Source organism: Porphyrobacter sp. MBR-155, assembly GCF_040547625.1.
In the GTDB taxonomy this organism is placed as follows: domain Bacteria; phylum Pseudomonadota; class Alphaproteobacteria; order Sphingomonadales; family Sphingomonadaceae; genus Erythrobacter.
The window spans coordinates 1-113921 of sequence record NZ_JBEPQB010000008.1 but is presented as its reverse complement, the minus strand read 5'-3'; the positions used below and the strand labels follow the sequence as shown (position 1 = coordinate 113921).

Annotated in this window: 105 protein-coding genes, 1 tRNA gene, 3 pseudogenes and 2 riboswitches (1 of these 111 running past the window's edge); of the genes and pseudogenes, 74 read left to right on the top strand and 35 right to left on the bottom strand. The window is 61.6% G+C overall.

Annotated elements, in window-relative coordinates:
• The 12 genes from ABIE62_RS10480 to metH all read left to right on the top strand — a co-directional run.
• Window positions 1-1891: the 3' portion of a TonB-dependent receptor gene (locus ABIE62_RS10480; RefSeq protein ID WP_354325831.1), read on the top strand. Its footprint begins 443 nt before the window's first position; 1891 of the gene's 2334 nt are visible here — the last part of the coding sequence; its start codon lies beyond the left edge, outside the window; its stop codon occupies window positions 1889-1891.
• 112 nt (window positions 1892-2003) lie between these two features.
• Window positions 2004-3269 (top strand): MFS transporter, encoded by a 1266-nt coding sequence (locus tag ABIE62_RS10475; RefSeq protein WP_354325829.1) that lies wholly within the window; start codon window positions 2004-2006, stop codon window positions 3267-3269.
• A gap of 105 nt (window positions 3270-3374) precedes the next feature.
• Window positions 3375-4466 (top strand): YeiH family protein, encoded by a 1092-nt coding sequence (locus ABIE62_RS10470; RefSeq protein WP_354325827.1) that lies wholly within the window; start codon window positions 3375-3377, stop codon window positions 4464-4466.
• A complete protein-coding gene (locus ABIE62_RS10465; protein ID WP_354325825.1) occupies window positions 4466-5953 on the top strand; it encodes a glycerol-3-phosphate dehydrogenase in 1488 nt (495 codons plus the stop codon). The genes ABIE62_RS10470 and ABIE62_RS10465 overlap by 1 nt, the downstream gene beginning before the upstream one ends.
• Window positions 5950-6522 (top strand): NADPH-dependent FMN reductase, encoded by a 573-nt coding sequence (locus ABIE62_RS10460; RefSeq protein ID WP_354325823.1) that lies wholly within the window; start codon window positions 5950-5952, stop codon window positions 6520-6522. Before ABIE62_RS10465 ends, ABIE62_RS10460 begins: the two co-directional genes overlap by 4 nt.
• Window positions 6519-7145, top strand: a complete 627-nt coding sequence (locus tag ABIE62_RS10455; protein WP_354325821.1) for a 3,4-dihydroxy-2-butanone-4-phosphate synthase — start codon at window positions 6519-6521, stop codon at window positions 7143-7145. Before ABIE62_RS10460 ends, ABIE62_RS10455 begins: the two co-directional genes overlap by 4 nt.
• A 2-nt stretch (window positions 7146-7147) precedes the next feature.
• Window positions 7148-8386 (top strand): molybdopterin-dependent oxidoreductase, encoded by a 1239-nt coding sequence (locus tag ABIE62_RS10450; RefSeq protein WP_354325819.1) that lies wholly within the window; start codon window positions 7148-7150, stop codon window positions 8384-8386.
• Entirely contained in the window at window positions 8383-8730 is a 348-nt protein-coding gene (locus ABIE62_RS10445; protein WP_354325817.1) for a hypothetical protein, read from the top strand. Before ABIE62_RS10450 ends, ABIE62_RS10445 begins: the two co-directional genes overlap by 4 nt.
• 84 nt (window positions 8731-8814) lie before the next feature.
• Window positions 8815-9804 carry an ArsR/SmtB family transcription factor gene (locus ABIE62_RS10440; RefSeq protein ID WP_454184751.1) on the top strand — a complete coding sequence of 330 codons (990 nt, stop codon included), beginning with the start codon at window positions 8815-8817 and terminating at the stop codon, window positions 9802-9804.
• Complete coding sequence (metF, locus tag ABIE62_RS10435; RefSeq protein ID WP_354325813.1) at window positions 9801-10730, top strand: methylenetetrahydrofolate reductase [NAD(P)H]; 930 nt, start codon at window positions 9801-9803, stop codon at window positions 10728-10730. The genes ABIE62_RS10440 and metF overlap by 4 nt, the downstream gene beginning before the upstream one ends.
• The gene (locus ABIE62_RS10430; RefSeq protein ID WP_354325811.1) at window positions 10727-11773 is read left to right on the top strand and encodes a homocysteine S-methyltransferase family protein; all 1047 of its coding nucleotides are present in this window, start codon (window positions 10727-10729) and stop codon (window positions 11771-11773) included. Before metF ends, ABIE62_RS10430 begins: the two co-directional genes overlap by 4 nt.
• A 21-nt stretch (window positions 11774-11794) precedes the next feature.
• Window positions 11795-14422 carry a methionine synthase gene (metH, locus tag ABIE62_RS10425; protein ID WP_354325809.1) on the top strand — a complete coding sequence of 876 codons (2628 nt, stop codon included), beginning with the start codon at window positions 11795-11797 and terminating at the stop codon, window positions 14420-14422.
• Window positions 14423-14428: 6 nt separating this feature from the next.
• Here metH and ABIE62_RS10420 read toward each other — a convergent pair whose 3' ends face one another.
• A complete protein-coding gene (locus tag ABIE62_RS10420) occupies window positions 14429-15628 on the bottom strand; it encodes a cation:proton antiporter (protein WP_354325807.1) in 1200 nt (399 codons plus the stop codon).
• A gap of 139 nt (window positions 15629-15767) precedes the next feature.
• A riboswitch (glycine riboswitch) is annotated at window positions 15768-15868 on the top strand.
• A riboswitch (glycine riboswitch) is annotated at window positions 15869-15977 on the top strand. It abuts the riboswitch before it with no gap.
• A gap of 57 nt (window positions 15978-16034) precedes the next feature.
• Here ABIE62_RS10420 and gcvT point away from each other — a divergent pair.
• From gcvT to gcvPB, 4 genes are all read left to right on the top strand, one after another.
• Window positions 16035-17198 carry a glycine cleavage system aminomethyltransferase GcvT gene (gene gcvT, locus ABIE62_RS10415; RefSeq protein WP_354325805.1) on the top strand — a complete coding sequence of 388 codons (1164 nt, stop codon included), beginning with the start codon at window positions 16035-16037 and terminating at the stop codon, window positions 17196-17198.
• A gap of 3 nt (window positions 17199-17201) precedes the next feature.
• Window positions 17202-17573: a glycine cleavage system protein GcvH gene (gene gcvH / locus ABIE62_RS10410; protein WP_354325803.1), complete on the top strand. Its 372-nt coding sequence runs from the start codon at window positions 17202-17204 to the stop codon at window positions 17571-17573.
• A 54-nt stretch (window positions 17574-17627) separates the two neighbouring features.
• Window positions 17628-18992, top strand: coding sequence for an aminomethyl-transferring glycine dehydrogenase subunit GcvPA (gcvPA, locus tag ABIE62_RS10405; protein ID WP_354325801.1), 1365 nt, complete (start codon window positions 17628-17630; stop codon window positions 18990-18992).
• 115 nt (window positions 18993-19107) lie between these two features.
• Entirely contained in the window at window positions 19108-20664 is a 1557-nt protein-coding gene (gene gcvPB, locus ABIE62_RS10400) for an aminomethyl-transferring glycine dehydrogenase subunit GcvPB (protein WP_354325799.1), read from the top strand.
• A 3-nt stretch (window positions 20665-20667) separates the two neighbouring features.
• On the opposite strand, the gene ABIE62_RS10395 is transcribed toward gcvPB, so the two are convergent.
• From ABIE62_RS10395 to ABIE62_RS10385, 3 genes are all read right to left on the bottom strand, one after another.
• Window positions 20668-21978 carry a lipopolysaccharide biosynthesis protein gene (locus tag ABIE62_RS10395; protein ID WP_354325797.1) on the bottom strand — a complete coding sequence of 437 codons (1311 nt, stop codon included), beginning with the start codon at window positions 21976-21978 and terminating at the stop codon, window positions 20668-20670.
• A gap of 156 nt (window positions 21979-22134) precedes the next feature.
• A complete protein-coding gene (locus ABIE62_RS10390; RefSeq protein ID WP_354325795.1) occupies window positions 22135-23628 on the bottom strand; it encodes a CoA-acylating methylmalonate-semialdehyde dehydrogenase in 1494 nt (497 codons plus the stop codon).
• Window positions 23629-23704: 76 nt separating this feature from the next.
• On the bottom strand, window positions 23705-24493 hold the full coding sequence (locus ABIE62_RS10385) for a citryl-CoA lyase (protein ID WP_354325793.1): 789 nt from the start codon (window positions 24491-24493) through the stop codon (window positions 23705-23707).
• Window positions 24494-24584: 91 nt separating this feature from the next.
• On the opposite strand from ABIE62_RS10385, the gene ABIE62_RS10380 reads away from it, so the two are divergent.
• The 8 genes from ABIE62_RS10380 to ABIE62_RS10345 all read left to right on the top strand — a co-directional run bounded on the left by ABIE62_RS10380 (window position 24585) and on the right by ABIE62_RS10345 (window position 32360).
• A complete protein-coding gene (locus ABIE62_RS10380; protein WP_354325791.1) occupies window positions 24585-25769 on the top strand; it encodes a CaiB/BaiF CoA transferase family protein in 1185 nt (394 codons plus the stop codon).
• Window positions 25750-26580: an IclR family transcriptional regulator domain-containing protein gene (locus ABIE62_RS10375; protein ID WP_354325789.1), complete on the top strand. Its 831-nt coding sequence runs from the start codon at window positions 25750-25752 to the stop codon at window positions 26578-26580. The genes ABIE62_RS10380 and ABIE62_RS10375 overlap by 20 nt, the downstream gene beginning before the upstream one ends.
• A gap of 162 nt (window positions 26581-26742) precedes the next feature.
• Window positions 26743-28965, top strand: a complete 2223-nt coding sequence (locus ABIE62_RS10370; RefSeq protein WP_354325787.1) for a TonB-dependent receptor — start codon at window positions 26743-26745, stop codon at window positions 28963-28965.
• An 11-nt stretch (window positions 28966-28976) separates the two neighbouring features.
• A complete protein-coding gene (wrbA, locus tag ABIE62_RS10365) occupies window positions 28977-29579 on the top strand; it encodes an NAD(P)H:quinone oxidoreductase (RefSeq protein ID WP_354325785.1) in 603 nt (200 codons plus the stop codon).
• Between the two features lie 31 nt (window positions 29580-29610).
• A complete protein-coding gene (locus ABIE62_RS10360; protein ID WP_354325783.1) occupies window positions 29611-30159 on the top strand; it encodes a VOC family protein in 549 nt (182 codons plus the stop codon).
• 31 nt (window positions 30160-30190) lie between these two features.
• Window positions 30191-31003, top strand: a complete 813-nt coding sequence (locus tag ABIE62_RS10355; RefSeq protein ID WP_354325781.1) for an alpha/beta fold hydrolase — start codon at window positions 30191-30193, stop codon at window positions 31001-31003.
• Window positions 31000-32136, top strand: coding sequence for a cobalamin-independent methionine synthase II family protein (locus ABIE62_RS10350; protein ID WP_354325779.1), 1137 nt, complete (start codon window positions 31000-31002; stop codon window positions 32134-32136). Before ABIE62_RS10355 ends, ABIE62_RS10350 begins: the two co-directional genes overlap by 4 nt.
• A 150-nt stretch (window positions 32137-32286) precedes the next feature.
• Window positions 32287-32360: transfer RNA gene (locus tag ABIE62_RS10345), tRNA-Gly, on the top strand.
• 267 nt (window positions 32361-32627) lie between these two features.
• Here ABIE62_RS10345 and ABIE62_RS10340 read toward each other — a convergent pair.
• Window positions 32628-33554, bottom strand: a complete 927-nt coding sequence (locus tag ABIE62_RS10340; protein WP_354325778.1) for a helix-turn-helix transcriptional regulator — start codon at window positions 33552-33554, stop codon at window positions 32628-32630.
• Between the two features lie 150 nt (window positions 33555-33704).
• Here ABIE62_RS10340 and ABIE62_RS10335 point away from each other — a divergent pair, with 150 nt between their 5' ends.
• On the top strand, window positions 33705-35138 hold the full coding sequence (locus tag ABIE62_RS10335; RefSeq protein ID WP_354325776.1) for a helix-turn-helix domain-containing protein: 1434 nt from the start codon (window positions 33705-33707) through the stop codon (window positions 35136-35138).
• A 90-nt stretch (window positions 35139-35228) separates the two neighbouring features.
• On the opposite strand, the pseudogene ABIE62_RS14715 reads toward ABIE62_RS10335, so the two are convergent.
• The 3 genes and pseudogenes from ABIE62_RS14715 to ABIE62_RS10315 form a co-directional block, all read right to left on the bottom strand.
• A pseudogene (locus tag ABIE62_RS14715) lies at window positions 35229-35717 on the bottom strand (tyrosine-type recombinase/integrase); the annotation flags it as partial.
• 374 nt (window positions 35718-36091) lie between these two features.
• Window positions 36092-36415 carry an AMP-binding protein gene (locus ABIE62_RS10320; RefSeq protein WP_354325774.1) on the bottom strand — a complete coding sequence of 108 codons (324 nt, stop codon included), beginning with the start codon at window positions 36413-36415 and terminating at the stop codon, window positions 36092-36094.
• Window positions 36348-37154, bottom strand: a complete 807-nt coding sequence (locus ABIE62_RS10315) for an enoyl-CoA hydratase/isomerase family protein (protein WP_354325773.1) — start codon at window positions 37152-37154, stop codon at window positions 36348-36350. The genes ABIE62_RS10320 and ABIE62_RS10315 overlap by 68 nt, the downstream gene beginning before the upstream one ends.
• 67 nt (window positions 37155-37221) lie before the next feature.
• On the opposite strand from ABIE62_RS10315, the gene ABIE62_RS10310 reads away from it, so the two are divergent.
• From ABIE62_RS10310 to ABIE62_RS10285, 6 genes and pseudogenes are all read left to right on the top strand, one after another.
• Window positions 37222-38589: a phosphotransferase family protein gene (locus ABIE62_RS10310; RefSeq protein ID WP_354325772.1), complete on the top strand. Its 1368-nt coding sequence runs from the start codon at window positions 37222-37224 to the stop codon at window positions 38587-38589.
• Between the two features lie 20 nt (window positions 38590-38609).
• Entirely contained in the window at window positions 38610-39698 is a 1089-nt protein-coding gene (locus ABIE62_RS10305) for an acyl-CoA dehydrogenase family protein (RefSeq protein ID WP_354325770.1), read from the top strand.
• Between the two features lies 1 nt (window position 39699).
• On the top strand, window positions 39700-40920 hold the full coding sequence (locus tag ABIE62_RS10300) for an acyl-CoA dehydrogenase family protein (RefSeq protein WP_354325768.1): 1221 nt from the start codon (window positions 39700-39702) through the stop codon (window positions 40918-40920).
• A gap of 2 nt (window positions 40921-40922) precedes the next feature.
• Entirely contained in the window at window positions 40923-41903 is a 981-nt protein-coding gene (locus tag ABIE62_RS10295) for an aldo/keto reductase (protein ID WP_354325903.1), read from the top strand.
• A gap of 29 nt (window positions 41904-41932) precedes the next feature.
• Window positions 41933-42028 (top strand): annotated as a pseudogene (locus tag ABIE62_RS10290) (esterase); the annotation flags it as partial.
• On the top strand, window positions 42006-42326 hold the full coding sequence (locus ABIE62_RS10285; protein ID WP_354325767.1) for a hotdog fold thioesterase: 321 nt from the start codon (window positions 42006-42008) through the stop codon (window positions 42324-42326). The pseudogene ABIE62_RS10290 and the gene ABIE62_RS10285, both read left to right, overlap by 23 nt.
• 7 nt (window positions 42327-42333) lie before the next feature.
• On the opposite strand, the gene ABIE62_RS10280 is transcribed toward ABIE62_RS10285, so the two are convergent.
• Complete coding sequence (locus ABIE62_RS10280; RefSeq protein WP_354325765.1) at window positions 42334-43854, bottom strand: class I adenylate-forming enzyme family protein; 1521 nt, start codon at window positions 43852-43854, stop codon at window positions 42334-42336.
• 40 nt (window positions 43855-43894) lie between these two features.
• Here ABIE62_RS10280 and ABIE62_RS10275 point away from each other — a divergent pair, with 40 nt between their 5' ends.
• Window positions 43895-45181 (top strand): FAS1-like dehydratase domain-containing protein, encoded by a 1287-nt coding sequence (locus ABIE62_RS10275; protein ID WP_354325764.1) that lies wholly within the window; start codon window positions 43895-43897, stop codon window positions 45179-45181.
• A gap of 6 nt (window positions 45182-45187) precedes the next feature.
• Window positions 45188-45979, top strand: coding sequence for an enoyl-CoA hydratase-related protein (locus tag ABIE62_RS10270; protein WP_354325762.1), 792 nt, complete (start codon window positions 45188-45190; stop codon window positions 45977-45979).
• Window positions 45980-46318: 339 nt separating this feature from the next.
• Here ABIE62_RS10270 and ABIE62_RS10265 read toward each other — a convergent pair whose 3' ends face one another.
• Complete coding sequence (locus ABIE62_RS10265) at window positions 46319-46645, bottom strand: acyl-CoA thioesterase domain-containing protein (protein WP_354325760.1); 327 nt, start codon at window positions 46643-46645, stop codon at window positions 46319-46321.
• 171 nt (window positions 46646-46816) lie between these two features.
• On the opposite strand from ABIE62_RS10265, the gene ABIE62_RS10260 reads away from it, so the two are divergent.
• Genes ABIE62_RS10260 through ABIE62_RS10240 form a run of 5 tightly spaced genes read left to right on the top strand, consistent with a single transcriptional unit; the run spans window position 46817 to window position 51804 of the window.
• Window positions 46817-48013 carry an acyl-CoA dehydrogenase family protein gene (locus ABIE62_RS10260; protein ID WP_354325759.1) on the top strand — a complete coding sequence of 399 codons (1197 nt, stop codon included), beginning with the start codon at window positions 46817-46819 and terminating at the stop codon, window positions 48011-48013.
• Between the two features lie 15 nt (window positions 48014-48028).
• Window positions 48029-49036: an acyl-CoA dehydrogenase family protein gene (locus ABIE62_RS10255; RefSeq protein WP_354325757.1), complete on the top strand. Its 1008-nt coding sequence runs from the start codon at window positions 48029-48031 to the stop codon at window positions 49034-49036.
• Window positions 49037-49057: 21 nt separating this feature from the next.
• Window positions 49058-49345 carry a hypothetical protein gene (locus ABIE62_RS10250; protein ID WP_354325755.1) on the top strand — a complete coding sequence of 96 codons (288 nt, stop codon included), beginning with the start codon at window positions 49058-49060 and terminating at the stop codon, window positions 49343-49345.
• Between the two features lie 9 nt (window positions 49346-49354).
• On the top strand, window positions 49355-50851 hold the full coding sequence (locus ABIE62_RS10245; RefSeq protein WP_354325753.1) for a class I adenylate-forming enzyme family protein: 1497 nt from the start codon (window positions 49355-49357) through the stop codon (window positions 50849-50851).
• Between the two features lie 23 nt (window positions 50852-50874).
• The gene (locus ABIE62_RS10240; protein WP_354325901.1) at window positions 50875-51804 is read left to right on the top strand and encodes an NAD(P)H-dependent flavin oxidoreductase; all 930 of its coding nucleotides are present in this window, start codon (window positions 50875-50877) and stop codon (window positions 51802-51804) included.
• On the opposite strand, the gene ABIE62_RS10235 is transcribed toward ABIE62_RS10240, so the two are convergent.
• From ABIE62_RS10235 to ABIE62_RS10195, 9 genes are all read right to left on the bottom strand, one after another.
• Window positions 51801-52304, bottom strand: a complete 504-nt coding sequence (locus ABIE62_RS10235) for a zinc-binding dehydrogenase (protein WP_354325751.1) — start codon at window positions 52302-52304, stop codon at window positions 51801-51803. The genes ABIE62_RS10240 and ABIE62_RS10235 overlap by 4 nt on opposite strands.
• On the bottom strand, window positions 52271-52684 hold the full coding sequence (locus tag ABIE62_RS10230; protein ID WP_354325750.1) for an alcohol dehydrogenase catalytic domain-containing protein: 414 nt from the start codon (window positions 52682-52684) through the stop codon (window positions 52271-52273). The genes ABIE62_RS10235 and ABIE62_RS10230 overlap by 34 nt, the downstream gene beginning before the upstream one ends.
• Window positions 52685-52774: 90 nt before the next feature.
• A complete protein-coding gene (locus ABIE62_RS10225; protein WP_354325748.1) occupies window positions 52775-53641 on the bottom strand; it encodes an SDR family oxidoreductase in 867 nt (288 codons plus the stop codon).
• A complete protein-coding gene (locus tag ABIE62_RS10220) occupies window positions 53638-54375 on the bottom strand; it encodes an enoyl-CoA hydratase/isomerase family protein (protein WP_354325746.1) in 738 nt (245 codons plus the stop codon). The genes ABIE62_RS10225 and ABIE62_RS10220 overlap by 4 nt, the downstream gene beginning before the upstream one ends.
• A complete protein-coding gene (locus ABIE62_RS10215; RefSeq protein ID WP_354325744.1) occupies window positions 54372-55127 on the bottom strand; it encodes an SDR family NAD(P)-dependent oxidoreductase in 756 nt (251 codons plus the stop codon). The genes ABIE62_RS10220 and ABIE62_RS10215 overlap by 4 nt, the downstream gene beginning before the upstream one ends.
• Window positions 55124-56404, bottom strand: a complete 1281-nt coding sequence (locus ABIE62_RS10210; RefSeq protein WP_354325742.1) for an acyl-CoA dehydrogenase family protein — start codon at window positions 56402-56404, stop codon at window positions 55124-55126. Before ABIE62_RS10210 ends, ABIE62_RS10215 begins: the two co-directional genes overlap by 4 nt.
• Before the next feature lie 11 nt (window positions 56405-56415).
• Window positions 56416-57480: a phosphotransferase family protein gene (locus ABIE62_RS10205; RefSeq protein ID WP_354325740.1), complete on the bottom strand. Its 1065-nt coding sequence runs from the start codon at window positions 57478-57480 to the stop codon at window positions 56416-56418.
• Window positions 57477-57902, bottom strand: a complete 426-nt coding sequence (locus ABIE62_RS10200) for a nuclear transport factor 2 family protein (RefSeq protein WP_354325739.1) — start codon at window positions 57900-57902, stop codon at window positions 57477-57479. Before ABIE62_RS10200 ends, ABIE62_RS10205 begins: the two co-directional genes overlap by 4 nt.
• The gene (locus ABIE62_RS10195; RefSeq protein WP_354325737.1) at window positions 57895-58752 is read right to left on the bottom strand and encodes an SMP-30/gluconolactonase/LRE family protein; all 858 of its coding nucleotides are present in this window, start codon (window positions 58750-58752) and stop codon (window positions 57895-57897) included. The genes ABIE62_RS10200 and ABIE62_RS10195 overlap by 8 nt, the downstream gene beginning before the upstream one ends.
• An 82-nt stretch (window positions 58753-58834) precedes the next feature.
• Between ABIE62_RS10195 and ABIE62_RS10190 the strand changes: the two genes are divergently transcribed.
• The 5 genes from ABIE62_RS10190 to ABIE62_RS10170 all read left to right on the top strand — a co-directional run bounded on the left by ABIE62_RS10190 (window position 58835) and on the right by ABIE62_RS10170 (window position 62386).
• Window positions 58835-59716, top strand: a complete 882-nt coding sequence (locus ABIE62_RS10190; protein ID WP_354325736.1) for an SDR family oxidoreductase — start codon at window positions 58835-58837, stop codon at window positions 59714-59716.
• A complete protein-coding gene (locus tag ABIE62_RS10185) occupies window positions 59716-60219 on the top strand; it encodes an SDR family oxidoreductase (protein ID WP_354325734.1) in 504 nt (167 codons plus the stop codon). Before ABIE62_RS10190 ends, ABIE62_RS10185 begins: the two co-directional genes overlap by 1 nt.
• A complete protein-coding gene (locus ABIE62_RS10180) occupies window positions 60209-60649 on the top strand; it encodes a VOC family protein (protein WP_354325733.1) in 441 nt (146 codons plus the stop codon). The genes ABIE62_RS10185 and ABIE62_RS10180 overlap by 11 nt, the downstream gene beginning before the upstream one ends.
• A 2-nt stretch (window positions 60650-60651) precedes the next feature.
• On the top strand, window positions 60652-61506 hold the full coding sequence (locus tag ABIE62_RS10175; RefSeq protein WP_354325731.1) for an SDR family NAD(P)-dependent oxidoreductase: 855 nt from the start codon (window positions 60652-60654) through the stop codon (window positions 61504-61506).
• A gap of 88 nt (window positions 61507-61594) precedes the next feature.
• On the top strand, window positions 61595-62386 hold the full coding sequence (locus ABIE62_RS10170; protein ID WP_354325729.1) for a FadR/GntR family transcriptional regulator: 792 nt from the start codon (window positions 61595-61597) through the stop codon (window positions 62384-62386).
• Here the strand turns inward: ABIE62_RS10170 and ABIE62_RS10165 are convergent.
• Together ABIE62_RS10165 and ABIE62_RS10160 are read right to left on the bottom strand one after the other, a co-directional pair.
• The gene (locus ABIE62_RS10165) at window positions 62383-63567 is read right to left on the bottom strand and encodes a thiolase family protein (RefSeq protein WP_354325727.1); all 1185 of its coding nucleotides are present in this window, start codon (window positions 63565-63567) and stop codon (window positions 62383-62385) included. The genes ABIE62_RS10170 and ABIE62_RS10165 overlap by 4 nt on opposite strands.
• Entirely contained in the window at window positions 63564-63989 is a 426-nt protein-coding gene (locus tag ABIE62_RS10160; RefSeq protein ID WP_354325725.1) for a Zn-ribbon domain-containing OB-fold protein, read from the bottom strand. The genes ABIE62_RS10165 and ABIE62_RS10160 overlap by 4 nt, the downstream gene beginning before the upstream one ends.
• Window positions 63990-64127: 138 nt before the next feature.
• On the opposite strand from ABIE62_RS10160, the gene ABIE62_RS10155 reads away from it, so the two are divergent.
• The 8 genes from ABIE62_RS10155 to ABIE62_RS10120 are packed head-to-tail and all read left to right on the top strand — an operon-like array spanning window position 64128 to window position 73427.
• Window positions 64128-65444, top strand: a complete 1317-nt coding sequence (locus ABIE62_RS10155) for an amidohydrolase family protein (protein ID WP_354325723.1) — start codon at window positions 64128-64130, stop codon at window positions 65442-65444.
• Window positions 65441-66169: an SDR family NAD(P)-dependent oxidoreductase gene (locus ABIE62_RS10150; RefSeq protein ID WP_354325721.1), complete on the top strand. Its 729-nt coding sequence runs from the start codon at window positions 65441-65443 to the stop codon at window positions 66167-66169. Before ABIE62_RS10155 ends, ABIE62_RS10150 begins: the two co-directional genes overlap by 4 nt.
• A 13-nt stretch (window positions 66170-66182) precedes the next feature.
• Window positions 66183-67448 (top strand): cytochrome P450, encoded by a 1266-nt coding sequence (locus ABIE62_RS10145; protein WP_354325720.1) that lies wholly within the window; start codon window positions 66183-66185, stop codon window positions 67446-67448.
• Window positions 67449-67458: 10 nt separating this feature from the next.
• Window positions 67459-68934 carry an aldehyde dehydrogenase family protein gene (locus tag ABIE62_RS10140; protein ID WP_354325718.1) on the top strand — a complete coding sequence of 492 codons (1476 nt, stop codon included), beginning with the start codon at window positions 67459-67461 and terminating at the stop codon, window positions 68932-68934.
• Between the two features lie 15 nt (window positions 68935-68949).
• Window positions 68950-70179: a CaiB/BaiF CoA transferase family protein gene (locus ABIE62_RS10135; RefSeq protein WP_354325716.1), complete on the top strand. Its 1230-nt coding sequence runs from the start codon at window positions 68950-68952 to the stop codon at window positions 70177-70179.
• 31 nt (window positions 70180-70210) lie between these two features.
• Window positions 70211-71188: an enoyl-CoA hydratase/isomerase family protein gene (locus ABIE62_RS10130; protein WP_354325715.1), complete on the top strand. Its 978-nt coding sequence runs from the start codon at window positions 70211-70213 to the stop codon at window positions 71186-71188.
• Window positions 71185-72102, top strand: a complete 918-nt coding sequence (locus tag ABIE62_RS10125; protein WP_354325713.1) for a CoA transferase — start codon at window positions 71185-71187, stop codon at window positions 72100-72102. Before ABIE62_RS10130 ends, ABIE62_RS10125 begins: the two co-directional genes overlap by 4 nt.
• Window positions 72093-73427, top strand: a complete 1335-nt coding sequence (locus ABIE62_RS10120) for an amidohydrolase family protein (protein WP_354325712.1) — start codon at window positions 72093-72095, stop codon at window positions 73425-73427. The genes ABIE62_RS10125 and ABIE62_RS10120 overlap by 10 nt, the downstream gene beginning before the upstream one ends.
• Here ABIE62_RS10120 and ABIE62_RS10115 read toward each other — a convergent pair.
• Both ABIE62_RS10115 and ABIE62_RS10110 read right to left on the bottom strand, forming a co-directional pair.
• A complete protein-coding gene (locus ABIE62_RS10115; protein ID WP_354325711.1) occupies window positions 73414-74589 on the bottom strand; it encodes a thiolase family protein in 1176 nt (391 codons plus the stop codon). The two genes, ABIE62_RS10120 and ABIE62_RS10115, sit on opposite strands and share 14 nt — an antisense overlap.
• Window positions 74586-75044 (bottom strand): Zn-ribbon domain-containing OB-fold protein, encoded by a 459-nt coding sequence (locus ABIE62_RS10110; protein WP_354325710.1) that lies wholly within the window; start codon window positions 75042-75044, stop codon window positions 74586-74588. The genes ABIE62_RS10115 and ABIE62_RS10110 overlap by 4 nt, the downstream gene beginning before the upstream one ends.
• A gap of 86 nt (window positions 75045-75130) precedes the next feature.
• Between ABIE62_RS10110 and ABIE62_RS10105 the strand changes: the two genes are divergently transcribed.
• On the top strand, window positions 75131-76192 hold the full coding sequence (locus ABIE62_RS10105; RefSeq protein ID WP_354325709.1) for a DUF7064 domain-containing protein: 1062 nt from the start codon (window positions 75131-75133) through the stop codon (window positions 76190-76192).
• 27 nt (window positions 76193-76219) lie between these two features.
• Here ABIE62_RS10105 and ABIE62_RS10100 read toward each other — a convergent pair whose 3' ends face one another.
• Window positions 76220-77617 carry an MFS transporter gene (locus tag ABIE62_RS10100; protein WP_354325707.1) on the bottom strand — a complete coding sequence of 466 codons (1398 nt, stop codon included), beginning with the start codon at window positions 77615-77617 and terminating at the stop codon, window positions 76220-76222.
• On the bottom strand, window positions 77614-78390 hold the full coding sequence (locus ABIE62_RS10095; protein ID WP_354325706.1) for an SDR family oxidoreductase: 777 nt from the start codon (window positions 78388-78390) through the stop codon (window positions 77614-77616). The genes ABIE62_RS10100 and ABIE62_RS10095 overlap by 4 nt, the downstream gene beginning before the upstream one ends.
• 133 nt (window positions 78391-78523) lie before the next feature.
• On the opposite strand from ABIE62_RS10095, the gene ABIE62_RS10090 reads away from it, so the two are divergent.
• The gene (locus ABIE62_RS10090; RefSeq protein WP_354325705.1) at window positions 78524-79177 is read left to right on the top strand and encodes a TetR family transcriptional regulator; all 654 of its coding nucleotides are present in this window, start codon (window positions 78524-78526) and stop codon (window positions 79175-79177) included.
• Here the strand turns inward: ABIE62_RS10090 and ABIE62_RS10085 are convergent.
• The 4 genes from ABIE62_RS10085 to ABIE62_RS10070 form a co-directional block, all read right to left on the bottom strand.
• Complete coding sequence (locus ABIE62_RS10085) at window positions 79174-80004, bottom strand: coniferyl-alcohol dehydrogenase (protein ID WP_354325703.1); 831 nt, start codon at window positions 80002-80004, stop codon at window positions 79174-79176. The genes ABIE62_RS10090 and ABIE62_RS10085 overlap by 4 nt on opposite strands.
• A 157-nt stretch (window positions 80005-80161) precedes the next feature.
• Window positions 80162-80950, bottom strand: a complete 789-nt coding sequence (locus tag ABIE62_RS10080) for an SDR family oxidoreductase (RefSeq protein WP_354325701.1) — start codon at window positions 80948-80950, stop codon at window positions 80162-80164.
• 6 nt (window positions 80951-80956) lie between these two features.
• Window positions 80957-82432 carry an aldehyde dehydrogenase family protein gene (locus tag ABIE62_RS10075; RefSeq protein ID WP_354325700.1) on the bottom strand — a complete coding sequence of 492 codons (1476 nt, stop codon included), beginning with the start codon at window positions 82430-82432 and terminating at the stop codon, window positions 80957-80959.
• 11 nt (window positions 82433-82443) lie between these two features.
• Window positions 82444-83637: a cytochrome P450 gene (locus ABIE62_RS10070; RefSeq protein WP_354325698.1), complete on the bottom strand. Its 1194-nt coding sequence runs from the start codon at window positions 83635-83637 to the stop codon at window positions 82444-82446.
• Between the two features lie 54 nt (window positions 83638-83691).
• Here ABIE62_RS10070 and ABIE62_RS10065 point away from each other — a divergent pair, with 54 nt between their 5' ends.
• The 9 genes from ABIE62_RS10065 to ABIE62_RS10025 all read left to right on the top strand — a co-directional run bounded on the left by ABIE62_RS10065 (window position 83692) and on the right by ABIE62_RS10025 (window position 93985).
• A complete protein-coding gene (locus ABIE62_RS10065; RefSeq protein ID WP_354325696.1) occupies window positions 83692-84252 on the top strand; it encodes a TetR/AcrR family transcriptional regulator in 561 nt (186 codons plus the stop codon).
• Between the two features lie 45 nt (window positions 84253-84297).
• Window positions 84298-85062, top strand: a complete 765-nt coding sequence (locus tag ABIE62_RS10060; protein ID WP_354325694.1) for an SDR family NAD(P)-dependent oxidoreductase — start codon at window positions 84298-84300, stop codon at window positions 85060-85062.
• Window positions 85062-86585, top strand: coding sequence for a class I adenylate-forming enzyme family protein (locus tag ABIE62_RS10055; RefSeq protein ID WP_354325692.1), 1524 nt, complete (start codon window positions 85062-85064; stop codon window positions 86583-86585). The genes ABIE62_RS10060 and ABIE62_RS10055 overlap by 1 nt, the downstream gene beginning before the upstream one ends.
• A complete protein-coding gene (locus ABIE62_RS10050; RefSeq protein ID WP_354325691.1) occupies window positions 86582-87394 on the top strand; it encodes an SDR family NAD(P)-dependent oxidoreductase in 813 nt (270 codons plus the stop codon). Before ABIE62_RS10055 ends, ABIE62_RS10050 begins: the two co-directional genes overlap by 4 nt.
• A 3-nt stretch (window positions 87395-87397) precedes the next feature.
• The gene (locus tag ABIE62_RS10045; protein ID WP_354325689.1) at window positions 87398-88186 is read left to right on the top strand and encodes an SDR family oxidoreductase; all 789 of its coding nucleotides are present in this window, start codon (window positions 87398-87400) and stop codon (window positions 88184-88186) included.
• Window positions 88187-88205: 19 nt separating this feature from the next.
• Window positions 88206-89000 (top strand): SDR family oxidoreductase, encoded by a 795-nt coding sequence (locus tag ABIE62_RS10040; protein WP_354325687.1) that lies wholly within the window; start codon window positions 88206-88208, stop codon window positions 88998-89000.
• Window position 89001: 1 nt separating this feature from the next.
• Entirely contained in the window at window positions 89002-90018 is a 1017-nt protein-coding gene (locus ABIE62_RS10035; RefSeq protein WP_354325686.1) for a DUF2889 domain-containing protein, read from the top strand.
• 191 nt (window positions 90019-90209) lie between these two features.
• The gene (locus ABIE62_RS10030) at window positions 90210-92639 is read left to right on the top strand and encodes a TonB-dependent receptor (protein ID WP_354325685.1); all 2430 of its coding nucleotides are present in this window, start codon (window positions 90210-90212) and stop codon (window positions 92637-92639) included.
• A 92-nt stretch (window positions 92640-92731) separates the two neighbouring features.
• Complete coding sequence (locus tag ABIE62_RS10025; RefSeq protein ID WP_354325683.1) at window positions 92732-93985, top strand: MFS transporter; 1254 nt, start codon at window positions 92732-92734, stop codon at window positions 93983-93985.
• A 170-nt stretch (window positions 93986-94155) separates the two neighbouring features.
• Here the strand turns inward: ABIE62_RS10025 and ABIE62_RS10020 are convergent, their stop codons facing one another.
• Together ABIE62_RS10020 and ABIE62_RS10015 are read right to left on the bottom strand one after the other, a co-directional pair.
• A complete protein-coding gene (locus tag ABIE62_RS10020; protein WP_354325681.1) occupies window positions 94156-95466 on the bottom strand; it encodes an amidohydrolase family protein in 1311 nt (436 codons plus the stop codon).
• Between the two features lie 212 nt (window positions 95467-95678).
• Window positions 95679-96800, bottom strand: a complete 1122-nt coding sequence (locus ABIE62_RS10015; RefSeq protein ID WP_354325679.1) for an amidohydrolase family protein — start codon at window positions 96798-96800, stop codon at window positions 95679-95681.
• 122 nt (window positions 96801-96922) lie between these two features.
• On the opposite strand from ABIE62_RS10015, the gene ABIE62_RS10010 reads away from it, so the two are divergent.
• From ABIE62_RS10010 to ABIE62_RS09985, 6 genes are all read left to right on the top strand, one after another.
• Window positions 96923-97624, top strand: a complete 702-nt coding sequence (locus ABIE62_RS10010; protein ID WP_354325677.1) for a FadR/GntR family transcriptional regulator — start codon at window positions 96923-96925, stop codon at window positions 97622-97624.
• A complete protein-coding gene (locus tag ABIE62_RS10005; protein ID WP_354325676.1) occupies window positions 97621-98838 on the top strand; it encodes an alpha/beta fold hydrolase in 1218 nt (405 codons plus the stop codon). Before ABIE62_RS10010 ends, ABIE62_RS10005 begins: the two co-directional genes overlap by 4 nt.
• Before the next feature lie 87 nt (window positions 98839-98925).
• Window positions 98926-100143, top strand: coding sequence for a thiolase C-terminal domain-containing protein (locus ABIE62_RS10000; protein ID WP_354325674.1), 1218 nt, complete (start codon window positions 98926-98928; stop codon window positions 100141-100143).
• A 1-nt stretch (window position 100144) separates the two neighbouring features.
• Window positions 100145-100585: a Zn-ribbon domain-containing OB-fold protein gene (locus ABIE62_RS09995; RefSeq protein ID WP_354325672.1), complete on the top strand. Its 441-nt coding sequence runs from the start codon at window positions 100145-100147 to the stop codon at window positions 100583-100585.
• Between the two features lie 3 nt (window positions 100586-100588).
• Complete coding sequence (locus ABIE62_RS09990; RefSeq protein WP_354325670.1) at window positions 100589-102793, top strand: CoA transferase; 2205 nt, start codon at window positions 100589-100591, stop codon at window positions 102791-102793.
• Between the two features lie 29 nt (window positions 102794-102822).
• Window positions 102823-103581, top strand: coding sequence for an enoyl-CoA hydratase/isomerase family protein (locus tag ABIE62_RS09985; protein WP_354325668.1), 759 nt, complete (start codon window positions 102823-102825; stop codon window positions 103579-103581).
• A 12-nt stretch (window positions 103582-103593) separates the two neighbouring features.
• Here ABIE62_RS09985 and ABIE62_RS09980 read toward each other — a convergent pair whose 3' ends face one another.
• The 4 genes from ABIE62_RS09980 to ABIE62_RS09965 are packed head-to-tail and all read right to left on the bottom strand — an operon-like array spanning window position 103594 to window position 107336.
• Complete coding sequence (locus tag ABIE62_RS09980) at window positions 103594-104484, bottom strand: SDR family oxidoreductase (RefSeq protein ID WP_354325666.1); 891 nt, start codon at window positions 104482-104484, stop codon at window positions 103594-103596.
• Between the two features lie 13 nt (window positions 104485-104497).
• A complete protein-coding gene (locus ABIE62_RS09975) occupies window positions 104498-105277 on the bottom strand; it encodes an enoyl-CoA hydratase/isomerase family protein (protein WP_354325664.1) in 780 nt (259 codons plus the stop codon).
• Window positions 105274-106179, bottom strand: a complete 906-nt coding sequence (locus ABIE62_RS09970) for an acyl-CoA dehydrogenase family protein (protein WP_354325662.1) — start codon at window positions 106177-106179, stop codon at window positions 105274-105276. Before ABIE62_RS09970 ends, ABIE62_RS09975 begins: the two co-directional genes overlap by 4 nt.
• A gap of 5 nt (window positions 106180-106184) precedes the next feature.
• A complete protein-coding gene (locus tag ABIE62_RS09965) occupies window positions 106185-107336 on the bottom strand; it encodes an acyl-CoA dehydrogenase family protein (protein ID WP_354325660.1) in 1152 nt (383 codons plus the stop codon).
• 79 nt (window positions 107337-107415) lie between these two features.
• On the opposite strand from ABIE62_RS09965, the gene ABIE62_RS09960 reads away from it, so the two are divergent.
• The 6 genes and pseudogenes from ABIE62_RS09960 to ABIE62_RS09935 all read left to right on the top strand — a co-directional run.
• Window positions 107416-109014 carry an AMP-binding protein gene (locus tag ABIE62_RS09960; protein ID WP_354325659.1) on the top strand — a complete coding sequence of 533 codons (1599 nt, stop codon included), beginning with the start codon at window positions 107416-107418 and terminating at the stop codon, window positions 109012-109014.
• A gap of 160 nt (window positions 109015-109174) precedes the next feature.
• Window positions 109175-110269 (top strand): acyl-CoA dehydrogenase family protein, encoded by a 1095-nt coding sequence (locus tag ABIE62_RS09955; protein WP_354325657.1) that lies wholly within the window; start codon window positions 109175-109177, stop codon window positions 110267-110269.
• Complete coding sequence (locus tag ABIE62_RS09950) at window positions 110266-111486, top strand: acyl-CoA dehydrogenase family protein (protein WP_354325656.1); 1221 nt, start codon at window positions 110266-110268, stop codon at window positions 111484-111486. The genes ABIE62_RS09955 and ABIE62_RS09950 overlap by 4 nt, the downstream gene beginning before the upstream one ends.
• A gap of 10 nt (window positions 111487-111496) precedes the next feature.
• Window positions 111497-112477 carry an NAD(P)H-dependent flavin oxidoreductase gene (locus ABIE62_RS09945; RefSeq protein WP_354325654.1) on the top strand — a complete coding sequence of 327 codons (981 nt, stop codon included), beginning with the start codon at window positions 111497-111499 and terminating at the stop codon, window positions 112475-112477.
• Window positions 112478-112497: 20 nt separating this feature from the next.
• Window positions 112498-113748, top strand: a complete 1251-nt coding sequence (locus ABIE62_RS09940; protein WP_354325652.1) for an acetyl-CoA C-acetyltransferase — start codon at window positions 112498-112500, stop codon at window positions 113746-113748.
• 3 nt (window positions 113749-113751) lie between these two features.
• A pseudogene (locus ABIE62_RS09935) lies at window positions 113752-113921 on the top strand (succinate--CoA ligase subunit alpha); the annotation flags it as partial.

Sequence of the window (113921 nt, the reverse complement as noted above, 5' to 3'; positions counted from 1 at the left end):
GCAGGGCACCCTGTTCGGCAAAAACGCTTCGGCGGGCCTCGTCAACATGGTTTCCAAGGGTGGCACTGACACTCTGGAGGCTGAAGCGCGCGCCGAATGGTTTGAAGGCAATGAATATCGCCTTCGCGCGGCAATTTCCGGCCCGCTGGGTGAAAACCTCAGTGGCCGCATCACCGGATTTTACGGCACCTATGATGGCAACATCACCAACGTCTTCGGCGGGCAGGAAGAAGACGTGAACGGGTATGAACATTATGGCGCACGCGGGATCGTCGATTACGACAATGGTTCGGCAAAAATCCGCCTGATCGCTGATTACTTCAAGGCGGATGATGATTGCTGCGCCGATATCACCACGGTCAGCCGTGGTGCGGTGCTGGATGCCGAGCTTGGCCTGCCTGGCGGCGTGGCGCAGGGGCTCGATCAGCGCTACGTCAACCACAATCTGGTCACCGAGACCCGCGACGAACAGTGGAGCCTGACCGCATCGGGTGACTTTGATGTTTTCAACAGCCACACGCTGAGCTTTGTCGCGGGCTATCGCAACTGGAAAAACCGCGAAATTCGTGAAGGCGATTTCCTGCCGCGCGCGCTGGTCGGCACTGCTGAACTGCACGATGACGGCACGGTGAAGACCGAGCAATATTCGCTCGAAGTGCGGTTGGCGTCGGACACATCAGAGGACTTTTTCTATCAGGTCGGGGCATTTGCCTGGCGATCAGACAATGAGCAGCAGTTCACGCGCGAAGTCGTTACTTGCGCCAGTTCGACACTGCCGGTTGATCCGCTTACGGGCGGCCAGCCGTGCAACCTTGCGGACACGGTCAACACGATTTTCCCCACTGCAACTTCGGACAGCGATGTTACATCGGAAAACTATGCCGTGTTTGGTCAGGCAACCTACCGTTTCAGTGATATGATCGCGCTGACCGGGGGGCTGCGTTATACATGGGATGATCTGGAGTTTAGCCATTTCCGCGCTCCGGGCGTCAACGCTGCTACCGGCCTGCCTGCAACCGGGCCGGGCGTGTCGGGTAACCCGGCGGGCGGCACGATCGCCAGCGGCGGCAATGGCACGAACCTGTCAACCGGTTCCAGCACCAACGGCAACCTGTCGGGCAAGGCCGTTTTGCAGGTTTATGCAGCAGACGACATCATGCTGTATACCAGCTATACGCGCGGGTATAAGGGCCCGGCCTTCAACGTGTTTTTCAATCACACCGCTCCCAATAATGCGGTGCCGATCGATGCCGAGACCTCCGACGCATTCGAAGCGGGGATCAAATCGCAGTTCCTCGATAATCGCGTGCAGCTCAACCTTGCCGCGTTCACGGTTGAATATGATGGGTTCCAGGCCAACAATTTCGTCAATCTGAACGGCACGATCATCACCAACCTGACCAATGCGGGCACGGTCAAGACCGAAGGTTTTGAAGCCGATCTTGTCGTGGTGCCAGTCAGTGGGCTGACCCTGCGGGCAAGCAGCGCCTATGCCGATGCCAAGGTGAAGGAATTCAATCCCAATCCGATTACCAACGCGCCTGATGCCCGCAACGGCACCAGGCTCCCGCTGGCTCCCAAGTTCACCTATACTCTGGGTGCCAGTTACGAAGCCGACCTTGGCGGCTTTGGCCTGCATCTTGATACCGACTTCCGCCACTTGAGCTCGCAATTCTCCGATCTTGGTGAAAGCGGCCCGCTTGATGGCTACGGCATCTGGAACGCGTCAGTCGGTTTTTCGGATCCGGATGACAATTATCGCCTGACCTTCCATATCCGCAACATCACCGATGAAAGCTTTGCGCTGCTGAACGTTGGCAATGGCCAGCGTCTGCAAATCCCGCGTGAGGCGGATCGTTATGTCGGGGTCAGCCTGCGCGCCCGTATGTGATGGAGCGCCTTCTGGTCGCATGATAAGAACAGGGCCGCCAGAGCGATCTGGCGGCCCTTGTCTTGTCCGGCCACGCTTGTCCCGCCCCTCTTCTTCCAGCTAGGAGCCTGTGATGGCCGCACAATCTTCACCCCTGTCCAGCCGTCTGCGCTGGTCGCTGTTCACGGTGTTGTGCATCGCCGGGGTGTTCAACGCGATGGATCGCCCGATCATCGCCATCCTCAAACCCGACATGATGGCGGATTTCGGCTGGAGCGACAGTGATTTCGGTGATCTGGCGGCGGTCACGCAATTTTCCGCAGCCTTTGCGTTTCTGTTCACCGGCTGGCTGGTTGACCGGCTGGGCGTGAACCGTTCGATGCAGGTCGGCGCATCGGCGTGGAGCGTGGCTGCGATGGCGCATGGCTGGGCGATAACCACGTGGCAGGTGGTGACGGCGCGGATCGGGCTGGGGCTGACAGAGGCGGTGCAGACCCCGCTGACCATCAAGACGGTGGCGACGCTGTTTCCGCCGAACCAGCGATCCTTCGCGTTCGGGTTTGCGACGATGCTGGCGGGTGCTGGCACGATTGCGATGCCGTTCGTGATCCCGGCGCTGGCGTTGACAGTGGGCTGGCGCGGCGCGCTGGTGGCGGGCGGGATCGGCGGGTTCATTTCGCTGCTCGCATGGATTTGGCTCGCGCGCGGGCTCAGCCAGCTGCGCGAACGCACCGTTGACGAAGCACCCACTGATAGCGGCGGCGACGCCGCCGGATACGGCCCGATCCTGACCAACCGCAAGACCTGGGCCATCGTCGGGGCCAAGGCGTTATCCGACATGACGTGGTGGTTCATCAATTTCTGGTTGGCGGATTATTACCGCAAGGAGTTCGGCCTTTCGACGATCGAACTGGGCGTGCCGCTGGCGATTGCCTTTGCCGGATCGGGGCTGGGCGCGTTGCTGGCGGGTTGGGGATCGACCCGGCTGCTTGAACGCGGCTGGGGGGTCAACCGCGTGCGCAAGGGGGTGATGCTGATATCGGCGCTGATGGTGGCGCCGCTGCCATTGGTGCTGGAGCTTAATTCGTTCTGGCCGGTGGCCTGCATGATCGGCGTGGTGATGGCGGGGCATCAGGGCTTTTCGCTGTCGCTCTTCTCAACCATCACCGATGTTGTGCCCAATGCCAAGGTGGGCCGGGTAACGGCATTTGGCGCATTCATGGGCAATATGGGCGGGGTGGCGATCAGCCTGATCGCGGGCCGGGTGCTGGATGCCGGGTTCGGGTTCGTGCCGCTGTTCGTGTTCGCGGCCAGCTCCTATCTGATTGCGTTGGCGTGGTTCCAGTGGCTATTGCCAACCATCCGCCGCGATGAAGGCGCGCTGGGCGCGGCTGTATGAGCGGTGCGGTTGCATTCAGATGGTGTGCGGCCTAATGGTGTGACACCGTAGGACAGAAAACATGGGCGAGGCTTTCCGGAACACGATGCGCATGGTCAGTTTGACATGATCGACAAGCGGCGGCCTGACTTTGATGCCTATGCGGGCGATCTGTTCGGGGAAATCATGCTGGCCGATACGGCCGCGGCGGCCCCGGCGGCGGCGCGCGAGCCGCTTTCCCGGTTCGTGCCCGGTCTGGCAATCTGCATTATCGCCAGCGCCGCTGCCGCGTGGCTCAGCCAGAATTATGGTGTCCCGGTCATCCTTGCCGGTCTGTTGATCGGGCTTGCGCTCAATTTCGCGGCTGGTGATGCGCGCACCCATGCGGGGCTGGACGCCGCATCGCGCCATGGTCTCAGGGTCGGGATCGTGCTGCTCGGCTTTCAGGTGACAGCGATGCAGGTGGCCGCGATGGGGGCGGTGCCGTTTCTCGGCCTTGCGTTGGTGATGTCGGCGGCGGTAATCGCCGCGCTGCTGGCGGCGCGGGCCACCAGACAAAGCGCGTCGGTGGGGCTGTTGGCGGGCGGCGCGACGGCGATCTGCGGCGCGTCTGCGGCGCTGGCGCTGTATGGCGTGATCGGGCGCGAACGGATCGATCAGGCGCAATTCACGCTGACGCTGGTGATTCTGGCTGCGGCATCGGCAATTGCGCTGACCACCTATCCGGCGCTGACCCAGATGCTGGGTTTCAACGATGCGCAGGCGGGATTTCTGGTCGGCGCGTCGATCCATGATGTCGCGCAGGCGATCGGCGCTGGCTTTGCCGTGTCCGATTCCGCCGGGGCGCAGGCGACCGTGGTCAAACTGACCCGGGTGGCGTTGCTGGCCCCGCTGGTGACACTGGCGGCGCTGTGGATTGCGCGCGCGCATCCGGTGGCGGATGCAGGCACGGGTGCGCGGGTGCCGATGCTGCCGGGCTTCATTCTCGCTTTCCTTGCGCTGGTCGGGGTCAATTCATTGCTCAGCTTGCCCGCCGTGGTTGCGGACAATGCGCTGATCGCGTCCAAGACGCTGCTGCTGCTGGCGGTGACTGCAACCGCGATGCGCACTCGCACCGATCTGCTGCTGCAACTGGGCTGGCGCTCGGTTATGCCGGTGCTGGCGGCGACCATCGCTTCGCTTGGCGTGGCGCTGGCCTTTGCGAAATGGGCGGTGTGATGGAACAGACCTATGATCTTGCGGTAATCGGCGGCGGGGTGAACGGCGCAGGGATCGCCCGCGATGCCGCGGGGCGCGGGGCGCGGGTGCTGCTGCTTGAACGCGGCGATCTGGCTGAGGGCACCTCGTCATCGTCGACCAAGCTGATCCACGGCGGGCTGCGCTATCTTGAGCATTATGAATTTGCGCTGGTGCGCGAATCCTTGAGCGAACGCGAAGTGCTGTGGGGCATTGCCCCGCATATCATCTGGCCTTTGCGGTTCATCCTGCCGCACCGCCCCGGCCTGCGCCCGCGCTGGCTGCTGCGGCTGGGGTTGTTCCTGTATGACCATATCGGCGGGCGCAAGCACTTGCCGCCCACGCAGTCGGTGAAGTTGGCCAACCACCCGGCGGGCGCGCCGCTAAAACCCGAATATACCCGCGCCTTTGCCTATTCGGATGGCTGGGTCGATGATGCGCGTCTGGTGGTGCTGAACGCACGCGATGCGGCGGATCGCGGCGCGGATATCCGCACCCGCTGCGAAGTGACGGCGCTCACCCGGCAGGGCGATAGCTGGCTGATTACCGCTGGCGGCGAACAGTTCCGGGCGCGCTGTGTGGTCAACGCCGCCGGGCCGCGCGTGCTGGACGTGCTAGGACAGGCGGGTGAACCGACCAGCCAGCGGATGCGGTTGGTGCGCGGTTCGCATATCGTGGTGCGCAAGATATTCGACCACGATTTCGCCTATTTCTTCCAGCTGCCCGATGGGCGCATCTTCTTTGCCATCCCCTATGAACAGGATTTCACCCTGATCGGCACCACCGATGTCGATCACACCGCCGGGCTGGATGAGGTGCGCGCCAGCGCCGATGAAATCGCTTACCTGTGCGCAGGAGCCTCCGAATATTTCCGCACCCCGATCACGCCCGATGATGTGGTGTGGACCTATTCGGGCGTGCGCCCGCTGGTCGATGATGGTTCGGGCAGGCCCGAGGCGGCGACGCGCGGTTATCGCTTTGAACTAGATGGCGGCGCAGGTGAGGCACCGCTGCTGTCGGTGTTCGGCGGCAAGATCACCACCTACCGCCACCTCGCCTCCGAAGCGATTGAACGCCTCGCGCCGCTGTGCCCTGCACTCGATGGCCCGGAATGGACGCACGGCGCGCCGCTGCCCGGCGGTGATTTCGGGCGTGATGAAGCCCCGGCCAAAGCGCGCGAACTGGCCGATGCCTACCCCTTCATCGGCCCGCAACAGGCAGCGCGCCTGATCCGGCTATACGGCACCCGCGCATGGGCAATCCTTGGCGCGGCTACCAACCCGGCCGATCTGGGCGAGGATTTCGGTCACGGGCTGACCGCTACTGAAGTCGATTATCTGATCGATACCGAATGGGCGCGCACTGCCGAGGATGTGTTGTGGCGGCGCACCAAGCTTGGCCTGCATTTCACGCCGGAACAAACCGCGCGGCTGGCCCAATATATCACCGAAAGGACGGCATTATCATGACCACCATCGTGGCCCTTGGCGGCACGGTCAATCCCGGCAGCACGACCGAACAGGTGCTGCGGCTTGCCGCCAGCATTGCGGCTGGCGAAGGGGCGACGGTGCAGGTGTTCGGCGGCGAATATCTCACCGCGCTGCCGCACTATCTCGGCCCGACGCATGATGCGTCATGCGGGGCGGAAATGGTTGCCGCCGTGCGTGAGGCCGATGGATTGCTGATCGCTGCGCCCGGCTACCACGGCACTATCTCCGGCGTGGTCAAGAACGCGCTCGATTACCTTGAAGATCTCGCCCGCGATGAACGCCCCTATCTTGATGGGCGCGCGGTTGGTCTGATCGCGACCGCGTTTGGCGATCAGGCGTCGATGAGCACGCTGTTGACGATGCGCGCGATCACCCATGCCCTGCGCGGCTGGCCGACCCCGATGGGCGCCACCATCCGCACCTATCGCGGACTGTTTTCGCCCGATGGCGAATGCCTGGATGAACGCGCGCGCGGGCAATTGGAGCTGGTGGGCAAGCAGGTGGTGCTGGGCGCACGCAGCTTTGCCGCCGGGAGGGAGCTGCGGTGAACGCCGATACTGCTTTCGATCAGGCATTGGCCGATATTGCCGCAGGCCGGATCGTGGTGCTGGCGGGCGACCGGCTGCGTGGCGGCGATCTTGATCTGATGATCGCTGCCCGCCACGTCACCCCCGCAGCGATCAATTTCATGGCCACTCACGGGCGCGGGCTGATCTGTCTGTCGATCACGCCAGAACTGGCCAAGCGGCTGAGCCTGAGCCTGATCAATCCGGGAACGCATCGCCAGACCGGGCGGCCCTTTGCCCGATCGATTGAAGCGGCGAGCGGGGTTTCCACCGGCATTTCCGCCGCTGACCGCGCCCACACGGTCGCAGTCGCGATTGCGCCGGGATCAAGCGCGGCCGATATCCATTCGCCCGGCCATGTCTTCCCGCTGATTGCGCAGACAGGCGGGGTGCTGGCGCGGCCTTCGGCGGTTGAGGCGTCGATTGAACTGGCGCGGCTGGCAGATGCTGGCGATGCGGCGGTGATCTGTTCGATAATGCGCGATGATGGCGAAATGGCGCGGATCGATGATATTGGCGATCTGCTGCGCGATCACGGGCTGGCGGTGGCCGATATTGGCACCTTGCTCGCGCGGATCGAAAACGCGGGCGCAGAAAGGGCGTGACGATGGCGGACGGCAAAGATGCGAATGGCACGGCGCGATCCCGGTTGACCCGCCGTGCGTTGCTGGCCGGAGCGGGCGGCGGTGTATTGGCCGCGCCGGTGCTGGCACAGCGCCTGATCGGTGACGGGATGATCGACCTCGGCCTGCCCGGCGGGCCGAGCGAGCGTCCGCTTACCCCGCGATTTCCGGGCAAGGGCGAAATGGTCGTCCATCGCGTCCGCCCCCCGGTGCTCGAAACCCCGATGGCGGTGTTCGATCAGGGCACGATCACTCCCAATGACCGGTTCTTCGTGCGCTGGAACTGGGACATGCCGACCCAGATCAACGCCGCTGCACACCGCGTGGCGGTGGGCGGCGCGGTGCGGCAGCCGGTGTCGCTGACGCTGGATGATATCGCCAATGCGGGCGATCATGTCGATGTGGTCGCGATCAACCAATGCGCGGGCAATGGCCGCGGGTTTTCACAGCCGCGCGTCACCGGAGGCCAGTGGGGCAATGGCGCGATGGGCTGCGCGCGCTGGACCGGGGTGCGGTTGAAGGATGTGCTGGCCAAAGCAGGCGTGGCCGATGGCGCCGCGCGCGTGCGCTTTGCCGGGCTGGATGTGCCGATGGTGGACGGCGCGCCGCAATTCATCAAATCGATCCCGATCGATATCGCCATGCGCGATGATGTGCTGGTGGCATGGGGCATGAACGGCGAACCGCTGCCGCTGCTGCACGGATACCCGCTGCGGATCGTGGTGCCGGGGTGGTTTTCGACCTATTGGGTCAAGATGCTCAGCACCATCGAAGTGCTGACCGGCGATGATGATAGCTACTACGTCGCCAAGACATATCGGGTTCCGGTTGCCCCGGTAACGCCGCAGGACAAGGGTTTCGAAACGGTCCCGGTCAGCGTCATGCCGCCGCGCTCCTTCATCACCAGCCATGCCGATGGCGCGATCATCGCGCTGGGTCAGCCGTTGGAACTGCGCGGGATTGCGATGGGCGGCGACGCGGCGCTCGCCAAAGTCGATCTGGTGGGTGCGGGGCTGGAATTGCCGTGCGAACTTGGCCCGGATGAAGGCACATACGGCTTCCGGCGCTGGTCGCTGCGCATTCCTGAAGTGACCGGCGATCTGACGCAAATCGGCGCGCGCGCCACCAATGCCAACGGGATAACGCAGCCCGCCGAACAGGCGTGGAACCCGAGCGGCTATGCCCGCAATGTCATCGAACGTATCAGCTTGAGGGCGCAATGAAACATTGGGCGATCATCCTTGCAGTCCTGTTGGCAGGCTGTGACAGCAGGCCGGACGTGGTGTTTGCCGATGCGGCGATTACCTTGCCCGATGATCCCGCCGAACTGCCACCCGGCCCCGGCTTGCAGGCGGTGGTGGAAAATTGCACAGCCTGCCATTCGCCATCAACCATGCTGCAACAGCCGCAGGTTCCGCGCGCGAAGTGGGAATCGATCATCGGCAAGATGATCGAGACCTACAAGGCCCCGGTGGATGAAAAGGCGATCCCCGACATCGTCGACTATTTCGTCGCGGTGCAGGCCGCGCAGGCTACCAACCCCGGCGGGTCGGCGGCGGGGCAGTGATTTAGCGTCGCTGGCCGCGCATTTGGCGCGAATCCCTGCAGGGACGATTTACACATATAAAAATATCTTTATATGATATCTGCGATGGTGATCGAGGATATCTTCAAGGCGCTGGGCGATCCGACCAGGCTACGCATTGCGCGGCTGCTGGGCACGATGGAACTGGCGGTGGGCGAATTGGCGCAGGTGCTGGGGCAAAGCCAGCCGCGCGTATCGCGCCACGTTGGCATTCTGTGCGATGCGGGGCTGGCCGAACGCCGCCGCGAAGGCAGCTGGGTGTTTCTGCGGCAAGCCGATGCCGAAGGCGCCGCCGCGCCGATCATCGAAGCCGCGCAGGCGCTGTTAGCGATTGCCGAATCCGCAGAGCCTGCCTTTGCCGAATTGTGCGAGGTTGACCGGCGCAAACTCGCCGCGATCCGCGCCGCGCGTGAGACAGCAGCGGAAGTCTATTTCGCGCGTCACGCCAGCGAATGGGATGATCTGCGCGCGCTCCACAGTCCTGATGCCGAAGTTGAGCAGGCGCTAGCCGCTGCGCTTGCCGATGCGCCGCTGGGCGCGGTGCTCGATATCGGCACCGGCACCGGGCGCATGGCGGAACTGTTCGCCGGACAGGCCGAACGCATCGTCGCGCTCGACAAGAACCTCGAAATGCTGCGGGTGGCGCGGGCGAAACTGCAACACCTGCCGACCGCGCAGATCGAATTGGTGCAGGGTGATTTTGCCGATTTGCCGCATGGCGATGCCAGTTTCGATACCGTGCTGCTGCATCAGGTGCTGCATTTCGCCACCGATCCCGCCCCGGCGCTGGCCGAAGCGGCGCGGGTGCTGCGCGCAGGCGGGCGCATTGCAATCGTCGATTTCGCCAGCCACGACCACGAGGAACTGCGCACCCGCCATCAGCACGCGCGGCTGGGCTTTGGGAATCGCCAGATGGCCGATCTGTTGCGCGCCGCCGGGTTTACCGCGGCCGCGCCAATCGCGCTCGAAGGGGGCGAGTTGATCGTCAAGATCTGGATCGCCAAACGCCGCGCAGATGCCGCTTCCAGAACCGCCGCCACGGAAACCGCCCGATGACCCCGACCCTCGACCAGCTTCACGAATACCGCACCGCCACCGATGCGCCGCTGTTTTCCGGTCTTCCCGGCGACGTGGCAGTGAGCTTTGAATTCTTCCCGCCGAAAAGCGAAAAGATGGAAGCGCAATTGTGGGACGCGGTGACACAGTTGAAACCGCTCGGCCCCAGCTTTGTCTCGGTCACTTACGGCGCGGGCGGATCGACGCGTGAACGCACCCACGCCACGGTTGCGCGGATCATCGCCGAAGCTGGATTGCCCGCCGCCGCGCACCTCACCTGCGTGGCTGCGTCAAAGGCGGACATCCGCGAAGTGGCGGAACAATATTGGGACGCTGGCGTGCGCCATATCGTCGCGCTGCGCGGCGATGCAGGTGAGCCCGGCGCGCCCTTCACCCCGCACCCCGAAGGCTATGCCAGCGCGGCAGAGCTGGTCGCAGGGCTGAAGGACATCGCCGATTTCGACATTTCGGTCGCCGCCTATCCCGAAACCCACCCCGATGCGACAAGCCCGCAATCCGACATCGATAACCTGAAGCGCAAACTGGACGCAGGGGCATCCCGCGCGATCAGCCAGTTCTTCTTCTCCGCCGAAACTTTCTTCGCTTTCCGCGATCAATGCGCTGCGGCAGGCATCGATGCGCCGATCCTGCCGGGCATCCTCCCTGTCACCAATGTCGCGCAGGCGCGCAAATTCGCTGGCGCCTGCGGGGCGGCGATCCCGGCGTGGATGGACGGATTGTTCGAAGGGCTGGATGAAAAGCCCGCCGCGCGCCAACTGGTCGCCGCCACAGTCGCCGCAGAACTTTGCCGCCGCCTTTATGCAGGGGGCGTGCGCGATTTCCACTTCTACACCCTCAACCGCCCCGAACTGGCCTATGCGATTTGCCACCTGCTCGGCAAACGTCCTGTTGGAGAAGCCGCATGAGCGCGCGTGAACGTCTGCTCGCCGCCACCAAAGACCGTGTGCTGATCTTTGACGGCGCATTCGGCACGCAGATCCAGAACCGCAAATTGAGCGAGGCGGATTACGCCGGCACCCTTGGCCTGCCCGCCGATCAGAAGGGCAATAATGATATCCTCGCGCTGACCCGCCCGGATGTGATTGCGGATATCACGCGGGCCTATCTGGACGCGGGATCGGACATTGTCTCGACCAACACCTTTTCGGCCAACGCGATCAGCCAGGCCGATTACAAGGCCGAACATCTGGTTGCGGACATCAACATCGCCAGCGGCAGAATCGCGCGCGCTCTGGCGGATGAATATGCGGCGAAGGACGGCAAGCCCCGGTTCGTTGCAGGCGCGATCGGGCCGACCAACAAGACGCTGTCCTTAAGCCCCGATGTCGAAGACCCCGGTTTCCGCGAAATCACCTTCGATGAACTGGTCGCGGTTTATAAAGATCAGGCCGCCGCACTGATTGAAGGCGGGGTTGACTTTATCCTGATCGAAACCGTATTCGATACCTTGAACGCCAAGGCCGGGGTCATGGCGGTCAAGCAGTTGGAGCGTGACACCGGGCGCGACATTCCGCTGATGATCTCGATGACGCTGACCGATCTTTCGGGCCGCAACCTGTCGGGCCATACGGTCGAGGCATTCTGGTATGCGGTGCGCCATGCCAAGCCGCTCACCATCGGCCTCAATTGCAGCTTTGGTGCTGAACAATTGCGCCCGCACGTCAAGGTGCTCTCGCAGATCGCCGATACGCTGTTGATGATCTATCCCAACGCGGGGCTACCCAACGAGCTGGGCGAATATGACGAAGCGCCGGAGACGACCGCCGGGCTAGTGGCGGATTGGGCCGATCACGGACAGGTCAACATCCTTGGCGGGTGCTGCGGATCGACGCCTGACCATATCGCCGCGATTGCCAAGGCGGTGGCAGCATCGAAACCCCGCGAAGTGCCGCATCCAGCGCCTGCCATGCGGCTGGCGGGGCTTGAGCCGTTCACAGTTGCGGCCTGAATTGACCTGAAAGACAAGCAAGTGACCCAGCCATCCTCCGCGCGCTTCATCAATATCGGTGAACGCACCAACGTCACCGGCAGCGCCGCGTTCAAGAAGCTGATCATGGCGGGCGATTACGCCGCTGCGGTCGAAGTCGCGCGCCAGCAGGTCGAAAATGGCGCGCAGGTGATCGATGTCAACATGGATGAAGGGCTGCTCGATGCGGTCCACGCGATGACCACCTTCCTCAAACTGATCGCTGCCGAACCCGATATCGCCCGCGTGCCGGTGATGATCGACTCATCGAAATTCCATGTGATCGAGGCGGGGCTGAAATGCGTTTCTGGCAAGCCGATCGTCAATTCGATCAGCATGAAGGAGGGCGAGGCGCAGTTCCTCGAACAGGCGCGCATCTGCATGGATTACGGCGCGGCGGCGGTGGTGATGGCGTTCGACGAGGTTGGGCAGGCCGATACCCGGCAGCGCAAAATCGACATCTGCAAGCGCGCCTATGATCTGCTGGTGGGCGAAGGCTTCCCGCCTGAAGACATCATCTTCGACCCCAATATTTTCGCGGTGGCGACGGGGATTGAGGAGCATGACCGCTACGGCCTCGATTTCCTTGAAGCGGTGAAGGAAATCAAGGCGCAGTGCCCCCACGCCAAGACGTCCGGCGGGCTATCGAACCTGTCGTTCAGCTTTCGCGGCAATGAAACCGTGCGCCGCGCGATGCATTCGGTTTTCCTCTATCACGCGATCCCGGCGGGCCTCGACATGGCAATTGTCAACGCGGGGCAATTGGACGTTTACGACCAGATCGACCCGACCCTGCGCGATGCCTGCGAGGACGTGATCCTCGCCCGCCGGTCAGATGCGACCGAGCGCCTGATCGACCTTGCTGAAAGCTATAAGGGCAAATCGGTCGCCGACGAAAAGGCCGCCGAGGAATGGCGCGGCTGGCCAGTTGAACGCCGGCTCGAACATGCGCTGGTCAAGGGCATCGACGCCTATGTGGTTGAAGACACCGAAGAAGCCCGCGCCGCGCGCGCGGCCAATGGCGGCCGCCCGATCGAAGTGATCGAAGGCCCGTTGATGGACGGCATGAACGTGGTTGGCGACCTGTTCGGTTCTGGCAAGATGTTCCTGCCGCAAGTCGTCAAATCCGCGCGCGTGATGAAGAAGGCGGTCGCGCACCTGATCCCCTTTATCGAGGCCGAGAAAGACCTGCTGCCTGAGGAAGAGCGCAAGGCCAAGGGCAAGATCATCATGGCCACGGTCAAGGGTGATGTTCACGACATCGGCAAGAACATCGTCGGCGTTGTATTGCAGTGCAATGGCTATGACGTGATCGACCTCGGCGTGATGGTGCCGTGGCCGACGATCCTCGCCTCCGCCAATGACAACAAGGCCGACATGATCGGTCTGTCGGGCCTGATCACGCCCAGCCTCGACGAGATGGTAACAGTGGCCGAGGAAATGCAGCGCGCAGGGTTCACCATGCCACTGCTGATCGGCGGGGCGACCACCAGCAAGGTGCACACCGCGCTTCGGATCGACCCGGCTTACGAAGGCCCGGTGATCCATGTGCTCGATGCGAGCCGCGCGGTGGGGGTGGCGTCCAAGTTGCTGTCCGACACCCAGCGCGATGATTACGTCGCGCAGGTTGCGGACGAATACACCCACGTCCGCGATGCCCGTGCAGGCAGGTCGCAAAGCGTGCTGCTGAGCATTGATGAGGCACGCGCCAATTTCTACGATGCGTTCCTGTCAGATAAACCCGCCCCGCCGCAGCAACCGGGAGTGCACGTGTTCGATGACTGGTCGCTGGAGCACCTGCGCACCTTTATCGACTGGACGCCGTTCTTCCGTGCATGGGAACTCCACGGCAATTATCCCGGTATCCTGACCGATGATGTGGTGGGCGAAACCGCGACGCAATTATTCGCCGATGCCAATGCGATGCTCGACCAGATTATCGCCGAAAAATGGCTGACCGCGCGCGGCGTTGCCGGGCTGTGGCCCTGCGCGCGCGACGGGGATGATGTGACGATCCACCTCGCCGAACAGGAACAGCACGTGCGCCTGCCGTTCCTGCGCCAACAGGTAAAGAAAAGCCGTGACCGGGCAAATATGTGCCTTGCCGATTTCATCGACCCCAATGGCGACTGGATTGGCGGGTTTGCGGTCGGCATTCACGGGATCGAGCCGCACAGCGCGCGGTTTCAGGCCGACAAGGATGATTATTCCGACATCTTGCTGAAAGCCTTGGCGGACCGGTTCGCTGAGGCTTTTGCCGAGGCGCTGCACCAGCACGTGCGCACGACATTGTGGGGCTACGCGCCGGGCGAACAACTCACCTGCGAGGCATTGATCAAGGAGCAATATCGCGGCATCCGCCCCGCGCCGGGCTATCCTGCGTGCCCTGATCACTCGCTGAAACCGATCCTGTTCGATCTGCTCGATGCGCCGGCGAACGCTGGGCTGACCCTGACCGAAAGCTTTGCCATGTGGCCGACGGCGGCGGTCAGCGGCTTTTATTTCGGCCACCCGGAATCGCAATATTTCGGGGTGGCGCGCGTGGGCCGCGATCAGGTGGAAGATTACGCCGCGCGGCGCGGGGTTGATCTGGCGACGGTGGAGCGCTGGCTGCGGCCGAACCTCGATTGATCGGGCTTACGCCGCCGCGCGCACCCGTTCTCCCAAGCGTTTGAGCAAGGGCGTCGCCAGCGGCGTCGTCAGCATCGTGCTCGCCACCGCCATCAGCAGCAGCGCGGTGAAGGTGGTGGGGGTGATGATCGCCTTGTCGAGCAGGATGTTGGCAAAGATAATCATGATCAGCGCCTTGGTCTGCAATAGCCAGCCGATCAGGCTTGCCTCGGCGCGGCTCCAGCCGAGCACGCTCCCGGCAATGTGCACGCCCGCCAATTTGCCCCCCACTGCCGCCACCAGCAGCAGCGCCGCCGCGCCGAACACCGCCAGCCCGCCGCCCTGCCATTCGGTGCGCAAGCCTGTGGACAGGAAGAACACCGGCATCACCGTCAAAAGCACGACATTGCGGAAGCGGTCCATCGCCTCATGCCCGAACCATTTCGCGTCGAGCACCATGCCCGCCAGAAACGCGCCGACCATGAAGTGCAGCCCCGACCAGTCGCCTGCCAGCCCGCATAGCGCCAGCCAGATCAGCCCCACCGGCCAGCGGTCGCTTTCCGGTAGCCGCTTCATCAACCACCGCACCGCCAGCGCCGCGATCGCAAAGCCAAAAAGGAACAGCGCCTGCCGCCCGATCCGTTCCCAATCGAGCAGGATGATCGCCAGTACGCCCCAGATCGCGATATCATCCAGGCTGGCATAGCGCAGGATGCGCTGTCCGATGGGCTGGCGCAGAATCGCCAGCTTTTCCATGAACAGCACCAGAATCGGCAGCGCGGTGACGGCGCAGGCCATGCCCACGCCCAGCAGCACTTGCCAATAGTGCCCGTTTGCCCCGCGCCAGCCGGGAAATTGCAGGATGACGGCAGCGGCAATCGTGCCTGCGATCAACGGCACCGCCAGCGCCAGACCGGCGGTCAGCCCGGTTTCGCGCCGGTGTTTCCATGCCTGCGACAGATCGAGTTCGATCCCCGCGATCCACACGAACAGCATCACCGCCCACCACGCGACGCCATTGAGCGCGGTGATCACATCGGGCCGGAACACGAAGGCGTAGTAATCGGGGAACGCCGCGCCCAGCACGCCGGGGCCGAGCAGGATGCCGCCGACGATCTGCACCACCACCAGCGGTGCCCAGTAATCAATGCGCAATATCCGCCACACCAGCCACGGCACGGCGAAAATGATGGCAAGCGCGATCAGATAGATTTCGGTGAGGTTCATGGGCTTGCGTCTTTAGTCGGCGGCTTACCCGCAGGCAAATGCGATTGTCGCGGGGCAAACTGCGCCGTCCCCGATTGACGCAATGCAGCAAATCGCGCAAGCGCAAGGGGTCATCCGCATGGGAAGCGATTCTTGTGCGGGCGGACGAGCGGGAGAGCCCGTTGCCCCGGTCAAACGGGGCGCGGCGCCGAAGGAGCAACCGCCCCGGAAACTCTCAGGCCAATGGACCGCTCGGCTGCGTGACACTCTGGAAAGCGCCCCGGATGAATATCCGTGGCCACCGAAGGGGTAAGCCTTGCGCGCGTTTGCGCAGGGTCAGTCTCTCAGGTCACCCGACAGAGGGGGCAGGATCGTGGCGGTGCCGACAGGCCCGTCGGACTGCCGTATTCTGCCGGGAAGACCTCAAGTGACCGACCACGATATCCCAGAAGATTTTGACGAACATCTCGAAGACCTGCCGCTTGATCCGTTGCCGCTGGATGCGTGGCACCGGGAGCGGGGTGCGCGGATGGTGCCGTTTGCGGGCTATGACATGCCGATCCACTATGCCGGGCCGTCCGGGGGTATCGTCGCCGAACATAACTGGACGCGTGAGAACGCGGGTCTGTTTGATGTCAGCCACATGGGCCAACTGCTGTTGTCAGGCCCCGATCTGGATGCAGCGGTTGAAGCGGTGCTGCCGATTGATCTCTCCACGCTCAAACTCGGCCAGCAACGCTATTCGCTGCTGCTTGATGACGATGGCGGCGTGCTCGATGATCTGATGGTTTCGCGTTGGCCCGATGCGCTTTATCTGGTGGTCAACGGCGCGACCAAGTGGGACGATATCGGCACTCTGCGCGAAGCGCTGCCCGATGACATTACATTGAACCATCTGGATGAACACGCGCTGCTGGCCTTGCAGGGGCCCAAGGCGGCGGACGCGCTGGCGCGCCATGCCGTGGGCGAATATCCGCTGTCGGCGCTCACCTTCATGCGGTTTGGCCGCTTCACCATCGCGGGCCACGATGTCACCATCGCGCGGGCGGGTTACACGGGGGAGGACGGGTTCGAAATCTCGCTCCCCGCCGCCGCTGCCGAGGATATCGCGACGCTGCTCTGCGCCGAACCCGAAGTGCAACCGATCGGCCTTGGCGCGCGCGATTCGCTGCGGCTGGAGGCTGGGCTGCCGCTTTACGGCCATGATATGTCGCCCGACACATCGCCGATCGAAGCGGGCCTGATCTTCGGCATCAACAAGCGCCGCAGAACCGAGGGCGGCTTCCCCGGCGCTGACCGGATCATCCGTGAGATTACCGAAGGCACCGCGCGGCGCTGGGTCGGCCTCAGGATTGATGGCCGCCTGCCCGCCCGCGAAGGGGCCGAGGTGTTTGCGGGAAGCGACCACATCGGAACCGTCACCAGCGGCGGATTTTCGCCCACATTGGGCGCGCCCATCGCGATGGCTTACGTTGCGAGCGAACATGCCGCCATCGGCACCGCGCTTGAAGTCGAAGTGCGGGGCAAGCGACTTGCCGCCACTGTTTCACCGACACCTTTTGTCCCCCACCGCTATTTCAGAGGGAGCTGAACCATGACCCGTTATTTCACCGATGAACACGAATGGATCGACGTTGAGGACGGGATCGCCACCGTCGGCATCACCGAATATGCGCAGGGGCAATTGGGCGATATCGTGTTCGTCGAACTGCCCGAAACAGGCGCGCTGATCGAACAGGGCAAGGATGCCGCCGTGGTCGAAAGCGTCAAGGCGGCGAGCGATGTCTATGCCCCGATCACCGGCGAAATCACCGAAGTGAACCCCGCGCTGGAAGATGATCCCGCGCTGGTCAATACCGCGCCCGAAGATGACGGCTGGTTCTTCAAGATGACCATCGCTGACGAGGGTGAGTTGGACAAGCTGATGGATGAAGACGGTTACAAGGCCTTCGTCGAGGCGCTGTGACCGGCACGCCGCCCGCCGCCTGACATCACCCCCCCAACCACGGACACTGCACCGATGCGCTATCTTCCTCTCACCGATACTGACCGCAGCGCGATGCTCGAAAAAATCGGCGCGGCTAGCGTTGATGATCTGTTCGTCGACGTGCCTGCGGTCGCGCGGCTGGACGGCCCGATCCACGACCTGCCCATGCACGCGAGCGAGATGGCGGTGGAACGCCACATGAAGGCGCTGGCGGCGAAGAATCTGGTGGCGGGCGAGGTGCCGTTCTTCCTCGGGGCAGGGGCCTATCGCCACCACGTCCCCGCCAGCGTTGACGCAATCATTCAGCGCGGCGAGTTTCTGACCGCCTATACCCCGTATCAGCCCGAAATCGCGCAGGGCACCTTGCAGATGCTGTTTGAATTTCAGACGCAGGTCGCGCGGCTCTATGGTTGTGCGGTGGCGAATGCCTCGATGTATGACGGTTCGACCGCGTGCTGGGAAGCGGTGGCGATGGCGACCCGCGTCACCCGCCGCAGCCGCGCCGTGCTGTCGGGCGCGCTGCATCCGCACTATGCGCAGGTGGTGAAGACGATGGCGCAGTTCACTGGTGACACCATCGCCGATGCCATGCCCGCAATAACGCCGGAGCCCGATCTTGCCGGTCTGATCGCACGGATCGATGACGACACCGCCTGCGTGGTGGTGCAATATCCCGATATCCTCGGCCGGATCAGCGATCTTGCCCTGGTGGCCGAGGCCGCCCACGCCAAGGGCGCGCTGCTGGTGGTGGTGAATACCGAACCCGTGGCGCTTGGCGCGTGCAAGTCGCCCGGCGAAATGGGCGCGGATATCGTGGTGGGTGAGGGGCAATCGCTGGGCGTCGGGCTGCAATTCGGCGGGCCATACCTTGGCCTGTTCGCGGTGCGTGATCCCAAACACGTGCGCCAGATGCCGGGGCGACTGTGCGGCGAAACGACTGATGCCGAAGGGAAACGCGGGTTTGTGCTGACGCTCTCGACCCGCGAACAGCACATCCGCCGCGAAAAGGCGACGAGCAACATCTGCACCAATTCGGGCCTGTGCGCGCTGGCCTTCTCTGTCCACATGACGCTGCTGGGGGAGGCGGGGTTGCGCCAACTGGCGGCAGAAAACCACCGGCTCGCCTGCCTTGCGGCGGATCGGCTGGCGCGGGTGCCGGGGGTGCGCGTGCTCAACACGGCGTTTTTCAACGAATTCACCCTGATCCTCGATGGCAAGCCCGCGCGCGAAATCATCCGCGATCTGGCGGATCGCGGTGTGCTGGGCGGGGTGTCATTGGGGCGGCTCTATGGCGGGGTTACGGCGCTCGATCACGCGTTGCTGGTGGCGGTGACCGAAACCACCACCGAAGAGGATATTGAACGCCTGGCTCGCGAACTTGAGGAGGCCGTCAAGTGAGCGATTTTTCTCCCGTTCGCCCTGAGCTTGTCGAAGGGCCGCTTTTCTCTTTTCAACGGCCTGCGCTCGAAGAAGGACAGTGCTTCGACAGGCTCAGCACGAGCGGAGTTGAACTATGACTTCCCCCAACCAATCTGGCTGGAAGCCCGCCATGATCGCCTCCAAAGACGGGATGCACAATGGTCCATCGACGACCACCGGCAACCGCGCGCTGATGCTCGAAGAACCGCTGCTGTTCGAAATCGGGCGCGGCGATGTGACCGGGGTTGATTTGCCTGCGGTTGATGCCGCCGCTCCCACCCGCCTCGCCGGGTTGGCGCGGTCTGTACCCATCGGACTCGTCGGCCTGACCGAGCCGGAGGCGGTGCGCCACTACACCCGCCTTAGCCGCCAGAATTACGGGATCGACCTCGGGTTCTTCCCGCTCGGTTCGTGCACCATGAAGCACAACCCGCGCCTTAACGAGAAAGTCGCGCGTCTGCCGGGCTTTGCCGATGTTCACCCGCTCGCCCCGCAATCGGCGGTGCAGGGCGCGCTCGAAGTCATCAGCCAATTGGGCGAATGGCTGTGCAAGCTGACCGGGATGCCCGCCGTCGCGATGAGCCCCAAGGCCGGCGCGCATGGCGAACTGTGCGGGATCCTCGCGATCCGCGCGGCGCACGAGGCACGCGGTGATGCGCGCGAAGTGGTGCTGGTGCCCGAAAGCGCCCACGGCACCAACCCCGCCACCGCTGCCTTTGCCAATTACCGGGTGGAGGATATCCCCGCGACGCCCGAAGGCCGCGTTGATGTCGCGGCGCTGAAGGCGCGGCTGGGCCCTGATGTGGCGGCGGTGATGATCACCAACCCCAATACCTGCGGATTGTTCGAAAAAGACTTCCGCGAAATCGCCGATGCGGTCCATGCGGCGGGCGGATATGTCTATTGCGACGGCGCGAATTTCAACGCCATCGTCGGCAAGGTGCGCCCCGGCGACCTTGGCGTTGATGCGATGCATATCAATCTTCACAAGACCTTTTCCACACCGCACGGCGGCGGCGGACCGGGGTCAGGGCCTGTGGTCTTGTCCGAAGCGCTCGCGCCCTTCGCGCCGCTGCCATTCGTGCGCAAGCAGGCCGATGGCACGTACTACCTCGTCGAGGAAGAACACCGCGAAGAACGCGGGCCGAGCTTTGGCCGGATGACCGCGTTTCACGGGCAGATGGGGATGTTCACCCGCGCGCTTACCTATATGCTCAGCCACGGCGCGGACGGGCTGAAACAGGTGGCCGAGGATGCGGTGCTCAACGCCAATTACATCCTGCGATCGATGGAAGACATCCTCCACGCGCCCTTCGCCGCCAGCGGCCCGTGCATGCATGAGGCGCTGTTTGGCGACAAGGACTTCACCGGCGGGCTTTCGACGCTGGACGTGGCGAAGGGGCTGATCGACGAAGGCTATCACCCGATGACGGTGTATTTCCCGCTGGTCGTGCACGGCGCGATGCTGGTCGAACCGACCGAAACCGAAAGCAAGGCGGCGATCGATCAGTTCATCACCGCCTTCCGCGCCGTGGTGGAGCGCGCGCTGGCAGGGGATGAGGCGCTGAAACAAGCGCCCTATTACGCACCCCGGCGGCGGCTGGATGAAACGGCAGCGGCAAGGAAGCCGAAGCTGGTGTTTGAAGGGTAGCTATTACCGTTCTGGAGGAAGAGGCGGCGGCGCTGCCGCTTGCTCCTCCGGCGTAACCACCAGTCGGAACTGCCTGAGGTTCATGATCGCGACGAAGAACCCGACCACCGCCAGCGCGCTCGACCCCAGGATCGCAAAGGCTGCGCCCTTCGCGCCGTTCCAGTCGATGGCGGTTTCCAGCAGCACCAGCGCAAGCACGGTCGGCACGGCTCGCACGATGAAGGCGACGTGCGCCTTGCCTGCCGATACCAGCAGCGATTCAAGGCTCGCGCCGACCAGTTCGACCGCCCCGGCGATCGAAAGGATGATCATCACCCAGTAAAATCTGCGGAAGTCGTCGCCCGCGATCAGATCCAGCCCTTCGCGCCCGAACAGGATCGCAGTGACCACCGCCGCCACCCCGGCAATCGCCGCGATGTTGGCCATGCGCCGGGCGATGTCCAGCGCATCATCGCGCGCGTGCACCAGTTCGGGCAGGATCGCCTTGGAGATCGTCTGCGCCAGCGCGATCAAGGCTTGTCCCAACTGGCTGGCGATGCGGAACCCGCCCGCCAACTGCGCCCCGCCAAATGTCCCGACCAGCAGGATCATCACCTGCTTGCCCGCCACCGTCAGGCTGCCCGACATATTGGTTGACCACACAAACCGCCACGCATCCTTGTGCTGCGCGGGGATGGTGCGCAGGTTGACCGATGCCAGGCTGACCGGTTGCACCCGCGCCGCCGCCACCCACAGCGCCAGCGCGGTCGCCACTTCGGACGCCGCATAGGCGAGGATGAACCCGGTCACATTGGGCATCAGAAACAACGCCAGCACCGCGCCTGCCGTGCGGATCATCGGCTGCACCGCTTCGGCGGCGGTTGCCTTGGCATACTGGAAATGCAGCCGCAGTATTCCGGTTGGTGTGGCGCGGATCGAGATCAGCGAAATCACGCAATAGAAAAACGTGAGCCACAACAGGTCAGGCGGCACATCGAGCCACAAGGGCGCGGTCAGCACGACGATGATCGAGGCCAGCGTGCCGCCCACGACCGACAGCAGGTCAAGCGCGACCGCAAACCCGGTCGCCTCCCGCGCGCGCGCAATATCCACGCCGGGTGCGGCATCATTGACCCCCCAGCGGACGATGAACTGCCAGGTCTGGAAACTGGCAAATCCCATGATCGCCTGCCCCAGCGCGATGATCAGCGCAAAATGACCGAAACCTTCGGTGCCCAAAGTGCGCGCGGCAATGGCGAGATAGACAAGGCTGAGCACCGCGTTGAACCCGCGTCCGCCCAGCAGCCAGCCCATATTGGCGAATACCCGCTTCATTCTATGTCCAGCGCGGCTTAGCCTGCGGCCTTGGCGCAAGGTGTGAAGAGATAGGTATTTATCATGGCGCGCGGGCCTTAGACACAAAAAGCTTGGCAAGCAAAGCGCGAAAGCGCGCGCGATTGCGCCAATGCCGCCGCGCGTGCGCCCGCCAGTTCACCCCATCGTCGGGATAATGAAGGCGTTGCTGCCATCTCCGCCGCCATCGGGCCAGCGCTGGGTGATCTTCTTGCTTTTGGTCCAGAACCGCAGACCTTCAGTGCCGTACTGGTCGATGTCGCCAAAGCCAGACCGCTTCCATCCGCCGAAGCTGTGGTAGGCGACCGGCACCGGGATCGGCACGTTGATCCCGACCATGCCGACATTGACCCGCGCTGCAAATTCGCGTGCGGCGTGGCCGTTGCGGGTGAAAATCGCGACGCCGTTGCCATATTGATGTTCGGACGGTAGGCGCAGCGCGTGTTCGAAATCATCGGCGCGCACGATTTGCAGAACGGGGCCGAAGATTTCTTCCTGATAGCTTCTCATCTGCGGCGTCACGCGGTCGATCAGCGTCGGGCCGACGAAGAAGCCTTTTTCGTGCCCCTGCAACGTGAACCCGCGCCCATCGATGACGATTTCTGCGCCTTCATCCTCTGCGGTGGTGATCCACTGTTCAACCCGCGCCTTGTGTTCGGGCGTGACCACCGGGCCGTAATGCGCATCGGGATCGTTGGAGACGCCGATGCGCAGTGCGTGGATCGCGGGGATCAGCTTTTCGCGCAAGGCATTGGCGGTGTCCTCTCCCACCGGCACCACTACCGGCAACGCCATGCAGCGTTCACCCGCCGAACCAAATGCCGCGCCCGCCAGATCGTTGACCACCTGATCCAGATCGGCATCGGGCATCACGATCCCGTGGTTCTTGGCCCCGCCAAACGCCTGCACCCGCTTGCCCAAGGCGGTGCCGCGGCCATAGATATATTGCGCAATGTCGGAGCTTCCGACGAAGCTGATCGCGGCGATATCGGGGTGATCGATGATCGCATCGACCATTTCCTTGTCGCCGTGGAGAACCTGCAACAGGCCTTCAGGCGCGCCCGCCTCCACGAACAATTCGGCGAGGCGCACCGGCACCGAAGGATCGCGTTCCGAGGGCTTCAAAATAAACGCATTGCCTGCCGCACACGCCATCCCGAACATCCACATCGGGATCATCGCCGGGAAATTGAACGGGGTGATCCCCGCACCGATGCCCAGCGGCTGGCGGATCGAATAGACATCGATCCCCGGCCCGGCACCGTGGGTATATTCGCCCTTCATCACCTGCGGGATTCCGCAGGCATATTCGATCACTTCCAGCCCGCGCTGGATATCGCCCTTGGCATCGTCGATCACCTTGCCGTGCTCTGATGAAAGCAGTTCGGCAAGGCTCTGCATATTGGCTTCGATCAACTGCTTGAACGCGAACATCACCCGCGCGCGGCGCTGCGGGTTGGTGGCGGCCCAGCCGGGCTGCACGCGCTTGGCGGTTTCCACCGCGCGGGCCAGCAGCGCGGCATCGCCGAGCGCAACTTCGGCCTGAACCTCGCCGATCGACGGGTTCCAGATTTGGTGTTTGCGGGTAACAGCGGGGCTGGTGCCGACAATGAAATGATCGATCTGACGCATGGATTGGGGTCTCCTGTCTCTCCCCCCTCAATGGCGCTGCAGGCCGATGCTGGCAAGGGTGCGGGCGGGGGCCCTGTTAATCGGTGCCGTCGTCAAACCCGATACGCTGCGCTGCTGCGCCGCTCATGATAAAGCCGATGGGCCGTTCTGTTTCTTCCTGCAGATGCGCGATCAGGCTGGCGGTGCGGGCAAGCAGCGAAATGCCCTTGAGCGCCGCGAGCGGGAACCCTGCATCGAGCATCACGGCGGGAATCGCGCCGTTGACGTTGATCGGTAACGGACGGCCAATCGTCGCCGGCAGCACGGTCTGGATGGTGTGCAGCATCGCGATATGCGCGCCGTTCACGCCAAGTTCCCCGGCAAGCGCCAACAGCCGATGCGCGCGCGGATCGCCGCCGGAATGCTGCGGGTGGCCAAAGCCGGGTATCGCCTTCTTTTCAGCGCGAAGCTCCTTGATCGCTGCCGCGGCCGCTTCTGCTGGTTCGATCCCTTCCGCCTCTGCGCGGGCGACGCAGGCGGCGTAGAACTTGCCTGCCACCTCGGCGCTGCCCAACACCACCGATCCGCAGCCGAGCAGCCCGGCTGCCACCGCGCCGTGGAACGCCTCAGGCGCGGCGGCATAGGTCATGCGGGTGGCGACCACGCTGGGCACCAAGCCATGTTCGGCAATCGCGCACAACACCGCATCGGCCAGCGCCTTCTGCCGGGGATCTGGCATGGTGCCAGTTACGAGCAGCCAGAAATAGCTGGTGAAATCGACCTTGCCGATGACGTCGTTGCACAGATCCAGTCCGCGAACGGTGATACTGGTCGCGTCCGATGTGCAGATCGAAGTGACGGCGTTATCCTGCTTGCCGATGCGCATGGGGCGTTCCTTTTCGATATTCGAAGTTGATTTCGTTATGCGAAGAATATACTAACGCTCTATTGTCAAGATACAAGGTGGGATCAGGCGGATGACAGCCCAGGAAAAACTTCGCAAGAAAGGGGGGCCGTTAACCGGCGTCACCGTGCTCGAAATGGGCACCTTCATCACTGGCCCAGCCGCCGGGATGCTGTTGGCTGACATGGGTGCGGATGTCATCAAGGTCGAACAGCCGGGCACCGGCGATCCGTTCCGCTCGTTCAAAGGCGGGCTTTATTCGCCGCATTTCCAGACCTATAATCGCAACAAGCGGTCAATCACGATTGATCCCAAACAGCCCGATGATCTCGCCGTGCTCGATCAGCTGGTCGCCACTGCCGATGTGTTCATCCAGAACTTCCGCCCCGGCGTGGCGGATCGCCTGAATGTTGATGCGGCGCGGCTGCAAGCGATCAATCCCGCGCTGGTCTATGCCTCGATCTCGGGCTTCGGCAACGAAGGGCCGGATCGCGATCGTCCGGCTTTCGATACGGTTGCTCAGGCGGCGAGCGGGTTTCTGCGCCTGCTGGTCAACCCGCAGCACCCGCGCGTGGTCGGCCCCGCCATCGCCGATGCCATGACCGGGTTCTACACTGCCTTGGGCATCCTCGCCGCGCTGAATGAACGCCATATCACGGGCAAGGGCCGGGTGGTCGAAACCTCGATGTTCGAGGCCATGTGCCACTTCAACCTTGACGATTTCACCCACCTCTTATCCGCCGATCAGGTGATGGGGCCGTATAGCCGCCCGCATGTCAGCCAGAGCTATGTGTTCCAATGCGCCGACGGTAAATGGATCGCACTGCATATGTCATCACCGCCCAAGTTCTGGGAGAATTTGGCAATCGCTGTGGGCCAGCCCGATATGCTCAGCCTGCCCGCCTTTGCCAGTCGCGAGGCGCGGATTGCGCATTATGACGATGTCCTTGGCTTCCTCGCGCCGATCTTTGCCGCCCGCCCGCGCGATGCATGGACAGCGGATCTTACCCGGCTGGAAGTGCCCAATTCCGCCGTGCTCGACAGCGCCGAAGTTCTTGCGAGCGAACAGGCCAAGGCGCTCGGCATTGAGGTCAGCGATCCCGATGGCCCCCACGGCACCTTCCGCACGATCCGTTTTCCGCTAACCTTTGATGGTGAACGGATGGACAGCGTCACCGCCCCCCCGGTATTGGGCGCGGATGATGCGGATGTCCGCCGCAGCATCGAAAGGCCAGAACATGGGATCCGCAGAGGCTGACCTGACAGCCAAAAACCCCGAATACCTTTCCACGTTGGAACGCGGCTTGCGCGTATTGAAGGCGTTTGACGAAGATCACCCGGAAATGACCCTGAGCGAGGTGGCGGCCAAGACCGCGCTGCCCCCGGCAGTGGCGCGGCGGTGCCTGATCACGCTGGTGGAATTGGGCTATGTGGGGCAACACGAACGCAAGTTCCTGCTGCGCCCGGCGGTGCTGACGATTGGCTCGGCGTTCCTGGCGTCGATGCAGATCGAACACGTGGTCGCAGCCCCGCTGCAATCCTTGCGCGATTCGACCGGCGACAGTGCCAGCCTTGCGGTGCTTTCAGGGCCAGAGATCCTGTATGTTGCCCATGTTTCTACCGACCGGCGGTTTCGGGTGGCGGCCAATGTCGGCACGCGGTTTCCGTTCCACGCAACCTCGCTGGGCAAGGCATTGGCGGCGCATCTGCCGGATCGCGAGCGCGCCGAACTGTTGGCGCGCGCCCCGTTCCAACGCTTTACCGAACGCACGGTGACTGATGGCGCGGCAATGGCTGCGCGGTTGGCGCTGGTGGCGGAGCGTGGTTACGATTCGGCGCTGGATGAACTCGATTACGGCATCGTGTCGGTCGCGGTGCCGCTGTTCGGACGGGATCGGCGCGTGATTGCCGCGATCAATTGTTCCACCTCCACCACCCGCATTTCGCAAGATGAGCTGGTTCGCACCCGGCTGCCCTTGCTGCGCACTGCGGCGGGCGAGATCGAGGCGGCGCTGAAACGCTGGCCGACGCTGGAGGCAGCGCTGAAACCGCAAGGGCAGGGTGGCTGAACGGGGTCTAGGCGGGGTCTAGCTGGGGTCAAGAAGGGGTCTAGTAAGGGTCAATTATTTTTCGCATATCGAAGTTGACTTCGCATTGCGAATTTTGTAACTCCTCTGGCACAATGGGGTCGCCATAAGAGCGTCGCGCTGAGCGCGCACAGGGGAGAGAGAATGATGAAATCGCTTAGAACGCCAATGGTAAGCCTTGTGGCAATTGCGGCTGCCAGCGCTGTTCCGGTTCAGGCTCAGGAGCTTGCTGATCAGCAAGATGTCGCAACCGACCGCGCGCCTGCAGGTTCGAGCGAAATCATCGTCACCTCGACCCGGCGTTCGGAATCGCTGCAGAACGTGCCGGCTTCGATCACCGCCTTCACCTCCGATGCGATCGAAGCCAAGGGGATCGAGCGGCCATCCGATTTCATCGCGCTGACGCCGAACGTCAGCCTGGTCGAAGTGCAGAATGCGGGTTTTTCCTTCGTCATCATTCGCGGCATTTCGCAGAACCGCAACAGCGAACCATCGGTCGCGGTGGTGGTTGACGGCGTGCAGCAGATCAATCCGGCGCAGTTCAATCAGGAACTGGTCGATATCGAGCAGATCGAAGTGCTCAAAGGCCCGCAGGGCGGCCTCTATGGTCGCAATGCGATCGGCGGCGCGATCATCATCACGTCAAAGCAACCGACCGACGAACTCAGCGGCAAGCTGACCGCCGGGATCGACAACGGCATTGGTTATTACCTGCGTGGCAATATGTCAGGCCCGCTGGCCGAGAACCTGAAGTTCCGTGTGGCGGGCAGCTGGTATGACACCAAAGGCCTGATCCGCAACGAATTTCTGGGGGAAGATGCTGATCCGGTTGAAGATTTCAACCTGCGCGGCAACCTGCTCTGGACACCCACGCCTGAATTGACGCTCGACCTGCGCGGCAGTGTCGGCCAGTTGCGCACACAGGGGCTGTATTACAACATCGTCAATGACGTGAACGACACATCGGTGCCGGTGCAGGTGAACAATGCCGGCATCAATAATCGCGATCTCTACAATGTCGCGCTGCGCGTCAGCCACGAAAGCGATTTCGGCACCTTCGCATCGGTCACGTCATATGACACCGTCACGGAAATTCTGACCGGCGATGCCTTCGACTTTCTGCCGATTCCCGATTCCTTCTTCTTCAACCTGTTCGAAGCGATCCTGGGTCAGGGCAACGGCTTTGACCTAAACCAGAGCCAATATCTCAACGTGAAGGCGTTCAGCCAGGAATTGCGTTACGAATCCCCGGTGGACAAGCCGGTGCAATTTATCGCTGGTGGCTATCTGGTCGATACCGAGCGGTTCATCTCGGTTGGAAATATGATTGATACCGACAATGGCGTGTTCCCGGTGTTTCGCGAACCGACCACCAATCCGCTGAACCCGCAGTTCAGCTTCCTTGCCGATGGGCAGAACAATTTCGCCTGGGCGTTGTTTGGCAACACGGTATGGAAGATCAACGACCAACTGCGGTTTGACGCATCCTTGCGCTATGACCGCGACCGGCGCAGCAACACCACACTGACGCCGACCGCGTTCCTGCCCAATATTCCGGGATTCCCCGAAGGGCAGACGGGCGAAGTGCGCCGCCGCACCTTCGATGCATGGCAGCCCAAGGCCACGCTGACTTACAAGCCGATTGAAGACGTCACGCTGTTCGGCGGGTGGAGCCGTGGTTTCCGTTCGGGCGGGTTCAACCAGACCGGCGTGGGCGCGGTCGCGGCAGCCAATGGCATTGTCGGCGTCAATGACATTTTCGAGGCTGAAATTGCTGAAACCATCGAAATTGGTGCCAAGACCCGCACGGCGGACCGCGCGCTGACGTTCAATGTCAGCGGGTTCACTACCAAGTCGGAAAACAGCTACTTCTTCGTGTTTCTGGCGGAAAATTCGACCCAGAACCTCGGCAATGTTCCGCGGTCGCGGCTCAAGGGTTTTGAGGTTGATGCCACCTTGCGCGCGACCAATTCGCTCGATCTCAGCGTGGGCTATGGCTACACCGACAGCGCAATCCGCAGCTTTGCCGATCCATCGGTGCTGGGCAACAAATTGCCCGGCGTCAGCCGTTCGACCTTCAACTTTGCCGCGCAGCACCGGTCAGAGATTGCCCGGGGCATGGATCTGGTGGCCCGCGCCGATTACCGCCGCACCGGGCGGACGTGGTGGGATCTGGTCAACTCGACGTCGCGCAATCCGGTCGATATTATCGACACGCGGGTCAGCCTGGAAAAGGACGGCTGGAAACTTTCCGCCTTTGCGCAGAACCTGTTTGACGAGGATTACAACACCGAATTTTCGCCCGGTGGCTTCGTGTGGAAAGGCCGTCCGCGGCGATTTGGTGCCGAAATCAGCTTGTCATTCTGAAGGAACGATTCATGACCAAGGTGCTGGTGCTATACTATTCGAGCTATGGCCATATCGAGGCGATGGCCGCCGCGGTGGCTGATGGCGCAGCGAGTGTTCCCGGCACCGAAGTTGTGGTGAAGCGCGTGCCCGAACTGGTGCCCGATGATGTGGCAACCGCTTCGGGTATCAAGCTTGATCAGGCCGCCCCCATTGCCACCCCGGATGAACTGGCGGATTATGACGCAATCATCTTCGGCACGCCCACCCGGTTTGGCAATATGGCGGCGCAGATGCGCAACTTCCTCGATCAGACTGGCGGGTTGTGGTTCACCAAGGCGCTGGTCGGCAAGGTTGGTTCCGTGTTCGTTTCCACCGCCAGCCAGCACGGCGGGCAGGAAACCACCATCACCTCGTTCCACACCACGCTGCTGCATCACGGCATGGTGATCGTCGGCCTGCCCTATTCCTTTGAGGGTAACGCCGAGATGGGCGAAATCAGCGGCGGCACGCCTTATTGTGCATCGACGTTGGCGGGGAATGACGGCAGCCGTATGCCGAGCGAAAATGAATTGGCCGGCGCGCGTTTCCAAGGGGCGCACGTTGCCCAGATCGCGGGTAAACTGGCTGCCTGAACAGTTTTGGGACTGATGGAGAGAGATGACCATGACGAAAAAAATCCTCGCTAACCGGCTGCACCACACCGCCTATGTGACCAAGGATCTGGAGGCCACCCGCGCGTTTTACGAAGACATGCTTGGTTTCCCGTTGATGGCGACCTATTGCGAAAAGGACGAATTGTTCGGCAAGGAACGCATCTATTGCCACGTGTTCTTCGAACTGGCCGATGGCAGCGCATTGGCGTTTTTCCAGTTTGCCGACCCGGACGATCAGGCTGAATTCGGCCCCGAAATGCCCGAAAGCCCGTTCACGCACGTCGCGCTGGATGTGGACGCTGATGCCCAGGCCGAAATCGAACGCCGCATCGCCGCCGCCGGGTTTGCCGAGCCTGATACCTATGTGCTCGAACATGGCTATTGCCGCTCGGTCTATATCAAAGACCCCAATGGCATGTTGCTCGAATTCACCCATGATGATCCGCGTGCGGCCCCGCTGGATGCGGAACGCCGCGCATCGGCGCATGGTGAATTGAAGCGTTGGCTGGCGGGGCAATATCATAACAACAACCCGTTCCGCGCCGAACACGCTGCCTGACCGGAGACGCAAGGGGCGGGAAGTGCTTTAGATGGAGCATCGCGACGTTGCCGTTCACGGCGGCACGATCCCGATCTGGATGGCGGGAGAGGGTGTTCCGGTCATCCTGCTGCACGGCTGGACGCTCGATCACCGGATGTGGCAGCCGCAAATCGCAGGACTGGCGCCGGATTTCCTGCTGGTGATGCCTGATCGGCGCGGCTGCGGGCACGCCACCGCACCGCCCGATCTGGCGCGTGAGGCGCAGGATGTGATCGCGATTGCCGACGCGCTTGGTTTTGACCGGTTCGCGCTTGTCGGCCTGTCGCAGGGCGCGGTGGTGGCGCTGGATGTAGCGCAGCAATATGCGGCGCGGTTGACGGGCGTGGTGGTATCGGGTGCGCCGCTGCCCGCTCTGGTCGATCGCGAGGAGGTGATCGCGCTGGATCGCTACCGGCAATGGGCGGCCGCGGGCAACATGGCGGCGCTGCGGGCGGATTGGGCCGCGCATCCGTTGATGCAGGCCCATTCTGACGCGGCGCGCACGCTGATCGCTGCGATGCTGGCCGATTATGACGGACGCGATCTTGCCGCCGCTGGCGACCCTCCGAACCTTTCGCAAGCGGCCCTGCACGCGCTGGCCGTGCCGGTGCTGGCGATGACCGGCGCGCATGATACGCAGTGGCGGCGCGCCTGTGCCAAGGTGCTCGCCAATGCAGCCCCGCGCGCACGCCATGCGCTGATCGACGGCGCAGGCCACTTTGCCAATGCCGACAATCCGGGTGATTTCAACACGGCGGTGGGTGACTTCCTGCGCGCCTGCACTACCCTCGACGCTCCTAACACAACAAGGCCCGCATCATGACTACCCGCTTTGCCACCACCCATGTCGGCAGCCTGCCGCGCCCGGAAGCCCTGCTCGAACTGGTGTTTGCTCGCGAAGGCGGGCAGGCGGTGTCTGAAACCGATTTTGACGCCGCAGTGGAAGAAGCGACCGCCTATGTCATTGCGCGGCAGAAACAGGCAGGCATTGCCATCGTCAACGATGGCGAAATGTCCAAGCCCAGCTACGCCACCTATATCAAGCACCGCCTGTCGGGTTTTGGCGGCAAGGCCGGTCAGTATGAATTCGCCGACCTAGAGGCCTTCCCCGGTGCCAAGGCACAGGTGTTCGGCAACAAGGGCCGGGCCAAACGTTCCGCGCCAGCCTGCACCGCGCCGATTGAAGTGATCGACATGGAAGCCCCGCGCATTGATGCCGAACGGCTGGTGCGGCTTGCCGCCAATAAAGACGGGGGCGGCCACGCCACCTTCATGTCCGCCGCATCGCCGGGCGTGACCGCGCTGTTCTTCCCCAACCAGTTTTATGCCAGCGATGAAGAATATGTCTTCGCGCTGGCCGAAGGTTTGCGCCACGAATACGAAACCATTGCAGCCGCCGGGATCACCTTGCAGGTCGATTGCCCCGATCTTGCCATGGGCCGCCATGTGCAGTTCACCCACCTGTCGCTTGAGGAGTTTCGCAAGCGTATCGGCATGAACATCGCCGCGCTTAACCACGCGGTGCAGAACATCCCGGCGGAGCAATTGCGGATGCACTTGTGCTGGGGCAACTACCCCGGCCCGCACCACTGCGATGTGGCGCTGGACGAGATTGCCGATATCGTGTGGCAGGCCAAACCGCAGACCGTGCTGATTGAAGGCGCCAACCCGCGCCACGCGCATGAATTCGCGTTCTTTGCCGATCACCCGCTGCCCGATGACAAGATCCTGTGCCCCGGCATGGTCGAACCGCAAAGCCCCTATATCGAACACCCCGAACTGATCGCGCAGCGGATTGGCCGTTATGCCGATCTGCTGGGGGCCGATCGGGTGATGGCGGGGGTCGATTGCGGGTTTTCGGTGCACGCGGGCAGCAATGCGCTCGATCCCGAAATCGTCTGGGCCAAACTGGCTGCGCTGGCCGAAGGGGCCGAAATCGCTAGCGCGCGTCATTGATCGCAGGCTCGAACAACTATTGACCAGTCGCCCGGATTCGTGGCAATGGCTCGCCCCGCCCAAAGGGGGTCTTGGCCCCCGCTAGCGGTACCTTGACCCCGGCTTGATCGATGTTTCACATGAAACAATCGCCCCGCGCCGCCGGTAAATGCGGGTGTAGCTCAATGGTAGAGCAGCAGCTTCCCAAGCTGACGACGAGGGTTCGATTCCCTTCACCCGCTCCAGCCCTCCCTTCCCAAAACATCCCGGAAGCGCTACAAAACCTCTGGAAATTTGATGGTTTTTGGCAGAAGCCCGTAGGCGACCGGCGCAAAACCGTTACAAGTCCACGCAGACCTGAAAGCTGCGTTTGGCGAGGTCGATCGCAAGAATGTGGACTTCGATCATGTGCTTCTCCTTCTCCAGCGCAATATCGCGCCGGTCTGGCATCATACGATGCCTGGCGAAGGGAGCATCCACCTCATCAGTTCATGCTCGGCGCCGAAAGGAAATCATTCCCGTTGGGAGATATTCTCGACTGACCGCTGATGGATATCATTCCTTCCTGGCAGATCGCAGACCTTCTGCCGCCCCGCGTTGACGGATTGCGCACAGCTGTGAGGAAGGCGGCGCGAGGGAATGCCTAGATAGCCAAGCTGGCAAGCCTTGAACACCGATTGCGCGCGGTTTACGGCTCCGAGCTTGGCGCTTACCCGCGTGATATGATAGCGAACCCCGGCGTGGCTACATCCCAGAATGACACTGATTTCGTAATCTGTTTTGCCTTGAGCGATCCAGTTCAGACACTCGATCTCCCTGCTGGACAAGAGATTGTCGGACGGTAGGTAGCGATCATCGAAGGTCAGCATGGAATAACGCCTGAGGAACTGGTCGATAGGCCGCACTAGCGTTCTTCCAAAGCTCTCGAATTCTTCCGACAGGTCATGCTGCCCGGGATCGACGCTGGTCAGGAAAGCTGCGGCAAGATAGCCGAAGGGCATCCTGACGGGCATGATGATCGCCGCATTGGCGGAAACGTAGCGCTCGAACCCTGTGTAATCGATCTTTTCGACAAACCGGTTTTGCCCTTTCGGAAAGGCACCATGCCGGTTGATCCACAAGGGCTCGTTCGCCACGCGGCACGCCTTGATCAGCGGCGAACACACGGCCGCTTCGTGGCATAGCCAAGGAGCCAACGTTTCCTCGTCCCATCCAAAAACCGTGAGATTTAGCGGATCGCCCGCGCTGTCAATCATAGGTTCGAGCGTGGCGAGGTTGTGCCATACGATAAGCCGCAACCCATGGCGCCTCACCTTGTGCGCTAGGAACTGGGCTGCAATTGCTATGTCTATCTGAGTACTGATTGCCATATCATCAGGCGGGCTGCCCGCCTGAGCGGCTTTATCAAGGCGGCAGAGATCCAGAACATTGTTTGCCATACGAACTCCCCGTGAGAAGCGCCTCTAAAAACGCTTGGACAATGGCCCATAAGTTGAATTTCCACGGTCGGAGCCTTGCGGAAGACAGGGTGCTGGTCCAATGTTAATTTGCAAATTTGCAAACACTCACTTTGCAATCTTGAGGGCGGCATGAGCAAGCGACACAGGATCTTCGCAGGAGCACAGCTAAGGGTGCTGCGCGAGCAGCGGCAGATGATGCAGGCCGAACTGGCCGGTCAGCTGGGCATCAGCCCTTCCTATCTCAGCCAACTCGAACATGATGACCGGCCGCTCACGCCGCGCCTGATCGAACGGGTCGCAACTCTTTTCCCGCTCGATTGGCAGGACTTTCCGGGCGAGGACACCGATCAGCTGGCGCTGATGCTGCGCGAAGCGGCCAGCGACCCCTTGTTTGCCGAACCTGTACCGCTCGACACGATCGTCAGGATCGCCGAGCAGCAGCCCGGCTTCGCGCGTCGCTTCGTCGTATTGCACGAGGCCTTGCGCCGCGCGAACCAGCGGCTGGAAATGATCGACGAGGCGTTGACTGTCGATACACATGAAGGCGCGCGCTTGCCGTGGGAGGAAGTGCGGGACTGGTTCCATCTGTCGAACAACTATGTCGATCAGATTGACCGGACAGCGGAGCAGCTGGCTATCACCATGTCCGGGGAGGGGCAGGTTGTCACCACCGAGGCCCTGCGGCACCACCTATTTGACAAATACGGCATCTCGGTCGAATTGCAGCATCAAGAAGTGCTACGCAGCTTCGACGTCGGACAGGGCGTGTTGCGTATCGGCGTGGGCCAGTCAGGCACCGGGATCCGCTTCCAGATCGCTTACCAGATCGCCGCGATGACGCTCGGGCCGCTGATCCGTAAGATCGCCGGCGCGGCCCGGTTGCGTAGCGAGGTGGCGCGGGATCTGCTCACGGTCGGCTTGGCAAATTATGCTGCTGGCGCCCTTCTCATGCCCTACCGCGACTTCCGCCGCGTGGCCCGCGAATTTCGGCACGATGTCGACCGGCTTGCGGTCTTCTTCGAGACGAGCTTCGAACAGACGTGCCACCGACTCTCCACCATGCAGCGCGAGGGAGAACGAGGCTTGCCGATCTTCTTCTGTCGTGTCGACATGGCGGGCAACATCACCAAGCGGCACAGTGCCACCCGCTTCCAATTCGCCCGCTTCGGAGGCGCGTGCCCGCTGTGGGTGGTGCATGAAGCGGCCGCCAGTCCTGACCGAATCCTTGTCCAGCTGGCCGAGACGCCGGATGGTTTGCGCTATGTCTCAATCGCCAAAGGGCTGGTGAAGGCCTCTGGTCGCTTCGACCGAACACCGCGCCGCTACGCCGTGGCGCTGGGATGCGAGATCGAGCACGCGAAGGAGTTCATCTACGCCGACGGGCTCGACATCCGTTCCGAAAAGGCTGTGACGCCGATCGGTGTGTCGTGCCGGATCTGTCCGCGCGTCGATTGCGACCAACGCGCCTATCCTCCCAGCGACCGGAGCATCTCGATCGATTTGTTCCACCGCGGGGTGGTTCCGTTCACCGTTGCCTCTGACGGGCGAATAAAGCAGACATAGCTGAACTCTTCTCGGAGCACAGCGGCCAGCCCCATGCGCATTCACATAGCGATAGATCGCCGCGACTCGCTGTTTCACTCCACGCGCCGTCTCGATCGAGCCTCGCCCCTCGATCTTCTTGAGCACCGAAAGCAGCAGCGGTTTGTCGATCACGTCCATCGGCATTGCGCCAAGATGCGGGAAGTTGCCCCGCTCAAGGCTGGTGATCACATCATCGGCGTGGACTGGTTTCCACCTCGGCTTCTGAACTTGATGCCATTCGCGGGCGGCCTGCTCTAAGCTCTGGAACATGCCGCTATTGCCTACAAGCTTGGTCCGTTTGGCTGCACTCCGAGGGTCACGACCCTCCCTCAGAAGCTTTCGGGCGTCGTTACGTTTCTCCCGCGCCTCGGCGAGAGAAACCTCTGGATATGTGCCGAGCGTGAGCAGCTGCTCTTTGCCATCCAGCCTGTACTTAAAGCGCCATGACTCGTGATTCTTTGGCGAGACGTGCCGAAAGAGCCCGCCGCTGTCAGTCACCTTGTAGGCCTTGTCCTTCGGTGCCGCTGCGCGAACAGCTTTGCCCGTAAAGCATCCAATACCCCCAATCGCAAGAGTTCCTCACCCCCAATCTACCCCGACATGTATCTGGCTAGGGCCGGATTGGGCTGGACCGGATTGAACGCCAAAAAAGAGCTTGCTAGGCCCTTTGGTTGGGTTTGGAACGGCTTGGAAAGGCCGATGGCGGAGACGGAGGGATTCCGCCTTAGCTGTTATCGCATTGATAAATATTGTATAACTCATACGAGCAGGTGCACTCTACCCCCTTGGATACCCCGGTTTCGGTGGCTAATCTGAAGCGCGGATTTTCCACAATCTCGGGTCCTTTGCTCGACTAGCTGTTGGTCAGTTCCCGCTGGGGGGCGACGTAAGGCGGCAGCTTGAGGCTGCTCCTGCCCTGCTTTCGTCTGCAGTCAGCGAGTGGCGATTGGCGTGATGTAAAGACCTGCACGTTGCCCGGCCCAGTACACTTCGAAAACCTCGAGGCAATTGGGCAACCAGTAGGCTTTAGTGTCGCCCTTCTCGTTGCCTAGCGATCGCAGCAGTCGGGCACCGCGGTTGGCGCGGTCTTCCAGTTCGCGATACGTCAAGCTGCCCGAGCCATCGCTCATCACAATCGCAATCTTGTCAGGCGAAGAGGCGGCGTGGGTGGGTCGTGGCTCGCCTGCCTCAGCGCAACGTGAATTTCTTGGCCTTGTCGGCCATAAGCGCAGCGCGATCGACTTGCGGAACGCCAACCGGGTTGCCGATCTGCGGGTATTTGAGACCGTTCGCCAAAGCGACGGAACGTGGCAGATCGAGGCTTGTCCAGATAGCTTTGATCGAGCCTTGTATTGCTGCCGGTGGCTTTGCCGCTATCTGGCGGGCGAGTTCGTCTGCGCGGCTCCATAGTGCGTCGAGCGGAACCACTTCGCTGACTAGACCAATTGATTTCGCATACTCTGCGCTCATCCTTTCGTCATTGCCGAGCAGCACCATGCGCAGCACATCCGCGAGTGGCATTTTGTAGGTCATCCCTATGGGTTCAAGTGCGGCTGTCATTCCGTAGGTCACATGCGGATCAAAGAACGTTGCATCCTCGGAGGCAATGATAATGTCAGCCTCGTTGAGCCAATAGAAGGCACCGCCTGCAGCCATGCCGTGGACAGCGGCGATCACCGGTTTCCAGCAGCGCCGCGATTTCGGGCCGAGCATGTCGCCCGGATCCTCGCAATGCCAGATATTGTCGAGATCCACGGCCGGGCGAGTGTCTCCGCCCGCCGCCGCTCCCTTCACATCGACTCCTGTGCAAAATGCCCGCCCCGGCGCGGCGCGAAGCACGCAGGCATGGATGTCGTCATTCCACGAGATTTCGTGCCAGGCATGAACGAACTCATCCATCATTTGGCGATTGAAGCTGTTCATTGCTTCAGGCCGGTTGATTGTGATCGTGGCGACATGGTCCGCCACATCGAATAGGATGGTTTCGTAGGCCACGCTTGACTCTCCCGGGCGCAATGTGTTCAAGATGCTATGTAACGTAGTTATATAACTGGATGAGGCAATGGCAAGTGCAATCCCGCAGGGCTTGCGTGACGAGATAGAGCAGCAAACCGGCTCTGTCATCGTCAGTGAAAAGCCGCGGGGCGGCGGGGGAGCATCGCGCCAAGGGGCAGAGGTTTTGCTGCGTTTTGCGGATGGCCGTGAAACGCAGTGCTATCTCGCCTGGGATGCAAGGGCCGGAGAGGCATCCAGGCTAGCATATTTCCAGCGCGAGACAGCGATACTTTCGGCCCTGTCCGGGCCTTATCGCCAGGCTGGGATCAAGGTCGCGCCGTTAGTCGCGACATTTCCTTCGCACCTCGCGCTGTTGAGTGAGTTCGTCGGCGGGAATGACCGTTTTGCCCTTGCACAAGACAAGGGAAAACTGGCGACGGATTTTGTCGGCCAGCTCGCCACGCTTCACCGGCTCGATGCAAGCGATCCGGCATTTGCTGAGCTTGGCGATTGCACGGAGTTGCCCTCGCAGCGGATAAGCCAGAATCTTGCTCAATGGAGCGCAGATAATCAGTCAAAGGTAGGCGATCCGGTTTACCAAGTGGCTCTGCACTGGCTGGCACGCAATATTCCGCCCGATACCGGGCCAGCCGTTGTCCTGCATGGCGATGCCGGTCCCGGAAATTTCCTGTTCCATGAAGATCGGGTCACGGCGATTGTGGATTGGGAACTGACCCACCTGGGTGATCCGGCCGAAGACTTGGCACAGATATGGGTGCGGAGCTTGATCCAGCCTTTCGTGCCGATGCGCAATGTCTTCGCTGCCTATTCAGCCGCGGTCGGGGGAGCCGTGGATGTCGCGCGTGTGAAGTACCACCGGCTTTATTTTCAGCTGTCCTTCTCAGTGCCATCTGCGGTCCTCGCCGCCGCAGAAGGTTCCAGATTGGGAGCGACCGGCACCGCCTTGATGTTCGGGACGATGCACAAGCGGGTGATCGTGCGTGCGGTCGCCGAACTTGCAGGTATCTCTCTCGAAGAGCCGGATTTGCCCGGCATCGAGCCGGATTGGACAGAGCGATATTTCGATACAGCATTGGCCGATCTCCAGGAGGAAATCGTTCCGGCCGCCGGCAACCAGAGAGCCGCTTCAAAGGCGAAGGAATTGGCGCGGTTGATCAAGTTTTGGCGCATGCGGGCGCGTTATGGTGCCGCATTCGATGCAGCTGAGTTCGAGGAACTCAAGCACTTCCTGCCCGAAGCGCCTGACGGGTTGCTGCCGGCGCGCTCCGCATTGACGCGCGCTATAGCCGACCAGTCAGTCGATTTTTCTGCAGCGGTCCAGCTTTGCTACAATAGAGTGGTGCGCGAAACCGTGCTTATGGCCGATGCCATGGGTGGGCTGGCTACCACGTGGTACGACGATTTCTCCCAATAGGGACCGAATAAGGAACGACCATGGATTTCGACCTTTCCGACGAACAGAAAATGCTGGCGGAGCAAGCGCGTGGCCTGTTGGCCGAGCGCTCGCCCTACGACCATTTGCGCAAGCTGATCGACATTGGTGCCGAATGGGATGAAGCCCTCTGGCGAGAGCTGGGAGAGATGGGCTTCCTCGGTGCCAATATTCCCGACGAGTTCGGAGGGCTGGGCATGGGCGAGCTCGATCTCGGGGTCATTTCGCAAGAGCTTGGCAGGGTCAATGCAGCAGTCCCGTTCACCTCTTCGATCGTGCTCGCAGCTGATGCAATCCGGCTGGCCGGTTCTGTCCAGCAAAAGCAGCGTTGGCTGCCCCAACTAGCTAGCGGTGAGATCGTGGCCTGCTTTGCCAGCACGGAAGGGTCAGGGCCCCTGCTTGGGCAGGAGGCTTCCCTGATGGCTGGCAAGCTCAATGGCATCAAGTCGCCGGTTGCTGATGCCGGGATTGCGGCCATTGCTGTCGTGCAGGTTGGGGACGGGCTTGCGATCGTGCAGCTCGACCAGCCAGGTGTTACGCGTACGAAGCTTGATAGTTTTGACCAGCTGCGCGCGCATTACCGGCTCGACTTCAAGGACGTCGACGCGGACATGCTGCCCGGATTGAACCAGATTTCGACTCTTCTTGACCGGGCAGCAGTCCAGGTTGCGTTCGAGGCTGTTGGCGGTTCCGAAGCTTGTCTTGAGATGGGCCGCGATTATGTGATGGAGCGGCAGATGTTCGGCCGCCCGCTGGCGAGTTATCAGGCGATCAAACACAAGCTTGCAGATGTCGCAGTGGCTATCGAACTGGCGAAGTCGAATGCCTATTATGCGGGGTGGGCATCGGAAAGTTCGCCCGATGACCTTGCAAGCGCAGCGGCGGCAGCACGGCTGACTGCTATCAAGGCGTTCGAGATGGCCGCGCGTGAGAACCTCCAGGTTCATGGCGGCATCGGCTACACTTTCGAGGCCAATTGCCACTTCTATTACCGGCGCGAGCGGATGCTTGCGGTCAATCTTGGTGGCCGTGACTACTGGACAGACCGACTGCTCAACGCGCGCCCAGGTTTCCAAGGAAAGGCTTCCTGACATGGACTTCAACGACACTCCTGAAGAATCTGCCTTCCGTGTACGGGCGAAGGCATGGCTCGCCGAACACGCTCCGGCTCACGAACTGCCGAGGGGTGTGGTTCTGGCCGATTCCGACGAAGCTGACCGGGCTCGGGCATGGATGCGCGAGCTCTTCAGGGGTGGCTGGTCGGGCCTGACTTTCCCCAAAGAGCTTGGTGGCGGCGGATTGAGCGGGATTGAGGCTGTGATCTTTTCCGAAGAGGAATCCCGGTATCATCTGCCCAAAGGACCCTTTACCTCGATCGGAACCGGAATGGCGCTTCCGGTCATTGCCAAACATGGCAATGACGAGCAGCGAGCCCGGTTCATCAAACCTACGCTCAATGGCGATATCACCTGGTGCCAGTTGTTCTCCGAACCGGCGGCCGGTTCCGACCTTGCGGCGCTTCGGACCAAGGCGGTGCAGGCGGATGATGGATCAGGTGACTGGATTGTTAACGGCCAGAAGGTCTGGTCGAGCTTCGCACATCTGACCGACTGGGGAATCCTGGTCGTGCGCACGGACCCGACCGTGCCCAAGCACAAGGGGCTGACCTTCTTTGTCGTTGATATGGCGACCCCGGGAATCGAAACGCGACCGATCCGGCAGATTTCCGGAATGAGCGAATTCAATGAGACCTTCCTGACCGATGTGCGGATTCCCGATGCCAATCGTATTGGAGCTATCGGAGAGGGGTGGGCTTGCTGCATGACCGTTCTGATGGGCGAGCGGCTCGGCTCAGGCGCACATCGCAGCGGGATCGAGCCACTACTGGAGCTGGCTGGGCGGACACCTGCCGATGACGGTTCAACCATGCTGGACGACAAGGCTATCCGCCGGGCCCTTGGCGAAGCGTTGGCCGAAGAGCAAGGCGAACGCTTCTTCCAGGCGCGCTTGCGAACCATGGTCTCGAAAGGGGAAAATCCCGGAGCATTGGCGGGGATGGTCAAGCTTGCCTATGCTGGTCGCCAGCAGAAGGCGCTGGGCATAGCGATGGAATTGCGGGGAATGGATGCGATTGCAGCCGATCCTTCCGACGAGGAAACCGCACGTCTGCAATACGACTATATCTACTCGACCGTGATGCGCATCGCCGGGGGAGCGGACGAGGTGTTGCGCAACCAGATCGCGGAGCGGGTGCTGGGCATGCCGGGCGAAGTCAGGATGGACAAAGACGTCCCGTTTGAGCAGCTGAAGTGACCATGCAATACAAAAGGCTTGGCAACAGCGGACTGATGGTTTCGCAGCTGTGTCTGGGGTGCATGAGCTTTGGCGAACCGGGCAATGGTGCTCACCCCTGGGTATTGGATGAAGACGCCAGTCGAATGATCGTCAGACGCGCGGTAGAGGCGGGGATCAATTTTTTTGACACTGCAAATATCTACGCAGGAGGTGCATCAGAAGAAATTACTGGCCGTGCGCTGAAAGACTTTGCGCGCCGTGATGAAGTCGTGATTGCAACCAAGGCGTGGGGGCGTTGGGGGCGGGGACCAAATCAGGGTGGACTCTCACGAAAAGCCTTACTCCAGGCAGTAGATGACAGCCTGCGCCGCTTGGGTACGGACTATATTGATCTCTATCAGATTCATCGCTGGGACAATGACACTCCGATCGAGGAAACGCTGGAAGCTTTGAATGACATAGTTCGAGCAGGAAAAGCACGGTATACTGGCGCATCTTCAATGTATTCCTGGCAGTTCCAGAAGGCACTATTGCTTTCTCAGCAAAATGGCTGGGCCAAATTCATTTCGATGCAGAACCATCTCAACCTACTCTATCGAGAAGAAGAGCGAGAGATGCTGCCGCTGTGCCGAGCTGAAGGCATCGGAGTGATTCCGTGGAGCCCTCTCGCCCGTGGCAGACTTACGCGACCGTGGGGCACTGTTACCGAGCGCTCTTCGAGCGATCGTTTCGGTGACTTGCTGTATTCCAGGACTGAAGACAGTGACAGGCAGGTTGTCGAAGCGTTGGGCGCCATAAGTAAGTCGCGTGGAGTGCCAATGGCGCAGCTTGCATTGGCATGGTTACTCGGCAAACCGGGAGTGACCTCGCCCATCATCGGTGTGACAAAGCTGCCTCAGCTTGAAGATGCACTTTCTGCCTTGGAACTCCAGCTTGAACCGACCGACGTCGAGATTCTGGAGGCTCCTTATATTCCGCATCCGGTGCAAGGGATCATGTGATGATTTGGTCGGCGTGAGTCCGCCCTTCGCTGAACGAACGCAACAAGCTGCATCGCAACACAATTGCGGAGCTCATTGGCATTGAATTCGTCGATTGTGGAGATGACTGGATCAGCGCCCGAATGCCCGTTGACCAACGGACTTTTCAGCCATTTGGCAGGCTTCATGGCGGCGCGTCACTCGTGCACAGCCTCAATGGCGGCCGGATGGTGCGTAGATCGAGAGAAATTTTCAGCGGTAGGTATGGAGATAAATGCCAATCACATCCGGCCTGCTCATTCTGGCCGGGTTACCGCGACCGCTTCACCGGAAGCATTGGGCCGAACGACGCAAATCTGGTCGATCCGCATCACAGACGAAGCGCAAAAGCTCGTTTGCATTTCCCGGATTACGATGGCTGCCATAGAGTTGGTTAGGATGTAGCCGTCCGCTATGCTGCACGTCGCCTTGCGTTTGCCGCAGCGCTCAGTGGTGTAACTAGGTCCTGCTTGAGGATCTTCCCGTTGGGATTGAGCGGCATCTCGTCGATGACAAGCAGGGTCCGAGGGACCTTGTTGTCGGCGAGATGCTGGCGGCAAAATTCGATGATCTCTGCCGGGGTGGCGACAAGGCCGGGGCGCAAGGTTACAGCGGCAGCGATGTCTTCTCCCAACACTTCATGACCGATGCCGACCACTGCTGCCTGTTGCACCGCTGGATGCAGGTGCAGGGCAGTCTCAATCTCAAGCGGGGTAATATTGTAGCCCCCGCGAATGATAAGTTCCTTGGAACGCCCGGCCATGATCAGATCGCCGTCATCGTCGACATAGCCAAGATCGCCGGTCTTGGTCCAACCCGAGACGAAACTTGCGGCCGTCGCTTCGGGGTCGTTCCAGTAGCGGCGCGGATGGTTCTGGTAACCGTAGATTTCACCGATGACGCCGGGTTGGGTGATGACTTTCCCGTCTTCGTCACGCAATTGCATGTGTTCGGGCAGCTTGCCCACGCAGCCGGGTTTGAGCACCTGTTCCATGCTGGTCGTGCTAACTCCGATCCCGCCTTCGGACATGCCATAGCTGTTGCGCATCCGGACACGCGGCCACAGATCCAGCGCGCGCTTCACGGAATCGTGCGGGAGCGGGGCAGTGCCAGTCATCAGGTATTTCACGCCTTCGAAATCATAGTCCGCAACATCGGGATGGTCCAGAATCAGGCGTAGCATCGAAGGGACCAGGTAAACCAGGTTGGGGCGTTTCTCCCGCACCAGATCGAGGAACCCCTTGGGATCGAACTTGGGCTGGGTGATCGCGGTGGCTCCGCCACGCGCAGGCAACATCACGATGCCGAGGTTTCCGCCGGAACCCGTCAGCGGCAGCGCGCTGAGAGTGGAGCGTGATCGGTCCATATTGGTGCCGGTCACCCCCTTCATAAGGTCCGGGTGGGAAACAACGACGCCCTTGATCTTACCTGTCGTGCCGCTAGTCCCGAGAATTTCTGCATCGGCTTCGGGGTCGAGTGCGGCCTGGTCCGGCAGACTGGTCAGATCACGCGGCATGTCCGCGACATTCCAGCATCCGGCAAGATCCAGCCCAGCGACGATATCCGGGACATCGGTGATGCACCAGCGCGGCGTGGTGAGCTCTGCGAAGTCGGCAATTTCATTGGCATTCAAGCGTGTATTGATGGGGCAGGCAATGCCGCCGGCGCGGAACACAGCGAAGACCGCAATGGCCATTTCTACTGCATGGGAGTTGCTGATCGGCAGGAACACCCGATCACCAGGCTGCAGGCCTGCCGCAGCAAGGCCACCGCCTATTTCATCTGCCTCGCGGTCCCACTCGGCATAGGTGATCTGTCTGTTGATGCCATCGTGCGCAATCTCGTCCCGCTGGTGCTCTGCCCGCACCTTCAGCGCGTCGCTGATCCGCCTTACTTGCGTCATCCCGAATTCCCTTGCCTGCCCAGACAGCATCTATTACCTAGTTATATAACTGGGATCAAGGAGGATTGCCGTGACTGAAGCTAAAACCGATATCAAGCAGAGCGAGGAATGGCAAAAGGCGACCGCCTATGAGATCCTTGACAGCGATATCGAACGCCAGCGCAAGCTGATTGGCGTTTGGGAACCGCAAAGAACAGGGGAGTATGTCCAGACCGTTTCGGAAGATTCGATCCGTAACTGGGCCTATGGTTGCGGGGACGACAATCCGCTGTTTTCGGACGCCCACTATGCTCGGAAGACGCGGTGGGGCGGAGTCATCGCGCCGGGCATGTTCGTAGGGCAGGTCAACAAGCCGATGAAGGGCGACCCGCTCCCGGACGAAGTGAAAGCGCTCAAGAAAAGCCTGTTCAAAGGCATTCATGTGTTCGTGTCGGGATCGGCTTGGAACTTCTACCGGCCAGTGCGACCAGGCGACACGATCTATTCCTATGGCGGAGACCTGACCTGCGAAGTCAAGCAGTCGGAATTTGCCGGTCGTTCGGTCATCATTACTAGCCGCCGGGTAAAGATCAACCAGCGCGCAGAAGTTGTGGCCACCTACGATATCCTGCGCGTTCTCACTGAGCGTAAGACCGCCGTGAAGAAGGGCAAAAATCTGTCGATCAAACCGGCAACCTACACCGACGAGGAATTCCAGGAGATCGAGAATATCTACGCCAACGAGCACGTCCAGGGGAGTGAGAAGCGCTACTTCGAGGATGTTGCAGAGGGCGATTCTCTTGGGTTGCAGGCCAAGGGGCCGCTGACCGTCACCGATGTGATCTGCTTCCACGCGGGTGGTTACGGCTTCGTGCCTTATGCCCCGACCGCCAACCGCCGCGCGCACAAGAACCGCCAGCGTATCCCGGCGTTCTACGTCAAGAACGAATACGGGATTCCGGATGTCGCTCAAAGGCTCCATTGGGACCCGGTCTGGGCCCAGGCAATCGGCAATCCGATGGCCTATGACTACGGTGTAATGCGCGAAAACTACCTATGGCAGTATCTCAACGACTGGGCCGGCGATGACGGCGTTATCGTCCACGTCCATGACGAGATCCGCAAATTCAATTTCATGGGCGACGTTCAGCGGGTAACCGGTGAAGTACTGGCCAAGCGGGTCGAGAACGGGCAGAACCTTGTCGATGTTGCGGTCCGGTTCGTGAACCAGCGCGAAGAGGAGACGGTTCGTTCGACGGCGACGATCGCCTTGCCGAGCAAGGACAAGCTGTTCCCGCTCTACCCGGAAGTGCCAGCCGAATTGGCTGAAACCGCGGCGAGAATGATGGCCCGGCATTGGGAACTGGGTGGGGATTGATCGCTGATGTCAGACGAACTGCTGATCGAAAATGAGGGTGGTGTCAGGATCATCACCCTCAACCGTCCTGACCGGCTCAATGCCTTGACCGGCTCGATCATGGCGCCGCTCGCGGATGCCTGCGCGGATGCTGCGCGCGATGTCTCGGTCGGTTGCGTTGTCGTAACGGGCGCCGGGCGCGGATTCTGTGCTGGCGGCGATCTCAAAGAAGGCGGTGCCGACAAGGCCATCGTCCCCGCCAATGGCGACAGCGGGAGCAGGACCGAACAGAGCTTTGTCCGCTTGCGCGCCTTCATGGAAACGTCACGCTTACTGCACGAAATGCCCAAGCCGACGATCGCCATGGTCAATGGGCCAGTCGCAGGTGCGGGAATTGGCATTGCCGGAGCGTGCGACCTGCGCTTTGCCGCAAAATCGGCAAGCTTCCTGACTGCCTTTGATCGGATCGGAGCGGGGGGCGACTTCGGCTCGACATGGTTCTGGAGCAAGATCGTCGGGACCGGCGTCGCGCGCGAGCTGTTCCTTCTGGGTGAAAAGCTTACTGGCGAAGAAGCCTTTGCCAAAGGGCTCTACACCCGCTTGTTCGATGACGCTGTTCTGCGCGAGGAAACGCTGAAGGCGGGGCACCGGTTGGCTGACGGTCCACGCATGGGCTTTCGCTACATGAAGCAGAACCTCAACAATGCCGAGGATTGGGCCTTCGAGGCTGCACTGGATGCGGAAGCGCTCAACATGGGGCTATCAACCCAAGCCACGGCGATGATCTGGCGCGAGAAGCGCAAGGCTGAAGAGCACTGATGCAGTATGTCCGCGTGGAACACACCGCTGATGGGGTGGTATGGGTCCATGCCGCTTGCGGCGATAACGGCAATGCGTCGTGGCCTGAATTGCTCGGAGAAATTCGGGACGTATTCCTCGATTTGAACGAAATAGTGATGTCCGTGCAATTGCCCTTACAGCGGAGGGGAGGCATTTTTCCGTTGGTGCGGATTTAGAGTCCCACTTCTGGGAGGCACCCCTCCGACTTCAGTCGGATACTGGCTTCAACCATAAGACGCTGCGGCCGGGAATGCCGGGTGCTCCCACAATCCTGCGCAAAGTGATAGCCCCTGCCATGCGCGCGTTGGGCGGCTCTTCCTACACCGGGATTGTCTCAGGGGCAGGATAGTCGTGAGGTACGGCGAACACCGGGGTGTCCATCCGGCGCACACGCAGGACTTGGGCCTGCGCCACCGGTTTATCTCCAGCCAGCAGGACAATCCGCTGCAGTTTGGTCTTCCGACCTCCGCTCGACACTTCCAGGGCGTGGGTAAGCGGCTGGTGTGGGACCTTGCCGAAAATGTCGATTTGGAACCGGGCGATCTCTAAATGTTTGTCCAGCGCAGCATCCTTGGCACAATGGGCTTGCAACGCGCTGACTGGCCCGCCCGCAATCGCAAGGCCATCCCATGGGCTTCGGCACACGGAGGTGGGGACAAATGCACAGCCGTCCTGATCATAGTATCGGGGTGGCTAGGGATGGTTCGTTGGGGGTGTCATTAAACCCTCCAGAGTGATCGACATATTTGACCTAGTAATACAACTAAGGCATAGCCTAAACCGCGAAACAACCACCGACTACGGAGAAATTTGTCAATGGACCTGAGTTACGGCGAAGCGGCGGAAGCCTTCCGGACGGAAGTGCGCGGCTTTGTGCAAGAACACTGGCAACCGCGCGACAGGCACGGCGTCGAACTGAAAGAGTTCGTTCGTGCATTCCGCCGCGCTGCGGTCGAGCGCGGTTACCTCTACCGCGCGGTACCGAAGCGCTATGGCGGCTCAGAACAACCAGTCGACGTGATTCGGGCCCAAGTGATCCGCGAGGAATTTTCGCGCGCCCGCGCGCCGATGGAAGTGGGCGGTAACGGCGTCAACATGACCGTGCCGACCTTGCTCGAACAAGGCACGGAGGAACAGAAGGACCTGTTCATCCGTCAGACCATCGAGGGCGATTACATCTGGGGCCAAGGCTATTCCGAACCCGGCTCCGGCTCAGACCTTGCCTCGGTTCGCACCAAAAGCGAGCTTTCGCCCGACGGCACCAAGTGGATCATCAACGGCCAGAAGATATGGACCAGCCAAGGCATGCAGGCGACCCATATGTTTATGTTGGTGCGAACCGAGCCCGACGCGCCCAAGCATGACGGAATCACCTATCTGCTGATCGACCTCGATCAACCCGGCATCACCCGCCGCCCAATCCGGCAGATGACCGGGGAAGAGGGCGCACATACTTTTTGCGAATTCTTCTTCGACAATGCCGAAACGCCGGTGGCGTGGCAGGTCGGCGAACGCGGCAAGGGCTGGTACGTTTCGCGCACCACGCTGAAGCATGAACGCGCCAGCATCGGCAGTGCCGACGGCCTGGGTGGCCAGTTCAGGAAACTAGTGGAACTGGCCGAGGAAATGGGGCGAATGAACGATCCGTTGGTCCGTGACCGGTTGGCCGAGATCGAAGGAAGGGTCATGTCCCACCGCTACACCAGCTTTCGCCTGTTTTCTTGTGCAGCAGCCGGGGAAGATGCCGGGTCGGTCCAGCTTATGATGAAGCTGCTGCTGACCGAAATCGGGCACGAGATGGCCCTGCTGGCGCAGGACCTGATTGCCGATCACGCCCTGATCGAGCCGGCCGGGGCCGGCGGGCGCGGGCCGCGCGGGCCGCGCGGACCCAACAAGTGGCTTGATCAGATCATGGGCAGCCTGGGCAATTCGATTGCCGGGGGCACCAGCAACATCCAGCGCAACATCATCGCCGAACGTGGTCTTGGCCTGCCGCGCGATGGCGCGGCCTGACGGGGAGAGGGAGCGATGCGTTTTCACCTGACATCCGAACAGGTCGCAATCCAGGACGCTGTGCGCGGCACCCTGGGCGAATGCTGGGGGATGGAGCAGTTGCACGGCTTTGCCGATGGCGAGGCTGATTTTGATGCGGACAGCTGGCAGGCGCTGATGGCGCTGGGTATCGGCGGTCTAGCCCTGCCCGAAGCTGATGGCGGGGCTGGCCTAGGCCTGCTTGATGCTGCGCTGGTCTGCGAAGTGGCGGGCGCGGCGGCTGCGCCGGGGCCGTTGATTGGGCAGATTGTCGGCGCGATTGCCGTGTCTGCTTGCGCCAACGCTGCCACCCGTGAACTGCTGCCCGCAATTGCCAGCGGGGAAAGCGTCGTCACGCTCGCGCTCAGCGGCAATCTGGTCCAGGCGGCCCGCGCGGCCGACTATTTCCTGGCCGATGATGGTGCGGGCGGATTGCATCTGATCGAGGCAGGACAAGGGGTGACGATCGAGGCGGTCATTGCGACCGATCGCAGCCGCCCCGTATCGCGAGTGACGTTCGACACCGTAAAGGCGCATCCGCTGTTCGCCGCCGGTGATCCGATGGTCCAGCGCCTGAACGATGCCGCGTTGGTGCTGATCGCTGCCGATGCCCTGGGCGGAGCGCAACACTGCACCGACCTGTCGGTCGATTATGCCAAGACCCGCGAACAGTTCGGCAAGGCGATCGCCAAGTTTCAGGCGGTAAAGCACCAGCTGGCGCAAATGGCACTGGAGGTGGAACCATCTCGGGCGCTGGTGTGGTACGCGGCTTATGCCTGGGATGCGGATTTGCCTGATTGCACCCGAGCCGCCGCCATGGCTAAGGCGCACTTGTGCGAAGTATATACCCGCACCACACGCGCCGCCATCGTCGTCCACGGCGGGATCGGCTATACATGGGAACATGGCCTCAATTACTGGTTCCGTCGTTCGATCCAGAACCGGGCCTGGCTCGGCAGCCCGGCGCAGAACCGCGCCCGCGCGGCCAAGCTGGCCGGTTGGTAATGGCATTTTGGGAGTGAAGTGATGAAACCTGGAAGCCGGATCAAGAGCGCGGCCTGCGCCAGCGAAGCGGTGGTGATCAAGTACATGGGCGGCACGATCGAATGCGGTGGTGTGCCGATGGCCGACGATGCGGTCGGTGATGGTACGCCTGTCGCCGGATTCGACGGAGGCACGGTAATGGGCAAGCGGTATATCGATGTCGATGGCACGGTAGAGCTGCTCTGCGTAAAGCCGGGCAAGGGCAGTTTCGCCCTGAACGGCGTGGCGCTGGTGCTGAAGGAAGCCAAGCCGCTCCCTGCTTCGGACTGATCGATACCCATGAACATTTCCCTTATACTCGAAATGGCCGCCCAGGCTGCTCCCAACCGCGTCGGCCTGATTTGTGACGGCAAGCGCTGGACCTATGGCGAGCTGGATGTCGCCGCACGCGGAGCCTGCGAACTGATCCGCGCCAGCGGTGCTAGCCACGTTGCCCTGCTTGACGAATCGAGCGAAGCGGCGGTGATAGCGCTGTTCGGCGCGGCGCTGGCCGGCGTCCCGTATTGCCCGCTTAATTACCGGCTCGCCGATACCGATCTGGGCGCGCTGCTCGGGCGGATAGCCCCGGCGCTGGTGATCGGTGATGTGGCGCGGGTCGGCCGGCTGGCCGACGGGCAGGGCCACACCGCCTATCCGCGCAGCGAATTCACGCAGGCCGCGCTGGAGGCGGTGGCCGATGAATTTGCCGAGCACGACCCGGGCCTTGGCACGGCGATCCAGCTGTTCACCAGCGGCACCACCGCCGCGCCCAAGGCGGCGCTGCTAGGCCATTCCAATCTGGTGTCCTACATCCTTGGCACGGTTGAGTTCGGCTCGGCGGACGAGGGCGAAGCGACGCTGGTTTCGGTGCCGCCCTATCACATTGCCGGCATCGCGGCCTTGGCCTCGTCGATCTATGCCCAGCGGCGGATCGTGCTGCTGCCCGCGTTCGCGCCGGAGGACTGGCTGAAGTTGGTCGATGCCGAACGGGTCACCAATGCCTTTGTGGTTCCGACCATGCTGGGGCGGATCATCCACGCGCTGGAAAAAGGTGTGAAGGCGGACATCACCTCGCTGCGCGCGATTGCTTATGGCGGGGGCAAGATGCCGCTCGAACTGATCCGGCAGGCGCTCGACCTGCTGCCCGAAACGGCCTTCACCAACGCCTATGGCCTGACCGAAACCAGTTCAACCATCGCCTTGCTGGGGCCGGACGAACACCGTGCTGCCCACCGCTCAAGCGATCCCAAAATACAGGCTCGGCTGGCTTCGGTCGGAATTCCACTGCCGACGGTCGAACTGGAAATCCGCGACGAAGACGGCCACACCCTGCCGCCGAGGCAGGCGGGTGAAATCTATGTGCGGGGTGATCAGGTTTCCGGCCAGTACAAGGAAAAGAGCGCGCTTGATGCCGATGGCTGGTTCCCGACCCGCGATGCTGGCTATCTCGACGAGGACGGCTATCTATTTCTGGCTGGCCGCGCCGACGACGTGATCGTGCGCGGAGGTGAGAACATCTCGCCGGGCGAGATCGAGGACCTGTTGCTGACCCATCCGGCGATTGCCGATGTAGCCGCCGTCGCCGTCCCCAGCCTGGAATGGGGCGAGGCGGTGGGGATCGCCGCGGTAGTGCGCGGCGGTTTTGACCAGCCGAGCGAGAGTGAACTGAAGGACATGATCCGCGCTCGTTTGCGCTCTAGCCGGGTGCCGGAACTGGTCCGCTTCTTCCCGACCTTGCCCTATAATGAAATGGGCAAGCTGCTTCGGCGCGAAGTGAAGGCGATGCTAGCAGCGTGAGCCGAGTGGGGCAGCCTGGCGTGATGTTCGCGCAACTCGAACTGCCGCTCATGTGCGCGCCGATGAGCATTGCATCTTCTCCGGCGCTCACACGGGCGTGCGTGGAAGCAGGAGTCGTTGCGGGTTGGCAGGGCGGCGCCGCAACGAACGAGACCGAATTCTCACACTATCTCGCGATGCTGGAAGCGCCCGGTCGTGCCCCCGCAATCGTCAACTTGCCCGCGCGAATGGCCGGCGACCCAGCCTTTGACAGCCGTTTTGGCCTGCTGGAACAGGCCCGGTTTCCGCTGGTCTTATCCAGTGTCGGAGATCCGGCGCGGATGGTCGAGCGGGTTCATGGCTGGGGTGGCCGAGTGATCCAGGATGTTACGACCTTGCGTCATGCCGAGAAGGCTTTGGCGGCTGGGGTCGATGGTCTTATGCTGACCTGTGCGGGGGCAGGGGGGCATACGGGCGATTTGACACCCTTTGCCTTTGTTCCGGCAGTCCGGCGGATATGGGATGGCCTGCTGATTGTCGCGGGCGGGATTGCCGATGCGCGCGCGATACGCGGTGCGCTTGCGCTGGGCGCAGACCTTGCCTGTATGGGCACTCGATTTATTGCTACCCCGGAAAGCGGCGTGGTCCAGCGGCACCGAGATATGATCGTTCGCGCGGGAATGGAGCGGATCGTTCCTTCAGCGGCCATGAACGGGGTAGTTGCCAACTGGATCGCGGATTCGCTTGAGGCGGCGGGCCTCGATTACTTGGAGTTACCTGACCACCGGACACCCATGCCCGCCGGAATAAAGCCTTGGCGCGACATTTTCAGTGCAGGGCAAAGTGTTGGGTTGATAGATACGGAGTTGCCGGTGGCGCAGCTGGTGAAAAGTCTTTCGAGCGACTTCGTGGCAATGGGTGGGCATTCCGGCTGGCGCGCACGTCTCGCCTCGATCGAAGCCGGGTGGCGCTAGATTTCCAGCACCATCCGCCCTGCCAGTGCGCCGCTGGCAGCAGCAGTCATGGCCTCGCGGAACCGTTCGAGCGGAAAAGTCTGGGCGATGACCAGCTTCAGCACGCCCGCAGCGGCAAGGCGGCTGGTTTCGGCGCGGTTCGCTTCCGCCTTGTCCGGCTCCCGCTCATTAAACTGGCGGATATCGACGCCGACAAGGCTGGCATCCTTAAGCAGCGACAGGTTGGTTTGGAGAGTTGCGATTCCGCCTAGAAAACCGATGACAAGGTGCCGACCGCCCCAACCAAGCGAGCGAAATGCCGGACCGGTCGCCTCGCCGCCAACCGGGTCAAACACCACGTCGACCGGTTTGCCTTCATTTGCCGCCTTGACCTGCTCGCGCCAATTATCGGCGCGGGCGTCAACGACATTATCTGCCCCGCCCGCCAGTGCAAGGGTACGTTTGTCCGCGCTGGAGGCAGACGCGATCACCCGCGCGCCAAGGTGCTTGCCGACTTGCACAGCGGCATAACCCGTCGCTCCACCGGCGCCAAGGACCAGCAGCGTTTCGCCCGCGTGAAGTTGGCCGCGATCAACCAGCCCGTGCCAGGCGGTGGCATAGCTGACCGGGAAACCGCCGCTTCGGTAAAGCTCAACGCATCTGGAAACTTGCGGACTCCGCGCGCCGGAAGCACCGCTTCTTTGGCGAACAACCCGCCCCAGCCGCTAGCCGAGACTTGATCACCCACTGAAAGACCCGACACTTCTGTGCCGATATCGCGAATCACGCCTGCGGATTCGCTGCCGGGAGTGCACGGCATTGGCGGCTTGATCTGATAGCGCCCCTCAGCAGTCAGTACGTCGACAAAGCTGATCCCGGCCGCTTGAATCGCGATCCGCACATGTCCGGGTCGCAAGGCGAGCGAGCTTAGATCGCGGAGTTCGTAGCTTCGGGCGGGCCACACTCGTCAGCAATGACCATGCGAGGCATATTATGAGCCCTGTGGCTTGCTCATCAATTCGGCGACAATCCGGTTTACGTCATAGCGCCCGGTATCATCCCCGGCAGGAGCCTGGGCGGCAAAGGCTGCTTCGATTTCGGCATGACGAATTTGCGCTGCTGCGAACGAATTGGGATGGGTGACAATCAGGAAGTCGCCTCGGAAGGTTCCGGCAATCGCCGCCTCAGCGGCTTCGGTGGCGCTCATCCCCTGTGCTTGGACTGCGCGGGATAACTCGCGCTGGTGGTCTTTGGGCTGACGCAGGTGCGGGGGACGAACAGCATCTGCCAGCCCGGTTGAAACCAGCCCGGGGCAGAACACACTGATCCCGACTTTCCTGGGCAGTTCCGTCCGTAGTACTTCGGCCATGGCAAGCACGGCCTGCTTGCTGGCGGTATAGATTCCTGCACCGCTGTGTTGCAGGCCCAGCGAATGTTCTGATGCGGTGACGCAAATTTTACCGCCTTCGTCTTGCGCCAGCAAGGCCCGCGCGAATACAGTCATCGAAGACCACGCGCCGCGCAGGTTGACGCCCATCAGCCAGTCGAACTCTTCAGGCGTGGATTTGACGAGTGGGCCATTGAGGATCGTCCCGGCGTTGGCGAAGACTAGGTCGATCCCGCCCAGTTCCGTTTGTGCCGCTTCAGCTAGAGCTTCGACGCTGGCATGGTTACTCACGTCGCATCGAAGCGCGATCGCCCCGTTAAGTCCGGCGGCGAGAGCTTTGACCCGACCAGCATCAATATCGGACAGCACCAGTCGTGCTCCCTGTGCGGCGAGGTATTCAGCAAGCGCCTTACCGATGCCCGATGCGGCCCCGGTAATAACGACACGTTTGTCCACGTGGTTGATCATCATTTCCCGAACTCCCGGTTGACCCGCGCGGCAAATTCGGGACCGACCCCGGCGCTGGCAAACACTTCGTGCGCTAGGCCGGCCTCCAAGGGCAGGTCGGCCTGTTCGACGTAGAGCTTCTTGTAGGCGAACACGCTGTGGCGGCTCTGTCCGACGTTGGCGTTGGCAAGTCGTGCGACCGTCGAATCCACATCGTCGTCGGGCACGCAGTGGTTGGCAAGGCCGATCCGCGCGGCTTCGGTGCCGGAAACGGGCAGGCCAGTGAAGCTGATCTCACGGGCCTTCCACTGGCCGACCCGGCGCGGCAGGCGCTGGCTCATGCCCCAGGCCGGAACGAGGGCGAACTTGCCGTGGGTATCAGCGAAACTGGCGCTTTCGGCTGCAACGATGATGTCTCCGGCCAGCGCCAGTTCCAACCCGCCCGTGAAGCAGCCACCCTGAACCGCGACGATCACCGGCTGAGGCAGCTCTGCCAGCCGGGTGACGATCCCGGCCTGGTAATAGGGGCGGGGAGCTTTGGCTCCGCGTTCGTTCAGGTCATTGCCAGCGGAGAACACCGTGCCAGTGCTGCGTAGCACGACTACCGCGATCGCGTCACCCGCTGCCTCGATCGCCGCAAGATGGTTGTCCAGTTCGGTCCATAGCGCAAGGTTGATGGCATTGCGCTTGTCGGGCCGGTTTAACGTGAGCGTGGCGATGGCGCCGTCGCGCTCGAATAGAAGGAGGGGATGGCTCATCGTTGTCCTCCGTCGACTCTCAGCAAGGCACCAGTGGTGTAGGAACTGGCCGGGCTGGCGAGCATCAGCGCTGCGGTGACGATCTCTTCCGGCCGACCGGGCCGGCCCAGCGCGACCGGCTGCTTTTCGCGGCGTTTGGGATCCCACGCTTCGGCGATGTCTGTCAGGAACGGCCCGGCGCTGATCGTGTTGACCCGCACCTTGGGGCCATATTCACGGGACAGCGACACAGTCATGGCATTGAGCGCAGCTTTGGCTGCGGCATAGGGAACCACGCCCGGCAAGGCCATCAGTGCGCCGGTCGAGCTGATGTTGATGATGCAGCCACCCCCGTGTTCATTGGCACCATCAGCCATTCGGTGGCCGATCTGGCTGGCCAAACGGAATGGGCCCTTGAAGTTCAGGTTCATCACCGAATCGAACAGGCTTTCGGGCATCTCGTGGCTCGGGCAGGGCGGTGACATCCCGGCATTGTTGACCAGCACATCGATCCGACCGAATTCCTTGTACGCCACCTCGATTAATGCGTCGCATTCAGCCCAGCGTCCGACATGCGTGGCCACGGCCAGCGCGCGGCGGCCCAATCGGCGGCATTCCTCCGCCACCGTCTCGCAGTTTTCCAGCTTGCGGCTTGCGATGATCACATTCGCGCCGCGCTCCGCAAAGGCCTTGACCATCTGATAACCGAGGCCGCGGCTGCCGCCCGTTACCAGTACCACCTTGCCGGTGAAGTCGAACAACGGGTCCATCATGCCAGTACTTCCTTCCGGGTCGAGAAATGCTCGCTGGGGAACAGCCCCGGCGCGGTCGCGCCTCGCTTGAGCAGCGCCTTGGCGACCTGGGCTTTGTGCACTTCGGTCGGCCCGTCGGCGAGAGCGAGGCTGGGTACCCCCGCCCACCAATCGGCCAGCGGCAGTTCCAATGTCACGCCCAGGCTGCCGTGCAGGTGAATCGCGCGTTGGATTATGTCGTGATAAACCTTGGCCATCTGCACCTTGCACATCGCGATTAACGTGCGCGGGGCGACAGGCGGCGAGCGGCCGGCTTCGACCTCGTCGATGGTCCAGGCAGTCTTGAGTACCAGCAGGCGATACTGCTCCAGTTCGATCCAGCTGTCGGCAATCATGCCTTGCACGAACTGATGCTCGGCCAGAAACTTGCCTTGCGTACGGCGGGAATTGGCGCGTTCGGCCATCATGTCGAGCGCGCGCTGGCACTTACCAACCGTTCGCATCGCGTGGTGGACGCGCCCGCCGCCCAGTCGCGCCTGAGCCACCTTGAAGCCTTCCCCCGGCTGACCCAGCATGGCATCCAGCGGCACCCGCACCTGATTATAGCGGATATAGGCGTGGGTGCCTTCATCGCGGAAATGGCTGTCGCCCAACGTCTTGACGTTGCGCAGGATATCTACCCCAGGGGTATCGGTGGGGACGATGAACATGGACATCCGCCCGTGCGGCGGATTGTCTGGATTTGTTACTGCCATGACGATCAGGAAGGCGGCGAAGCGGGCGTTCGAGGAGAACCATTTCTCCCCTTCGATTACCCATTCGTCCCCATCCTGCCAGGCGCGGCAGATGAATTCCTTGGGATCGGCACCGGCCTGCGGCTCCGTCATCGAGAAGGATGAGACGATTTCGCCGTCCATTAGCGGTTTGAGATACTGCACCTTCTGCGCCTCGGTTCCGAATTGGGCGAGGATTTCTGCATTGCCGGTATCGGGCGCGGCGGTGCCGAACACCGTCGGTGCCCAATAAGAGCGGCCAAGGATCTCGTTCATCAGCGCCAGCCGCAACTGGCCATAGCCCGGCCCGCCCAGGTGTTCGCCAAGATGGCAGGCCCACAGTCCGCGCTTTTTCACCTCGTCCTGCAGTGGGCGGATCGCAGCGCGGCTTTCTGCATTGGATACGTCATAGGGTGCGCCGTGACCGGGGAACCGGACATCGAGCGGTTCGACTTCGCGCTTCACGAAGTCGAGCAACCAATCGAGCTCGGCCTGTACTTCGGGGTCGGTCTGAAACTGCCACATGATCGCTCTCCTCATCCGGCCGCGCGAGCCAGTGTTTCGGCCCGCGTGAAGGCAGCGCGTACCAGTTTATCAAAAAAGGCACCGGTGGTTGCAGGCAAGATTTCCGCCGCACTTTGCGCTACCTTGTATTCAAGAATGCAGCCGCTCTTGTAGGCTGCCAGCACGCAGTAGTAATCGAAGTTGGAGAGGTCCCGCCCGGTGCCGGCGGCGTAATACCGGGCCAGTTCCTGCCGGGTCGGGAAATTGGCAATGTTGTAGAGCGCCGCCGCGCCGATCTCGTCCGGCTTGGCTTCGTCGCGCAGGCGGCCAGTGAACCAGGCCAAGTCGATCAGCGGATCGCCGATAGTCGAGAGCTCCCAGTCGATCAGCGCGGTCAGTCGGGCAGGCCGATCGAAGGCGAACAGAGCGTTGGGTGTGCCAACGTCGCCGTGGATGATTCCGGCACGGAAATCGTCGGGCAGATTGGCGCGAAGCCAATCGCGAGCATAGGCAAAACCCGGCAGATCGCGCCATGAGGAACCATAAAGATCCGGATAGGAGCGGATCTGGCTTTCCCAGCGATCCACCTGGCGTTCGAGGAAATTGTCAGGCTTTCCGAACCCGTCAAGGCCGACCGTCCGATAATCGACATTGGCAAGGGCGACCAGGCCATCGACCATGGCATAGGCGATGCCATACTCGCTTGGTGCGCGATCGAATGGGGCGCGGTGATATATGTGCTCGCCACGCAGTTCGGCGGCCCAGCCCTGGACCCGCTCCATCACATAGAACGGTGCGCCGATGACCTCGATATCGGCGCAGGAACCGAAACAGTGTGGGTGCGGCACTGGTGTGCCGTTGAGCGCAGTCAGCACCCGCGCCTCGCGCAGAATTCCCTTGTCCGAGCCGGGCGGTGGGACAGTTGGCGGGCGGCGCAGTACCATGTCCGGCCCGCCGCGATTGAGCGTCAGGATCACGTTGGAGGTGCCGCCGTGGAGATGCGCGACATTTAGCGGGCCAGTACCTAGCTGCGGGACGTTCCCGTCTAGCCATGCGGTCAACCGTTCCACGTCGGCGAGATCGGGTGTAACGGTCACTGCGTCACCATCCGCCGGAACAGACTGCCTTCGGCCTGCCAATCGATCCGCACCGTCCGGTGGGCAAAACGCCAGCCCTTCAAGGTTCGCACCAATCGGTCGGAATAGGTTCCGGCATGATCGGGACCGTGGTTTGACCAGACCGAGAAATAGCTCCGCGCGATAGCCGCATTGCCGTCCATTTCAATCAGTGGGTTGGTTGTGTGGTGGCGCACGAAGGTGCGGCGCGGATCGCTCGGGTCGCCAGCGGTCAACGCGGCATAGATTGCATCCGGTCCGGTCGCTGCGACACCTGGAAACTCCAGAACGCCTTCAGCCGCAAAGCAGGCAGCTAACTCCGCAATCCGGCCGCGATCGCCGTTATAGGTATAGGTCGCCAGCAGGTGGCGGATGGCATCGCGGTCTGCAGTGGGATCAAGCATAGTAATTGAGCTTGAGTCCGGGTTCGTTCCACCGGACCTTCACCAGTAGTCCCCTGCTGGACAGAGTGATGTAGGTGTCCTTCATATCCGGCCCTCCGAAGGCAATGTTGGTAACATAGACATCGTCGAAATTGCGCTTGCTGCTTTGTCCGTCGGGAGTGATGGTGGTGATGCCGCCTTCGAACAGGGTGGCCACGCAGACGGTGCCGGCGGCGGTCACGGCCAGGCTGTCGAACCCAACCGCTCCATGAGCGGTGGCAACCCATTCCGGCCGCTGTGCCTCAACTTTGCAGGCATAGCGATAAAGCCGAGCCTGATGCGTGTCGGCACAATAGACCGAATTGCCGTCCGGCGAGAGACCGATACCGTTGTAGCTGACAGCATGACGGTTGATTGCAGTGATTGAGGCTCCATCGGTCAAGCAGGTGAACAGGCCGCTGGCAGTGCGGATGCCGTCGTGGCTCTTGCCAAGATCAGTAAACCACATGCGCCCATCGGCATCGAAGACCAGATCGTTTGGAGCTTCCAGCGCTATACCGTCGCACGCGTCTTGGATGCGTTCGAACCGACCCGTGGCGAGATCGACCCGCTCGATCCGGCCTTCGCAGCCGGGGCCGCGTGCGCTCTGGAACTTTGCCGGGTCGAGCCCGCCGTTGTTGCAGACATAGAGCGCGCCATCCGGGCCAATCGCTGCCCCGTTAGGCCCGCCGCCGATAGCACAAACCGTTTCGGTACGGCCGTTCCAGCAACGCGTGATGCGGCCTCCCGCCATCTCGACCACGATGATCGAGGCATCCTGCATGACCACCGGACCTTCCGGGAAGGCCAGCCCTTCGGCGAGGATTTCCATCGGCGCTAATCCTATATAACTTAGTTATCTATGTCTTGACATGACCTTCAGTGCTGCGCAAGCCTATCAGGAGGAGGTTTGCATGCCAGTCCCCAACCACCACCTTGTCACCACGCCACCCTCATTTGAGTCTCCGCCTTATCCTGCGGACATCTTTGCTGGACAGACCGTACTGGTCACCGGTGGCGGAACGGGAATGGGTCTTGCGATGGCGCGGGCCTTCGCACAAGGTGGGGCGCAGGTCGCGGTGATGGGCCGCAGTCTGGTAAAGGCGCAGGAAGGCGCGGCAAAGATCGCGGCGCTGGGGGTGAAGGTTCATGCGATAAGCTGCGATGTGCGTCTGCCCGATCAGGTGGCCGCCGCCTTTGACGAAGCCGAGGCGATGCTCGGTCCGGTTACCCTGCTGGCAAACAATGCCGGGGCCAACTTTCCGGTCCTGGCCGAAGATATCTCGGTCAACGCCTGGAACGCGGTGACGCGGATCGCCATAGACGGAACGTTCTTGTGCTCCACCGAATTCGCCCGCCGCCTGATTGCGCGGGGGGTGGGCGGCGCGATCATCAACAACTCGGCGCAGTATATTTGGACCGGTTTTCCCGGCGACGCCCATTCGGCTGCGGCAAAGACCGCCCAGGCGACTATGACGAAGGCAATGGCGCGCGAATGGGCACCGTTCGGCATCCGGGTCAACGCCATTGCTGCCGGATTCTTCCCGCATGAAACCTCCACGGCCGGGCGGCGTGAAGGCACCACCGAAGTGCTCCAGAACATGATCCCAGCCGGGCGGACCGGCTCGATCCACGAGTTTGGTTGGCTTTCGGTGATGACCTGCTCGCCCCTGTTCGCCGGGCTGACCGGGCAGGTGATCCTTCAGGACGGCGGGGAAAGCCTGCGCCGCTCGCTGATGATGCCAGACTATGTTCCCCCACGTGAACGGGTCGAAGGGCCCTGGGGTTGGCGCTGATGGGCTGGCTTGCCGGAAGGACCGCGCGTCTGGTTGGGGAAAGCCCGGCCATTGGCGCCGCGCTTAAAGCGCAGGGCGCAACTTTTGTCACTGAAGGGAACTGCGATGTGCTGGTCCATGTCGCCGCGTCTCCGCCAATTAAGCCGGTGCACGAACTAGGCCACGCCGAATGGCGCGCTGCGCTCGATCACGGGTTGGACCAGCGATTTCTGCTGGCCCGCGATTTCGCTGCGGAACGGCGCGCGGCGAGCCAGGGTGGAGCAGTGATCTTTGTTGGTGCACCTGAACAAGCACTGGGCAGCGATCAAGCCGCTGCCGCTGGGGCGCTGTCCAACCTGACCAAGACGCTGGGGGTGGAATGGGCCCGCGACGGGATCCGGATCAATGCGGTGCTAACTTTCGAACAGGGATCAACGCTCGGCAATCTCGTCGCCTATCTGGCCAGCGACTATGCTGCCTATGTCACCGGTGCGGTGATGGGCGTTGGGCTGAATGATGGCTGATCCGCTTAATGGAAAGCTCGATGTAAACCTTCGGGTGGTCGATCTTGGGGCCTCGATTGCATGGTATACCCGCGTGTTCGGGGCCGAGCCGATCTATAGTGGTGAGGACCGGAGCAAGGACGGCGGCACCGTCCCGATGGCCTGCTTTCGCCTTGGCGGGGTCAAGCTGTGGTTGGTTCAGGGACGCACACCTCAATCGGGCAGCCAACGGGTCGACGTGGCGCTGATGAACCGGCAGTTGCTCGCCCCCTTGCGGGCATTGCTGACGGCGCGGGGCGCTATGTTCGACTATTCCGAACTCCCCGGTTTCCCGGTCGATGCCGATGGGGTTCGGCGCGGTCAGGATGCGGAATTCTTCTTTCTGCTGAATCCCGACGGGCACCGGATCGAATATTGCCGGACCTGTCCGGTCGGGGGGGACGCGAAATGAGCATGACGATTTCTCTGGAAGGGCAAGCGGCCTTCGTAACAGGCGGCGGTGGCGGAATTGGCCGGGCTGTCGCGGTGCGACTGGCTGAGGCCGGGGCCGATGTGGCCCTGTTCGAGATCGTGCCGGAAAGAGCCGATGAAACGGCGGCGCGGATCCGCGAACTGGGTCGCCGCGCTCTGCCGATCATCGGCGATGTGATGGATACCGGGGCCTTGCGTACCGGGATTGCCGCCGCCGATGCCGAGTTCGGGCGGATCGACATCCTCGTCAACAACGCCGGCGGTACAGCGGCCCGGCCGTTCCTGGAGCAAAGCGAGCGCAGCTGGCGGCGGCATATCGACATCAACCTTGTTTCGATGCTGGCTGCGACCCATGCCGCAGCACCGATCATGATCCGTGAGGGCCGGGGTGGGGCGATTGTCAACGTCGCCTCGATCGAGGCGGAGCGCGCAGCACCCAATTTTGCCGTCTACGCCGCTTGCAAGGCCGGAATGCTCAGCTTCACAAAGTCGATGGCGGTCGAGCTTTCCGGCCACGGCATCCGGGTCAACTGCCTTGCTCCGGATCACACAATCACCCCAGGCAATCAGGGCAACCGCGTTGGGCCGGTGGATACTTCGACTTGGCGACGCCATTCGCCGGAAGAAGTCGATGCGATGAACCGGCTAATCCCGCTCGGGCGAGAAGGGCAGGATTGGGAATGTGCAGATGCGGCGGTTTTCCTTTGCTCTTCCATGGCGTCTTATGTAACTGGTGTGTTGTTGCCAGTTGATGGCGGCACTTGGGCGGCTGGCGGCTGGGTGCGGGGCCGCAACGCAAAGTGGACGCTCAACGAAGGCCTGTCGTTCGGCAGTTAGGTTCCGGATGGCAACTTTCCGCTTCAGTTATAAAACCAAGTTCACTATGTAGCCCTATCGCGCATTGTTGTCGCAAAGGGATGGTTCTATGCTGCTTGGTTCGATCGATGATATTGTGAATAGGCAACAGCGCATCCACGTGCCGAAGACCAGCGAAATCGTTGCAGACAAGATCCGTGGGCAAATCGTGCGAGGCGATCTCAATGAAGGTGATTCGCTTCCGCCCGAAGGGCAGTTGATGGAGAGCCTCGGCATTTCCCGACCGACCTTGCGCGAAGCCTTCCGTATACTCGAGGCGGAAGGTTTGATTAGCGTCGTGCGTGGTTCGCGGACCGGTGCCAAGGTCCACAAGCCCTCGGTCGAACTTGTTTCACGCTACGCAGGCTACGTCCTTGAGTCCCAGGGAACCACGATTGCCGACCTTTACCAGGCACGCCTCGCGATCGAACCTTCGGTGGTTCGCTGGCTGGCGACCGCCAAGGGTGGCGGCGCTATCGTCAAGTTGCGTGCATTGCTGACTGAAATGGAAGCCATGCTGAACGACGATCGGCACGAGGAGTTTATCGCCAAAGTCGAGGTGTTCCACCAGTCGCTGGTAGCTGCCACGGGCCTGAAGACCATTACCTTCATGAGCCGGATGTTGCTCAACCTGGCGGGCAAGCACCAGATAGAGTTTCAGCGCCGCCATTCCCGGTCGCAGGATGCACGGCGCAAAAGTCACCGGGCCGGTCTCAGATCCTACCAGAAGGTCGTCGACCTGATTCAGGCCGGTGAGGTTGAGCCAGCGGTAGCACACTGGCGGTTGCACCTGACTAATGCCAATGCCACCTGGACTAGCGAAGGCGAAGGGAGCCGGGTGGTGGACTCGCTCGGCGATTAGTCGAGCACGAGCAGCATAGCGCCGGCCAATGGGCCGCCAGCGGTCGAAGTTGCACACACTTGCGGGTTGCCTTTCACCTGCCGTGCGCCGCCCCGGCCCCATAGTTGGGTGCAGGCCTCGTGCACCGCGCCATAGGCGTGCAGCCGCCCGCCTGACAGCGCCCCGCCGCCGGTATTGACCGGCAGTTCCCCTTCCAACGCGATCCGCTTTCCGCCCTCGATGAAATCCTTGGCGCCGTATCGCTCACAAAACCCAAAGTTTTCCAGCCAGTTGAGCGTGTGGAACGTAAAACCGTCATAGAGCTGGGCAATGTCCACATCGGCGGGTTTCAGGTCGGTTCGGCTCCACATCATCTCGGCCACTTTGGGCTGCGCCTGGGTGTCGAGCGCGTCCAATTGCGTCCACGAATTGCGGTACTGCATCGATGATCCCACCGCCTCGATCCGCACCGGCGGGTTGCGCAGGGTGCGGGCCACGTCCAGCCGCGAAACGATGATCGCCACCGCGCCGTCACAGGGCACGTCGCAGTCATAGAGCCGCAGCGGGGTGGCGATCATCGGGGAGGCCAGGTAATCGTCCAGCGTGATCGGGGTGCGATAGACCGCGTTGGGGTTCAACCCGGCATTGCGGCGCTGGTTGATCGGGATCTGCGCGACCTGTTCGGGCGTGATTCCGCTTTTGTGGACATAAAGGTTGAAGAACAGCGCCTGCTGCAAGGCGGCGGAATAGGTGTAGTAGGGGGCATACCAGGAAAATGGCCCGGCCTGGCGCTGGCCGTCCTTCAACAGTGCGTTGGCATAGGCGGTCTTGCGGGCGGTTGCCTCGTACATCGTGCGGAAAATCAGCACGTTGCGGCACAGGCCCGCAGCAATTGCGCCGATCGCGTTGAATACCGCGCCATACTGACCGGGGGCCTCACCGCCGCCGGCGTACCAGCCCACCTTGAGCCGCAGCGCATCTTGCAAGGACGCGCAGCCGACCGGAGAAAATCCCGATCCATCAGCACGTTCGCCCGGCCAGGTGGCGATTCCGTCGATGTCCGCACGGGTCAGCCCGGCATCGCGGATCGCTTCCATTGCGGCATCGACAGTCAGCGCCAGTGCCGACTTGCTGGCCCCCCGCGAGACATCGGAAATGCCGATGCCGGTGATCGCGGTGTTCTTTTCGGCGTAGGCGGTCATACGGCGCCTCCGACTGGACGGAACAGCGGAATCCACAGGTCTTCGGCCGGTTCGAACCATACGTCTACCGGCATACCGAAGGTCACTTCGGCCGGATCGCAATGGGTGATGTTGCCGACCAGGCGCACTTCGGGGGCTTCCTCCAGCGCGACCAGGGCGAGGACATAGGGCACCGGCAGGCCCGGCACCCAGGCCTTGTGATTGATCGTGAAGGTTTCGACCCTGCCGCGCCCTGAAACGGGTGCCGGCTCCACCTCAACGCTCTCACAAGCGGGACAGAAGGGTACGGGCGGGTGCACATAAGTGGCACACGAATGGCACTTGAATATCACCAGCACCCCGTCCTTGCCGGAAGTCCAGTATCGCTGGCTGTCCAGATCGATCGCCGGCAGGATGCGCAGCGGTGGTGCCGGCTGGTTCATGGCGCCTTTCCCCTCTCTCACTTATCTAACCAGGTTGACGATAAGCCATTGCGTCCAAGTCGTCCATTCGATAAATTGACACATCATCAATTATTGAGTCGCGGACCCAACGGGCCGTGGCCGGCACCCGGGAGACGTATGATGCAGATGGAAGACATGGTGATCATCAGCGTGGACGATCACGCGATCGAACCGCCCGAGGCGTTCATCCGCCACTATCCTGAAGGCAAGAAGGACCAGGCCCCCCGGATCGTTCATGAAGACGGCAAGGACATCTGGCTGTGGAACGGCGCGCGCTTTCCCACCATCGGCCTCAACGCCGTGGTCGGCCGCCCGCGCAGCGAATACGGGATGGAGCCGACCACGTTCGACCAGCTCCGCCCCGGCACCTATGATCCCAAGCTGCGCGTCGATGACATGAACGCCAACGGCGTGCTGGCCAGCCTGAATTTCCCCACCATGCCCAGCTTTGCGGGCGGAGTCTTCGTCGGCATGGCGCAAAAGGACCCGGGGGCATCCCTGCTGGCGGTCCGCGCCTGGAATGACTGGCACGTGCAGGAATGGTGCGCCGCCGCCCCCGGCCGGTTCATCCCGATGTGTCTGGTGCCTGCCTGGGACATGGCCGAGACACTGAAGGAACTGAAGCGGATGAGCGACCTTGGTGTTCACGCCGTGTCGTTTTCCGACAACCCGTCCAACATCGGCCTGCCCAGCATCCACAACGAATACTGGGAACCGTTCTGGAAGGCCTGCAACGATTACAGGATGGTGATCAACTGCCACATCGGCACCGGCGCGCGGGCGCTGCACCCCAGCCCGGAAAGCCCGATCGACGCGTGGATCACCGCCATGCCAATCTCCATCGCCAATTCGGCAGCCGACTGGACGTTCGCCAGCTTCTGGAAGCGTTATCCGGATTTGCGCATGGCCCTGTCCGAAGGCGGGATCGGCTGGGTGCCCTATTTCCTGGAGCGGGCCGACTTTACCTATGAACACCACCACGAATGGACGTTCAGCGATTTCGGCGCCGAACGGCCTTCGGATGTGTTCAAGCGGCACATCATCAGTTGCTTCATCGATGACCAGTTCGGGGTGAAGAACCTCGATTACATGAACGCCGACATGGTCGCCTATGAATGCGATTATCCACATTCGGACACGGTCTGGCCGAACGTGCCAGAATACCTGTGGGCCTCGGTCAACGGGCTGGACCGCACGGTGATCGACAAGATCACCCATGAAAACGTGATCCGCGAATACAGCTTTGACGCGTTAGCGCTGAACGGCGGAAAGGCCAACTGCACCGTCGGTCACCTGCGCGAACTGGGCAAGGACGTGGACGTGTCCCCGCGCCACAACTTAGGCGGGCTGAAAACCGACAGCATGGACCTGGTCGGCAAGGCGCGCCGCCCGGTGACGTCCGGCGATATCGAACGGATGTTCGCCTCGGCATGAGCGGCCGTTGCCACATCGTGGTGGGCGGTACTGCGGGAATCGGGCTGGCGACAGCGCGCATTCTGGCGGACGAGGGGCACCGCATCGTCCTGATCGGGCGCGATGAAGCGCGCGCCCGGCAGGTGGCGGATGAACTCGGCGGTCACGGCGAAGGCAGCGATCAGGGCGGATTGGAGGCGGCGGTGGCGCGCGGCGTGGCCCATCTCGGAAGGCTTGACGGGATTGCCGTCACCGCTGGCCCGATCGGCTCGCGCGGCGATGCGCTTGGTCTGTCGGATGCCGAATGGGCCGAAATGTTCGACACCCAGGTGTTGACCGTGGTGCGGTCCTTGCGGGTGGGGGTTCCGGCGCTGCGGGCAAGTGGGGGCGGTTCGATCGTTACCTGTGCGGCCTTTTCGGTGCGCGCGCCCAAACCGGCCCTGTTGCATTATGCGGCGATGAAAGCGGCGGTGGCGGTGCTGACCAAGGGTCTGGCCAAGGCTCACGGTGCCGATGGCATCCGGGCCAACTGCATGGCCCCCGGTGCCACGGCAACCGAGGCGCTGGGCAGAGGCGATCCTGCCGTGCTTTGGAGCGAGATGCGCGACCGCTATGGCATGAAGGCCGCGTTAGACCGGATCGGCGACCCGCGCGAAGCGGGTGAGCTGATCGCTTTCCTGCTGTCGGACAAGGCCGCCTACCTGACCGGCGCGTTGATCAACATCGATGGCGGAACCGATTTTTGAAGAGGACCGGAAAATGACCGATCAACAGGCTTACGCGGTGCCAGACGTCTGGCGGGTCGATGAACCCGCCCCGGCTCATGTCCCGCGCGACCGGGTAGTGGATGTGCGCTTTGCCATGGGCCACAGCCCCAACGACCTGCTCGACCCCTATGTCGAAACGGACATCCTGCGCGCGCCCGGGGTGCCGCGTCTTCTCTACAGCCCCTATCCGTTCATTGACAAGTCCAAGGGCACTTGGTGCGTCTCGCATTACCACGATATCCAGCGAGTTTATGAGGACAACGACCACTTCAGCACCCAAGGGGTCGCGCAGTTTCAGCTGCTCGCCGGTGAAACCTTCCCTTCATTGCCGCTGGGGGTCGATCCGCCGCAACATGGCATCTATCGCCGCTTTTTGAACAGTCACTTCACGCCGGTCGCTTTAAAGAAGTTGGAGCCGCAGGTGCGGGCCATGGCGGTGGAAATGATCGAGGGCTTTGCCGGTAAGGGCGAAGTCGACATCGCTTATGACTTTGGCCGAGTCTATCCGGTCCAGGTCTTCCTTGACCTGATGGGTCTGCCGTTCTCGATGTTCGAGCAGTTCCTAGTCTGGGAATGGGAAATCCTCCATTCACGCGATCACCAGCGGATGGGCGATGCGGTGCGCCAGGTGATTGCCTACCTGCGTGAATTCATTGCCGAAAAACAGGCCCGGCCAGATGAACGGCTGGGCAGTTATATCGCTAATGGCGAGATCGATGGTCGCCCGCTGGAGCCAGACGAAGTGATCGGGATGACTTGGTTTCTGTGGTTGGGTGGGCTGGATACGGTCGCTTCGACCATTAGCCAGATGTTCCGCCGCATGGCGCTGGATCAAGACCTGCAAGCGCGGTTGCGGGCTGAACCTGACCTGCGCAACAGCGCGGTGGAGGAATTCCTGCGGACCCAGCCATTGGTCAATTCCTTCCGGCTCGTGAAGCAGGATCTGGAGTGGGACGGGGTTACACTGAAGGCAGGGGACTACATTACTTGCCTCAATTCCTCGGGCAATTTCGATCCAGCGCAGTTTCCCGAACCGCGCAAGTTTGATCCCGCACGCAGCCCCAACCGCCATTACACCTTCGTCGGCGGGGTACATCTGTGCCTAGGTGCGCACCTGGCCCGGCGTGAGCTGCGCATTCTGCTCGACGAATTTTTCCAGCGGGTGCCGCAATTCCGGGTCAAGCCCGGCACCGATACCACCGTAACTCCCGGATTGCTGTCGATTCGCAACCTGCCGATCATTTGGGACCCGAACTGAGGACTAAGCGATGACTTTCCTAAAACACCCAGACTGCGTCTACATTGGCGGTGAATGGCAACCTGCCCCCGGACGCGAGGCGATAATTAACCCGGCGGACGAAAGCCTTCTGATCGAGGCCCCGGTTGGCAGCGTCGCACAGGTCGAAGCGGCGATCGCTGCCGCTCGCCACGCGTTCGACCATGGCGACTGGCCGCGCCTGCCGGTCGCTCAGCGCCAGGCTTTGATGCATCGCTTCCTCGATTGCATCGAAGCGCGACGCGACGATATCGTGCGGATGATCGTCGCCGAAGCCGGGGCAACCCAGATATTGGCAGGGTTCATGCAATACGGCATCCCGATGAAGCACGCCCGCCGCACGGTGGAAGTGGCGAGCCGCCCGGCGGTGACCAGCCTGCCTGTGGAACTGACTCCCAATGCCGCAGGCACGACCACGCTGGGCACCGGGGTGGTGGTGCGCGAACCTGTCGGCGTGGTGGCGGCGATATCGCCCTACAACTTCCCATTCTTTCTCAACGTCGGCAAGGTTGTGCCTGCGCTGGTGGTCGGCTGTACCGTGGTGTTGAAGCCCTCACCCTATACTCCGATGGAAGCGCTGATCCTGGGCGAGATCGCGGACGAGGCCGGCTTGCCGAAGGGCGTGCTGAGCATCGTAACCGGAGATATCGAGGCCGGGCAGATACTAACGAGCGATCCGCGCGTTGATCTCGTTCACTTCACCGGATCGGACAAGGTGGGTGCCATGATTCAGGCCCAGGGTGCGCCGACGCTCAAGCGAATCGTGATGGAGTTGGGAGGCAAGTCCGCGCTGATCGTCCGCCCCGATGCCGATCTGCAACAGGCGGCGATGGCCGGGCTGGGCGGCTTTACGGTCCACTGCGGGCAGGGCTGCGCGCTGACAACTCGGCACTTGGTGCATAATTCGGTCCGCCCGCAATTCGTCGAAATGCTGAGAGGAATGCTGGCGCACATCAAGATCGGCAACCCCGCCGATCCCACGGTTAGCTATGGCCCGCTGATCCGCGAGGTGGCGCGGACGCGGACCGAGCAATACGTCCAGATCGCGCAGGACGAAGGCGCGACTCTGGTTTCGGGCGGCAAGAGGCCAGACGGTTTCGACAAGGGCTTCTTCTTTGAGCCAACGCTGTTCGACAATGTGAAGAATGACAGCCGCCTAGCCCAAGAAGAGGTTTTCGGGCCGATCGGTGCGGTGATCGGCTATGACGATGACGAGGAAGCCATTTCGCTCGCCAATGCCAGCGACTTCGGCCTGTCTGGCGCGATCTTTTCGGCCGATGCGGGCAAAGCCTATGAAATGGCCTTGCGGATCCGCACCGGGGGGGTTTCGATCAACGGCGGGGCCGGGACCATGCTGTCCGACGCGCCTTTCGGGGGGATCAAGCGCTCTGGCTATGGCCGCGAATACGGCGAGGATGGCCTCAATGAATTCACCTACCAGAAAGTAATCAGCTTCAGTGCGCGATAAGGGAGAAGTGGGCAAATGACCCAGGTGATGAAGGGCATCCGGATGCTGGAAGTGGCGCAGTTCACTTTCGTTCCGGCGGCGGGTGCGGTGCTGACCGATTGGGGTGCTGACGTGATCAAGATCGAACACCCGGTGCGTGGCGACGCGCAGCGCGGGATCAAGGAATTGCAGCGCTTTGCCCTCGACCAGCGCCGCAACGCGCTAATGCAGCACCCTAACCGGGGCAAGCGCAGTGTCGGCATCGATATCTCGACGCCGGAAGGGCAGGAGCTACTCTACGAGATCGCCAAGACCTGCGACATCTTTCTGACCAATTACCTGCCCAGCGCCCGTCAGAAGCTGAAGATCGACTTGGAACACATCCGCGCCGCCAATCCCGACATCATCTATGTGCGCGGCTCTGCCTTTGGCGAGAAGGGGCCGGAACGCGACAAGGGCGGGTTCGATTCCACCGCCTTCTGGGCGCGCGGCGGCTCGGCCATCCTGGCCACCCCACGCGAGCTGGAAGGGCCGCTGACCCAGCCGGGTCCGGCCTATGGCGATACCATCGGCGGCATGAACATCGCCGGCGGGATCGCCGCCGCACTGTTCCACCGCGAACGCACCGGCGAGGCGACCGAGGTCGACGTTTCGCTGCTGTCTTCGGGCATCTGGGCCACGGCCTGCGCGATTGACGTCTGCATCGAAATGCAGGTCGATCCCTTTGCCAACCCGCTGCCCGGCAAAACCGTGGTCGGTTCCAACCCGTTCATGGGCGTGTTCAAGACCAGCGACGGAGGCTACATCAATCTGACGGTGCTTTCGCCCTCGCAGCTGATCGCGGATACCTTCGCCCACCTCGACATTCCCGAATGCGTCGAAGATCCGCGCTTTTCGTCCATCGAGCAACTGACCGAGAATTCCGAGGCCGCGCACCTGCTGGTCCGCGCCGCCATTCTCAAGCAGCCCTTTGGCTACTGGATGCAACGGCTCAAGACGATGAAAGGGCAGTGGGCCGCCTATCAGTCGCCGCTCGATATCGAGAATGACGAACAGGTCGCGGCCAACGGCTGGATCTTTGAGGTGGAAAGCGCCGATGGCGGCAAGCCGATCAAGCTGGTTTCCAACCCCGTCCAGTTCAATCAGCAAGTGGTCAGCAACACCCGTGCGCCTGAGGCGAGCGAGCATACCGAACTGTTCCTGATGGAAATGGGGCTGGAATGGGACAAGATCGAGGCGCTGAAGGCCAAGGGGGCGATTGCCTGACGGGCGGCTTTGCCCCAAGAAGCGGGGCATTATGCCCGATCCGACCGACCTGCTCGCCGCAGAGGCCCTGTCCCCGCTAAGCGGTTCGCCGCTAGTAATGCTGGCGCCTGGTGAGGCTGTGCCGACTGGCGCGGTGACGGTGCTGGTCGACCGCGGTGGGGCGCTGCCGCAGGTCGACCCCGCTGGCTACGACGCGCTGGTCACCAGCCGCGCCGCTGCGCCGGCACCGTGGGTGAGCGTTGCGCCGGAACGGCTGGAAACACAACTTACCACCGTAGACCAGACTGCAGCGCAGGCTCCAATTGCTACTGCCGTGCTCGCCCGTTTGCTGCGGCTGGGCGAAAGGTTAGACTTCGAGGACGCGTTGGAAATGGAATCGCTGACTTATTCGGCGCTCCTTGGCGGCGGGGAGTTTGCCCAGTGGATGGCTGGGGCGGAGCGCAACAGCAGCGGTGCGCAAGAGCTGCCGCCGGTGCGCTACGACCGCGATGGCGATACTGTCACCCTGTGGCTCGTCTCGCCCGGCAACCATAACGCGATGACCGCCATGATGCGCGATGCTCTCTACGAAGCGTTGGCCAATGTGTTGGAGGATCCTAGCGAGCCGAGCCTTACGCTTCGGGCCGAAGGGCGCTGCTTTTCAACCGGAGGCGACCTTTCCGAATTTGGTAGTGCCCATGACCTTGCTGCCGCCCATGTGATTCGCACCCAGCGGTCTTGCGCGCGGCTGCTCCACCGGCTGGACGCGCGGGCCGAAGTGTATCTCCACGGCGCCTGTATTGGTTCCGGGATCGAAGTCCCGGCCGCTGCGGCCTTCCGCGTGGCCGCGCCAGATCTGGTGGTGCAATTGCCCGAATTGCGAATGGGCCTGATCCCCGGTGCGGGGGGAACGGTCACGCTGGCCCACGCGATTGGGCGGCACCGGTTGCTGTGGCTGGCGTTGGGTGCCTTTCGGATCGGGGCGCGGCAGGCGCTGGACTGGGGGCTGATCCACGCGATCGAGCGATGACCGCCGCGCTTCACGCCTTGCTTGAACCCCGCCTTGCTGAGCTTGGGTTAACTCCGGCGGAACTGCTGGCCCGGGATGCGCTGAGCGGACTGGCGGAGCCGGGACTGACCTCGGCCAATCGGCATTGTCACCTGCTGCGCTGCGCTGACGGCTGGCTGGCGCTGAACCTAGCGCGCGAGTGCGACCGGGAACTGCTCCCAGCCTTGTGCAAGGGAGAGGCTGACATGGCCACCTATGCCGCTGGCCAGAGCGCGATGGCGCTACGCGACCGTGCGGTGGAACTACAGCTTCCCGTCGCTCTACCGGGTGAGAGCATGCCACAATCCCTGACCGGCCCTGTCATCGCACACGTACCAGAACTCGTTGTGGACCTATCCGCACTTTGGGCCGGGCCGCTATGCGCCGGATTGCTCGCCCAGGCCGGGAGCCGGGTTGTGCGGATCGAGAGCGCGGGTCGGCCCGACCCGACCCCAGTCAGTTCCCCGCTGCTTGATGTCCGGCTCAACAGCGGCAAGATGCGGCTGCCGCTTGACCTGCGCAATGATGCCGGGCGTGCGGCACTGCGCGCCAAGCTGGCCGAAGCCGAAGTGTTGGTTACCTCTGCCCGCCCCGCCGCGCTCGCCCGCCTCGGGCTAGAACCTGAGCAGTTCCCGAACCTCACCTGGGTGGCGATTACGGCACACGGGTTTACTGGACAGGGCGCTGTGCGGGTTGGCTTTGGTGATGACTGCGCGGTGGCTGGCGGTCTTGTGCAATGGGAGCACGGTGCGCCGCGATTTCTTGGTGATGCCCTTGCCGATCCCTTGACCGGGTTGGAAGGGGCTCTGGCGGTGCTCGCCGGGCAGCGTGGATTGATCGACTTGGCCATGGCCAGGGTCGCTGCTGCCTATGCGGAGTCGCTGCGATGCCCCTAGTTCTGCGCAACGTATGCCCGTGGGGCGGGCCGCCGGTCGATGTAGCGATTGTGCGGGGCATGATTGCCGCAGTCGGGCCCAAACTTGATCGGGCGAGTGAGGAAATAGATGGGCGGGGGAGGCTACTCTTGCCCGGTTTGCATGACCATCATCTCCATATCCTCGCCCAAGCAGCCCGGCGGCAGTCGGTCGATCTGGCGGGCCTTACCGGCACGGACGAGGTGGCAAATCGCCTCCGCACCTCGCCAGGAAATGGCTGGATCAGGGCTGTCGGTTACGACGAACGTGCCGCCGGGATACCCGATGCGGCGTTGCTAGACAGATGGGTAGAGCATCGCCCGGTGCGCCTTGCTGATCGAACCGGGGCGCTGCGTGTGCTCAACAGCCTCGCGCTGAAGCAGCTGCAGGGATTGGCCCTGCCGCCAGGTGCCGAACGCAATGCCGCTGGCCAGCCTACTGGCCGATTTTGGCGCGAGGATCGCTGGCTGGCTCAGGCCTTGCCACAAACCTTGCCGGATTTGGAGGCAGAGGGACGGTCACTTGCCGCCCTTGGTGTGACCGCGTTGACCGATGCTACGGCGCATAATGGCCCGGAGGAAGCACGAATTCTCGCCGACGCGGTTCCACAACGGCTGACCCTGATGGGAAGCGAGGCGCTGGTGGTGGGGGTCGGTTACCGACTCGGGCCGCTCAAGCTTGATCTCGACGAACGCGACTTGCCAGCGGTGGACGAATTGGCACACCGTATTGCCGCAGCACGAGCCAGCAGTCGCGCCGTCGCGGCGCACTGCGTGACCGAGGCCGAACTGGCAATTTACCTTGCATCGCTAGAGGCAGCGGGAGGAGCCCGGCCCTGTGACCGGATTGAGCATGGCGGGTTGATCCCAGCCGCGTTCGTGCCGGTGATCGCTGATATGGGTTTGCAGGTGGTGACGAACCCCGCTTTTATCCACGACCGGGGCGATCGCTATGCCGCTACGATCAATCCGGAGGTGTGGGAGGAGCTGTACCCTGCAGCCGGACTGCTGCACGCTGGTATTGCCATGCTGGCCGGGTCTGACGCACCTTATGCCAGCGCCGACCCCTGGCTTGCCATGCGTGCAGCCTGTGTCCGACGCACGGCAGGGGGATTGGTGCTGGGACCAGGCCAGCGGATAAATGCCATCACTGCCCTGCGTCTATACTGCTCGGAGGACATTACCCCTGGCAAAGCGGCTGACCTGATCCTTTGCGAAGGCACACTGTCCGAGGTTCTCACTGACCTGTCGGCTGAGCGCTTGCAATTGACGATGATTGCGGGCGAAACGGCGTTCAGGCGCGATTGAGCAGCATGGCCCCGGCGATGAAGCCGCCGCCCATGCCACAAACGCCCGTCCGCGCGTTCGCCACCTGGCGCGCGCCGGCTTCGCCCCACAGTTGCAGGCAGACCTCGTGCAGCAGGCCGAATCCATGCAGGCGACCGCCAGACAATTGTCCGCCGCCTGTGTTGACCGGAAACTGCCCGCGCGGGCCGATGGCGCCGCTGGCGATCAAGTCCTTGGCCTCGCCATGGCCACAAAAACCGAGTGCTTCTAGCCAGATAGGCACAAATATTGAGAATCCGTCGTAAAGGCCGAGTACATCCACGTCGTTCGGCTTGAACGTAGTTCGGCTCCACAGGTCGGCTCCGGCGTCGTGGGCGCCCATGGTAGTCAGGTCCGGACGCTGGTCCCAGGTTTCTAGAGAGCTGAGGGCAGATCCCATCGCTTCGATCGAGAGCGGCGGCAGGCGGCAATCGCGCGCAGCATCGGCAGCAGAGACGATTACCACTGCGGCGCCGTCGATCGGAATATCGCAATCGAACAGGCCGAGCGGGGAGGAGATCATCCGTGCTGCGAGGTAATCTTCCATAGTCAGCGGTTTGTGCATCACCGCTTGCGGGTTCAGCTGCGCACATTGGCGTTCGGCCACGGCGATCATGCCTAGGTGTTCGCGGGTCATGCCGAATTCATGAAAATAGCGGTTGGTAATCCACCCGGCCCAGTTGGAGGCCGACATCGCGCCTATCGGGACCAGCCAGCTCAGCCAGCCGCCAATCTGGTTCTTGTCGGCACCGGGAATGCTGGCCCGCCGCCCGGCGCTTTGCGAGGAGCTTTCGGTCAGCGCGCGAAAGCACAGCACGTGCCGCGCCTGGCCGGTCATCACCGCCATTGCCGCTACCATGATCGGAGCCATTTGGGCCGGGCCATCGGGCACGGCGCTGTGCCAGCGGGTCTTCAGGCCCAACGCGCCGCGCACTTCCCCGGTGCCGAGCGGCGACATGCCGGGGCTGCCATCGGCCTTGCCGGGATAGGTCGCGATCCCGTCAATGTCGGCGCAGGTCAGGTCAGCTCGGGCCAGAGCCCGGTCGGCCGCTTCGGCCAGGTGGAGCATGGCCGGGCGGCCGGTGTTGCGGCCAATGTCGGACATACCCACCCCGGTGATCGCGGCCTTGGCAAGCGCGTTCATGCCTTGTCTCCCGCCGGGCGCCATAGCGGCAGCCAGACATCGCCGCTTGCTTCGAACGCGATCCGCATCGGCTGGCCGATTTGCACGCTGTCCGGATCGTCGGTCATAACCGAAGCCGTCACCCGCACGCCGGGGGCATCGTCCAGATCGACCACGGCAATGGCGAAGGGCACTTTCATGTCCGGCAGCCACGGCTGATGGTTGACAGTGAAGCTGTACACCGTGCCGGTCCCCACCACCGCCCGCGGGGCCATCGCCTGCGAATGGCAGGCCGGGCAGAGCAGCTGCGGCGGATGGACCGCCTTGCGGCAATCGCCGCAAAAGGCGATCATCAATTCGCCGTGTTCGCCCCCGGTCCAGAAGGCGGTGTTCTCTGCAGTCAGTTCGGGCAATGGCCGCACGTCGAATCTCTCCCAAGGCCGCCATGGCGGCGATTGGTATTGACGGTATGTCAATTATGGCTCAGCTGGCAAGCACTTCGGGCTTGAAACCTATATAACCAGGTTTACTATTACGCCTAACGACACGCGAGAGGACGACGATGAGCAACCCGGCTGACGACCCCTATGCCTTCAAGCCCGAGGACGATTGCTATCATCCGCTGTCCGACGATCCTTATGAGACGGAGACCAATTGGTGGTCGTGGAACGTGCCGGAACGCAAGATCGGCGGCTGGATCCACACCCCCTATTACCCCAACCGCAAGACAGTGACCTGGCGGATCTTCTGCTGGGACGCGCGCGGGTTTGATCCGGCTCGGATGGTCTATTACAAGAAGGTTGAAGAAGCGCCGATGCCGGACAATCCGGACCTGCGCGACATCACCTTCCCGAACGGCGGCTACAGCCTGAAAATGCTGGAGCCGGGGATGAAATACCACCTGCAGTACGAGGACAGGGAGCGCGATTTCGCGCTGGATTTCATCCACACCGGGGCCCACCCCCCGCGCCGGTTCGAACCGGGCGAGCCGCCCTTCATCCAGACCCCGCATTATGATCAACTGGGCCACATCACCGGCACGCTGCGGCTGGACGGGGAAGACATCAAGCTGGATTGCTGGTCGGTCCGCGACCGCACCTGGGGGCCGCGCGGCGGTCCCTATGCGCAAAGCCGTAAGCAGAACTATGCAACCGATCTTGACCGGGTGAAGCACCGCGGCGGCCCGCGCTGGCGCGAGATCGAGCGCGAACGCGGCCGCGGGCGGATCCAGTACATCTTCGGCCATGCCGATGGCTGCAGCGGCTTCCTCGGCTTCGTACGCTCGCAGGATGGCACGGCCAATGGCTGGAGCCCGATGAACGGCGGTTACCTGCTGCGCGATGGGGTCTATGGCAATCTGGATTCGTCCAAGAGCCGGATGCGCACCTTCCGCGATCCGGAAACCGGCTGGTCCAGCTATATGCAGGTCGAACTGACCGACCAGCTGGGCCGGACCATGACTATCGAAGGCTTTTCGGTCAGCCGGATGAGCGAGGCGGGGTACGGCACCAACCAGCTGATGCGCTGGGACTTTGACGGCAAGATCGGTTGGGGCGAGGACCAGGATGTGTGGAACCCCAGGCACTTTACCCGGATGCTCCACGCGCTGCGGGCGACGCGTTAGAGGTCTTGATAGCGCACTGGGGCAGGATCAACCCACCCCTGCCTTCCGGCCCGGTAGCAGCGATGCCACCAACGTTGCGGCAGCAGTCAATACGACGATCATCGTGACCGCCCATTGATAAGCGTGGGGCGAGGGGTATGTTTCTGCACCCCGGCTCACGCTGTCCAAGGCCAGCACAGTGGTGACCAGCTGCGAACCCACCCCCATGAACAGGGCACGGATCACGCCCAGCATGCCGGTGACTTCGCTGGTCCGTTCGGGCGGGGCCTCAGCGGCGATGATCGTAGGGGCCACCGCAAACAGCATGGTTGTGCCAAAGGAGATGATAATCAACTCAGTTACCACGATGCCTACGCTACTGGTGTCCATTAGCACCATTGCCCAGCCGAAAGTTGTGATCAGTCCGCCCAGCACCATGGCTGTGCGACCGCCACCGCGACCGGTCAACCACCCACTGAACGGACCGGCGAGGACCGACGTGATGTTGGAGGGCAGCTTTACGAGGCCTGCTGCCGTAGCGGTCAGGCCCAGGCCAAGTCCGGTCCAGACCGGAGCCTGGACCAGCAATGAGAAGAACACCGTAATCTGCAGTGTGCCCATCGCCACTAGGACGCTCGCTGCGCAGACCACCGCAATCGAGCGGTTGGAGAGCGTGCGGACATCGATGAGCGGATTGGCACTGGTCAACGCCCGCCGCCACCACCAGATGCACAGCGCGGCTCCGCTGAGAAGCATTGATAGTGCTAGTGGATCGCTCCATCCCCAGGCCTTTCCACCGGTCAAGTAAAGAAGAACCAGCGTGATGCCTGGGGCGAACAGGATGCCCGACCACCAGTCAACCGGCGCGCGAAGCGTGGCCTGTGGCGAGCTAGGAACCAGCAAGCGGATCAGCACCAACGAAAGCAGACAGAAGGCTGCACTGGCGAGGAAAATCCCATGCCAGCTGGCGAAATCGACAATGACGCCGCCAAGGATCAAGCCTGCGGCCGTGCCGATCGAGGCGCCTGAGATCATCAGGCCGATGCCCGTGGGTACCCGTTCGGCTGGGAGGTTTTCCCGCACCAAGCCAATCACTAGCGGCAGTATCGTCGCGGTCACGCCTTGCAAAACCCGTCCCGTGAGCACTAAACCGTATTGTGAACTGGCCGCACTGAGCAGCGACCCAGCAGCGCCAATCGCCAGCACGATAAGCAGCACTTTCTGCCGTCCGTAGATATCCCCCAGCCGTCCGACCACCGCCGAAGCAGCGGCGCCAACGATCAGGAAACCGGTGACAAGCCATCCGACGGAGGCGGCATCACCGAACTCGACCACCAGCACTTTCAGCGCAGCCAGGATCATCGCACTTTCGAAGCTGCTGGTCATTTCGGCGACCCACAAAGCAGCGAGGATCGCCCCGGTGCGGCGTCGCGGATCGATGCTCACGCGGTTTGCGCCCCTTCGGGCATCCCGGCTTCGGCGGCGCGCAGTTCGATCAGGTCAACGCTGACGTCGCGCGGCAGGGCCAGGATCGCGACCAGTGCGCTGGCCATCGATTCGGGCGTGGCGGGCGTACCGCTCATCGCCGCGTGGCCGGTTTCGACGATCTTCCTGAAGAAGGCCTGACGGGTTTCCTCGGACCAGGCCTCGCCCCCCGATCCGCCGGAGACCGAGCCGGAACGCAGCACGCTGACTCGGATCCCGTCGGAACGCAACTCGGCTCGCAGGCCTTCAGACAGGGTCTCGACCGCTGCCTTGGTCGCGGCATAGAGCGCCAGCATGGGGAAGGGCATAGCCACGCTTTCGCTGGAGATCGAGACGATCTGGCCATGGGTCTGACGCAGGTGCGGGATCGCGGCGCGAATCGGCCAGGCAATACCGAGAATATTGACCTCCACGTGCTGGCGGATGATTTCGTCGCTGCCGCTTTCGAAAGCGAACGGGTGATAGATCGCGGCGTTGTTGATCAGCACGTCGATGCCCCCGAAATGCGCGGCAGCGGTTTCGACTGCGGCGGCCACGGCGACGCTGTCAGTCACGTCGCAGGGCAGGGCCAGCACCTTGTCGCCATGTTCGCCGGTCAGCGAATCGAGCTCTGCCGAGGGGCGCGCCAGCGCTGCGACGCGGGCGCCTGCCGCGACCAGCGCGGCGACGAAATGCCGTCCCATGCCCTTCGATGCCCCGGTGACGATGGCGACCTTTCCGGCCAACTGTTCCATTCCCGCTCTCCCATTTCCGGCGACCTTGGCTTTGCCGTCTGAACCGTGCTATTGACGATACGTCAATTTCTTGCGCTGAGGCAAGCAATCGTCGAAAGGGGCGGCGATTGGACGGGATCGGGGATCATTTGCGATGCCAAAGGCAGCCAGCGTGGTGGCAAGCTACAACCATTACGGGCAGAAGATCGGTTCCAAGGGTGAGCGGACCCGCCGCGCGCTGATCGAAGCGACGGTCGATCTGCTGCAAAGCCAGGGGCTGCGCGATGTCTCAGTGGTTGATGTCGCGCGGGTAGCGCGGATATCGCCAGCGACGTTCTACGTCTATTTCCGCGGCGTGCCCGATGTGGTGCTGGCTGCCCTGCAGGACGCTTCGCAAACCAGCGCTGAGTTGGAAGACCTGATCAGTCGGGACTGGCAGGCCCCCGGTGCAAGCGAAGCTGCGGCGCGGTTCGTCGATGCCTATACGCGGCTATGGAATGCGAATGGCACGATCTTTCGGGTCCGCAACCTAGCGGCGGAGGAGGGCGATACCCGGTTTTATCAGGCGCGGATGCAGGCAGCGGGGCCGATGATGGTGGGCATTTCCAATGCAGTGGCCCGTGCCCAGACGGCCGGACGGTTGCCGACCTCGCTTTCGGTTCGGGCCTGTGCGGGGACGATTCTGATGATGCTGGAACGCCTTGCTGCCGTCGGCCCGCTGACTCAGGAAGCCGACGGGCTCAGCTATGCCGCGTTAAAGGACGCGGCGGCGCATACACTGTTGGGAATGGTCGGCGGGTTGGATTAACCGCCTGCCGCTTCGGCAATCATCTGCTGGATGTTGAGTACCCCGGTTGCGAGGCCGCCTGCAAGGCCAGCATCGACTGGCAGGCACACGCCCGAGATGAAGCTGGCCGCGTCGCTGTTCAACAGGATCAGGGGCAGCGCCTGTTCTTCCGGGGTGGAGAAGCGGCCCTTCGCCTTGGCAAAGGCGTTCAGCACAGCATCGCCCGCCACCTTGCGGAAATCGCTCAGCATTGGCGTGTCGATCGGGCTGGGCATGGTGCAGTTGATGCGGATGTCGCGCTCCATCAGCGCGGGTGCGCTTTTCTGGGTCCAGGTGTTTACCGCTTCCTTGGACAGCGCGTAGGGATCGCCGACCCGCTCGGTATTGGCCAGGTACCAGGCCCGGCCCGAGGCGATATCGGCATTACCCATGAATTCGGCGAGCAACGGCTGACGGGCAAGGTAGTTCATGCCGCCCAGAGAGGAAACCGTCACAATCGCGGCGCCTGCGCGGATATGCGGCATCCAGGCATTGGTCCATTCCCGGATGCCCAGGAAGTTGACCGTTACCACGTCTTCGCCCGGAAAGGTCTGTGGCAGGCCCGAGATGTTGAACAACGCGTCAATCTCTCCACCGATGCTGGCGACACCGGCTGCGATAGAGGCGGGGTCCTTCAGGTCGACCGTGGTGAAAGAGGCGAGACCTGCAACTGGCGAAGGCCGGATGTCGGCTCCGTGCACTTCGGCTCCTAGCGCCACCAACGCCCGCGCAGTTGCCTCGCCGGTGCCAGAAAAGCAACCCATCACCACCACCCGCTTGTCGCGGTAACCCAGAATATCTGTGTTCATTGCTCTCTCTCTTCTTCCACCACCATCCTGCTAGCCATTCAACGGAATGCCCACAATCGAAAATTGACAAACCATCAGTTCGGCTTGAGGCTGGTGGACATCTTGGCCAGTCTGATTTTAGAGGCGAACACTTCCTCGGGAAGTCCAAACCGTTAACTTAACCTCGCATTACCCAGCCGCCGTCGACGTTGAGCACCTGGCCCGTTATCCACCGGCCAGCCTCGCTCACCAAAAGCAGCAGCGCGCCGCACAACGCGTCGGGTGTGTCGCGCAATTGGATCGGAGTGCGGCTGGCAATGGCCTGGACAAGTGGGCTGTCTTCGGGCGTTAGCGCGAGGCCGGCGTCAGTCTTGGTCATGCCCGGCCCTATCGCGTTGACGCGGATGTTCTGTTTGCCGAGTTCGGTCGCCAGTGTGGTGGTCGCGCCGTGCAACGCGATCTTGGTTACCCCGTAATACGATTGTGCCGGGTATGCCCCGGCCGAGACCTGGTTGACGATCGCACCGCCGCCCCGTTCGGTCATATAGGGTGCTACTACCTGCGAACAGTTGATCGCGCCCCATACATTCACCGCCATACCCTTGTCGAACCGGGCGCGGTCGGTTTGCATCAGCGGTTTGTCGACGATCTCTATCATCAGTGCGGCGTTATTGACCAGGATGTCGATCCCGCCGAATGCGGCCTCGGCTGCTGCTGCCATCGCCTCGACCGATCCGGTATCGGTGATATCGACCTGCACAGCTATCGCCTTGCCGCCAAAGTCGGCGATCTCGTCCGCCACCTTCTGCGCTCCTTCACCGTTGAGGTCGGCCACGACTACACTGGCCCCCGCGTTGGCCAGTGCGATGGCATAGGCCCGCCCGATCGAATTGCCGCGACCACCCGCGCCAGTGACGATCGCGACCTTGCCGTCGAGACGGAAGCTGTTGAGGTTGAAATCAGCCATGGTCGATTATCCTTGCTTGGGGAAGATCGGCGCGCCGACGCCGATGGTTACAGTCTTGTAGTGCAGGAATTCGTCGATCCCGGCCTTGCCACCTTCCTTACCGAAGCCGGAAATGCCGACTCCGCCGAAGGGTGTATGCGAATTGATCTGAAGCCCTCCGTTGACATAGACACCGCCAGCATTGAGCTGTTCGGCCAGGCGGTGAACCCGCTGGAGGTCGTTCGACTGAATATATGAAGCGAGCCCATATTCGCTGTTATTGGCTATCGCTACTGCTTCGTCCTCGGTATGGAACTTCATGATTGCCACAGCCGGGCCGAATATCTCCACCTGAGCAATTTCGTGGTCTGGATCCACATCGATCATGATCGTCGGCTCGATGAAGTTGCCCCTGGCAAGCTCGCCGCCGGCGCGCTTCCCGCCCAGCAGGAACTTGCAGGCGTTGTCGGCTGCCGCGCGGTCGAACATGCCAGTGATGCGTTCGACAGCGGCGGCGCTGATCACAGGGCCAACCATCACCCCCGGCTCCATCGGGTCGCCAACCTTGAACAGCTTGGTGATCTCGACCATCTTGGCGACGAACTCGTCATAAATGTCGGCGTGGACGATCTGGCGGGTAGGGAGGGCACATCCCTGACCCGCAAGGATGCCGATGGTCCAGAACACGGCACGTTCGGCGGCGGCATCCAAGTCGCAGTCCGGAAACACTAGGCTGGCCGACTTGCCGCCCAGTTCCATCACGCTCGGCTTGATCTGCTCGGCTGCTGCCTCGAGAATCTTGCGCGCCGTGATCGGCCCGCCGGTAAAGCTGATCTTCCGCACCCGCGGATGCCGAACGATTGCCTCGCCCGCTTCGCCGGTTCCAGGCAGGATGGAGAGCACCCCATCGGGAATGCCCGCCTCCTTTGCACACTGGGCAAACAGCTCAGGAGCGAAGGGGGTGATTTCGGCAGGTTTGAGGATGACACAGTTACCAGCGGCCAACGCAGGCGAGACCTTCATCCCGATGCCGATCAGCGGACCGTTCCAGGTGTTGATGACGCCGACAATTCCAATCGGTTCGGGCACCGAGTAGGAGAACTCGCCCCGAGTGTCGAAAGTGCTCATCAGGTCGCCGGTCAACTTATCGCACCAGCCAGCGTAGTACCGCGTCCAGCTGGCCGCGGTTTCAACCCCGCGCTCACCCTGCGTCAGCGGGGTGCCACCATCCAGCGCCGCCATTTCCGCGAACTGTCGCTGATTGTCGATCAGCAGATCGGCCAGCCGGGTCAGGATTCTGCCGCGTTCCTGCGGATCGGTCCGGCGCCACCCTTCGCGGGCGGCTTCGGCCTTGGCTACGGCAGCCTCGACTTCGGCCGGGCCGGCCAGCGGCACTTCGGCCAGGGCTTCGCCGCTGACTGGATGGATGTGGGTGCGGCTACCACCGGATCCGGTGGTCCGCTTTTCGTGGCCGATGTGGAGGTGGACAGTGGGGGTGGTCATCGATTGCTCCTTCAGGAATCCCATTCAAGGTGAAGCGCTTCAAGCGCCTGGACCGACCCGCCGCGGAAGTGCAGCTGCTGCCCCTCCTGCATCCGGAAATGTCCGATTCTCTTCGCCCAGGTTTCATAGAACACGGCCATTTCCAGGCGCGCGAGGTGAATGCCAAGGCAGGTGTGGATGCCGGAACCGAACCCGGCGTGGCGGCAGTGCGGGCGGTCCAGCCGCACTTCGGCGGGACAGCTGGTCAACTTTTCGTCCCAGCCGACCACGTGCAGCGGGACCAGCACCGAATCCCCGGCGTAAACTTTCACCCCGGCAATCTCGGTATCCTGAGTGATGTAGCGGGGGGTGGACACGAAAGTATAGCGGCGCATCAGTTCTTCGACGATGGCGGGAATCGCGGCGTGATCCTCGATCATCCGGGTGCGCAGCGCATCGTCGTTCGCCAGGTGGCGCATCCCGAAGGTGAGGGCGTTTACCACGGTGTCCAGCCCGGCGAGGAACATCAGGAACCCGATCGAGATCAACTCGTCCTGTCCCAGCTTGCGGCCTTCGAAATCGACATGGACCAGCGTGGAGATCAGGTCGTCCTTCGGCTCAAGGCGGCGCGCTTCGATCAGCTGGGTCAGCGTGCCCAGGATCTGCATGGTCAGTTCCAGGCGGCGCTGTTCATCGACTTGCGCATCGAAATATTCGACCACGGTGGCCCGGAAAAAATCGAACTGATCCAGCGGGAAGCCGAACATTTCCATGAAGACCGAAACCGGGAAGCGCGATCCTAGCGCGTCGACGAATTCGCATTCGCCCTTGTCTGCCACAGCGTCGATCAGCCGTTCGGCCCATTCGCGGATCCGCGGTTCCAAGAGCTCGATCGCCTTGCTTTCAAAAAAGGGGCGCAGCAGTTGGCGATAAGGGCGGTGCTCTGGCGGATCGAGCGATTCCGGGATCATCTTCGGCTGGGCCTGGTTGGGCGGGATCGACAGGAACTTGCTGGAAAAACGGTCCGGATGGCGCAGCACCTCGATTGCGGCATCGCTGCTGGTCACGATCCAGTGGCCGCCGTGTGCTGATGTCCAGAACACTGGTGGGGCGTTCTGCTTCAGGTTCCAATAGGCGGCATGGACATCCTCCGCCAGCGCCGGATCGGCGACATAGTCGAACTCGTAGACCGGCTCACGAATCGGCCCGTTAGCAGTTTCTCCCATCGACTCATTCTCCTTGCTTGCGCTTATGTAAACCGTGGTATACTTACTATGTCAATGACTGAATCCGACATCCGCCCCCAGCGCAATGCGGAGCGCACCCGTGCCGCAATCCTTCACGCGGCCCAGCAGGCGTTTTCCACCAAGGGGTACACTGACACCGGCGTTCGCGAGATTACCGCCGCTGCCGGGGTCAATCCGGCGCTGGTCAGCCGCTACTTCGGATCGAAGGAAAAGCTCTACGAAGCGGCCCTGTCGCACCTGCTGGATACCGATCTCGTGTTGCGGATGCCTAAGGAGCGGTTTGGCGAGGCAGTGATTGCGATGTTGCTCGCTTCCGCTCCGCAACAACGCAATCCGTTGCCAATGATGCTGCTGGCGAGCGCCGATCCTGTTGCCCGTGAGATCACCGAGCGGTTGTTGACCAGGCTATTCCTTGAGCCGTTGGCTCGTTGGTTTGGCCCTGATCGCGGTGCCGACAAGGCAGCGTGCTTTGCATTGATGGCCTCGGGTCTGACGCTCTACCGGCAGGTCTACGTCTTGTCGGCACTGAAGGAAGGCCTGTCATCCGAGAGCTGTGCATGGCTGGCGCGGGCCTTCCAATCGTTGATCGATTGATAAAGAGTTATTGCACTAAGTGAGATATGTCGGCACAATCAGGGCATGGGATGCTTCGTAGGAAAAACCGCGCTGGTCACAGGCGGGTCGAGGGGAATAGGCGCTGCCATCGTGCGGCGGCTGGCTGCTGAGGGGGCGGAGGTTGCCTTCGCTTATCGCGGCGCGACGGAGGCCGCCTACTCGCTGGAGGCCGAAGTGGCCGCTGCTGGCGGCAAGGCAATTGCGATTCAGGCCGACGTTTCCGATCTTGCTGGGATCGTCACGCTGTTTGACGCCTGCGACTCGGGGTTCGGGTCGGCCCCCAATCTCGATATCTTGGTCAACAACGCCGGGATCGGCAGCGATGGACAGGACGCCAGCCTCAAGAGTGGATCGGCGGAACTGTTCGACCGGATGATGGCAGTCAATGCACGCGGTCCGTATTTAGTCACCCAAGCGGCGTTGCCGCGGCTTCGCGATCACGGTCGCGTGGTCAACATCGGCTCGATTTCGGGCAAGGTGGCTCAACCGTTTGCAGCCGGATACGCGATGACCAAGCGGGCACTGCAGAGCCTGACCTTTTCAACTGCGACCGAAGTGGCGAAGCGCGGGATCACCTGTAATCTCATCGCGCCCGGTGCAGTGGCGACCGATTTCATCTCCAAGCTGCGCGAACGGCCCGGTTTTGATGAAGGCAATGCCCGGGCTACTCCGATGGGCCGGATGGGCCAGCCAGACGATATCGCGGGGGCGGTGCTAATGCTGTGCCGTGAGGAAGCCTGCTGGGTCACGGGTAACGTGATAGAGGTGGCCGGAGGCTTGGCGATCTGATGTCGCTGATTACCGCCAAGCTGCGCGCGATCATGTCGCTCGATCCGGCGCGGCCTGAGATAGATTTTGAAGGGCGCGACTTTACGTGGGGCGATCTGGCGCGGGTGGTGCAGGAGATCGAGGAACTGCTCAATGCACTGGGCTTGCCTCCCAATGCTCGCGTCGGTGTGATGCTGCGCAACCGGCCCGGACATGTCGCCGCAATCCTAGCGGTCCTGTCAGGTGACCGCTGCCTCGTTTCGATCAATCCGATCCTGCCCGACGATAAGCTATTTGCTGACCTTGCTGACCTAAGCCTGCCGGTGGTGATCACGGACGAGGACGACGCGAAACGACCCGGTCTCGCCGATTGTCTCGCCGTTACCGGCACCGCGCTGATTGCTATCGATTCACAGATGGGAGGGGTCCGGCAGGCTATTCCCGCCGCCGCAAGCGGCACTGATGTTGCTACCTCACCGGGGGTGGCGATCGAAATGTTGACCAGCGGCACCACCGGCGCGCCCAAGCGTGTTCCGCTGACACGAACCGCGTTCGAGGCTAGTTTTTCGGGTTTTACGAAGTATGAGCGCGGGCGCGAGTTTACCGATCTGCCGCAGCTGCGTTCAGGGGTGAGCATGGTCAACAACCCCCTGACCCACATCGGCGGGATCTACGGGTGCATCGGCGCGCTGATGGCGGGCCGTAAGATATGTCTGCTGGAAAAGTTCACGGTTGAAGGCTGGGTCGCGGCTATACGACGCAACCGACCAAAAGTAGCGGGTGCAGTGCCTTCGGGGCTCAGGATGCTGCTGGAGGCCGATGTCGATCCGGAGGACCTTTCCAGCCTCACCGCCCTTATCAGCGGTACGGCCCCGATCACCCCCGAACTGGTCGAAGCGGTTCTGGAGCGATACGGTATTCCGGTTCTAGCCAACTATGGAGCGACCGAATTCGCGGGCGCGATTGCAGGTTGGTCGCTGGACGATTTCAAGGCGCATTGGCAAGCCAAGCGCGGTGCGGCCGGAAAGGTTCATGCCAATGTTGCGGCGCGGGTCGTTAATCCCGAGACGGGCGCGGATCTCCCGCATGGCACAGAGGGCCTGCTTGAGCTCAGGGGTGACCAGCTCGGCCCCGCGCACCGGATCGAAGGTGGGGCGTGGCTGCGCACCACAGACCGAGCCGTTCTCGACGCCGATGGCTTCCTGTTTATCAAGGGGCGGGCCGACAACGCCATCATTCGTGGCGGATTCAAGGTCCATCCCGACGACGTGGTCAAGGCTCTACACCAGCATTCGTCAGTGCGTGAAGCCGCTGTGATCGGCGTGCCGGACGAGCGGCTTGGCGCGGTGCCTGCGGCGGCTGTGATTCTGAAGGACGGGGCCGAGGTGCCCGATCTCGACGATTTCAAGGCGTTCTTGAAGGCGCGGCTTATCCCCTATCAGGTTCCAGTCCACTTCCGCTTCGTCGCGGATTTCCCGCGCACCCCATCGATGAAGCCATCGGCCCCCGGCTTGCGGGCGCTGTTCGAGGAGCAGGCGGCATGAGCGAATTTGCGGGCAGGCGCGTGATCGTGACCGGCGCCGGGCGCGGGCTGGGGCGCGGCATTGCCGAGGCTTTTGCAGCAGCAGGCGCGAAAGTGATGATCGGCGCGCGGACGATGTCCTATGCCGAAGAAGCGCTGGCCGCGATCCTGGATGCGGGCGGCATCGCCGAAGTGTTCCAGCTGGATGTGAAGGACCATGCGCAGTGCGACGCGCTGGTCGCGGCGACCGTGGCGGAGTTTGGCGGGGTGGACGTTATCGTCCACTGTGCGGCGGATATTCCCCACGGCGGGCTGGGCCATGTCAGCGACGATGCAATGGAAGCCGGGTTCGCCAGCATTGCCAAGGCAGCCTGGTGGCTGCTTCAGGCAGGGCGTTCGCATCTGGCGAAGGCGCCGGGCGGCGGGCGGTTCATTGCGATCGGATCGGTCAACGGGACGTTCTCGGTCGTGCCGAACATGACCGCTTACGGCATGGCCAAGGCCGCGCTCGATGCGTTCGTGCGCGGCGCGGCCTGCGATGTGGTGGGCGAGGGGATCACGGTCAACGCGGTCAATCCCGGCCTAGTCGCCAGCGCACGGGCGCGGGCCGTGCTGGGCGATGACGGGCTGGAGGCATACGGCGCGACTGTGCCGGTGGGCCGCGCGGGGACCCCGGCGGACATTGCGAGGGCCTGCCTTTTCCTGGCCTCACCGGCGGCGGATTACATCACCGGCACCACGATCAAGCTGGACGGCGGATCTACCATCGCGCCCGCCCGTGGCCGCAATGAACTGCTCCAGCAGCGGCTTAAGGCGCAGCAGGAGCATTAGGGCATGGACCTTGGCATCGCGGGCAAAGTGGCGCTGGTAACCGGCGGTTCGCAAGGGATTGGCCTTGGATGCGCGCAGCGCTTTGCGGCAGAGGGCTGCAAGGTGATGATCGCGGCGCGCACCCAGACGAACATCGATCTGGCCGTGGCCGGAATCGGCCATGGCTGCGTTGGCGTTTCGGCCGATTGCACCACGCAGGACGGGATCGCCCGCGCGGTGCAGGCCTGCGTCGATGCCTTTGGCGCTGCGCCGGATATCGCCATCTTCAACGTCGATTCCGGCCCCAAGGGCGCGTTTCTGGACGTGGATGACGAGACATTCGCGGCGGCGAATACCAACAACATCATGGCGTTCCGCTGGCTGGTGCAGGCAGTGTTTCCGCACATGCGCGTTGCGGGCTGGGGCCGCATCCTGACCATCGGCACCAATTCGGTGAAGCAGCCGCACCGCAAGCTGCCGCGCGCCGCGCAGAACACTTATCGCGTCGGCGCACTGGCGCTGTCAAAGACGCTGTCGGCAGAGCTTGGCCCATACGGGATCACAGTCAACACGCTGGGCACCGGAGCCATCGCCACTCCGCAGTTTCGGCAGGTGTTTACGAAAATCGCGGCTGACAACGGCCAGTCTTACAACCAGCACATCGCCGAGCGCGTAGCCGAATGGCCCGTGCAGCGGATGGGCACGCCAGAGGACATGGCCGATGCGGCTGCATTCCTGTGTTCGGCCCGCGCCGGTTACATCACCGGACAAGTGCTGGTGGTGGACGGCGGTAATATTGAATCACTGCAATGAACCTGAACAGGAGCAACCTATGAAGATTGACAACACCACCGCCGCTGTTGTGACGGGCGGGGCATCCGGCCTAGGCCGCGCGAGCGCCGAAGCGCTGGCTGCGCACGGCGTGAAAGTCGCCATTTTTGACGTCAATGAGGAAGGCGGCGAAGAAGTCGCCAAGGCGATTGGCGGCGTGTTCTGCAAGGTCGACATCACGTCCGAGGAAAGCGTCGCCGCCGGGTATGAAAAGGCCCGCGCCGCCCATGGCCAGGAACGGATCGTGGTGCACTGCGCCGTGGTCACCGGCGGCGGCAAGACCATCTCGTTCGACAAGACCACTGGCAGTTACAAGCGCAACCCGACTGAGATGATCGAGCGTTCGGCCGAAGGCATCTTCACCGCGTCGTATCGCATCGCCAGCCACGCGGCGCTGGGTATGGCCAATGTCGATCCACTGAACGAGGACGGCGAACGCGGCTGCATCATCATGACGTCGTCGGCGGCATCGCAGGACGGCCAGGTCGGCCAGGTCGCCTATGGTGGCGGCAAGGGTGCCGTAAATGCGATGGTCCTGCCGATGGCCCGCGACTTGATGGACGTCGGTATCCGGGTCAACGCGATCCTGCCGGGCATATTTGCTACTCCACCAATGCTCGGCGTGAAGGATAAGGCTCCAGCGATCTTTGCCGGACTGGAAGCGTCGGTGCCGTTCCCTAAACGCCTCGGCAACCCGGCCGAATTCGGAAGTCTGGTGGTGGAGCTTGCGCGCAACACCTATTTCAACGGCCAATGCATTCGCCTCGACGGCGCAATCCGCATGCCGCCGAAATAACATGAGCACCCAAAATCCCCCACAGCAGTTCGCGTTTGCTCGCCAGAGCGCGGGGCATGCGCCGTTGCGTCGGCCCGGCTCGATCCGACGCACAACCTCTATCGATTCGGATTGGCCGGAAGGCTTTGGCGAACCCTGGGACATGGTGGGGCGCGCCCGCGATCTGCTCACGCCGGTCGACGGGGGCGAGCCCCAAGTGCTGGCAACAGGCGGCTTCCAGATCACCTGTTCGCCACTGCGAGAGATCCTGAAGGTTGCCGTGGCCCCTGATCACCCAGCTGCCGGGCAGCTGGTCGGGGTGAGAGCAGGGGGTGCTAGCCGCCATGCTCTTGCATCCATCATGGGAGATATCCAGGGCACTCCGACCTTCCAGCTGCTGGATGACTATGCTGGTGCCAGCCTGGTGGCGGGTTGGATATGGTCCCAATGGCGCAGTGACTGGGCTACCGGTCCACAACGCGCAACGCAGAAGTCGACCGCTGGCCGCAATGGCCGGATGGACGACATCTGCACCGGGTTTGCCGTTGGTTCGAGCGCGTTCAAGTCCGATGGATCTCCGGACAACACCAATCAGTCCTTTACCGAAGTCGGACCTCTGGAAAATCCCGACGACCCGATCGGCTGGCATCCCATGCCGTTCCAACAGGGGCCACAGAAGCGGCGCGCCCGGAGGATCGACCTCTGGCGGGCCGAGGGTGTGATAATGGTCGATGCCGGGTTTCAGGACAGCGGGAGCAATCCGGCAGGGGGGCGGACGGCAATTCACGAATATCGCGTCCATGCCGAGATCGATGCAGAGAGCGGAGTCCTCCTCGCTTTGCAGGCACTGCCACTGATTCTGCCGTTTCGTGAATGTCCAGGAGCTTCGGTCAAGGCGACCCGTCTGATCGGCAAGCCGGTAGCCGAGTTCCGCCCGCTGGTGCTAGAAACTCTACCTTCAACAATGGGTTGCACCCACCTCAACGATGTTCTGCGTGCGCTTGCCGACATACCGAGCTTGGCCCGATTGTTACCATAAGGGCACAACTGACGAACAACTACAATTGAAGCTTGTTCACCTAAGTGCACCTAGTTATATATGTATGACTTGAGCGTTAATCGACGCCTTTTTGGGGAGAGCCTGAGATGTCCTGTTCGCGTGCTACATATCCTGTGCGTCTGCTCGGTGGAGTTGCAACCGCTGCTATCGCGTTTTCGAGCCAGGGAGCCATGGCCCAAACCGCCGCAAACCCCAACGAGGGCCTTGCTGAGATTATCGTCACGGCTCGCAAGGTTGAAGAAAACCTGCAAGAAGTGCCGGTATCCGTTACCGTGCTGTCGGGCGAGGCACTGGAGGCGCGCTCCGTCTTGAAGCTGGAGGATCTCGGCCGGTTTGCGCCTGGGATGACGACCCGCCCAGGTTCATCGACGCCTAGTGCGCTGACTATCACTTTGCGCGGGCAGGTTCAGTCCGACATTCTGGTCACCTTGGATCCGTCGGTCGGCACTTACGTTGATGGGGTCTACTGGGCGCGCGCATACGGGCTTAATGCCGATCTCCTCGACATTCAGGCGGTGCAGGTGCTTAAGGGGCCGCAGGGCACGCTGTTTGGGCGCAACACCACAGGCGGCGCGTTGCTGATCAATTCCAACAATCCCGATCTTTACGATTTTGGTGGGCGACTGTCGCTGACGTACGGCCGTTTCGATGAAATTCAGGCCACTGGCGTGTTGAACGTTCCGATCGTTGAAGGAAAAGTCGCGCTGCGCGTAGCGGGACAGCGTTCCAAGCGTGACGGCTACGTCACCAATGACGTCGCCCCAGGGGTTGTCTCAGCTGTTGACGCCAACAATCCTGCTGTTGCCCGCGCACCGTTCGTCGGCACGCCTAATGGCGTAAAGTTGAACAATCGCGATCGGTGGAACTTCCGCGGCAAGCTTGACATAAAACCGACGGAAAATCTGACTTTGCGGTTCTCGGGTGAATACTTTGAGATGGATGAGCTGGCGCCTGCTCGCCAGATTCGCCTGCTAACGACGCCGTTCACGGCATCCAACCCAACGTTCAACATTGGCGGTACCGCAGCGCTCTTCGTAGGTGTCATCAATGGAGGCCCGCCGCCAACTACCCCGGCGAATGCCGGGGCCAATATCGGCATCGGTCTTGGTCTGGTTAATCCGATCATTGCTGACCTTGATGCTAATCCCAATAAGGCATCACTAAACGAAGTCCCATATGTGTTCGCCCAGACTGAAACCTATGGCTTCACCGGTATCCTGGACACAAGTTTCGGCCAAATGCAGTTGATCACCAGCTACCGCACCATCGATACTTTTGCGGGACTAGATCTGGACGGATCCCCGTTTCCGATCCATTTCACCGAAGGTCAGCAGAAAATAGACCAATACTCCGGTGAATTCCAAGTTACTGGGAAGGCTTTTCAAGACAATCTAGATTTTGCTGTCGGTGCTTTTGTTTTTAATGAATCCGGGTTTGATCAATCGATTTCGATTGTGGCTCCGGCAATCAACCCCGTGACTTCGCATTTTTGGGCAAAAGTCAACAATGACAGTATAGGTGTCTACGGCCAGGGAACTTGGCACTTCACTGACAAATTGTCGTTCACTGGGGGTCTGCGTTACTCAGTCGACGACAAGGGAATTGAAAGCCGGAACAACAACTTTAACAGGGCTACAAGTACCACAACCTGCTCACTGTTCGCAGCCCCCGCTATTTCAGGCCCAGAGATTGTTGGCCGCCCCGAATGCGCAGTTTCGCGACGCGATAGTTTCGGGGGCTGGTCTTATCTGGCGGGTCTGGAATATCGCCCGACCGAAGACGTCATGCTGTATCTGAAGACGACCAAAGGCTTTCGCTCCGGAGGCCAAAACCTGCGCGCACCGAGTTCGGCGTTCCTGATCCCCTTCCAGCCGGAAGTCGCCTTTTCCTATGAGGCTGGTTTGAAGAGTGAGTTCTTTGATCGGCGCGTGCGCTTGAACCTTTCTGCCTATCATACCGATGTAAAAAACATCCAGCGCTCAACCCTGATCGCGCAACCAGGTAGCAATGCTGGCGCTTCGGCAACTGTGCTGGGTAACGCCCAAAAGGCCCGGTTCCGCGGCGTCGAGGCCGAATTACAGGCTATTCTCTTCGACGGTTTCACCTTGTCGTTGAATGGAGCAATCGTGAAGCCGAAGTATATCGAATTTTTTGACCTTTCGGGCGACCGCTCGTTCGAGAATTTCGATGGTGTGGCTGAGAACCAATTCGGTGTCGCCGGAGATTATGTGGCAGATATTGGCAATGCCACGCTGAAGCTCCATGCCGACTATAACTGGACTGATGATACGTTTAACGGAACTTTTAATTTCCCGCAGAATGCCGCGACTGTACCGCCAGGATCAACAGCCGTGCCAGGTGCGGTCAACACACAGAATGACGCGATCCTTGACGCGACTACGCGCCCGTCCGGGGGGTTCCTCAATGCCCGTATTGCGCTTGGGTTTAATGAAGATTCCTATGAAATTGCCTTGTTTGGACGCAATCTGACTAACAATCGCCAGCACAATTCCCCGCTGTTGGTCGCTCCGGTTGGCTATGTTCAGAGCTCACGAAACGAACCGGCGACATATGGTGTGACTGCGACAGTCCGGTTCTAAATGTGACGCCTTGGCGCCAGACGATAATATCACGGGGGGGGGCGAAGGGTTGCTTTCGTCCCCCTTCTTTTTCCCATAGGACTGGCTGCTCGATGAACACGGTTTCCCCGCTGCGCCGTAACACCACCTTCGGCTTGCTCTTGCTGGTTGCGATCGTGAGTTATGTCGACCGGCAGATATTCACCCTGTTCCAGGATGACATCAAGGCTGAACTGGGCCTGTCGGACGGGCAGCTTGGCTTGCTGACTGGGATGTCATTTGCGTTGTTTTACGCGCTCGCCGCCTTCCCGATTGCCCGCTATGCCGACCACGGTGACCGGCGGCTGACAATTGCCCTGTGTGTAATTGTGTGGAGCGCCGCCACGGCTCTGTGCGGAATGGCGCAGAACTTCTGGCAGCTTATTCTTGCCCGGATTGGCCTGGCTGCAGGGGAAGCGGGGGCGGGGCCAGCCGGCATTTCGCTGCTGACCGAAATATTCCCGCTCAAGCGCCGTAATATGATCATCGGCGGAATGCTGGCAGCCAATGCCGTCGGGTTGTCAGGCGGCTTGGCACTCGGCGGCTGGCTGTCGCAATTCTACGATTGGAGGACGGTGTTCCTCATCTTGGGGCTGCCGGGTATTGGGCTGGGGCTGGTAGTCTGGATGGTCGCGGCGGAACCGCGCCGGGGCAAGAACGGCATTGCCGCCCCGCCGCAGGTTCCATTGGGCGAGGTGTTCCGAACCATCGCCGCCAGCACCTCGCTGCGTTGGGTTGGACTGATGCTATCGATGGTTCCGCTGACCGGCTTTGCCTTCATTCTGTGGGGTGCTTCGTTTTTCCAGCGAGTTCACGGGATGAGCAAGGCCGAGACGGGGTTCTGGCTTGGCGGCGCGATGGCGGTTGGACTGGTGATGGGCAATCTCCTCGCCGGATGGGTTGCAGACCGTTATGGAAAGGCCAATCTCCGATTCAATGGCTGGTTCGCCGGACTCGGACTTGTCGCGTCATTTCCTTTCGGGGTCGGCTTTGCCCTGTCGCCCGATCCCTATGTTGCGCTGGCATGTTTCGTAGTGGTCAAGTTCATGATGACCCTGCATCTCGGACCAATCATGACGCTGTGTTACGCACAGGTTCCCGTAGCGATGCGAGCCATGATGGCTGCAATGATCGGCATGGTTATCGGCCTCGCTGGGGTAGGGGTCGGAGGCACGGTGGCGGGGTTCGTCAGCCAGGCTTTCAGCGCCACTTATGGCGACAAGTCGCTCCAGCCTTCGCTGGCGGTCATTTCCTGCTGCCTGCTGGTGGGTGGGGTAGCTGCCATTATGGCCGGCCGTACCGTTCGCCCGCTACCTGATCAGTCCTGATCTGAACGACTGACCGGCTGACGCCTGTCGTCTAATAGCGAGTTGGATTGCAATTGCCTTTTGTTGGCGGCGGCCATCGCGCGATGGATCCGCTTCCCGTTTCCGGGTTTTGCGCGGACGATGGATAGGCCTCGCCGGTGTCTCCACCCACGAGGCCTGTTTTCATAGGGCTATGCTGCCGCCATCAATTCTTTGCGCCGCATGTTCACCTTGCCCTGAAGGTTGGCACGGCTGAAGAGCTTCGCGGCATTGCCACCAAGAACTGCAATGAGCTCATCGGTTGTAACATCCGGATTGGCCGAGACCAGATCAGCGATCACCTGCCGCGAGAACGGGAATGTGCCTTCGGCGTGAGGGTAGTCGGTCGCGAAAAGCAGAGCACCAATTCCCACACCTTTGCGGATAGCCATCGCGGAATTGCCATCGTTCTGAAGGGCGCAGTGGACCTGGTCACGAACGATCTGGCTTGGCATGCGCGAAAGCTTCGGGCTGATCGACGGAGCATGGCCATTGTAGACCTCGTCCATTCGCTCAGCCAGGCCCCACAGCCAGCCCGCGCTATGTTCGGCAAACAGGATGTGCGCGCCAGGGTTGCGATCAAGCACACCGCCGGCGACAAGTTGGGTAATTACATCGACAGCATCGTTCATCTGGCGGGTGTAGTTGAACATCGCACCTCCCGGGCCCTTGAGGGCACGGATGTTGATATTGCCCACCCCGGTATGGAACACCAGCGGGATGCCCATGTCGGCAGCATAGGCAAAGATCGGGTCCCAGCGCGGGTCATTGTAGTTGTTGAGGCCCTCCCACAGGCAGAAAGCGGCGAAGCCTTTCTCAGCGGTCCGTTTGCATTCAGCCAGTGCCTCATCAAAATCGATACAGGGGATCATGGCCGCAGGGATCAGGCGGTCGCGTGCTGGGGCGCAATAGTCCCAAGCCCAGTCGTTCCATATACGGCAGGCAGTGCTCTGTCCCTCGCGGTCGTCAATCCGTGGCAACATCAGACCAAGTGACGGGAAAACGAGTTCCGCATCCACGCCATCACGATCCATGTCCGCAAGGCGAAGTGTAAGGTCGCGTGCGCCGCGGCGCTTCGTATCGACGGCGCAGTCGGACACGAAATTGTCTCTTGCATCAGTGCATGACCTATCAGCAGCCTGCGCATTGAAGGCTGCATCCTTCTCTCCCGTCTTGTGGGCATGGAAATTGGTATTGATTTTGAGGATCACCTGCTCGCCAATTCGGGTGATGCGCATGTCACCATCGATCTCGCCATGAATCACATATTGTTGAAGGTGATCGGGCATGTTCTTGGTGAACAGGTCAGACGGCTCCGCCACATGGGCGTCGCAGCTGAATACGAACGGGCGAACTTGATCGGTCATGACAATCCTCCAATTTTCAGCGAGATCAATATTGGTCTCGCTCGACCGAGGATCATCTTGAACAAATAAATATCTATTTTGCTTGATCAGGATCAATCGAGGACTAATATTCGATTTATTTTGCTAAAAGAGATATCTGAATTTGCCCAAGAGTGCGCGTTCCATGGCGTTAAGTGAACTGTTGCTTCACGAAAAAAGGGGGCCTGCGATTTGCAGGCACCCCATAGTTTTGGGTCCATCTGGCGATTGGGCCGCAGGTTAGGGAGAGAGTTTCTGCCAGCCCGCCGTGATGAACAGTACAGCTGAAGTCAGGCTGGGACTGTACCTACTTCGCTGGTGTGGACGACAGCAGGCATCCCGAAGAGCCGCGACGCGTTTAGGCCGATAACGTCATTACGGATATTCTCGGGAACGTTGAGGCCTTCGAACAGTTGCTCCTGAATCGGGCGACTGATCGGGAAGGTGCCTTCCGCATGGGGGTAATCGGACCCCCACATGATGTTCTTGGCACCAGACAGGCCTGCAGCCGCTGCAGTGATACAGGCGCGGTCATGCTGGAAGCTTGCCCAGACCTGATCGTCGATAATCTCGCTGGGCCTGCGCGAAAGCTTCGGGAATACGAAGTTGGCGTGTGCTTCCTCGACCTCGTCCATACGCTCGGCCAAGGCAACCAGCCAGCTCGCGCCGCTCTCGATAAAGGCGACCTTGGCCCCCGGATTACGATCGAGGACGCCGCCTGCAACGAGGTACATGGCACTGTTGCACGCATCCATCATCTGGTTCGAATAGTTAATGATACCTGCGCCGGGTCCTCGTTCGACAACGACCGTTTCGAGGCCTGTCCCGGTGTGCATCACAAATACGACGCCAAGCTGCGCACCCTTGGCGAACACGACATCCCACTTCTCATCATTGTACTTTGGCAGGTTTGGTGGCGTAACCGCAGGCAACATGGCTGCAGTGTAACCCTTTGAGGACAGGTATTCGAGCTCTGCGATAGTGTTGGAAAAGTCGAGCACGGGCAGCATGCCGCACCGCACAAAGCGCTCTGGATGGCCGCTCAGGAAATTGTTGTTCCAGTCGTTATAGAGCCGGGCAGAAGCCGCTTCTGCTTCAGGATCGTCGAGGCAGTAGAGCCAAAGGCCGAGGCTGGGGAAGCAGATCTCCGCATCGATGCCTTCCAGTTCCATGTCATCAAGCCGGCCGGGAATCTCGCGAATGCCCTTGCGCTCATTGTCACCCAGAGCCTTTTCGCGATGCTGGCCGACCCGCAGGCGATAAATGATTTTGTCCTCGGTGCCGGTGATCAAGAACTCGCCCTCTTTGCGCGCATGGATGGCATGCTTCTTCAGATTGGCGGGAAGTCCGTCGAGGAAGATCGACGGCGGTTCCATAATGTGGCTGTCTGCACTGAACACAAAGGGCTTCATCGACAATCTCCTGATTCGATAGCTTTCACCCAAAAGCGATACCTAGTTATATAGGTAAAGGCAAGGGAATTGGTGGACACGCGGGTCAAGCTTTCATAAAGAGATATCTCTAAGGAGGGTTTATGCAGCAATCGAAACAGGCTGAAACCCTGGCGGTCAAAACCGCGCGTGAACTGGCGCGGATGAGCCTCGGGACCGATGAGGGTGAGTTTCTGGGGGCGGAAGACGATCTCCTCACTCAGCTCGGAGTTAGCAGGCCAACTTTGCGCCAGGCGGCGAAGATCGTGGAGAGCGACCGGCTGGTAAGTGTCAGGAGAGGGGTAAAGGGCGGATTCTATGCCGCACGCCCGGATGCAGCCGATGCGATCCGCACTCTCGCGCGATACCTACGCATGAAAGGCGGGACACTCACGGATATTCTTGTCGTCAGCCGGCTCGTTTCCGAAGAGGCTGCTGCTCGTGCATGCCAGTGTGAAGACGAGGTCATGCGGCGGCGACTGGAGGACTTTCTGAGCTCCGTCGAGGACAATGATTCACCGGGAGCAATGATCAAAGCGGAATCTGAGCTGGTGGAGACCATTTCAAAAATGAGCGGGAACCCGGCGATCGAATTGGTCATGGCAATCGGTTTTTCGTTCGGACGGGAGGAGCGTGAGGTCGAACTTTACCGCGACCCCGAGCATCGCGAGATCGCGCGCGGACTGCACCGCCAGTTGTGCTTGGCCATACTTGATCGGGATGAGGAAATTGCGCGGGTCATCATGCGACGGCGGTCGGCGACGATGCTGGAGTGGCTCGGATCACAATCAGGAGTCGTAAAATGAGAGTCCATCATTTCAAGGGGTTCGGCGGCGTTCGATTGGAGGCCGATATCATGGGCGACGAGAACGATCCCACAATCCTCCTGCTGCACGGTGCCGGTCAAACCCGAGCGGTTTGGGAAACCGTTGCAGAGGGCCTCGTGCAAGCGGGTCGCCGCGTGGTCAGTTTGGATCTGAGGGGCCACGGCGGCAGCGATTGGCCTGAAGAAGGTCGCTACGATCTTTCCTCTCATGTCGAGGATTTGCGGGCGGTTCTGGCGCAGATGGGTACACGGCCTGTGGTGGTGGCTGCCACCCTGGGCGGGTGGATCGCGGCAGTTGCTCTGTCCGTCGATGGCAGCAACCTCGCTGCAGGCCTGGTTCTTGTCGATATGCCTGTGCGCAGCGATGCCGAAGTCGCAAAGGACATCGGCGAGCGTTTGCGCAAGGTCGGTACCGAGGCCTCAGACTGGGATGTGCGCACGCTGGACGGCATCGATCTCGACGCTATTTCCGAGCAGTTGTTGGAGGCAGCACCTGGACTGAACTTGCCCACCTTGGTTATCAGGGGCGGCATTTCGTGGGTCAGGCAAGCCGAAGGCACCAGGCAGTTCGACGAGGCCTTGCCCAGCGCAGAGGTGTTCGAAGTTGCCGATACCGATCTGTTGGTCATGACTAATCGAACCGAAGCCCTTCTTGCGCATCTGCTTGACTTCCTCGAGCGCAAGCAGCCTCGCGCTGCGAGCGAATTTCGCGCTGGCTCCGACGCTCGGACACTGCGTGACGCCATGGGCTGCTTTGCGACCGGCATTACGGTGGTGACCGCCATCGGTGATGATGGTGCGCCGGTTGGTCTGACTGCCAACAGCTTTACGTCAGTTTCACTCGACCCGCCGCTCCTGCTGGTCTGCATTGCTAACGGTGCAGGCACCGCCCCGATCCTGCGCAAAGCTGAACATTTTGCGGTCAACATGCTCCAGACGAGCCAACAGCCGACCTCAAACAGGTTCGCTGGCAAGGGAGAGGATCGCTTTGCAGCGACCCAGTGGCACGAAGGTGAAACCGGTGTTCCGCTGCTCGATGGTTCCTTGGGATCGTTCGAGTGCAAGGCGCACGCAGTGCACGACGGTGGCGACCATTTCATTCTTGTTGGCGAGGTTCTGCGCGCGCAGTTCGAACCGCGCCGGGATCCTCTGCTCTATTTTCGTGGCAAGTATCGCCGTCTCCATTTTGCCTGAGCAGGAAACTTGGCTGGACAGGGTCACAATTGCTTCCTATCAAACCTAGTTAGACAACTATGAAGTTCTTGAGAGGGGACGGTATCGATGGCCTGGGTGAATCAGGACAAGACGGCGATCGTCGGCATTGGCGCAACAGACTACTACGTCCGCGGCAAGAGCTGGCCGCGTACCATCAATGACATGGCTGGCGAGGCGATCCTCAAGGCGTGCAAGGATGCGGGTATTTCCATCAAGGACATTGATGGTTTTGCCTATTATTCGACGGCCGGGGCCGGCTATCTCGACAAGTTCGATACCGCCAGCCTGATGGAAACACTCGGGATGCCGAACATCTCGTTTTCTGCCACACTGACCAGCGGCGGGGGCGGTTGTCCCGGCGCCATCGGCCTTGCCACAGCGGGGTTGATGAACGAGGACTGTAAGTATGTCGTCACGCTGATGGCGCTGCAGCAATTGCCGCAGCACCGGCTTGGCGTGGTGTTCGGAGCTGCAGCTCCAAGCCCGGAAAACAGCTTCCTGCAGCCATCCGGCCTAGTCGGACCGGGTCATCTGATGAGCGTCCTGGCACGTCGCCACATGCATCTTTACGGCACCACACAGGATGCCTTCGGTGAAATTGTCATGGCAACCCGTGCCAACACGCACAATCGGCCCAAGGCGGTGCGCAAGGCGCCGCTCACCAAAGAGGAATACGATGCTTCTGTGATGCTGGCAGATCCGTTGCGGCGGCTTGATTTCTGCTTGGAGACCGACGGCGCGGTCGCTGTCATTACCACCACGATGGACCGGGCCAAGGATTGCCGCCACAAGCCTGCGGTGGTTCATGCTTGCGCCCATGGCGGCCAGCGAGAATGGGGCCGCGCTTTCGCGTGGATGGGGATGCCCGATCCATACTTCTCCAGCAGCGGTCACAAATTCACTGCTGATCGGGTCTGGGCCCAGTCCGGCCTATCAGCGAAGGATATGGATGTCGCGCTGATCTATGACCACTTCAGTCCTATGGTGCTGATGCAGCTTGAAGATTACGGTTTTTGCGAGAAGGGCGAGGGCAATGACTACGTCCTCGCTGGCAAGATCCGCTACGATGCCGAAACGCAGGGTGGTGTAAACGGCGGTGTGCCCGTCAATACCCACGGGGGCAACCTCAATGAGGCCTACATCATTGGCATGACGCATATTGTCGAAGGCGTCGAGCAGGTGCGCGGCACCGCGATCAATCAGGTCAAGGGCGCGGAGTTTGCGCTCGTTTCGGGTGGTCCGGCCTCCCTGCCAGTTTCCAGCCTAATCCTGAGGAGCGCGTAAGATGAGCGAGCCCATCCAGTACGGCCCGGCCAAATTGCTGCCCGGCGACCAAATCCGTATCACCACCAATCCCAATACGGAGCCCTTCTGGGAAACGGCTAAGGAACACCGGCTGACCGCTTGCCAATGCGCGAGTTGCGGCCATTTTCGCATGCCGCCTTCACCTTTTTGCCCCGAGTGTTCGAGCACCGACGTGAACTGGCCGACTCTGCCCGGTACCGGTACGGTGTACAGCTTTGCTGTATGCAACAAGAACCCGGCGACCGGGGAAGACTATATCTACGTTCCGGTGGTGGTCGACATCGATGGTGCGCCGGGGACGCGGCTCAATGCCAACGTCACCGGCTGCAATGCCGAAGACGTCCACATCGGCATGAAGGTTGCCGTCGAATGGACAGATATCCAGGACGGATGGGTGCTGCCTAACTTCCGTAAGGCCTAGACTATGCTAAACAAGTTGCGTGTTGTCGAAATCGGCGAAGGGATGGCGGTCCAGGTCGCTGGCCTGATGCTTTCCGAACTGGGCGCCGATGTCCTAAAGATCGAGCGCCCGGGAGGAGACCCTTCGCGGGGCAAGGCCACCTTCGCCAACTGGAATCGCGGCAAGCGAAGCAGTGAGCACGATATCGCAACTTCACAGGGCCTAGCCTTCCTGCGCGATCAACTGGCCGATGCGGACGTACTACTGCATCAATTTAACCCTGCCAAGGCTGAAGCCCTCGGGCTGCCTGATACTCAGCTGGCCGAGTTGAATCCACGGCTGGTAGTCTGCGGCATTACTGGTTCGGCCCGCAATCACCCGGATGTGGAACGCTCCGATGACGAATTGCTGGTGGCGGCGCGCCTAGGCGTCTTTTATGAGAATGACGGGCACCGCGCCGGACCGATCGTCTATCGTTATCGTATGGGTAGTTGGGCGGCGGCGCATCTTGCAGCTGCCGGGATCATGACGCGACTGACCATGCGGCTTCAGTCAGGTAAGGGTGGACCTGCGCATACCTCGCTTATGCAAGGCTTCCTTTCGAAGTTGCCAATGGTCTGGGCGCGAAATTCGGAAGGGCCGATGCCCAATCCGGTAACCTATCCGCTGGCTGCCAGGCCCACGGCAATGCAACTTTTCCAATGCAGTGACGGTCGTTGGCTGCAGATGATGGACCCCACGCAGCAGTTCGATTTTGCCAGCCTGCCGACCATGTGGGAAGTCATGGCCGAAGGACTTGAAATCGATAGGCCCGAGGGAGTGGTAGAGGCATTCAAGCGCCGCCCGATGGAGGCTTGGCTAGCCGATTTGCGCGCGCTGGATGTTGCTGTGGAGCCGGCACAGCCCATGGGTGAAGTGCTGCGTCATCCTGAAGTGAAAGCGCAAGACTACGTGGTCGAGATCGATGATCCGCATCTGGGCAAGACGACCCAGCCGAACCTGCCATACCACACTGATGCGCCACTCAAGACTGGACGCCCGGCTCCGCGTTTGGGTGAGGGCGGAGCCAGCGGCTGGAATGACGGACGGGCGCCAGTCGGGGACAATGGTGTTCCAAACCATCCGCTTGAAGGCGTCCGCGTGCTCGATCTGGGAATGTTCCTGGCCGGGCCGATGGGGCCATCGTTGATGGGCGACATGGGAGCAGATGTGATCAAGGTCGAGGCACTGACCGGTGATCGAATTCGCTTCATGCACCGTTATTACCAATGCGCTGCGCGATCCAAACGCTCCATAGCGCTCGACCTGACCAGGCCGGAAGCGCAGGTCATCCTCGAGCGTCTGGTGCAATGGGCAGAAGTCCTCCACCACAACATGCGGCCCAAGGGGGCGGACAAGCTTGGATTGAGTGAGGAAGGGGTGCGCAAGTACAACCCCAACATCGCCTTCTCCTATGTCAGTGCTTATGGGCAGCGCGGATCGCAGGGCAACTGGCCGGGATATGACTCGATCTTCAATGCCATCGCCGGATGGGAGTTCGAGAACGCAGGCGAGGGCAACAGGCCCGTGTTCAACCGTCCCGGCACAATGGACATCTTCTCTGCGCACAGTTGCCTGGTAGCAACCATGGCTGCGCTCTACGCCTTGCGCGCAGACGGGAAAGGTTGGGGTATCCACAGCTCCATGCTGGGTGTTTCGGCCTTCGCCCAGGGTGAGTTGTTGATGCTCGAAGACGGCAGCCTGACCGAAACATGCCATCTCACCAGCGACCAGACCGGGTTCGGCCCCTATTACCGGATCTACCAGGCCAGCGATGGTGACTGGGTGGCCGTCGCTGCCCATACTGATCCACACCGGGCTGCACTTCGCAGCGTGCTGGGAGATGTGGAGGAGCAGTTTGAAGCCGAGGCACGCAAGCACTCAGCTGCCGATCTTCTCGCTGGGCTCGAAGCCGAGGGGGTTCCCTCCGATGCCGTGAATTTCGAAGATGCGATGAACCGCTTCTTCGACGATCCCCTCAACCGCGAACTCGGGCTAGTTTCGGTTGTGGAGCAGCCGCTCTACGGCCAGATTGAGCAACCAGGCGAATTCTGGGACTTCGTTGACACCCCCATGCATATCGTCCGCGCCTGCCCGATGATCGGACAGCATACCGATGAAATCATGCGCGAAATGGGCTTCTCCGACGCCGAGATTGTAGATTTCCGCGAGAAGAAGGTTATTGGTTAAAGTGGTTTCAGCATCGCCAGTGACAGCAAATGACTGACGAACCGCAGGCGGCGTCAGAACCGCTGGTGACCCGTCTCGATGCAGATGGCACCGCGACGCTGACACTCAATCGCCCTGAAAAGCGCAACGCAATCAATCGAGCGCTCTTCCGCGAATTTCGCGAGCATGTTGCGCAGCTAAGCGAAGATGAGTCAGTTGGCCTAGTGGTACTGCGCGGCGCGAGAGGCAATTTTTCTGCCGGCCACGACCTTAAGGAACCGTCACACGCCGATGCGCTCGGATGGTTGCGCCAGGAACTCCTGACCCTCGAACTGCTCAGCAGCTTGCGCCAACCGGTGATCGCCGCAGTAGAAGGTATTTGCTACACTGGCGGTCTCGAACTGGCTCTCGCTGCCGACATTATTCTTTGCGACGAGACGGCACGGTTTGCCGATACCCATGGCAAATGGGGCTTGGTCCCCGGCTGGGGGCTGTCGCAACGCCTGCCGCGCCGGATCGGGCAGGCCAAGGCGCTGGAGATGATGCTGACCTCCGCCCCTTATTATGGCCTTTCGGCTGCTGCCATGGGACTGGTCAATGAATGCGTTCCGCCAGGTGAACTGGACGGCAAGGTGGCCGAGCTCGCTGCGGCTATTCTCGCCAATAGCTGGCATTCCAATGCCGCGAACAAGCGGCTGATTTACGAGACAGACGGGATGCGAGTGGCTGACGGGCTCAATCATGAGTTGATGCGCAACGCTGGGTTTGACCCTGCCAACCGACGATCGAATTTCGGCAAGGGCAGTTGATCAAAGCTTGATCTAACCCGAAGGCTTTTCTCGCTTCGAGGGCACCCAATTGCGGACTGGTTCAAAAACCGGCATGCGCAATGACCGCCGCAGCCAGTTAGCGCCATCAAGGACAAATGCATGGCCGGAACAGAAGGCGGCATAGTCGGAGCAGAGGTAGGCTGCGGCCCAACCCAGCTCATGGACCTGCCCGACGCGCAACGCGGGTTGCCTTGTATCCAGATCGGACTTGTCGTCGTCGACGAACTTCAGGTGCTCGGCGCGGTCTTCGTGCGGGAAAAGCCCCGGCACCAGACAATTGACGCGGATGTCATAGGGCCCCCATTCGACCGCCTGGCTTTGCGTGAGGTTTGTCACTGCCGCCTTGGCAGCTGCTGAAGGGGAAGTACCCGGGCCGCCGGTCCAGGAATAGGTCGCCCCGATGTTTAGGATCGCACCGCCACGACCATCGGCAATCCGTCGTCTGGCAAATTCGGTCGAACAGATCCAGGTGCCGTCGAGCACGATGCTGGTGACCGCGCGCCAGGCATTCAGGCTGAAGTCTTCCGAAGCACCGGCGATATTGCCTGCAGCGTTATTTACCAGCTGGGTTACAGGGCCGAGCGCGGCCTCGACTTCGTCGAAGCAGGTCGTGACCGCTTCGGGATCGCGTACATCGAGCTGGATACCGATTGCTTTTCCTCCTGCTTCTTCAACTGCTGCGACACCACGAGCACGCTTTTCCGGATCACGGCTGGCAATCGCGACTGCGCCGCCGAGCCGCCCGAACTCTGCTGCAATACCCTTGCCCAGGCCCGAGCCGCCCCCGGTAATGATCGCTACTTCGCCGACAAAGGTTCCCTCCGGCAGCATTCGGGTACCTTTGGGTGGAGCAGGGCGGATACCCTTGTACTGATCGCTCATTTCGTTGTCCTCGTTATTTGCCTTTGTAGACCGGTTGCCGCTTCTCGCGCAGGGCAGCGCGTGCTTCGGTATAGTCTTCGGTCTTGAACAGGGCGGTCTGGGCCAACAGCTCCTGACCTATGCCATTTCGAACCGCGCCCATATGTGACTGGTCAATCATCGACTTGGCCATAGCGAGGGCAATCGGAGGCTTGGCCGCGATCGATTTGGCGATCTCCAGTGCACGGGAGTCCAACTCCTCGGGCTGCACAACGAAATCGACGGCTCCCCATTCCAGTGCAGTTGCCGCGTCGATGCGATTGCCGGTCATCACCATGTACTTTGTGCGGCTCGGCCCGATCAGCGTTGTCATCATCTGCGTTCCGCCAGTGTCAGGCAGAATGCCGTAATTGATTTCTGGCAAGGCCATCTTCAGCGTGGTGTCACTTATCCTGATGTCGCAGGCCAGGGCAGTCTCGCAACCTCCGCCAATGGCGGCACCCTTGAGCGCAGCAATGAAGGGTTTGGGGCTTTCCATCACTGCGAGGCGTTTGTGCTGGTGACGCAGCACGAAATGATAATCGCTTTCGTCGCGCGCGCGGTGGCCTAGCATGGTTGTGTCCCGGCCCGAGCAGAAGGATTTGCCGGCACCCTGCAGCAAGACCGCCCGGACCGCATCGTCCTCGAATGCCTTGTCCAGCAACTGCTTGTAAAGGTGGGCCGCGTCGTCATCCATCGCGTTGTGAACGTCGGGACGGTTGAAGGTAATGACCCCCACACCTTCCACCACTTCGTACTGGACTTTGTCGGTCATGCGGCTTCTCCCAGCAGAATTGAGCGCCTCGCGGGCGCGATAAAGGACAGCAAATGCGCTCGCTTAAGGCAAAGATGCGGATAGGCTTCGTCGGTCATCCCGATCCCGCCATGGACCTGTATGTTGGCCCGGCCGTTCTCGATTGCAGCGCGATCTGCGAGTTGCTTGGACGACGCGACATGAAAGGCGGCATCGCCACTGCCGGCATCGAGCGCACAGGCGGCAAAAAGCAGCTGCGAACGCGCCACCTCAACGCGGACGGCCATGTCGGAGCAGATGTGCTTGAGCGCCTGGAACCAGCCGATCGGCCGTTCGAACTGCTCGCGCAGCTTGGCATATTCGGCTGCCATGTCGCAGGCTGCTTCCGCAGTGCCAACTGCAAATGCGGCGGCAAGCAACTGGAGATGCAGGGGGGCAACCGGGTCGCGCAGAGAGGTAAAGGCAGGTGGGGGCTCGATACATGCCATGGGCACGGTCTGGTCAAGACCTGGACTGGCAGCGATACCCGGCGGCAGGACCGTAATGGCGGCTATTGACTCAACCAGGCCCAAAGCCCGGCTGGCGTCAACCGGATCAAAAATCCGCACTTTCCCGCTGCCGGCGTCTCCATCGGTCAGTGCAAGCGCTGTCTTGCCCGCGGAGCCAGTGGAACGCGAGGCAACTGCACTCGACAGCATTCCAACGGGTGCAAGATGGCGGCCGAGCTCGGCAAAGACGAGCGTCTCGGTGGCGTGATCGAGCCCCATGTCGGAACTGGTCATGCTGAGCCAGCCCATCGCTTCGATTTCATGCCAGATCGATTGCGACCGGGCGCGAGCTGTATCCCATGACAAGTTGTCACGGCACCATTCTGCCGTTGCCGCGACGAATGCTTGCTGGTCGGAGTCGGGTGCCAAGTCCATCGCATCTACCTCGATTTGGGAAGGCCGAGCAGCCGCTCGCCAATGATGTCGCGCTGGATCTGCGCTGTGCCGCCCGCAATGGTTGCCGCAAATCCGCGAAGATATTCGGCCACGAGGTCATCGTCGCCATAACTGAAGTCGAGAATCTCAGGCCCCTTCAGCAACAACGCCATCCGCTCCAGCCTCTGGCCTAATTCGGATGTGAACAGCCGGATCACCGAAGCTTCCGGCCCGGGTTGACCGGTTCGGACTACCTGGCTGATATTGCGATAGGTCATGGCCCTCAGAGCTGCCACTTCGGCCCGCAACTGGGCGAGTTGTTCAGCAATGCAATCGTCCTTGATCGCACCGGTCGCCCGCGCAGTTTCTAGCAGTTCCTCGATTTCCTGGGTCTGTTTGACCTGGTCGGCGATGAACCCGGTGCCTCGCTCGAAACTGAGCGTCGACATCGCCACTTTCCAACCATTACCAACTCCGCCAACCACGTTTTCAAGTGGGATTCGCACATCGTCATAGAAGACTTGGGCGAACTCGACCTGACCGGAAATCTTGCGGATAGGTCGGACGTCGATCCCAGGCGCATGCATGTCGCAAATGACCCACGAAAGCCCGCGGTGCCGCTGCGATCCGTCTTCTGTTCGCAAGACCAGCTCCTGCAGGTCTGCGACATGGGCAAAGCTGGTCCAGATCTTGGTGCCGTTGATGACGAGTTCGTCGCCTTCGATCCTGCCGCGAGCCTTGACCCCGGCAAGGTCCGAACCGGCACCGGGTTCCGAGAATCCCTGGCACCAGATTGCCTCTCCCCGCAGGATACGGAGAAGATGGAATTCCTTCTGGGCCTCGCTGGCGTTCATGATGAGCGTCGGCCCGGCATGGTTCACGCCAACGAAATTGGCGCCGATCCAGGGGGCATGCGCGTGCGCGTATTCCTCCAGCCAGATGACTTGCTGGACAATCGACAGCCCGCGTCCGCCATAGTTGACCGGCCAGTTTATTCCGGCCCAGCCGGCATCGAACAGTTGCCGTTGCCAGGCCTTGTCGAATTCGATGGCGTCTGCGGCATCCATCGGTCGTTTCTCGGCAGGTACATTGTCTTGCAGCCAGTCGCGGCATTGTTGGCGGAACTGCTGCTCCTCGGGCGAAAATCGAATGTCCATCGGATTAAATTTCCCGGATTGACGCGTAGCGCGGCATTGCCGCACCCTCGCGCGTATGCACATGCGGGAGGGATGAGTGATGAACGGATTGGTGGGCCGGATGCCTTTGGCTTGCGAAGCAAACTGGCGCCAGATGGGTTTGTGGCAAGACCAGTCGCTGGCGCAGGGGATGGCTGCCGCTGCAAAGGCGAGGCCGGATGCACCGCTGCATTTTTTCGGTGCGGAAGGGGAGAAAATCGTCAGGCTCGCGCAGGTTCATGCTCAGGGCCTTGCGCTGGCAGGTTCGTTTCACGCACTTGGGATGCGGCCGGGCGATACGCTTGCCATGCAACTTCCCAACGGACTGGAGAACGCCGTGCTTTTCCAGGCCGCCGCTGCACTGGGATGTACCTTGCTGCCGATCGTCCACATCTATGGTCCACACGAGCTTGCGCACATCCTGACCGATAGCAAGGCGAAGGCTTTGGTTGTGCCCAGTAAATGGCGCAACATCGACTATCTCGATCGCCTCTCGCGCTTGCCCGAAATACCGACGCTGGAGCACCGGATTGTAATGGGCGGGACGGTTCCCGATGGCGCGATTGCGTTTGGCGATCTTCCCGAGGGAGAATTGCCGAAGGTCGAAACCGAGCCAGATACTCCCGCGCTGCTGCTCTACACCTCGGGCACGACCGCTGCCCCCAAGGGGGTCCGTCACAGTTCGCGCAGCCTGCTTGCTGAGCTGACGGCCCAACGCAGCGACGGACCAGCCGACGACTATGGCCTGTCGCCGTGGCCTTCGGGCCATATTGCGGGAACGTTGGGTGTGATGGGGCATGCATTGCTGGGGCGCCCGATGGTGATTCTCGAAGCATGGGATCCGGTACTGGCGGCGGAACTCGTCGAGAGATTTGAGGTACGGCAGATGTCCGGAACGCCGTTCCACCTTTCCGGGATGATGGATGCTGCAGCGCGTGACCGGCGCGACCTCAGCAGCTTCAGCCAGTTCCTGATCGGCGCGACCACGGTGCCGCCATCGCTGGTTGCCGCAAGCGAGGACGTCGGGATCAGGTGTTGCCGCTGCTACGGTTCGACGGAGATGCCGACAGTGTCCCAGTGCAATCCGGATGATCCGCTGGACAAGCGCCTGAACACCGATGGGCGTCCGAATCCGGGCGTAGAAGTGAGAATTGTCAATGACATGGGTGATAATGTCGCGGCGGGAGGGGAAGGCGAAATTGCTGTCCGCGGGGCAGAGCGGTTCCTCGGCTACACCGATATGGCGCTGGACGACGCAAGTTTCCTCGACGGTGGCTGGTTCCTTACCGGTGACATCGGGCGCATCGACGCCGAAGGCTATCTGGCCATTACGGATCGAAAGAAAGACATCATCATCCGCGGAGGAGAGAATATCTCGAGCCGTGAAGTTGAGGAATTGCTGCTCGCGGTGCCCGGCGTGTGCGAAGCGGCCGCCATTGGCATTGTCGACGCGCGACTCGGAGAGCGGATCTGTGCTGTTGTAACAATCGATGGCAGCGCCGAGGTGAGCATCAACGCGATTGACCAAGTGTTCCGTTCGATCGGGGTCGCACGGCAGAAGACGCCCGAGAATCTTGTGATCGTCAAAGAGTTTCCCAGAACTCCGACCGGGAAAATCCAAAAGGCCGAACTGCGTCGGAAGCTGGGCGCTTCCGACTAAGCTCATCCTCGCCAAATCGGATTGGCTCCCTATCAAAACGCGCCTCATCCTCTCCCGCACGAGTGGCCGATTTTCTGTCGGATATCTCTCACGCACTCAGCGCTTGATATATATCACCTAGTTATATAACTGCGGGTGTCTTGGAGGAAGGACGCCGTGCATGTCAATGCTGTATGATGAAGGTCACGAGGCCATCGCCAACGAATCGCGCCGTGTGCTTGACGCACGCATGGACAAGGGGCGCTTGCTCCGTCTGCTTGAGTCCGTCGGTGAATACGACCAAGCCTTCTGGAACACTGCAGTAGAGCAGGGTTGGTCGGCTCTTGCCATTTCGGAAGAGCATGATGGTTTGGGTCTCGGTCTGGTGGAATTGGGGCTGGTCGCCCAGGCAGCCGGGGCTGGGACGGCAGGGGCTCCATTCCTGACCTCGACCTACGGTGTGGCGCATGCAATCGAGAACTCGGGCGACATGTCTGCAAAGAATGGCTGGCTTCCACGCCTGGCCGCAGGCGAAGTGCTTGCCTCGGTCGCCTTCACAGAAGGCTCATCGCCTTTGCCGACACAGCCTTCGGTTCGCTTCGCGGATGGCAAGCTCGCGGGTAGCAAGGATAGTGTCACTGGTGGCCTGAAGGCCGATATCGCGCTTGTTTGGGCCAGCATCGAAGGGGCACCTGCACTGGTCCTTGCCGATCTCGCGGCAGCGAAGAGAGTGCCGGTCGAAAGTTTCGACAATTCGCGCTTGCTTGCCGATATTGATTTCAGCGGGGTCGAGGCCACGCTGCTGGCGACTGGCGATGCTGCGCAAGAACTGGCTTTGGACGTTCTGGCGCGCATGGCGGTGGTAACCGCGCATGAGCAGGTTGGCGGTGCCGAAGCCCTGCTAATTACTGCGCGTGATTATGCACTGACCCGCAAGGCCTTTGGCCAGCCCATCGGAGCCTTTCAGTCGGTCAAGCACCGGATTGCGGAGATGTACGGCTTGGTCGAGATTGCTCGCGCCAACTGCATTCATGCCGCAGCAAGTGCCGGGCAGCCTGACTTTCTTGTAGCGGCCGCCGATGCGCGGCTGTCTGCAACCGAAGCGTATGACACCGCTGCGCGCGATTGTGTGCAGGTTCATGGCGGAATCGGGGTGACTTGGGAGCAGGGCCTCCATCTGCATATGCGCCGGGCCCGGACCTTGGCCATGGAGCAGGGCAATATGCTGTTTTGGGAAGATCTTCTGGTCGAACAAATCACAGGAGTAGCGGCATGACCGATCTCGAAACTTATCGCGACCGGGCCCGCATGTGGCTCGAGTCGGTTGCGTCCCGCTTTGGCCGTGAGGCGCGCATGGGCCTTTCGGTCGAGGAAGATCTGGCACTTGGCCGCCAATATATGGCGGCGCGGCACGATGCAGGATACGCAGGCATCAACTGGCCCGCGGAATTCGGCGGGCAAGGCCTGACCCATATCGAGAAGGTAGCGTTTGACACCGAGGAAATGGCTTTCGGAATGCCCACCGGGTATTTCGGAATTTCGCTAGGGATGCCAGTTCCGATTCTGATGCGCTACGGTCTTGGCGAAGCCAGCGAACATATCGCTTGGGTCAAGGAGCGCGTCCTCAAAGCGCTGCGCGGGGAAGAAATCTGGTGTCAGCTGTTTTCTGAGCCCGCCGGCGGATCCGACCTTGCCGGTTTGCGTACCCGGGCCGAGCCCGACGGAAACGGCTGGAAGCTCAACGGTCAGAAGCTTTGGACGAGCTGGGCTCAGTATTCTGACTATGGCGTGATCGTCGCTCGAACCGATCCTGCGGCAGCGAAGCACAAAGGCCTGACTTACTACTGGGTCGATATGAAAGCGCCGGGTGTCGAAGTGCGCCCGATCAAGCTTGCGGGCGGTGACAGCCACGTCAACGAAGTGTTTTTCGACGATGTCCGACTTGAGGATTCGCAGCGCATGAGTCCTGTCGGTGGCGGCTTTGGTGTCGCCATGGCGACTTTGATGATCGAGCGCTATGTCGCCACTGACAGCGGCGGCTTTGGCCCGCATCTCGACCTTTTCGTCGACCTGATGCGCAAACTCGAGATCAATGGACGTCCGGCGCTGTCTGACGGCAGGGTCCGCAGCGCGATTGCCCGCAATCACGCAATGCGTGCAGGGCTGGAGTCGATTACCACGCGGGCGATGCTGATGATGCAGGCGGGTATGGAGCCTGGGCCCGAGGGGTCGCTCAACAAGCTAGTGTCCGTGCGCAGCCGTCAGAAGCTGTCCGAGATGGCAATCGACCTTTCGGGCACGGGTGGATTTCACTTCGACCCCAACGCGCCGCAAAAGCAGGATTGGGGGAGCAGCTGGATCAATGCTCCAACCGGCCGCATTGCCGGCGGCGCGGACGAGATGCTGCTTAACACGATCGCTGAGAAGATCCTCGGTCTTCCGCAAGATCATCGTCCGGACAAGGGCGTGCCTTTCAATCAGATCCCGGCCTGAGGAAATCAACATGGCAATCAAGACCCGTATTACCGAGTTGCTCGAGATCGAACATCCCATCGTCCAGGGAGGAATGATGAATGTCGGTTTCGCCGAAATGGCCAGTGCTGTCTCGAACGCTGGCGGTCTGGGCATTATCACGGCCTTGTCACAACCCAGCCCGCAGGCTCTGCGCGAGGAGATCGAGCGCACCCGGTCCATGACCAGCAAGCCGTTCGGCGTGAACATGACCGTCTTTCCGACGATCAATTCGCCCGATTATGCGGGCTATGCCCAAGCCATAATCGATGGCGGCATCAAGATCGTGGAGACGGCCGGGACCCCGGCGGTTCGCGAAATATGGGAGCAGTTGAAGCCGCACGGTGTCAAGATCTTGCACAAATGCACCGCCGTGCGTCACGCCGTTTCCGCTGAAAAGGCGGGTGTCGACGTCATCTCCATCGACGGGTTCGAATGTGCCGGGCATCCGGGTGAAGATGACATTCCGGGCCTGATCCTGATCCCGGCTGCCGCTGACAAGGTGAGTATCCCGATGTTGGCCTCTGGCGGGTTCGGTGACGGGCGAGGTCTTGCTGCGGCGCTGTCGCTTGGTGCTGACGGGATCAACATGGGAACGCGTTTCTGTGCAACTGTCGAAGCGCCGATCCACGACAATGTGAAGCAGGCCTATGTCAACAATGACGAGCGCGGCACGCACCTGATTTTCCGCAACTTCAAGAACACGGCCCGCGTCGGCAAAAGCGACGTGTCCGACGAAGTCGCCCGTCGTCTTGCGCGACCGGATGCGCGGTTCGAGGACGTGAAGGAGCTGGTAGCGGGAACGGCCGGCAAAAAGCTGCTTGAAACCGGCGACCTTTCCGAAGGCGTGTTCTGGGCCGGCATGATCCAGGGCCTGATCCATGACATTCCGACCTGTGAAGTGCTCGTCAGTCGCATCGTCGCTGATGCCGAAACCATTATTCGCAGCCGCCTGTCCGGCTTGCTCGTCTGATTGCTCAAGGAGTTCTGAAAATGACCGACGCTTATATCATCGATGCTGTCCGCACTCCGCGCGGCATTGGCAAGCCTGGCAAGGGCGCGCTCTCGCACCTGCACCCGCAGCATCTGGCTGCAACTGTCCTCAAGGCGATCAAGGACCGCAACAATCTCGATACGTCCAGTGTCGATGACATTGTTTGGTCGACTTCGACGCAAAAGGGCAAACAGGGCGGCGACCTGGGCCGTATGGCGGCACTCGCTGCCGACTACGATATCTCCGCGTCCGGCACGACGCTCGACCGTTTTTGCGGTGGTGGTATCAGTTCAGTCAACTTCGCGGCAGCTTCGGTGATGTCGGGCATGGAAGACTGCATCATCGCCGGCGGCACGGAGATGATGAGCTACACAGCCCAGATTGCCGGAGAAGAGGCCAATGCAGGTCTCAAGCCGTTGGGAATGGGGGCTGGGAACCCGGAACTCGATGCGCTGCATCCGCAAAGCCATCAGGGCGTCTGCGGCGATGCTATCGCTGCGCGGGAAGGCATCGACAGGGCCGCGCTCGATGCCTTGGCGCTTGTCAGCCAAGAGCGCGCCGACCAGGCCATTCGCGAAGGTCGTTTCGACAAGTCGCTAATAGCAGTCCACAATCCTGACGGTTCGGTTGCACTCGATCGTGAAGAATTCCCCCGTCCCGAAACGACCATGGAAGGTCTCTCTTCGCTGCGCGCTAGCTTTGATGCGATCGCTGATTTCGACCTTGGTGATGGTGTGACCTTCCGCAAGCAGATCCAGCGTCGCTATCCCGACCTCGAATGGACCGGTGTCCATCACGCTGGGAATTCATCCGGCGTCGTCGATGGGGCCGCTGCCATTCTGATTGCGAACAAGAACTATGCTGACAAGCATGGCCTGAGGCCGCGTGGCCGTATCGTCGCTTACGCCAACCAGGGGGATGACCCTACGCTGATGCTCAATGCCCCCGTTCCGGCGGCAAAAAAGGTGCTCGAGAAGGCTGGTCTAACCAAGGACGATATCGACGTCTGGGAGATCAACGAAGCGTTTGCCGTCGTTGCCGAAAAGTTCATCCGCGACCTTGATCTTGATCGCGCCAAGGTCAATCCCAACGGCGGCGCGATGGCATTGGGCCACCCCATTGGGGCGACCGGATCGATCCTGATCGGAACCGCACTGGATGAGCTTGAGCGCACCGGTGGTCGCTATGGCCTGATCACAATGTGTGCGGCAGGAGGGATGGCACCGGCAGTTATCATCGAGCGTGTCTGATCGATGTCCATCCTCGTAAACAAACACACCAAGGTCATCACCCAGGGGATGACCGGCAACACCGGCACCTTCCACACCCAGGCCGCGCTCGATTACGGGACGCAGATGGTTGGCGGCGTGACCCCCGGCAAGGGCGGTACCACGCACATTGGCCTGCCGCAGTTCAACACCGT

Bases quoted from the DNA above. Each gene is read 5' to 3' on its own strand.
- ABIE62_RS10475 (WP_354325829.1), top strand. From the start codon at position 2,004: ATGGCCGCACAATCTTCACCCCTGTCCAGCCGTCTGCGCTGGTCGCTG.
- ABIE62_RS10470 (WP_354325827.1), top strand. From the start codon at position 3,375: ATGATCGACAAGCGGCGGCCTGACTTTGATGCCTATGCGGGCGATCTG.
- ABIE62_RS10465 (WP_354325825.1), top strand. From the start codon at position 4,466: ATGGAACAGACCTATGATCTTGCGGTAATCGGCGGCGGGGTGAACGGC.
- ABIE62_RS10460 (WP_354325823.1), top strand. From the start codon at position 5,950: ATGACCACCATCGTGGCCCTTGGCGGCACGGTCAATCCCGGCAGCACG.
- ABIE62_RS10450 (WP_354325819.1), top strand. From the start codon at position 7,148: ATGGCGGACGGCAAAGATGCGAATGGCACGGCGCGATCCCGGTTGACC.
- ABIE62_RS10445 (WP_354325817.1), top strand. From the start codon at position 8,383: ATGAAACATTGGGCGATCATCCTTGCAGTCCTGTTGGCAGGCTGTGAC.
- ABIE62_RS10440 (WP_454184751.1), top strand. From the start codon at position 8,815: ATGGTGATCGAGGATATCTTCAAGGCGCTGGGCGATCCGACCAGGCTA.
- metF (WP_354325813.1), top strand. From the start codon at position 9,801: ATGACCCCGACCCTCGACCAGCTTCACGAATACCGCACCGCCACCGAT.
- ABIE62_RS10430 (WP_354325811.1), top strand. From the start codon at position 10,727: ATGAGCGCGCGTGAACGTCTGCTCGCCGCCACCAAAGACCGTGTGCTG.
- ABIE62_RS10420 (WP_354325807.1), bottom strand. From the start codon at position 15,628: ATGAACCTCACCGAAATCTATCTGATCGCGCTTGCCATCATTTTCGCC.
- gcvH (WP_354325803.1), top strand. From the start codon at position 17,202: ATGACCCGTTATTTCACCGATGAACACGAATGGATCGACGTTGAGGAC.
- gcvPA (WP_354325801.1), top strand. From the start codon at position 17,628: ATGCGCTATCTTCCTCTCACCGATACTGACCGCAGCGCGATGCTCGAA.
- gcvPB (WP_354325799.1), top strand. From the start codon at position 19,108: ATGACTTCCCCCAACCAATCTGGCTGGAAGCCCGCCATGATCGCCTCC.
- ABIE62_RS10395 (WP_354325797.1), bottom strand. From the start codon at position 21,978: ATGAAGCGGGTATTCGCCAATATGGGCTGGCTGCTGGGCGGACGCGGG.
- ABIE62_RS10390 (WP_354325795.1), bottom strand. From the start codon at position 23,628: ATGCGTCAGATCGATCATTTCATTGTCGGCACCAGCCCCGCTGTTACC.
- ABIE62_RS10385 (WP_354325793.1), bottom strand. From the start codon at position 24,493: ATGCGCATCGGCAAGCAGGATAACGCCGTCACTTCGATCTGCACATCG.
- ABIE62_RS10380 (WP_354325791.1), top strand. From the start codon at position 24,585: ATGACAGCCCAGGAAAAACTTCGCAAGAAAGGGGGGCCGTTAACCGGC.
- ABIE62_RS10375 (WP_354325789.1), top strand. From the start codon at position 25,750: ATGGGATCCGCAGAGGCTGACCTGACAGCCAAAAACCCCGAATACCTT.
- ABIE62_RS10370 (WP_354325787.1), top strand. From the start codon at position 26,743: ATGATGAAATCGCTTAGAACGCCAATGGTAAGCCTTGTGGCAATTGCG.
- wrbA (WP_354325785.1), top strand. From the start codon at position 28,977: ATGACCAAGGTGCTGGTGCTATACTATTCGAGCTATGGCCATATCGAG.
- ABIE62_RS10360 (WP_354325783.1), top strand. From the start codon at position 29,611: ATGACGAAAAAAATCCTCGCTAACCGGCTGCACCACACCGCCTATGTG.
- ABIE62_RS10355 (WP_354325781.1), top strand. From the start codon at position 30,191: ATGGAGCATCGCGACGTTGCCGTTCACGGCGGCACGATCCCGATCTGG.
- ABIE62_RS10350 (WP_354325779.1), top strand. From the start codon at position 31,000: ATGACTACCCGCTTTGCCACCACCCATGTCGGCAGCCTGCCGCGCCCG.
- ABIE62_RS10340 (WP_354325778.1), bottom strand. From the start codon at position 33,554: ATGGCAAACAATGTTCTGGATCTCTGCCGCCTTGATAAAGCCGCTCAG.
- ABIE62_RS10335 (WP_354325776.1), top strand. From the start codon at position 33,705: ATGAGCAAGCGACACAGGATCTTCGCAGGAGCACAGCTAAGGGTGCTG.
- ABIE62_RS10310 (WP_354325772.1), top strand. From the start codon at position 37,222: ATGGCAAGTGCAATCCCGCAGGGCTTGCGTGACGAGATAGAGCAGCAA.
- ABIE62_RS10305 (WP_354325770.1), top strand. From the start codon at position 38,610: ATGGATTTCGACCTTTCCGACGAACAGAAAATGCTGGCGGAGCAAGCG.
- ABIE62_RS10300 (WP_354325768.1), top strand. From the start codon at position 39,700: ATGGACTTCAACGACACTCCTGAAGAATCTGCCTTCCGTGTACGGGCG.
- ABIE62_RS10295 (WP_354325903.1), top strand. From the start codon at position 40,923: ATGCAATACAAAAGGCTTGGCAACAGCGGACTGATGGTTTCGCAGCTG.
- ABIE62_RS10285 (WP_354325767.1), top strand. From the start codon at position 42,006: ATGACTGGATCAGCGCCCGAATGCCCGTTGACCAACGGACTTTTCAGC.
- ABIE62_RS10280 (WP_354325765.1), bottom strand. From the start codon at position 43,854: ATGCTGTCTGGGCAGGCAAGGGAATTCGGGATGACGCAAGTAAGGCGG.
- ABIE62_RS10270 (WP_354325762.1), top strand. From the start codon at position 45,188: ATGTCAGACGAACTGCTGATCGAAAATGAGGGTGGTGTCAGGATCATC.
- ABIE62_RS10260 (WP_354325759.1), top strand. From the start codon at position 46,817: ATGGACCTGAGTTACGGCGAAGCGGCGGAAGCCTTCCGGACGGAAGTG.
- ABIE62_RS10255 (WP_354325757.1), top strand. From the start codon at position 48,029: ATGCGTTTTCACCTGACATCCGAACAGGTCGCAATCCAGGACGCTGTG.
- ABIE62_RS10250 (WP_354325755.1), top strand. From the start codon at position 49,058: ATGAAACCTGGAAGCCGGATCAAGAGCGCGGCCTGCGCCAGCGAAGCG.
- ABIE62_RS10245 (WP_354325753.1), top strand. From the start codon at position 49,355: ATGAACATTTCCCTTATACTCGAAATGGCCGCCCAGGCTGCTCCCAAC.
- ABIE62_RS10240 (WP_354325901.1), top strand. From the start codon at position 50,875: ATGTTCGCGCAACTCGAACTGCCGCTCATGTGCGCGCCGATGAGCATT.
- ABIE62_RS10225 (WP_354325748.1), bottom strand. From the start codon at position 53,641: ATGATGATCAACCACGTGGACAAACGTGTCGTTATTACCGGGGCCGCA.
- ABIE62_RS10220 (WP_354325746.1), bottom strand. From the start codon at position 54,375: ATGAGCCATCCCCTCCTTCTATTCGAGCGCGACGGCGCCATCGCCACG.
- ABIE62_RS10215 (WP_354325744.1), bottom strand. From the start codon at position 55,127: ATGATGGACCCGTTGTTCGACTTCACCGGCAAGGTGGTACTGGTAACG.
- ABIE62_RS10210 (WP_354325742.1), bottom strand. From the start codon at position 56,404: ATGTGGCAGTTTCAGACCGACCCCGAAGTACAGGCCGAGCTCGATTGG.
- ABIE62_RS10200 (WP_354325739.1), bottom strand. From the start codon at position 57,902: ATGCTTGATCCCACTGCAGACCGCGATGCCATCCGCCACCTGCTGGCG.
- ABIE62_RS10195 (WP_354325737.1), bottom strand. From the start codon at position 58,752: ATGGAAATCCTCGCCGAAGGGCTGGCCTTCCCGGAAGGTCCGGTGGTC.
- ABIE62_RS10190 (WP_354325736.1), top strand. From the start codon at position 58,835: ATGCCAGTCCCCAACCACCACCTTGTCACCACGCCACCCTCATTTGAG.
- ABIE62_RS10185 (WP_354325734.1), top strand. From the start codon at position 59,716: ATGGGCTGGCTTGCCGGAAGGACCGCGCGTCTGGTTGGGGAAAGCCCG.
- ABIE62_RS10180 (WP_354325733.1), top strand. From the start codon at position 60,209: ATGATGGCTGATCCGCTTAATGGAAAGCTCGATGTAAACCTTCGGGTG.
- ABIE62_RS10175 (WP_354325731.1), top strand. From the start codon at position 60,652: ATGACGATTTCTCTGGAAGGGCAAGCGGCCTTCGTAACAGGCGGCGGT.
- ABIE62_RS10170 (WP_354325729.1), top strand. From the start codon at position 61,595: ATGCTGCTTGGTTCGATCGATGATATTGTGAATAGGCAACAGCGCATC.
- ABIE62_RS10165 (WP_354325727.1), bottom strand. From the start codon at position 63,567: ATGACCGCCTACGCCGAAAAGAACACCGCGATCACCGGCATCGGCATT.
- ABIE62_RS10160 (WP_354325725.1), bottom strand. From the start codon at position 63,989: ATGAACCAGCCGGCACCACCGCTGCGCATCCTGCCGGCGATCGATCTG.
- ABIE62_RS10155 (WP_354325723.1), top strand. From the start codon at position 64,128: ATGATGCAGATGGAAGACATGGTGATCATCAGCGTGGACGATCACGCG.
- ABIE62_RS10150 (WP_354325721.1), top strand. From the start codon at position 65,441: ATGAGCGGCCGTTGCCACATCGTGGTGGGCGGTACTGCGGGAATCGGG.
- ABIE62_RS10145 (WP_354325720.1), top strand. From the start codon at position 66,183: ATGACCGATCAACAGGCTTACGCGGTGCCAGACGTCTGGCGGGTCGAT.
- ABIE62_RS10140 (WP_354325718.1), top strand. From the start codon at position 67,459: ATGACTTTCCTAAAACACCCAGACTGCGTCTACATTGGCGGTGAATGG.
- ABIE62_RS10135 (WP_354325716.1), top strand. From the start codon at position 68,950: ATGACCCAGGTGATGAAGGGCATCCGGATGCTGGAAGTGGCGCAGTTC.
- ABIE62_RS10130 (WP_354325715.1), top strand. From the start codon at position 70,211: ATGCCCGATCCGACCGACCTGCTCGCCGCAGAGGCCCTGTCCCCGCTA.
- ABIE62_RS10125 (WP_354325713.1), top strand. From the start codon at position 71,185: ATGACCGCCGCGCTTCACGCCTTGCTTGAACCCCGCCTTGCTGAGCTT.
- ABIE62_RS10120 (WP_354325712.1), top strand. From the start codon at position 72,093: ATGCCCCTAGTTCTGCGCAACGTATGCCCGTGGGGCGGGCCGCCGGTC.
- ABIE62_RS10115 (WP_354325711.1), bottom strand. From the start codon at position 74,589: ATGAACGCGCTTGCCAAGGCCGCGATCACCGGGGTGGGTATGTCCGAC.
- ABIE62_RS10105 (WP_354325709.1), top strand. From the start codon at position 75,131: ATGAGCAACCCGGCTGACGACCCCTATGCCTTCAAGCCCGAGGACGAT.
- ABIE62_RS10095 (WP_354325706.1), bottom strand. From the start codon at position 78,390: ATGGAACAGTTGGCCGGAAAGGTCGCCATCGTCACCGGGGCATCGAAG.
- ABIE62_RS10090 (WP_354325705.1), top strand. From the start codon at position 78,524: ATGCCAAAGGCAGCCAGCGTGGTGGCAAGCTACAACCATTACGGGCAG.
- ABIE62_RS10085 (WP_354325703.1), bottom strand. From the start codon at position 80,004: ATGAACACAGATATTCTGGGTTACCGCGACAAGCGGGTGGTGGTGATG.
- ABIE62_RS10080 (WP_354325701.1), bottom strand. From the start codon at position 80,950: ATGGCTGATTTCAACCTCAACAGCTTCCGTCTCGACGGCAAGGTCGCG.
- ABIE62_RS10075 (WP_354325700.1), bottom strand. From the start codon at position 82,432: ATGACCACCCCCACTGTCCACCTCCACATCGGCCACGAAAAGCGGACC.
- ABIE62_RS10070 (WP_354325698.1), bottom strand. From the start codon at position 83,637: ATGGGAGAAACTGCTAACGGGCCGATTCGTGAGCCGGTCTACGAGTTC.
- ABIE62_RS10065 (WP_354325696.1), top strand. From the start codon at position 83,692: ATGACTGAATCCGACATCCGCCCCCAGCGCAATGCGGAGCGCACCCGT.
- ABIE62_RS10060 (WP_354325694.1), top strand. From the start codon at position 84,298: ATGGGATGCTTCGTAGGAAAAACCGCGCTGGTCACAGGCGGGTCGAGG.
- ABIE62_RS10055 (WP_354325692.1), top strand. From the start codon at position 85,062: ATGTCGCTGATTACCGCCAAGCTGCGCGCGATCATGTCGCTCGATCCG.
- ABIE62_RS10050 (WP_354325691.1), top strand. From the start codon at position 86,582: ATGAGCGAATTTGCGGGCAGGCGCGTGATCGTGACCGGCGCCGGGCGC.
- ABIE62_RS10045 (WP_354325689.1), top strand. From the start codon at position 87,398: ATGGACCTTGGCATCGCGGGCAAAGTGGCGCTGGTAACCGGCGGTTCG.
- ABIE62_RS10040 (WP_354325687.1), top strand. From the start codon at position 88,206: ATGAAGATTGACAACACCACCGCCGCTGTTGTGACGGGCGGGGCATCC.
- ABIE62_RS10035 (WP_354325686.1), top strand. From the start codon at position 89,002: ATGAGCACCCAAAATCCCCCACAGCAGTTCGCGTTTGCTCGCCAGAGC.
- ABIE62_RS10030 (WP_354325685.1), top strand. From the start codon at position 90,210: ATGGCCCAAACCGCCGCAAACCCCAACGAGGGCCTTGCTGAGATTATC.
- ABIE62_RS10025 (WP_354325683.1), top strand. From the start codon at position 92,732: ATGAACACGGTTTCCCCGCTGCGCCGTAACACCACCTTCGGCTTGCTC.
- ABIE62_RS10015 (WP_354325679.1), bottom strand. From the start codon at position 96,800: ATGAAGCCCTTTGTGTTCAGTGCAGACAGCCACATTATGGAACCGCCG.
- ABIE62_RS10010 (WP_354325677.1), top strand. From the start codon at position 96,923: ATGCAGCAATCGAAACAGGCTGAAACCCTGGCGGTCAAAACCGCGCGT.
- ABIE62_RS10005 (WP_354325676.1), top strand. From the start codon at position 97,621: ATGAGAGTCCATCATTTCAAGGGGTTCGGCGGCGTTCGATTGGAGGCC.
- ABIE62_RS10000 (WP_354325674.1), top strand. From the start codon at position 98,926: ATGGCCTGGGTGAATCAGGACAAGACGGCGATCGTCGGCATTGGCGCA.
- ABIE62_RS09995 (WP_354325672.1), top strand. From the start codon at position 100,145: ATGAGCGAGCCCATCCAGTACGGCCCGGCCAAATTGCTGCCCGGCGAC.
- ABIE62_RS09990 (WP_354325670.1), top strand. From the start codon at position 100,589: ATGCTAAACAAGTTGCGTGTTGTCGAAATCGGCGAAGGGATGGCGGTC.
- ABIE62_RS09985 (WP_354325668.1), top strand. From the start codon at position 102,823: ATGACTGACGAACCGCAGGCGGCGTCAGAACCGCTGGTGACCCGTCTC.
- ABIE62_RS09980 (WP_354325666.1), bottom strand. From the start codon at position 104,484: ATGAGCGATCAGTACAAGGGTATCCGCCCTGCTCCACCCAAAGGTACC.
- ABIE62_RS09975 (WP_354325664.1), bottom strand. From the start codon at position 105,277: ATGACCGACAAAGTCCAGTACGAAGTGGTGGAAGGTGTGGGGGTCATT.
- ABIE62_RS09970 (WP_354325662.1), bottom strand. From the start codon at position 106,179: ATGGACTTGGCACCCGACTCCGACCAGCAAGCATTCGTCGCGGCAACG.
- ABIE62_RS09965 (WP_354325660.1), bottom strand. From the start codon at position 107,336: ATGGACATTCGATTTTCGCCCGAGGAGCAGCAGTTCCGCCAACAATGC.
- ABIE62_RS09960 (WP_354325659.1), top strand. From the start codon at position 107,416: ATGAACGGATTGGTGGGCCGGATGCCTTTGGCTTGCGAAGCAAACTGG.
- ABIE62_RS09955 (WP_354325657.1), top strand. From the start codon at position 109,175: ATGTCAATGCTGTATGATGAAGGTCACGAGGCCATCGCCAACGAATCG.
- ABIE62_RS09950 (WP_354325656.1), top strand. From the start codon at position 110,266: ATGACCGATCTCGAAACTTATCGCGACCGGGCCCGCATGTGGCTCGAG.
- ABIE62_RS09945 (WP_354325654.1), top strand. From the start codon at position 111,497: ATGGCAATCAAGACCCGTATTACCGAGTTGCTCGAGATCGAACATCCC.
- ABIE62_RS09940 (WP_354325652.1), top strand. From the start codon at position 112,498: ATGACCGACGCTTATATCATCGATGCTGTCCGCACTCCGCGCGGCATT.